Genomic DNA, 112,292 nt, shown 5'->3' with positions numbered 1-112,292 from the left:
CGGCCGGATACGAAGCCGGCGTGCTGACCCTGCGCATCCCCATCGCGGAGAAGGCCAAGCCGCGGCGCATCGAAATCTCCGGCGCCACGTCCGACCGCAAGGAGATCCAGGGCTGAGTGTCCCGTCCGGTGATGGAAAGGACATCCTCGTTGCTCACCATGCCTGTCCGACACCCGCACACCCGTGACACCGTGTGGGGCTATCTCGGCGAGATCACCGAGGTCCTCGGCGTCGGCCTCGAGTCCTGCACCGTCGACCTCGACGACCCGGTTTCGGCGTACGTCGCGCTCGACGAGCGGCTCGCCACTCACCCGGAGCGCGACGTCGCCCTGCTGTGGGACGAAGTCCACGGCTGGGCGGTGGCGATCGAGACCCATTCCGGCGAGGACCTCATCGTTCTCCGCTACCTGGGCGGGAAATCCGCCACGCCACGCCCAGCCGAGGTCGCGCGCTTCGTCAAGGCCGTCCGCGAGGACGACCATCGCGTCGGGCAGCTCACCCCGCCGGATTTCCGGGTCCTGCCCGCCGAATGATCGCGGCCCGCGCCGGGTACCTCCGAAGGGCGCCGACCTGGAAGGAGTGAGCCGTGATCGGCCTGCTGTACCCGACGCGGGACTGCGGCGAGGACGATTTCCTCGCGTGCGCGCGAAAACTGGATCCGGACCTCACCGTGGACTTCGCCTACGTCCCGTGGGGCGAGAACATCGGCCGGGTCGACGACCTCGATCCGGCCGGTAAGCACGAAGCCGTCCGCGAACTCGGGGCGCCGGAGAGGCTCTCGGCCGCCGCACGGTTCGGCACGGCGCCGGATGTCGTCAGCTGGGCCTGCTCCAGCTGCAGTTTCACGCGCGGCCTCGCCGGCGCGCGTGAACAGGCGAACGTGCTCGGCGAACGGCTCGGCGTTCCCGCGCGCAGTACTTCCTTGGCGTATCTCACCGCGCTCGCCCACCTACGGGCCGGGCGAGTGGCGCTCGCCTCGGTCTATCACCGCGACACGACCACGAGTTTCGTCGATTTCCTCGCCGAGGCGGGATTCGTCACCGTTCATTCGGTCTCCGCCGACGCGCCTTCCGACCGAGCCCTCGCGACCTGGGACCGCCGCCGGATCACCGAACTGGCGACCGCGGCCGATCACGAAGACGCCGAAGCCCTGCTGATCCCCGAAACGGCCCTGCACACGACACCGCTGCTCGAAGACCTCGAAAGCGGCCTCGGCAAACCCGTGCTGACGGCCACCGCGGTCACCCTCTGGGACGCACTGCGCGCACTCGGCACCCCACCGGTCCGGCAGGGGCTCGGAACGCTGTTCAGGAGCTGAGCCTGCCGCGCAAATCCTGCAAGATCTTCGCGAGCAGGCGGGAAACGTGCATCTGGGAGATCCCGACGCGTTCGGCGATCTGGGATTGGGTCATACCGTCGAAGAACCGCATCGTGACGATCGCCCGTTCCCGTTCCGGCAGCCGGTTGAGCAGCGGGACCACGGTGTGCCGGTCCTCGATGTGCTCGAACCGGGAATCCAGTCCCCCCAGTACATCGGACAAGGGAAGCGAGCTCTCGCCGTCGTTGACCGGCCGATCCAGCGACGAGGTCTGGTAGCTGTTCGCGGCGAGCAGGCCGTCACGGACGGTGTCGACGTCCACGTCGAGATGCCCGGCGAGTTCGGAGGGGGTCGGCGCGCGGCCGAGGGTCTGGGTCAGTTCCGTGGCCGCGCGCGAAAGCCGGGTGCGCAGTTCCTGCATCCCGCGCGGGACGTGCACCGCCCAGCCGGTGTCGCGGAAGAACCGCCGCACCTCGCCCATGACCGTCGGCACCGCGTATGCCAGGAAATCCCCGCCCTGTGCGGGATCGAACCGGTCGATGGCCTTCATCAGGCCGATCCGCGCCACCTGGATCAGGTCTTCCCGCGGCTGACCCCGTCCACTGAACCGGACGGCGATGTGCTCGGCGATCGGCAGCAGTTCGAGGATCAGGCGTTCCCGCAGGCGCCGCCGGTCCGGATGGCCGTCGGGCAAGGCGGCCAGCTCGTCGAACCAGGGGCCGCAATGCGAATAATCGTCCTTCCCCCGTGTCCGGCGATCCCGAGGGGCGGGCATCCTCGGCTCCCGTGAGACGGGCCGGTCGACGCCTTCCATGAGGAACGGCGCGCTCATCGAAACAACCTCCGTCCCTTGTGGACTGAACATGGGCCGTCCGTTCGTTATCCGGTTGATACCCGGAAGCCGGCGAGGGCAAACATCGGGCCGCCGGGCCCGCCTGCCCGACCTGGACGGGTGATCTTTGGATTCACCGGCGGGCCGAGGGGGTATCCGCAGGTCACGACGAAGGAGGAGCCGTGCCTGAACAGAGCTGGAGCGACAAACGCGAACGTCAGTACGAGCACATCAAGTCGTCGCAGAAGAAACGCGGCGCGAGCACCGGACGCGCCGAGGAGATCGCGGCGCGCACGGTCAACAAGAACCGCGCGCGATCGGGTGAATCGAAGACGGCGAGCAAGACTTCGACCAAGGACACCTCCCCGCAGAAGCGCGGCGGGCAACGGTCCGGCAACCGGAAGGGGCCCGGCGGGCCGACCAAGGACCAGCTCTACAACGAGGCCAAGAAGCGCAACGTCAAAGGCCGTTCCAGCATGACCAAGAAGGAACTGCAGAACGCCCTCGGCCGCTGATCGGAGGCACGATGGACCACTCGCGCGCACCGGTGCTGGAAGCCATCGAGGCCTACCGCGGCGCGGGCGGGCTGGCCTTCACCCCGCCCGGTCACAAACAGGGCCGCGGCGCGGATCCGCGCGTGCTGGACCTGCTCGGCCACGACGCGTTCGCGTCGGATCTGCTCACCCTCAACGGTTTGGACGACCGCAGGATGTCCCGCGGCGTCCTCAGCCGGGCGCAGGAGCTGATGGCCGACGCGGTGGACGCGGAGCACACCTTCTTCTCCACCTGCGGGAGTTCGCTTTCGGTCAAGAGCGCCATCCTCGCCGTCGCCGGCCCCGGCGAACGGCTTCTGGTGTCCCGCAACGCCCACAAATCCGTCGTCGCCGGGCTGGTGATCAGCGGTGTGCACCCGGTCTGGGTCCGCCCGCGGTACGACGAGGAGCACCATCTGGCACATCCTCCCGGCCCGGAAGAGGCCAAGGCCGCGCTGGCGGAAGCCCCTGACGTCAAAGGCATGCTGCTGATCACGCCGACCGACTACGGCACCTGCGCCGACCTCCGGGGCGTCGCCCGCGTCTTGCACGCCGCGGACAAGCCGCTGATCGTCGACGAGGCGTGGGGCGCGCATTATCCGTTCCACGACGACCTGCCGACCTGGGCGATGGACGGGGAAGCCGATCTGTGCGTCACGAGCACGCACAAGATGGGCGGCGGGCTGGAGCAGGCCTCGGTGTTCCACCTGCGGGGCGACCGGGTTTCACCGGACCTGCTCAAGGCCAGGGAGGATCTGCTGGGCACCACGAGCACTTCCGCCCTGCTGTACGCCTCCCTCGACGGCTGGCGCAGGCAGATGGCCGAGCACGGCAAGGAACTGTTGAGCAAGGCGCTGACGCTGGCCGCCCGGGCACGCGAAGAGATCGAAGGCATCTCCGGTCTCCACGCGCTGGCCGAGGAGTTTTACCCACTGGCCTTCGAACACGACCCGCTCAAGATCGTGATCGACGTCGCCGGCCTCGGCATCACCGGTTACCAGGCGGCCGACCATCTCGCCGAACGCCATCTGCACACGGGGTTGTCCGATCACCGGCGGATCGCGGTGCAGCTCACCCACGCCGACGACGAGGACACCGTTTCCGCCCTGCTGCACGGATTGCGGGGGCTGACGAACCATCGCTTCGAGCGCCGGCCACCGGTCGACCTGCCCTCCGGGGCGGACCTGACACTGGAGATGCGGATGCTGCCGCGCGACGCGTTCTTCGCCGAGGCCGAGCACGTGCCGCTGGACAAGGCTGGGGGACGGGTCAGCGCGGAGATGATCAGCCCTTATCCGCCAGGGGTTCCGGCGATCGCTCCCGGCGAAGTGTTCAGCGGCGCGATCATCGATTATCTCCGCACCGGCGTCCGGACGGGCATGTTCATCTACGACGCCGCGGATCCCGAGCTGGACACGGTCCGCGTCGTCGCTTAAGCCACCCTCAGCGTCGGCAAGAGCCCGGTGAGCTCGATGGCCCGGTGCACGACCTTGGACGGCGCGAAACTCAGGTCGATCCCGGAGTCCTGGCAGTGCCGATTCAGCTGTACCAGCACGGAAAGCCCCGACGAATCGCAGAAACCGACACCGGTCATGTCGATCACCGCGGCGCCGGGGCCGTCCGCCAGCATTTCGAACAGCTCGGCCCGCAGCCGGGGGCTGGACGAAATGTCGATGTCACCCACCACCTCGACGGTGATCGTTTCTTCGGAGCGGGCCGCCTCGGTCACGACGAGAGGAGCGGCCTGCTCGGCTTCGGAGTCGATCGCCATCCATCGACGGTAGAAGGGTGCGGTGCGGTCCGCAACCGTCACGAGGACTTGGCCACCTCACGCGCGATCTCGTCCTTGTCCATCTTCGAAGCGCCCGCCACACCCGCGTTGTGCGCCTGGGCCAGCAGTTCTCGTTTGGTGGCCTCACCGGGACGGTCGCCGAGATGCGAAGTCCGGCTGCTCACGAAAGCCTTCCCCAGCTCGCGCCTCCGCCCTTCGTCCAGTTCGCGCCGCATCTTCGGCAGGACGGTGGATTCCTCCTCCTTCACGTGATGCCGCACGGCCTCGACGAGGTCGGAGAGCACCTTGTCGAACTGCTTCGATTCGGGCTCGGTTTCGTTCAGCTCGGCGAGCAACTGCTCGGCTTCGGCGTGTTCCTTCTGACCGTGCGCGACGTCTTCGGCCTCGTCCGCTTCGCCCTTGGCGGCCGGGTACACCTCGGCCTCCTCCGCACGGCTGTGCGCGGTGAGCAGCGACGAAAGCACCGGGACGAGCAGCGGCCGTTTCTCCGGATGCCGCTCCAGTTCTCGGAAGAGCCGCTCCACCTCGCGATGGTCCTGCATGATCAAGTCAACGACGTCGCCGGCCACGGCCGCCTCCTCGGTTCGGGATCAACTCGACGTCCCCGGATACCCGGTCCGCGCGGATTCATCCGCCGAAACCGGGCTATCCTCGCGGCATGGCCTGCCGTATCACCGAACTCATCCTCGACTGCGCCGATCCGGTCAGGATGGCGGCCTTCTGGTGCGAAGTGCTCGGGTACGTCGAGATCGGCAAAGACGGCGAAGACATCGAGATCGGCCCGCCCGGCGTCGGCTTCGGCGGCCCGCAGCCCACGTTGATCCTGAGCCGCAGCGACGATCCGAAACCGGGCAAGCTCCCCTTGCACATCGACGTGAACCCCACCGACCGCGACCAGGAGGCGGAGCTGGAGCGGCTGCTCGCCGCCGGAGCACGGCCCGCCGACGTGGGCCAGACCGGGGAAGAGTCGTGGCACGTGCTCGCCGACCCCGAAGGAAACGTGTTCTGCCTTCTTCGCAAGCGGGTCGACCCGTAGAACTGTCCACACAGGACGTTCCGGCCGCCGGTTGGCCGACGGCGAAGGCGGGTATCCGGCGAAGGACACCGAACCCGACCGGGATGGTGAGCTGATGGCGGACGAAGCACTGTGGCAACGCGACAAGGACGAATTCGGCTCCGGCGAGTGCCCGCCGGCGGGCCCGCTGGCGGGCCAGTTCGTCGAACTCACGCGCCTGCTGCTGGCCGCTTCGACGCCTGCCCAGGTCCTCGAACAGATCGTCGCCGCCGCGTACCGGGTGGTCCCGGGCGCGGATCTGGTGTCGGTCACCCTCCGCGCCCCGGACGGGACCTTTCACACCCCGGTTTCGACCGGCGAGGTGGCACTGGAACTCGACGAGGTGCAGTACCGCGCCGGAACGGGGCCCTGCGTCGACGCGGCCGACAACGGCGGCCCCGGCTACATCCGCAGCGCGGATCTCAAAGCCGAAAAGAGATGGCCGGACTTCTCCGCGGCGGCCGTGCGGCACGGTTACACCGCGATCCTGTCCACCGTGCTGACGCCCGACGCGAGCCCGCCCAGGGTGCCCGGCGCGCTGAACATCTACAGCCGCCGCCCCGGCGCCCTCGGCCCGCCGGCCCAGGACTCCGCGCTCCTGCTGGCCACCCACGGCTCGCTCGCGCTGGCGAGCACCACCGCCGTGAGCCGGGCGGAGCTGGAGGCGGGCCATCTCCGGCGGGCCGTCGAATCGCGCGACGTCATCGGGCAGGCGAAAGGGATCCTCATGCAACGCCGCGGCCTGACCGCCGACGAGGCCTTCGACCTGCTGCGCCGGACCTCCCAGGACCTCAACGTCAAACTCGCCGAAGTCGCCCGGACGCTGGCTACCCGGCATGGGGAGCTCGACACCCCTTGAAGCGCAGCGCCGGGATTGCGGAAGCTGTCGTGCGCGGGCTGAAGGCTCCCTTCGTCGCGTCTGATGCGGCGAAGGGAGCCTTTGCCCCGAAGGGGACGCGACGGCGTCAGTCGAGGTCGAACCGGTCCAGTTCCATGACCTTGGTCCACGCCTTGGCGAAGTCCGCGGCGAACCGCTCGCGCGCGCTCTGGCCCGCGTAGACCTCGGACAGCGCCCTCAGCTGGGAGTTGGAGCCGAAGACGAGGTCGACCGCGGTGGCCGTCCACTTCACCGCGTCCGTGGCGGCGTCGCGGATCTCGTAAACGTTCTCCTCGGACTCCGACACCTTCCACCGGGTGCCCGGGGAGAGGAGGTTGGTGAAGAAGTCGTTGGTGAGCACGCCGGGCCGGTCGGTGAGGACGCCGTGCCGGGTGTCGCCGGCGGTGATCCCGAGCGACCGCAGGCCGCCGACGAGGACGGTCATCTCGGGCGCGGTCAGGTCGAGCATGTACGCGCGCTCGACGAGCAGGACCTCCGGCTGCAGTTTCTCCCCGGGGCGCAGGTGGTTGCGGAACCCGTCGGCACGCGGTTCGAGCAGCGCGAACGACTCGACGTCGGTGTCCTCCTGGGTGGCGTCGGTGCGGCCGGGGTGGAACGCCACGGTCACCTCGGTGCCGGCGTCGCGCGCGGCCTTCTCGACGGCGGCCGTGCCCGCCAGCACGATCAGGTCGGCCAGCGAGATCTTGGCGCCACCGGCTTCGTTGAACTCGCGCTGGATGCCTTCCAGGGTCTCCAGCACGCTCGCGAGCCGCTCCGGCTGGTTGACCTCCCAGTCACGCTGGGGCGCCAGCCGGATGCGGGCACCGTTGGCGCCGCCGCGCTTGTCGGTGGACCGGAAGCTCGCGGCGGACGCCCAAGCGGTACCGGCCAGTTCCGCGACCGTGAGCCCGGATTCGAGCACCTTCGCCTTGAGTGCGGCGATGTCGGCGTCCCCCACGAGCTCGTGGTCGACGTCCGGCACCGGGTCCTGCCACAGCTGCGGTTCGGGCACCCACGGCCCCAGGAAGCGGCTGACCGGGCCCATGTCGCGGTGCAGCAGCTTGTACCAGGCCTTGGCGAACGCGAGCGCGAAGTCGTCCGGGTTCTCCAGGAAGCGGCGCGAGATCTTTTCGTACTCCGGGTCGACGCGCAGCGCCAGATCCGTGGTGAGCATGGTCGGCTTGTGCTTCTTGGCCGGGTCGTGGGCGTCCGGGATGATCGCCTCGGCGTCCTTGGCGACGTATTGCTTGGCGCCGCCGGGGCTCGTGGTGAGCTCCCATTCGTAGCCGAAGAGGATCTCGAAGAACCGGTTGCTCCACTGCGTCGGCTTGTCGGTCCACGTCACCTCGAGACCGCTGGTGATCGCGTCGGCGCCCTTGCCGCTGCCGTGCGTGCTCAGCCAGCCGAGGCCCTGCGTCTCCAGCGGGGCGGCTTCGGGCTCCGGGCCGACGTGGTCGTCGGCGATACCGGCGCCGTGGGTCTTGCCGAAGGTGTGGCCCCCGGCGATGAGCGCGACGGTCTCCTCGTCGTTCATCGCCATCCGGGCGAAGGTCTCCCGGATGAAGTGCGCCGCCGCGGCCGGGTCCGCGTTGCCGCGGGGTCCCTCGGGATTGACGTAGATGAGGCCCATCTCGGTCGCACCGACGTCGGGGACCATCTCGGTGTCGCTCGCGTAGCGCTCGTCACCCAGCCAGGTGTCTTCCGGGCCCCAGAAGATCTCCTCGGGCTCCCAGGTGTCCACGCGGCCGAAACCGAAGCCGAACGTCTTGAACCCCATCGACTCCAGCGCGACGTTCCCGGCGAGCACGAGCAGATCGGCCCACGAGATCTGCTGGCCGTACTTCTCCTTGACCGGCCACAGCAGCCGCCGCGCCTTGTCGAGGTTGGCGTTGTCGGGCCAGCTGTTGAGCGGCGCGAACCGCTGCCCCCCGTCACCGGCCCCGCCACGGCCGTCGTGGATGCGGTAGGTGCCCGCGGCGTGCCAGCTCATCCGGATCATCAGGCCGCCGTAGTGGCCGAAGTCGGCGGGCCACCAGTCCTGCGAGGTGGTGAGCACCTCGGTGATGTCCTGTTTGAGGGCCTCGACGTCGAGCTTCGCGAACTCCTTGGCGTAGCTGAAGTCCGCGCCGAGCGGATTGGCCTTCGACGAGTGGACGTGCAGCACCGAGAGGTCGAGCTGGTTGGGCCACCAGTCCTTGTTGGTGCGCGGACGGCCGCCCGACTTCGGCGTCGGCGAGTCGATCGCCGGGTTCTCGCTCTCGCTACCGTGCGCGGTCACGGAGTCGTGGGCCACCGGGCAGCCCTTCTCCGGGTTGTCACTCATTTCTTTCCTTCCGGGCAGGCGAATTCATCGCTGGACAGGTTCGGCCGCGCAGCCGGGGCACAGGCCCCAGTAGACGACCTCCGCCTCGTCGATCACGAACCCGTGATCGCCCGAAGCGGTGAGACAAGGGGCGTGGCCGACGGCGCAATCGACGTCCGCGATCGCACCGCAGGAACGGCACACGACATGGTGGTGGTTGTCCCCCACCCGGGTCTCGTACCGGGCGAGCGCGCCGGCGGGCTGGATACGCCGGATCAGACCGGTTTCGGTGAGCGCCCGCAGCACGTCGTACACCGCCTGGTGGGAGACCGTGGGAAGTTCGGCCCGCACCAGCGTTATCACCGTTTCGGTGTCGACGTGCGGATTATCGCGCAGCGCCGCGAGCACGGCCAGCCGAGGCCGCGTCACGCGCAACGAAACCGCTCGCAGCTGTGCCTCGAAGTCGGACATCACCAAGGACGATAAGAGCGTCTTTGGAACGGGTCAAATCAAGTAACCACAGGAGTGACGCCGGTTTCGAACGGGACGGCGCCGGGTAGCCGTGGACCGAGCCATGACTTGCGTGAGGTGAGTTCATGACAACGACCGGCCGTATCGGTATCGCCGAAGTCGAACGTTTCGAAAACGCCGTCGACGTCCTCCGCGCACTGGACTACCGGCAGGGCGGTGCTTTTTCCCACGACGCGGTGCGAGTCGTGCGGTCGGTCAGCCTGCTGCTCGATTGGGGCGCGATACCCGGCGGGCTCCGGTCACGACTGCTGACCATGCTCGCCGATCTGCACAATCTGCTCGGCTGGACGGAATTCGACATCGGCCGCCGCGTCGCCGCGCGGCTCCGGTTCGACCGCGCGCTCGGTCTCGCCGCCGCGGCGGGCAACGACGGTCTCATGGCCAACATCTGTTACCGCCTCGGCAGGCTGGCGCTGCACCATGACGACGTCGAGGGCGGGCTGAACCATCTCCGCCATGGCCAAGCCGCCGCTCACCGCTCCGGTTCCCTTCGGGCACAGGCGATCCTGACGATCAACGAGGCGTGGGCGCTGGCCAAGGCAGGTGACGAGCGCGCCGCTCTCGGGAGCCTGGCGCGGGCGGAATGTCAGTTCGAACACGCGGACGACTGGGCGACGGCACGACCTTGGGAAGCCTTCTTCGGTACCACGGACATGGCCGCGATGCGCGGGACCGTCCTGACCGAATTGGCCGGGACGGTCGCCTCCCGGTACAGCGAAGAGGCGATCGCGCGACTACGCGACGCCGTCGACGGCTACGGCGCCGAAATGTCCCGCAGCCTCGCGCTCACCTTGATCATGCTCGCGCAGAACCACGCGCTCCAGGGCGATTTCGACGAAGCCGTCCACACCGGCACCAGGGCGATGGACCTCGCGCGCGGCCTCGGTTCCACCCGCACCAAGGACCGGCTCGCGCCGCTGGCGGCACTCCTGCGCGAACACGCGGACGATCCCGCCTCCCGCGACCTGCTCGCCCGGATCGACAGCTACCGCGCCGAACCGGCCCCTTGACCGGCGAACCGCCGCCCGAGCAGGACCGCGGTCGCCGCGAAGCCGAGGCACAGACCGGCCCAGACTCCCCAGCCGCCCCAAGCGAACACGTAGGCGCACAGGAACATGGCCGGCACGCCCACCGCCCAGTACCCCACGAGTGTGCAGCGGAGGCCGGAAACGGTGTCGCCGAGCCCGCGCAGCAAGCCGACGAGGATGTTCTGCGTTCCCTTGCTGTACTGCTGCGCGATGGCGAACACCAGCAGGGCCGACGCCGTGCCGAGCACCACCGTGTCGGCCTCGTCGTGCAGGAACGGCCACAACAGCGCCCGCGGCACCAGCAGGTACGCCAGGCTCACCACCGCCATCAAGGACCAGGAGAGGATGAACGCCTGGCGGGCGATCACCGGCGCCCGCCCTCGTTCGCCGTGGGCGACCGCACGACTGACCAAAATGGACGATCCTTGCGACAGCCCGATGTTGACCTGGTAGACGATGTAGGCGAGCTGGTTCGCGACATTCGACGCGGCGAGCATCGCCGGGCCGAAGGCACCCATCAGCATCGTCGCGATCGAGGTGATCGCCGCTTCCGACCCGTAGGTGAAACAGATCGGGGTCCCGTGCCGGACGATACGCCGGACCACCGCCGGATCCGCGCGCCACAGCGCGAGCGACACCATGGGGCGCAACAGCGGATCCCGCCGGAGGGCCGAGGCGAACACGGCGAGCGTGAAGAACTGGACCAGGGTCGTCGCCAAGCCGATTCCGGCGACTCCCAGCTCGGGCAGGCCCACCCAGCCGTAGATGAAGGCGGCGTTGAGGGCGGCGTTGACCGCGATCGACACCAGCGTCACGGCGAGAAGCGAACCCGGACGCCGCAGCCCGACGGCGAACTGGCGCACGACGTTGAGCCACACCATCGGGAAGAGCCCGCCCGCCAGCGCGAACATCATCGCACCGGCGAGCGCCACGATCTCCGGTTTCTGGCCGAGCAGGGGCAACGCGGCGGCAAGTCCACAAAGGACGGCCGCACCGATCGCCGCGGTCAGTGTCGCGACGAGCAGCGCCGACCGCAGGAGCGACCGGATCTCGTCCCGTGCGCGCTCGTCGAGTTCACCGGTGCCGGTGCGGAGTTCCCCGGCCCCGGCCGCCGTCGCCACGAGGTTCCCGACGCCGGTGACCATGCCGACGCACATGGTGCGGATCTGGTTGTAGAGCAGGATCGCCAGCCCGCCCGCCGCCACCGCGGTCACCCCGAGCAGCCCCAGCATGGCCAGGTCGACGCTGGTGAGCGCGACCTGCGCCAGCTGGATTCCCGCGATCGGCGCGGCCAGCGCGACGAGCGCCCGATAGCCGCGGGTCGTCACCGCCGTGCTCATCCGCCCACCGCCACCGGCGTCCGGCACACCGCCCGATCGCGCGTGGCGACCCGCACGGACTCGGCGTAGGCGGCGAACCAGCGGTCCATCCGGCGGTGGGCCGGTTCGTCGAGCACGCCCCTGGCGCGCAGCCATTCGTCGTCGTACACCGAATCGAGGTACTTCTCCCCCGCGTCGTTGCACAGCACCACGACGACACTGCCGGCCGGATACGCGTAGAGCCGCCGGAGCGCGACCTGGATCGCGCCGCCGGTGGTCCCGCCGACCAGCACGCCGGTGCGCCTGGCGACGACGCGGGCCCCGGCGAACGCGTCGCTGTCGGACACGCGATGGGCTTCGCCGATCACCGACCGGTCCACGTTGTCCCCGATCGGGAAACCGGCCGGGCTGCCCGCCCCGGTCTGGTGGTAGATCCCCGGCGCGCCGCCGAAGATGATCGAGCCGACGGGTTCGACCGCCACCGCGAGGGTGCCCGCTCCCGCCGCGCGCAGGGCGCGGGCCGTGCCGCACAGGGAACCGCCGGTGCCGATCGCCGCGACGAGCACGTCGACGTCGCCGAGCTGCCCGAGAAGTTCCCGCGCCAGCCCGGTGTAGCCGTTGCCGTTGCCCGGATGGTTGTGCTGATCGGGATGGTAGGCGCCGGTTTCCGCGGCGATCCGGGCCGCGACCCGCCGCCGCTGGACCGAACTGACGCCGCCGTCCGGCGGGCATTCGACGAACACCAGTTCCGCGCCGAGCGCGCGCAGCATCCGGAGCTTCTCGCGGGCCGCGTGGTGATCGACCACGGCGGTTAACCGGTAGCCGCGTTCCAGCGCGACCAGCGCGAGCCCGTTCCCGGTGTTACCGGAGGTGGGTTCGACGATATGCCCGCCCGGCCGCAGCCGTCCTTCGAGCTCCGCCTCGTCGATCATCTGCCTGGCCATGCGCACCTTGCACGAACCGGTGGGGTTGAGCTGGTCGAGTTTGAGCAGCAGGCGCGTCCCGGTGCCGGTGCGCGCGAGCTCCAGCAGCGGCGTGTTCCCGATCAGGTCGGACGCGCGCCGGACGATCGTCATCGGATCTCCTGGATCGGGTGGTCGGTGTCGACATGCCAGCGGTCGCCGTCGGCCACCACTTTCGGCGGTAACGGAAGCTGGTGGAAACCGCTTTCATTCTTGTCCATCTGGTAGCCGGCCGTGTTGGGGTACACGAGCAGGTCGCCGGTCCTCGGCCGCGCGGGCAGCTCCACCGCACGCCAGGTCAGCACGTCGTACTCCATACAGCTCGACCCCGCGACGATGGTGCGCACCGGCGTGCCGCCCGGCCCGTCCCGGCGCACGAGGAGCGGGTCGGGCAGGAACTCGCTGCCCTTCCACTGTTCGGACAGGCTCATCGACAGGCCGGCGACCGTGGTGATCAGGTGGTCGTCGGCCGGTTTGCAGCCCAGCACCGGGAACACCGAGAACCCGGCGCCGTCGACGAGGGCCCGGCCCGGTTCGAGCAGCAGCTCGATCCCGGCCGCGCGCAGGCGCTCCGCCAGTGACTTCCCGGCGATCTCGTGCCGGAGGATCGCGGTCACCATCGCGGCCCCGGTCGGCGCCTGGTGGTACGGGTACGTCCTGGCCGGATTGCGACCGGCGTGGAACCAGCCGTCGTGCCTGCCTGCCTCGAACCGCGCCCAGTCACCGGCGTCCACATAGGACACGGCGATCCCGCCGCCGGCGCTGATCTTCGACGCGGGATGCCCGAGCGCGCGGGCGTCGTGGCACAGCTCGATCAGGTACGCCGCGAGTTCCGCCCTCGGCACGGGGTCATAGCCGTCGAGGTGGAACGAGAAACCCCGCAGGACGACCGGGCCGCCGCACCGGCGCACGGCCGTTGCCAAGGCATCGGGCGCGAAACCGAACCGGCTCTCCGGCGCGGACGGCGGCCGCACCCGCAGCAGCACTTCGGCGGTCTCCCCGAGTTCGGCGGCCAGCCGGGCGACGCGTTCCAGCTCGTCGGCCGCGTCCACCGCGATGAGGCAGCGATGCCGCAGGGCGAGCCAGAGCAGGCCGTCGGGTTTGGCGGCGCCGGTGACCCCGATCGACTCGCCGCGCAGGCCGTTTCCGAGGGCGTGCACCAGTTCGGGCACGCTCGCGACGTCGACTCCCGCGCCGGGACGCGTGCACTCCCGCAGCCACGCCGCCGCCTTGTTCGCCTTCTTCCCGTAGTAGACGGTGCCCTCGACGCGTTCGGCGGCGAGCGCCGCGACCATCCCTGCGAGGTTTTCGGCGAAAGTGGCCGGATGGACCACGTGGAACGGGCCGCCGCCGACACCGCGGGCGATCTCCCACAGCGTCTCCGAGTCACGCAGCCGGCGCGCCCAAGGACGTTCGAGCGCGGGCAGGGGCGGGGACAGGGTGTCGATCAGGTCCACAGGGCCACCTCGCGGCCGCGGCCCGCGGCGATGGCGCGGGCCGCCAGCGCGTGCGCCACCGGGATGTCGGTGATGATCATGCCGCTGCTGAAGGCGAACACCCGGTCTTCGTCGCCGCGACGGCCGGGAGCCCGGCCCGCGAGGATCTCGGGGAGTTCGGCGTCGATCCGGAATACGCCGTCCGGACCCGCCATCCGCTGCCCGGTCACCTCGACCTGCGCGCCGCTGGTGGCCACGGTGTAGCCGGCCTCGGCGAGGGTGCCTTCCTGGACTCCCTTGCTGGCGACCGAGATCAGCAGCCCGCCCGGCGGCAGCCAGCCGAGGCGGATCTTCGGGTGGGCCGCCCGGCCCGACGCGGCGACCACGATGTCGGACTCGCGCGCCGCGGCCTCCACGTCGTCGACGAGTTCGACCTCGCGGTCCGGGAACCACTCCTTCACTGCGGCGACGCTGTCGCGAAGACCGTCGGGATGCGTGCCGAACAGCCGCAGCCGCTCCAGCTCCGGCAGCGCGGTGAGCAGGTACGGCAGCGTCCGGATCCCCTGCGCGCCGGTGCCGACCATGAGCGCGGATCGCGCGCCCGGACGGGCACACGAACGCGCGATCAGCGCGGTGCTCGCCGGCGTACGGGTGGCGCCGACGCGGTGGCAGTCCATGAGCGCGAACGGCAGGCCCGTGGTGTCGTCGTAAAGGGTGATCGTCGTGTAGTACTTCTCGGCCGACGTGCTGCCCTGGCGGTAGCTCGTCTTGAACGCGGCCTGTTCGAGGGAGCCGTCGTAGCCGAGCATCGAGTAGGCGACGGCGTCCCGCGCGGGATCCGGCATCGGCACCATCAGCTTCGCCGGGTTCCGCGAGGCTCCGGCCGCGTAGGCGAGGTAGCCGTCTTCGACCATCGTGATCGCCTCGCCCGGGGTGAGTTCGAGGCTGTGCAGATCCGAGCGCGTGAGAATGTGCAGCGAGGGACCGGAGCTCATGGACGATCGACCTTTCTTGTGGGAAGGTGGCGCGCCGCAGCTTAATGAAAATGATTGTCTTTATCAGTAACTGTGCTCCTTGTCACGCTAGGCTGGCGGCCGTGAGCGGACCCTGGAGCGCCGAGAAAAGCCGTGCGCGAGCGGAAGAAGTGCGGCATCTCAACGCGATCGGCCGGCTGGCGCCACCCGGCCGGGCGACGGCACCGACCGGCCCGCTCACCGGGATCCCGTTGGTGGTCAAGGACAACATCCACGTCGCCGGTATGCCGAGCACCGCGGGGACCCCGGCGCTGGCGGACCACGTTCCGCGTGAGCACGCGACCGTGGTCCGGCGGCTGACCGACGCGGGCGCCGTCGTCGTCGGCAAGGCGGCCATGCACGAACTCGCCCTCGGCATCACCTGCGACACGACCCCGCTCGGCCCGGTGCGCAACGCCCACGACCCGTCCCGGTTCGCCGGGGGCAGCAGCGGCGGGACCGCGGTCGCCGTCGCGGCGGGCATCGTGCCGGCCGGGCTGGGCACCGACACCGGCGGTTCGGCCCGCATTCCCGCCGCGCTCAACGGGGTTTGCGGTTTCCGGCCCACCACCGGCCGGTACCCGTCCGACGGTATGACGCCGTTGAGCGGCACGCGGGACACGGCCGGGCCGATCGCCCGCACGGTCGCCGATCTCGCGCTCCTCGACGCGGTCCTCGCGGCGGAAGAGCCCGCGCCCCTGACCGAGAGCCCGCCGATCCGGCTGGGTGTGCCGCACGGTTTCCTGACCGGCGACCTGTCCGAGGACGTCGAAGAACTCTGGACGGCCGCGCTCGCCCGCCTGGGCGCGGCAGGGGTCACCCTGGTGCCGCTGGACGACACGCCTCTCGCCGAACTCGTCGTCGATCAGGGAATGCCGCTGGTGATCCACGAAGCGGGCACCGGGCTCCGGTCCTACCTCGCCGAGTACGTACCCGAGGTCTCGTTCGAGCGGCTCGTTCGCGAGATCGCCGCGCCCGACGTCCGAAAGATCTTCACCGAGGCGGTCGTGCCGGGCGTCGAGTCGTCCGTCTACGAGGCGGCCCTCGCCACCCGATCAGCCTTGCACCGCGCCTACACGAAGATCTTCGACGAGAGCGGCATCGACGCGCTGGCCTTCCCCACCACACCGGCGACGGCCCGGGACTTCTCGGCCGTCGGGAGTTTCGTTCACCGCGGCCGCGACGTCCCGACCTTCCCCACCTTCATCCGCAACTGCCAGCCCGGCAGCATCGCGGGCTTCCCCGGCCTGACCGTCCCGATGGGGCGCGCGAGCGACGGGCTGCCCGCCGGGCTGGCCCTCGACGGTCTGGCCGGCGAAGACCGGAAGTTGCTGGCCGTCGGGGCTTTCGCCGAACGGGTTCTGCGCTGACCGAACTCCTGCACGCCCTGTCGCCCCCCGTGGGCCGTCGGCGATCGTGTCGCGAAAGCCACTTTCGGGACATCAGACGTCGCGAAAGTGGCTTTCGCGACTGGGCAGGCGAACGTCGATCACGGGTCAGGTCCGTGAAGGCCTCCTTGCCTACCCTGAAGGTAGGGAAGGAGGCCTTCACGGACACGATGATCGCCACACTCGCCCCAGGTACGCCAGCAGCCACAGCGGTCACAAGTGCCGCGCGTGAAGGCCCCCTTCACTCGGCTCAGCCGAGGAAACTCGACCTTCACACCTTCCCAAGTACATGAAGGCCCCTTCCTGTACCTAGGCGCAAGGAAGGAGGCCTTCATGTACTTCAGAGCCGGATGCTGGCCTGCAGGGCGTCGATGAGCGCGGCCGCGGCAGGCGGGTCGGGCGGATCCCCGTAGGTGGCGGCGTAGATCTGACGGGGGTCTTCGGCCAGTTCGGTGGCGTGGACGCCGGGCATCCGGTGGGCGCGCAGCGCCAGCCGGGGCAGCGTGGTGACCCCCATCCGGGCCGCGACCAGCGCCTGCATGACGACGATGTCGTCGCTGACCAGCGAGATACGCGGGGCGAACCCGGCCCGCCCGCAGATCGTGACGAGTTCGTCCTGGCAGCGGGCGCAGCCGCCGATCCAGGTCGAGTCACGATGATCGGCGATGGTCTGCCCCGGTTCGCTGGTGAGCAGGTAGATCGGGTCCTCCAGCAGATGCACGAGCCGGAGTCCCTGCTCCTCACGTGGCGTGTCCGCGTACCGGAAGATCAGGGCGACGTCGATCCGCCCCTCCCGCAGCATGCGCAGCGCCTCGCCCGGATGCTCGTCCACCAGCCCCAGTTCGAGTCCGGGATGCGCACGGGCCAGCGCGGCGGCCGCGCCGGGGACGATGGTGCTCAGGATCGACTGGAACCCCGCCATCCGGACCCGCCCGGCACGCAATCCCACCTGCGCCGCCAGCTCGGCCTCGGCGCCTTCGACCCGGCCGACGATCTCGGCCGCGCGGGCGGCGAGCAGTTCCCCTTCGGGAGTGAGCCGGATACCGCGGCCGATCCGCTGGACCAGCTTCGCGCCCGTCGCGGCCTCCAACCTCGCGAGATGGTGACTCACCGCCGGTTGCGTGTAGTGCAGTTCCTTCGCCGCCGCGGTCATCGAACCATGGCGGGCGACAGCCGCCAGCACCGTGAGCTGCACCAGATTCAGCATGGATAAAGAATATCCATATGAAGGAAAGAATGTCGTCATTGGACGACGGCCGGACAACGGGCCACGATGAGAAGCGACGAGAAGGAGGAGAACACAAATGACCGTCACCACCCTCAGACCCGGCCTCCCCGAGCTGATAAAACGTCTAAGCCAATGCACCGGGAGGCCGTCCGAACCCCTTGTCACCGCACAGGCCGCGGCGACCGTTCTCACCGAACTCCGGCCGACTCCACAACTGCTCACCGCGGCGGAACGCACCGGCTCCCCCGAGGGATACACCCGCACCACACTGCACGCCGAGTCCGCCTTCTCGATCGTCGCACTGGTCTGGCGGCCCGGCCAGCTCACCGAGATCCACGATCACCTGGTTTGGTGTACATACCTTGTCCTGCAAGGAACCGAGACCGAGACCATCTTCGACATCGACGGCGACCGGCTGGTGCGGAAGGCCCAGCGGCAACGCCCGGCGGGATCGGTGAGCGGCGTCGCGCCGCCCGACGACATCCACCAGGTGCACAACGCGGGCGACACCATCGCCATCACCTTGCACGTGTACGGCGCCGACCTCAGCAAGGGAACCAGTGTGCGCCGCAATTACCGGATGCGCGCCACCGCGCGGTAAAAGGCGCAATAGGTGGGTCCATTTCGCCTAGCGCGCCCGGCACCGATATCATCGCGCAATTCCCGGCATCGCGAATTGGCATACCCCGCCGACGGCTCTATCCGGCGTTTTAGCGCCGCATGCCGATGGTTCCGGGAGCGGTCTCGACGAACCCGTGGCGCCGGTAAAGCCGCCATCCGGGCGGATCACCGAGCAGATTGACGTACGCGCCCGGCGCCGCGGCGTCGATCGCGGCGAGAAGGGCCTCAAGGACGGCGTCCCCGATGCCGCGGCGCTGATGGGCGGGCAGCACGGCCATGTCGACGATGTGGAAGTACCACCCGCCGTCGCTGATCACCCGGCCCATCCCCACGGTCTCACCGGTGGGCCGGTGGATCACCAGTACCGACGCCCAAGCTCCGCCGACCCCGCGCTCCGCCTGCTCCTTGGGCGGTTCACTGAGGCCCGCCTCGCGACGCAACCGCAGGTAGTCGTCGACCGACGGGGAACCTGCTTCCAGGCGGTAAGAGTCGTCCATGACGGGCTTGCCCTTTCTCTCGCACCAACGGCCTACAGCGTCTCACCGGCCCTTGGCCACACCGATCCGGTCGAGGTCCATGACCGCCCCGAGAGCTCCCGTCAACGCGCCGACGCACATGTCACGAAGGACGGCACGAGAGAACGCCTGGTTCACCAGCCAGTCCACGCAGAGGGCCCGGACGAACACCAGCCAGCTCAGCAATACGGCCGACACCGGGCCCCTCAAGTCGTCTTCCAATCCGGCGGCGTCGAGCAGACGCCGTCGCAGCACGGCCAGTTCGTCGTCGATGACGGCTTGGATCATCGGGTCGCCCGCGAGTGTCCTGTTCGCGGCGAGCACGGTGTTCCTGTTCGCGACGAAGTAGTCGATGTGCGCGTCGAGACCGACGGTCACCTGCTCGAGGACGGGGACGTCCGGGTCGAGCTCCGTTTCCGCCAGCAGCCGGTCCGCGGCCTGCCGGTAGACCGCGGCGAACAGGTCGCGTTTGCCCGGGAAATGACGGTAGAGCAGTGCGCGCGAGATGCCGGCCCGCTCCGCGACCTCCTCCATGAACACCTCGTCGTACGCCTTCGCGGCGAACAACCGCGCACCGGCGTCCAGCAGCTGATCGCGGCGCTCGGCGGGGGCGAGCCGATGACGAGTGGCCATGCCGCCACCCTACTTGACAGGTGTCTACCAACGGTCCTACCCTCCCGCTAGTAGACACGTGTCTACCAACGCGACGGGGGTCCGGACATGGCCAGGCTGCTCAAGGCGCTCATGCTGATCATGGGGATCGCCTGCGTGGCGATCGGCGTCTTCCACTTCGCCCTCGGCGTCGATTCCGTACCCGGCGAGGCTTCGGCCGGGCCGACCGTGGACAGCCGGGAGCGCTACTACGGCGCGATCTTCCTCGGCTACGGCCTCGCCTGGATCTGGGCGGCCCGCCGGTCACCGATCTCGCCGACGGCCGTCCGGTGGCTCGCCGGCGTCTTCCTGCTCGGCGGCGCCGGCCGGCTCCTGTCACTGGCCGTCCACGGGGAGCCGCACTGGTTCCAGATCGCGCTGACGGTCATCGAACTTGCCCTGCCGCCGCTGTATTTCGTGCTCGCGACCGCCGACGAGAAGGCCTCCGCGCGAACGAACGAGATCAAGGCGAGTCCGGGCGTGTGAGCAGTTCGCGGGAGAGCGCTTCACCCCACCACTGTTCGACCCGGTCGGGCGTCCAGGCCCGCTCGACGGTGAGCGTGGTGTAGACGTCGATGTTGCACAAGGCCGCATAGCTGTCGACGGCACCGGGAATGTCCAGCCCCTGACGCAGGACTCCTCCCGGCCACGAGGAAAACACCTGACGACGGATGCCGTCGGCCTCCCGCCGGGCCTGCCGATAGACGCCGTCGAGATCGGGCTCGGTGCGCCCGGCTTCGCGCACCAGCAGGATGAGATCCCCCGCTCGCTCGAACAAGCGGCGGTCGTAGGCGGCCATCGCCGCCAGCTGCCGCGCGGGAGCAGGCTCGCGATCCAGCTCGGCCAGCATCCGCGGTGGATCCGCGGACAGGTCCGCCGCGTCCGCCAGCGCCCAGACGAGCCCCGTCTTGTTCTGGTAGGCCGCGTAAACGGTGGGCACCGAGACACCCGCCTCCCTGGCGACGTCTCGCACAGTGGTCGCCGCCCAGCCCTGGGAGACGAACAACCTGCGGGCGGCGTCGGCGATCTCGGCCCGGGTCCGGTTCGCCTGCGCCAGCCGGCGCGGCGAGTCGTACGAACGCGCCTCCGACCGCTCTTCCATGTTTGCCTCCAGCCTTCCGCATGCTGTATTGAATATAACATGCGTAAACCAAATATCGGGGGTCCGTCATGAGCTTCACCGGCATCGCCGGACTCGGAGGGCTCGGGTTCGTACTGGTGGCGATCACGGTCAACGTCGTCTACGTCCGCGCCCGGCTCCCGCTTCCGGTGTCGGACAAGGACCTTGAGGCGATCACGGACGACTTCGCCGCCGTCGGCGACGCGCTGAAGCGCCCGTCTGTGATCGTCCCGGCGTCGTGGCTGTGCGCCACGGTCTTCGCCGCGGGCCTGCTCTCCGAGCTGTGGAGCGGCGGATCCGGGCCGGGCGCGTGGGCTCTGGTCGGCTTCGCCGGGGTGCTCCTGCAGAACGCCACTTTCACCTGCGTGGAGGCGCTGCGGTTCGGCATGGCCGCGGCCGCCGCCCGCGATCGCGGCTCGGTCGCCGGGCTGTGGGGACTGAGCAACGTCCTGTTCGGGTTCAACCAGGTCTTCCTGGCGATCGCACTGCTGGGTTTCACCGCCGCCGGCTCGACCGCGGGCCTCTTCCCCACCTGGCAGACCTGGCTCGGATACGGCAGCGCCGCGCTGCTGTTCGCCGCCTCGTCCGCCGCCCCCTACAACGTCGGCGGCACGAACCGGTTCGCGCCGGTAGGCCTGATCGGCTGGCTCGGCTGGATCATCTGGATCGTCAGCGGCAGCGTCACCCTGATCCGGCTCTGAACGCCTCGACGGCACCGACGAAAGGAGGCCCACCTCGTGGCCACCATGGAAATCACCCGCCTGCACCACGTCGGCCACGTCGTCCGCGACCTGCCCGCCGCACTCGACCTCTACCGGCGCCTGGGTTTCGCCGTACCGGCGCCTGCCTATCCCGCGATGCCTCCACGGGAAGGCGCCGAGCCCGAGCCGTTCGGCGCGGCCAACACCCACGCCGACTTCGCGTACGACTTCCTCGAACTGGCCACCGTCGTCCCCGCGGACGGTCGTGCCCCGGCCGGCGCGCGGATCGTCCCGCTGCAGGCCCCGCCCGACGTGTTACCGACGCTGCTGGAGCGGATCCACGCCACCGCGGCGAAGCTGACCGAATGCCTGAACCGCTTCGAGGGCTTGCACATCCTGATGTTCTCCTCCGCGGACATCGACGCGACGGCCGCGCGATTGACCACCGCCGAAGTGCGGCACGGCGGAGTGAACACGGTGCGGCGTCCGGCGGGCGCCGGGATCGAGACCGTCCGCTACCTCGAGATCGAGGGCGAAGGACCGGGCGTGGCGGCGGAAGGCAGAGTGGGCGTCGTCGCGGACCTGGACCCGGCGATCCAGGCCACCCGGCGGATCGATCACCCCAACGGAGCCGTCGGCCTCGTCGACGCCACGATCTGTACCCCCGACACCGAACTGGACGCCGTCCGCGCACGATACGAGCGATACCTCAGCCGGACGCCCAGGACAGCAGGCCCCGCCCTGGTCTTCCAGCTCGGCGACGCGTCACTCACGCTGGTGCCCGCCTCCGGCCTCGACACCCTGTTCCCCGGCGAGCGACCTCCCGCATCGCCCGCGCTCGTCGCGTGCACGGTCGCCGTCCACGACCTGGACGCGACGAAGAATTTGGTGCAGGATGGCGGCTTCGCGCTGCACCGGACGCCGCGCGGAGACGTCTTCGTGCCCGCTTCCGCCGCCCTCGGTGCGGCTATCGCCTTTCGGCAGGCGAGCCGTCATCCCCACGATCTCGCCGGTCGAGCCCGCGTTCCGCACACTTCGTCCGAAGTGGACTGACCGCACCGCCTTCCGGAAGACCACAGTGGACATACGGCGATCGCCATATCATCTGAGCGGGTCCGAAGAAAGGACCCGGCCCCGTCGGATCATCCTTCTCCGTGAGTGGCTCGGCAACACAACGAGGTTCGGCTTTCCACGTGTCCGGTGCGGCGCGTTGGGAATCTGTATCCCCGTTCCGCCGTCCGGCCCAAATACGGCTACCCGCGTGGCGGCTTTTCACCCTTGTCACCCGATTGCTGGTCCTCACCCGCGCGGATAAGCGAGAAGATCAATGCCGGACCGCGACGAAAGAGGATTCGGCCAATAATGAGTACCGACGTCGCCGCGACGGTCGGTTCGACGGATCGCCCGAGCGAGCGAACCTGTTCTCGGCGAATGCGAGCGCCGCCCGGCCAGGGGCCGACCATACGGCCCGGGCCACACCGGGCGCCCGTCGATACCCCAAGGGGAACCATGAACCGCGTCACCACGCTCGTAGTAGACGATCAGCCCCTCATCAGATATGCGCTCAGCAGGCTGTTGCGGGATTCGGCTGGAGTGGAGGCGGTGACCGAAGCCGCGAGCGAACCGGAAGCTTTGTGGCAGTGCGAAAAAAGCCACCCCGACATGGTCATCACCGAGCTTTCGATCTGGGGTGAGCCCGCCGGGACCGCGATCTGCCGGTTCGTGAAGGAACAGTTCGAAGATGCGACCGTCCTGGTCTTCGCCGGTGATTCGTCGCCCTCCGCCATCGCCATGGCGCTGAACGCGGGCGCGGACAGCTTCGTGCACAAGTCGGCCAGCGGCGGGCAGGTGATGTCGGCGGTGCGCTCCACCCTCGCCGGCCAGCGGGTATGCCTGCAGGCAGGCGGAAACCCGCCGCCGGTCACCGAGGCCGTGCGCTACGCGAGCGCGATGACCAGGCGGGAGGAGGAGATCCTCGCGCTCATCCTCTACCGCTGGTCGAACGACGAGATCGCCGAAGAACTGCATCTCGCGACGCAGACCGTGAAGAACTACGTCAGCCGGATCCTGCAGAAGCTGGGCTTCGGCAGCAGGCGTGACCTGTTCCGGACCCTGCGGTTCCGGCCGGGCGGCAACCCCCTACCGCGGCTGGAGACGACGCCGTGCGAAGGCGAGTTGCACACCGTGGATGGGCTGGCCGGGCATCGGGGCTAGACCGGCCGGGTGAGCGATGTACCGGAAGTACCGAGACCGGATGAGGTTCGGTACCCGCCGTATCCTGTGGCACCGAGATCGGTTTTCTAGCGTTGCTGTCATGACGAAGCCAGGTTCCCTGCTGCTGCTCCTCGCGCTCGCCGGAACCCCCGCCCCGGACACCGTGCGGGCTTCGTCGGTCAAGATCCACGAGGTGCTCGGCGGCCCGGCAGGTTACATCGATCTGCACAACACCGGCGCCACCACCCTCGACATCGGTGGCTGGTCCGTTCAGGCGTGCACGGGCGGAGCCGCGCCCGTCGAGCTGGCCACCATGCCCGCCGGAAGCGAGATCCCCGCCGGTGACCACTTCCTCATCACCGCGCAGGGTTTCGGCGGGAGCGTGCAGCAGCTGGTCGTCGAGGCGATCGTCGGGGACGGCGAGACATTGCTGGACCGGCGCGGGGCCAGGATCGACAGCGTCGGATGGACGCCGTCGTCGCCCTGCCGCGAGAACCAGGCCGCCGTCGCCTGTCCTGGGCTCGCCCAGGCGAGGGACGCCCTCAGCCGCGACACCGACAACAACAAGGCCGATTTCGGCTGCGTACGACCACTTGACTGAAAGCGCTCCGCCAGAACGAGAAAGGTGCGGTCGTGGCCGCGAACAGCGAACGCGGGGACGCGACCCCGCTGTGCGAACTGCTCGCCGAACAACGAATCGCGAAAGGATGGTCACAAGGTGACCTGGTCGTGAAGTTGCACACCCTCTCCGGTAACGACAGCGTGACCCGAGAAGAGATTTCCCGGTGGGAGCGAGGAAAACGAATTCCCGGTCCGTACTGGCGGCAGTGGCTCAGCGATGTGCTGGACACGTCCAGCCGGGACCTCGAACTCGCCGCCGCGGTCGCGAGAAGACGCCGCCGGACAATTCCCGTGTGACGGGAAAGTACCGGAAAATTGGCCCCTTCCCGGCGGCACCCGAATCTCGGATGATTGTTCTGTCGGCACCGGAGGAAAGAATTCCGGCCCGACGGAACAAAACCCCCGGAAACCAAGTTGAAAGGAATTTCCCGTGCGACGAATTCTGGGCGCTTCGGCGGTATTCGCAATCCTGGCGATGGGTATGGCCGGTGGTGTCGCGAACGCGGCAGGCGACAGCGAGGGCGCCGAGGCCGCCCCGCTCGTCTCGTCCACCGTGGTCGTCAACGAGGTTTCGACCCGCGGCGTGAACGGTCTGCTCGACGAGTACATCGAGCTGCGCAACGTCTCGAACCAGCCGCAGGACATCAGCGGCTACGTGATCCGCATCTACTCGCCGACGAACGTCGTGACCGACACGATCGTCCTGCCGGCGGGCACGATCCTGCAGCCGAAGGGCAACACCGGCCAGTACGCGGTGCTGGTCGGACAGAACTTCTCCGGCAACGTCGTGGACCAGACCTACGTCATCCCGTTCACGCTGGCCGGCGCCGAGGGCATCCCGACCGCCGGTGGTCTCTCGTTGCAGAACATGGCGAGCGCGAAGATCGATGGTGTCGCCTTCAGCAACGCGGTCGTGACCCCGCGTGAAGGCCAGGCCGCGATTCCGGAGAACGCCGTCACCGATCAGCTCAACGCGGCGAACACCCGCAACATCCTGAGCACCGACACCGACAACAACCGGCAGGACTTCTCGCTCCAGCTGCGCACTCCGGGTCTGTAAGTCTCGTAGGACGGACCCATCTCGACCGGGCCCGGGCCGCCGTCGGCGGTCCGGGCCCTTCCACGACGGTATGGCGGTATCTCGCCAACGGCGACATACCGCCAACGATAATTGTGTTCATCCGGCAACTCCTGCCTCATCCTCGGGAAACTCCATCTTCGCGGCGGCCGTGTCCACGGCCGCTTCTCACTATCCGAGGAGAGTGAGGCTCGATGTTCCCCCGTTCCCCTCATCTGACGAGACACCCCTGGCACCCGGTGGCGATTCTGGCGGCCTCCGCACTGGTCGCTCTCACCCCTCTACCGGCGATCGCGACCGCCGCGACCGCCGCCGAGTCCGGCCCCACTCCCGTCACCGGGCGGCCGGACGTCCATCGCGTCACGTTGCTCACCGGCGACGTGGTGACCTACGAACGAGACGGTGCCGGGCACGGCACCGCACAGGTCGAACCGGCGGTGCGGCCGGACCGGCCGAGCCCCGCGTTCCAGATCACGAGCACGGCCGAAGGGCTGATGGTGTATCCGTCGGACGCGCTTCCGTTCGTCGGCAAGGGGTTGCTGAGCCCCGAACTCTTCAACGTGACCACACTCGTCGAAGAGCGGCGTGACGACGCGGCGAGCGCCACGATCCCCGTCATCGTGCACTACGGCGACCGGTCGGGGCTGTCCGCGCAGTCCTTGGACGCGAAGGCGAAGACACTCCCGCAGACCCAGCGACTCACCCCGCTCGTCACGGCCAACGGCGTGGGAGTACAGGTCAAGAAGGCGGGGACCGCCGAGTTCTGGCGTTCGCTCGTCGCCTTCGATCCTGGCGGGAAACCCGTTCTGAACCAAGGGGTTTCGCAGGTCCGGCTGGACAGGAAGGTCCGAGTGGCACTGGACAGGAGCACCACTCAGGTCGGCGCGCCGTCGGCGTGGAGCGGCGGGTGGACCGGGAAGGGGACCACGGTCGCGGTGGTGGACACCGGGATCGACGAGAACCATCCCGACCTGGCGGGCAAAACGGTCGCCTCCGCGGATTTCAGCGGGGAAGGCGACATCGTGGACCGCCACGGTCACGGCACGCACGTCGCGTCGATCATCGCCGGTACCGGCGCGGCCTCGGGTGGCCGGTACAAGGGCGTGGCACCGGACGCGAAGCTCGTGGTGGCCAAGGTTTTCGACGCCTCCGGCGAGGGTGACACCGCACTGGTCATGGCCGCGATCGACTGGACCGTCGCACAGGGCGTGAAGATCGTGAACCTCAGCCTCGGCGCCGGCGTCAGCGACGGAGCAGACCCGTTGAGCGAGCAGATCGACAAGCTTTCGGCGCAGTCCGGCACACTGTTCGTGGTCGCGGCCGGGAACTCCGGACCGGGCGACCGAAGCGTCACGACACCGGGGGCGGCGGCGTCCGCGCTCACGGTCGGAACGGTCGACAGGGACAACAAGATCGCTTGGTTCAGCAGCCGCGGCCCGCGGCTGCGGGACGCCGCGGTCAAGCCGGAGCTCGTCGCGCCGGGGGTCGGGATCGTGGCCGCCCGGGCCGCGGACACGGCCATGGGCGAACCGGTGGACGACTCGTACACCGCGGCGTCGGGCACTTCGATGGCGACCCCGCACGCGGCCGGCGGCGCGGCGATCCTGCTGCAGCAGCAACCGGGGCTGACCGGCCAGGCGCTGAAGAACACGCTCGTCACCACGGCCAAGGACATCGGCCTTCGCTGGTACGAGCAGGGGGCCGGACTCCTCGACATCGAGCGGGCCGTCTCGCAGAAGACGACCGGCACGGCCGTCGCGAGCTTCGGCCGTAACGAGCGGACGGCCAACGCCGCGGCGCAGGTCGTCCGGCAGCTGTCCTACACCAACACCGGGGAGCAGCCGCTGGTACTGAACCTGAAACTGGCCGTGCGGCCATGGGACGGCGGCGCCGCACCGGGCACCGGGATGCGCCTGGCGAAGACGGACCTGACGATCCCGCCGAAGTCGAGCACCACCGTCGACCTCGCCATGAACCCGAACGAAGGAACGGCCGGCGTCTACGGCGGCGCCGTGGTGGCCACGACCGCGGACGGGACCGGCTCCGTGCGGACGGCCGTCAGCACCTACAACGCGGCCGAGCTGTTCCCGGTGACGATCCGGGTACGGGATTCGGCGGGTGGGCCCGCTCAGTCCGCGTCGGCTCAGCTGATCGACGACGCGGCCGGTGCGGGTAACCGCAACGACCCGTTCCTCGACCAGGTCAGCCAGCAGATCGGCCTGGTCGACGGGGTCGGCCGGGTGCTCGTGCCCGCCGGACGCTATTCGGCACTCGGCTGGGTGATGGAGCGCGGGCTGACGGTGCGCCGCTGGTCGGCGATGAGCGCGGCGCAGGTCGCGGTCACGGGCCCGGCGGAGATCGCGCTGAACGCGGCGAGCGCCGTCCCGGCGGGGTTGATCACGCCCACTCCCACGGATCTGCGGGACCGCACGGTGATGCTGCGGCGCGTGATCCCCGGCGGACCGGGCGTGAACGGCTATGTCGGCGAAGCCGGGCTGGCCTCGGGCGCGGGCTGGGAAGTGCGCGTGACACCGGCGGCGGCCACCTCGGCGGGTGCGATTTCGTTGCAGGACAGCGCGACACTGGCCCAGACCGCGGTCGAGATGCGGATCGTCGGCGGCGGCTCGGCCGTGCTGAACCCCGCGTACGACGTGCCGACGTTGACGGCGAAGTCACCCGGTGAACGAACGCTGCCGGTCGTGTTCGGCGGCGCGGGTGGCGCGAATGATCTCGCCGGTCTCGACGTCCGCGGAAAGGCCGTCCTGGTGCGGATTCCGGTCCAGGCCGGGGCACCGGATCCGGTGGGTGCGGTCACCACCGGCATCGCGAACGCGGCACGCGCGGTGTCCGCCGCGGGTGGAGCGGCGTTGCTTCCGTACGCCGGTTCATCGGGTTCGCTGAGCATCCCGGGCCTCAGCAGCGCGGTGGTGCCGACCCTGTCCCTCGACTGGCAAGAAGGCGAAAAGCTGCGGAACGCCGGCGACGTCTCGGTGCGTTTGCTGGTGCGCGCGGCTCCGGACGTGATGTACAACCTCAGTCACCTCGACGCCAACGGTGTGCCGAAGGACCTCGTCCGGCGGGTCGACCGGACGAGCCTGGTCGCCACGAAAACCGGCTATCACGCCGAAAAACCCGGGCTGACCGGGCAGAAGAACTGGTACGCCTTCCCGACCGGTCTGTGGAAGACGCAGGCGGTACTGGGCACGAAGATCCCGGTTCCCGGCACGTGGACCGAGTACACCGGCCCGGCCGACGATCGGCTGGTCTGGAAACGGGTCGTCACCCTGGCAGGCAACGACGCCTCGGGCCGTCGCGCCTCGCTGAGCATGTACGCGCAGAACATCTATCGCGCGGGCGAGCGGTCGAGGCCGGACGAGCACTGGTTCCGCGCACCGCTGCACAGCGGCACGGTGGAACTGCCCGCCGACCATCCGGCTCGCTATCCGGCGACGGCCAACGGCTGGGCGGTGCTGTGCTCGATGTGCCGTGGCGGTACGGATCCCGACCTGTTCATCCCCGGCTTGCAGTGGATGGACGGTACGGCCGGTACCGGTTCAGGCGGGCATTACTCGAATCCCTACGAGAACGCGCGGTACTTCGCGGCGACCACGGCGCGGCTGTACCGGGACGGGACCGAGATCCCGCGATCCAATGCGAACGATCCGCTCGCGCTCATCCCGGAGTTCCGGCTCGCGCCGGCTCCCGCCACCTACCGGCTGGACGTGACCGACGTGATGCCCGGCCAGGCGCAGGTCGGCATCCCGAACGGGGCACTGTTCCAGAACGCCACGAGAACGGATACCTCGTGGACGTTCGCCTCGGCACGGTCCGACGCCGCGGCGCCACACGGGTTCGCCTGTCACAACTCGGGCAAGTCGTGTTCCTTCCAGCCGCTCATCCAGCTGGATCACCGGTTGCCACTGGATCTCGGCGGCCGCGCCCCGGCCGGGCGCCCGTTCACCTTCGACGTGTTCGCCGGCTCGCACAGCGGCGCGCGGGGTGGCGGGCCGGTGACGCGGCTGCAGGTGTCGGCGTCGACGGACGGCGGGCGCACCTGGACGGCGGCGACCGTCCGGCCGGGCGGGAACCGGCTGTGGTCGGTGACGGTGGCCCACCCGCGGCTCGACACGACCGACGGGTTCGTCTGGCTGCGCTCGGAAGCACGGGACAGCTCCGGCAACACCGTGACGCAGACGATCCAGCGGGCCTACGGGCTCACGGAGGTGGCGAAGGCGAACCCGCGCGTTCGCTGACGTCCTCGTCATGCGTGGGTTGGGTCGCCGGCAAGGTGACCCAACCCCGGGTGGCGACCTGAAGCCCGGCTTGGAACCGGGTCGTCGCGCCCAGGGTGGTCATGAGATCGCGCAGGCGTCGCTGGAACGTCCGGTAGCTCATGCCGAGCTGCTTGGCGATACTCCGGTCCGGCAGCCCCGTGGTCAGCAAGGCGAGCAGGCGGGCGTCGTCGGAAGGTGCGACGTCCGCCAGTTCGGCCGAGCCGGGCAGGCGCAGCGGAAGCCCGCTCTGCCAAAGGAAGTCGAAGACCGCGCTGAGCGCGTCGAGCAGCGCGCACGGACGGATCACGAGCGCCGCGCCGACCTCGGGGAGATCGGAACGCAGCGGCACCAGTCCGACGCGCTGATCGACCAGGATCATCTTGAGCGGGGCGATGGTGACCACGCGAGCTTCCTCGCCGAGGGCGAGGCCCGCTTCGAGGTCGGATGACAGGTCGTGCATTTCCAGCGCACTGCGCTCGTAAACCCCGCGAAAGCGCACGCCCCGGCCGAGGAGATCACGTTCGGCGGGGTGCAGCACACTCGGTGTTTGCGCGTAAGGCGGTTTGTCGACGAAGGCGACCTCCCGCTCGGCCGAGCGCAGCAACTGATCGGCCCTGTCGGCGATGAGCGCGTCTCCGTGGATCACCTCGATGAGATCGATCGGACGTTCGCCGGCCGTCGCCCGGTACCGCTCGCGCAACCGATCGGCGACCAGCCGCGCGCTCGCGAGTTCCTGCTCCTTCAGCCGGAGCATCGCGTCCAGCGCGATCTCCGGTCGCACCGCCGAATACGCCTCCGCCGGGCCGGGAAGCTTGACGAGTAAACCCTTTTCGGTCAGCACGCGCAGAACCCGGAGCAGCCGCTGCCGGGGTACCTCGGTCCGGCGCTGGATTTCGGCGACGGTCATCGAACCGGTGCCGGCGAAAGCATCGTAGACCTCGACGTCGATTTCACTCAGACCGATGATGTCCAGCAAATTCTCTCCCACCGCAGCCGCGGTCGTCTTCGTCCGACCATACCGCTGGACTCCGGCGGGCAAAAGGGACCACGTCGCGCACCGTCCACTGTGGTCAGTCGTGATCGGGGATTCCGTGGAGGTGGTGATCGGCCGCGTTCATGACCTCCGCCAGCAGGCGCCGGACGTGCCCGCCGCGGGCCCGGTAGAGGATCCGGCGGCCGTCCCTGCGCTGAGTGACCAGTCCGGCCAGCTTGAGCTTGGCCAGGTGCTGGGACACCGCCGGACGCGCGATGCCCACCGCGGCCGCCAGCGACGCGACGTCGTACTCCTCGCCGCTGATCAGCCACAGCATCCGCATCCGGGTCGGATCCGCCAGCATCCGCAGCGCCGTGGACGCGGTTTCGACCTGGTCGTCCGGTGGCAGGCTGGACCACTGGTCGCCTGATTCGTCATGTGCGTACATGAGCACCTATCATGGAAGGGGCGCCGAGCGAGAGGAGCCGTGAAGCGTGTCGCTGTTCGGTCATCGTGACTATCGGCATCTGTTCGGGGCGCAGCTGGTCGCGCTGGTCGGCACTGGACTGACGACCGTAGCGCTCGGGCTGCTGGCCTACGATCTGGCGGGGTCCGGCGCGGGCGCCGTCCTGGGCACCGCGCTGGCCATCAAGATGATCACCTATGTCACGGTGGCCCCGCTCGCCGTCGCCTACGCCGACCGGGTGCCGCGCCGCTTCTTCCTCGTCACCCTCGACGCGATCCGCGCGCTCGTGGTGCTCGCCCTGCCCTTCGTCGACCAGGTCTGGCACGTCTACGTCCTGATCGTGGTCCTCCAGTCCGCGTCGGCCTCGTTCACCCCGGCGTTCCAGGCCGTGCTCCCCGACCTCCTTCCCGACGAACGCGACTACACGAGGGCACTGTCGCTGTCCCAGCTGGCCTCGACGATGGAGAGCCTCCTCAGCCCGCTCCTGGCCGCCGCGGTGCTCAGTCTCGTGTCCTTCCACTGGCTGTTCACCGGCACTTCGATCGGTTTCGCGGTCTCCGCCGCGCTGGTGCTGAGCACCCGGATCCCGGACGCGGCCCGCGGCGACCGCGGCGGGGCCTGGGCTCGCACCGTGGCCGGGATCAAGGTGTACGCCGCGACCCCGCGCCTGCGGGGAACGCTCGGCCTCGACCTGGTGGTCGCGGCGGCCGGATCCGTGATCATGGTCAATACGGTGAACTACGTCCAGGACACCCTCGGCGGATCACAAGCCGACGTCGCCCTGTTCCTGGCGGCCAACGGCGCCGGCACCATCCTGGCCGCGCTCCTGCTCCCCCGCGTACTCGACGGGATCCCCGACCGCACCGTCATGCTCACCGGCGGTGGAACCCTGCTCGCCGGGCTGGCCGGCGCCGTCGCGTTGTCCACAGTGGACTCCGGAGACTGGCGCGGGGCCGCCGCGCTGACCGTATGGGCCGTCATCGGGCTCGGCACCGGACTCGTCCTCACCCCCGTCGGCCGGGTACTGCGCAGATCCAGCCGTCCCGCCGACCGGCCCGCGATCTTCGCCGCCCGGTTCTCCCTTTCCCACGCCTGCTGGCTACTCGCCTATCCGATCGCCGGCCGGCTCGCCACCGACGCCGGATTCACCGTCACCTGGCTCGTCCTCGGCGCACTCGGCCTCATCGGCCTCGCCACGGCCGTCCACGCCTGGCCGCGACGCGACCCCCGCTTTCTCGAACACACCCATCAAGACCCCATCGATCCCGCGCACCTGACCGATGCCGTTCAAGGCGAAGACGGCACCTGGAGCCACAGCCACGAGTTCGTCATCGACCAGGACCATCCCCGCTGGCCCGCGCACGCGAAAACGGGATTTCGAAACCCGTAACGACCTCTCCGAGCCGTTCGACTCATCGGATGATGAACGCCACCGGGCACAGGAGTACGGCATGCACGTTATTGCTCGCACTGTTGTTTTCCCTCACGGGTTCCCTTGACCGGTCGACGGCCGCCGCATCCGAGACATCGACACCTTCGACGCCATCGAAGCTCTCCCGTCCGCCGTACGTGCAATTCGACACTCTCGACGACCCGGGCAAGCTCCGGGCGGTACGCGTGGAGACGAGCAAGGACGAGATCATCGATGTCGCCGGGCTGGACGTGGATATCGCCTGCGCTCGGAAATGGCAGTTCAAGGGCACACCCGATTCGGCGAGTATTCGCGTCGACCTCCTCGAACTCGGCTGCGCGAAACTGGCATCGGCCAACCCGGTGGAAGCGGAGAAAGCCGCTGAAGCCAAAGCCAAGCAGGACAAGGTCGGCTTCTGGAGCACGCCCTCGGCAGCCACCTCGACGCCGAGACCGTCCGGTATCGGCACCTGGAGCCGATTCACCGACTGGGTCGCCCAGAACTGGCTCGCGCTCCTCGGTCTCTTGCTCGCGATAGTGAGCGTTCCTTGGCTCGCGAAAGGAATCGATCGATGGCGGCACCGCTGGCGGGTCGATGTGCTCCTGACCGGTGTTCCCGGTGCCGGCAAGACCGACCTCTGGACGGCATGGCGGGACAACATGGCACCGAAAGCGGACGCGAAGCCGACCACCGCCATCACGCCCTCCAACAGCCTCCGGCCTGTGCGGTACGGGGATTACACGATGGAGCCGTGCGTCATAGACGGCGCCGGATCGGATCCGGCGAGCATGCTCAACTCCATCAGGAGGTCACGCCGCCGGAATCGGCGAGTGATCGTTTTCGTGGTGTCGGCACGCCGCCAGAACACGGCGACAGGGGCCGCCTACGATCATGACTTCGTCGCCGAGCAACGAGGTTACTCGAACTTCCCGCGAGCCATCCTCGGCGCGCAGGACAAACGCCTGAGACCACGGCTGGCCGTTCTTTTCCTGACGAAATTCGATCTTCTCTCCAGCCATGGCCCGTGGGACTCGAACAGCGAAACCGTCAGGCTGAAAGCGGAGCAGACATTCGACGAGGTCATTCGCGCCATGCGCAAGGACTGCCAGACCGCGGAAGTTCCCTTTCACTTCATCATCGGCAGCTCGAAACGAGGATGGGGTATCCAAGACCTGCGAGACAGTGTCGCCAGATCCCTCGTCACCGGCGAGGGTGAGTGATGCCGGTGTTCGTGAACCCGGTCGTGTTCGGCTTCGCCGGCGGCACCCAGTTCGAATTGGTCGCCGGCGACCACGGCCAGTGGAATCCCGACATCATCCGCCATGTGACCGGCTTGGCCGGGTCCCTCGCGGCCGACGTGCAGGACACCTGCGTCGTCACGGGGCTTGCGGAACGCCGGCACCAGGTCGAGACCTGTCTGGTGGCGATTCCCGTCGAACAGGTCGAGACGGCGACCGGTCGCGACGGCCTGAGTGTCGTGCTCGGTGTGGTCCTCGCCCGCAAGCTCCCCGTCGAGGCTTCACTGCCCATCCACGCCGTCGCCCGACTCGAGCACGTCCTGATCGCCTTCGGTCAGGGACGCGGGCTCCAAAGCGCCGCGGAGCTGCTGACGCGGACCCTTCAAGGTGAAGACAGCGCCAAGGCGCGAGCCTGGCTGGGAGCCGAGGTCGAAGGACTGTCCCGTCGCCTCACCCACCTGCTCCAGGGATACGAACGCGCACGGAAGCCGTTGTCCGTCAACGCGGCCCCCTATGCCCTCTGCCAAGAGCCACCCGCGACACTGCTCCGGCTCCTGGCGCATGGCCTGTACAGGTCCGGCACCGACCTAGGGGGGCGTTACGTACCCGACAACGCCACGGCACCGGCCGAACCGAGCGGGCTGATCGTCGACCAATACCTGGCGCACGGCGGCACGTATACCTGTTTCCCGAGGACCGCGCCGAAACGCGGGAGGTACTTCGGGTCACTTCGACGGAAGTAGGCGGGTATGGCGTAGCGGCCGTCCGTGAAGGACCCCTTCCCTCGGCTCAGCCGAGCAAACTCGACCTTGCCAGGTACCTACCGCGTTTCGAGCCAGAACGAACCAAACACTCAAGACCCGAGCCGGGCCCGTACCTCCTTGGCTTCCTTCAAACGTGGCGCGTACGCGGGATCAGCCGCGGCCAGCTGCTCGTACAGGTCCACCGCTTGCTGAGCGGGCTGTTTCGCCTCGTCGTTCCGGCCGGCGGCGATGAGGAATTTCGCCAGCTGGAGGGCCGCGTCGGCCAGCTGCGGGCGGTACGCGCCACCGCTGTCGAGAAGTGCCTGGTAGATCTCTCGCACCTCCTTCTGCGCGGCCGCCGCGTCGGCGGGCGCGCCCGCCGCGGAGTACCGGTACGCGAGATTGTTCAGCGCCCACGCCAAACCCGGTTTGTCCCCGAGTTCCCGATAGACGGCCACGCCGTCACGGCCGGCCTGGATCGCCTCCTCGTGCAGCCCCGCCTGCTGGGCGAACGACCCCAGGACGACGTATGCCGAACCCAGCGACGGCTTCTGCGCCGGATCCGCCGCGGCCAGCTGCCGGTAGAGATCCCGGCTCTCCCGCTGCGCCACCACCGCGTCCAACGCCTTACCCGCCGCCGAGCACCGGTAACCCAGGTTGTTCAACGCCCACGCCAAACCCGGCTTGTCCCCGAGTTCCCGATAGACGGCCACGCCGTCACGAGCGGCCTGGATCGCCTCGTCGTGCAGCCCCGCCTGCTGCGCGAACGACCCCAGTACGACGTGGGCCAAGGCCAACGCTCGCAGTTGCCCCGGATCCGCCGCGGCCAGCTGCCGGTAGAGATCCCGGCTCTCCCGCTGCGCCACCACCGCGTCCAACGCCTTACCCGCCGCCGAATACCGGTAACCCAGATTGTTCAACGCCCACGCCAAACCCGGCTTGTCCCCGAGCGCGCGGAACCGGGCGACGCCGTCCTGGGTCACGCCGATCGCTTCGTCGTGCCCGCCCGCGTTGGTGAGGAACGAACCGAGGCCCACCAGCGCACGGGCCAGGTCGGCGCCGGAGTCCGCCAGCGAGCGCCACAAGGTCACCACCTGGCGTTGCGCATTCACCGCGTCGGCGGCCTTGCCCGTCCGGGAGAACTGCACCGCGAGCCGGTTCAAGCGGCCCGCGAGGGTGACCATGCCCGCGCGCTCGCCGGGACCGGGCTGGTATCCGGGTTTCGGCCACTCCGTCGTGGTGACCGGGCCACCGGCGAGCGCCCTCGTCAGGAACCGGTTCTCCGAAGGCCGCACCACGGCGGGGTCGGCCTTGCCGTCGCCGTCGTAGTCCGCGGGGGCCGGCAGGTCTCCGACGCGCCCGAGGCTCGTCGTCCGCTCGGGTCCGCCGGTGGACGGCCGCACGGTCCAGGTGCCGTCCTCCGGCCGCCAGAAGGCGGTGTCCTCCTTGCGATCGCCGTCGTAATCGGCGTCGACCGCGATCTTCGCGGGAACGGGGTCGATCGGCGGGCCCACCTCGGCCGTGGGATGAATCGTCTTCGTGACCAGCCACAGGTTCCGCACCTGGTCGCGGACGTCCGGCAAGGCCTCGTCCGATTTGTCCTTACGGGCCTTGAACGCCACCGCGTAGCGCTCGGTCAGTTTCGCCAGCCTCCCCCTGCCGTCCTCGGCAACGCAGGCCAGCAACGGGTCCTCGGTCCGGACTCCCTCGGGCCTGGCACACGGTGCGTCCCGTTCGGACAGCAGTTCCTGTTTCCAGGCAGGGATTCCGTGCGCCAGGTTCGACGCGGCGGTCTGGTAGATCTGTGACAGCTGGTTCGGCACGAGCTCGTCCGCGGCGTTGGTGAAGATACCGAACGCGCCGTAGAGCAGACCCCGCAACGTCATGTCGGATTTCAACGATTGCGGCAGGCCGAGTTCGGTGTACGTGCGCAGCAGCACGGCCTGGAGGTTGAGTTCCGCTCCCCGGAGCGCGGTCTTGAGGTAGTTCGCGTTGTCGAGGTAGTAGTTCGTCCGGGCCTGTTGCAGGAACGTGGTCATCCGGTTCACCGCGTCCTGCTCGGTCTCCGCCCGCTCGCCGATCCGTGCGTTCGTGTCGAACGCCTGGTACAGACCGGTCTTCCAGCCCTTCACGACCTCCTCGAACTGGTTCGGCCGAGTGGTGCACGTCCCGCCGCCGGTCTCCAGGTTGGTCTTGCAGTACTGGAGCTCCATCCCCTTCTTCACCGTCGCCGTCCCCCATCGGCTGGGCACCGACGGCGCGTCGGACCACTTCAGGTCCTGACGGAAATCCACCTCCAGATCTCCGTGGGTCCAGGTCTCCTTGCAGCGATAGTTCCTCGGGTCGCCCTCGCACCAGCCGGTCCGCTCGGTCACCCGCTCGTCGATGAACCGCGAGGACCAGCAGACGCCGTACTTGGGCGGGTCGACGTGCACGTTCCTGGCGAACATCTGAGCCGGGCCCAGGAGCCTGCCCTTCATCTTCTCCGGGACTTCGATGTACTCGTCGAGGTTCCCCGAGTCGCATTTCATCACCTTCGGACCGCCGTCCAGGCCGCTGCGCTCGATGAGCGCGGCCTGAGCCGGCCCGCCCCACAGGTTGTAAGCGCCCTTCGTGACGTCGTGTTCCCGGCCCTGCGCCTCGTTGACGAGCCCGTCGAGCTTGGTGCCATACACGTTGAGAAGGCTGGAGAACAGCGTGTTGATCCCACCGTCCGGCTTCGGCGTGCTGAAGGTCTTCGCGGCTTCGAGGATCGCTCTCCCCTGGCCGATGACGTGGCCGGGCCGTTCCCAGCGATTGCCCGGCTGCCCTGGCGGATTCACGCCGGGTTTGGCCGCCCAGTTCGGGTTCTGCGCGGAGAGCAGGGTGTACGCGGTCGCGCCGATCTTCCACATTTCGGGGTTGCCGGTCGGGCCGACCTCCGGCACACCTTCGTTCCAGCCCTTCCCTACCATGTAGCGCGACAGGTACCGGATCATCCCGAAAGTCCCGAAATTGCGCAGGTTCTGCAGAACCGAACCATCCTCTGTGGACGTGCTTTCGGACGGAACGTACGCGCCTTCGGACTTCGGCAGATTGACACCCGCCGGGTGGAACTCCTCTTCCGCCTGTTTGTACATGTCGTAGGTGAACTCGTCGCCGGGGTGGTAGCGCAGGTAGTCGATCTTCGAGTCGGCCTGCTTCCAGGCGCCGTCGGCGTACAGACCGGCCAGCGCGGCGGTGACATTGACGCCGATGTTGTCCACCCGGTCCTCGATCCTGGTGAGCTGACCGGCCACATCCATCAGGTTGTTCTTCACCGTCGCCACGTCGCCGGTGAGCCGCTTCAGCTGGCCGACGATGTCGGTGTACATCGCGCTGAGGCGCCGGTCGATGGCGTCGAAGCGCTCGTTCATGTTCTCTTTGAGCTCGTCGAGTTTCTTGTGCAGTTCCTCGATCTCCTTGAGAATCTGCTCCTCGATGCTCGGTCCGGCCGCGCCGAACAGCCCCACCAGCGTGCTGACGGCACTGAGCACGTTGCCGGTGAAGGCGACCGTTGCCATGGAGAACACCGCGTCGATGGCCTTGAAGGCGGTGATGCACTCGTTGACCGCGGTGGCCACCTGGAGCGCGCCGCTGGCGAACGCCTTGAGATCCCGTTCGGCGGCGGGATCACCCACCGCGCCGAGGAAGAACGCATAGCCGTCGAGGGCGCTCTTCGCACCGTCGATCCACTTCTGGCGTTCCTTTTGCTCCGCCTCGAGGTCTTCCTTGGGCTTGGCCGGTTCCGGTTTCGCGTTCTTGAGTTCGTTGAACCAGAGGTTGCGCTGCTCCACCGTCTTCCGGATGGTTTCGGCCATCGCCTCGTCGGTCACGATCCGGAGCTTGTCCGGCTTGGTCTGCACCTCCAAGAACGGCTCGATCTTCAGATGGTGCTGAAGCACGGTGGTGTTGCTCAGCTGCACCGCGGAGGCTCTCGCGCTGATGCCGATGTCCTTGCCCGCGCCGTCGTCCCAGGCCGCGGTGAATTTGGCATCGCTCCGTGCGGTCTTGCCCACGCCGGACCACACGGAAGCCTGGGCCGACTCCAATCCGGCCCGCCAGGAGGAGATCTGCAGCGCGCTGTCCAGCCGGTCTTTGACCGATCCGGTCGGCGGCACGACGTCGCGGGCGATCAGGGCCGCCAGCAGTTTGCCCACCTCGGGGCCGCGCACGGCCGCGTCCGGCACGGTGTGCAGCGCTGACAACGCCGCGCCCGCGATCTCGTGGTCCTCGGTGAGCGACGCCCGCTCCGGCAGGGCGTCATGGATCGCGCCCTGAACCAGTTTGAAGTGATCGGCCAAGGTCTTCTGATCGACACTCGGATGGGTGACGTGCCAATCGAGCAGTTCCGCGCTCGCCACCAGATGCCTGGTGTAGGTCTTCGTGTCGTCGATGGTGCGCACGTAACCGGCGAGCAGCACATCGGCCAGCTTCGCGGTGTCCACGGCGGATACTTCGGCGATCGCGGGCGGCGCGGTGACCAGGGTGATCCCGGTCGTCACCGCCACGACCGCGGCGAGCAACCGGCGTCCTGAACGAACCCCCATGTGTTTCCCCCTGTGCCTGCCGAGTCCTCGGACCAGCACAGCTTGTCCGGATGATCGATTCCGGTGCCATACCGGTGGGACGGCTTTGCGGGCGATGATCACCGCACGAAGAGGCAGGGGCCGAAGTGTCCTTTCCCCGCGAACGGGTACCCGGGACGTTGACCGATCCGATCATCACGAGGAAGAAGATCATGGTGCCTTGCGAAGTATGCGGTAACGACTACGAACTGGTCTTCGAGATCCACACCCAGGACGGTGCGGTCCACACCTTCGACTCCTTCGAATGCGCCATCCACCGGCTGGCTCCGCTCTGCGAACATTGCGGATGCCGTGTCGTCGGGCACGGCGTCCAGGTCGAGGGGCGGTTCTTCTGCTGCGCCCACTGCGCACGGCAGACCGCCGTCGTCGGCGCCGAACAGGCACGCGACTCCGTCGGCGCCACCCGGCGGTGAGTGAAATGACGACGACGCGGACCGCTGCCCGCGAGACCGCACAAGAGCCCGCACAAGCCCGGGAAGAGGCCGGCGGTGCTTCCGAATTCTCGATCGGGCTCGTCCTGCTGGCGGGCGTGTACTTGATCTTGTCGCCATGGGTTATCCAGTTCACCGGCACTTTCGGGATGGCCGCGACCAACATGATCAGCGGGATCGTGCTGGCGCTCTTCGCCGCCGGATGCGCCCGCTCCACCGGTTTGCGCACCGTGGCCTGGGTGATTCCGGTCATGGGCGCCTGGGTGATCAGCTCGCCATGGGTGATCTCCCGGGGCCGCGGCCTGGTGCCGCTCGACTACCCGGGCATGCCGGAACTGAACACGGCGACCTGGCTGAGCAACGTGATCGCCGGCGCGATAGTGCTGGCCGCCGGAATCGCGCTGACGCTGTCGACTCGGCGCCCGGCACACCGGTGAAAGTCACGACCCTTCCAGGTCGAGTCAAGAGTATGCCATACTTGAAAGCAAAGTTCGTCATGCCTAAACTTTGGATCAGGCGTTCCGACACCTGCGAGAGGCAGGTCGCATGGCTACGACCGAGGTCGTCCGGCTGAGACCGGCGACGGCGAAGAGGGGCCCCCGATGAACTGGAGCCAGCTCCTCGTGCCCGTGACCAGCGGCGTGGCCGTCGCCCTCATCGTGGCGACCGTCAGGTTCCTGTGGCGTCGCACCCGCCTGCCGACCGGGCTCTCCCAGCGGATGACCCGGCGGAACTACTTGGCGGAGATGCTCGTCATCTCCAAGAACGACAACGTCGACCGGCTCGACGCACTGGTCCCGAATCTGATGCCCGCGGAAGGCTCTCCGGTACTCGCCGAGATCCAGGAATCATGGGCGCAGCTCAACGGCCGCCGCGGGGTACGGGTGATCACCCGTACCGAGCCCTCCTCCCTGACCGCCGGAGCCGAGCTGCTCGGAGCGGGGATCGAGGTCCGCGTGTCCCGCGCACTGACCGCGGGCCACCTGTCGTACCACGTGTTCTCCGGCTTGGAGCACCACACGGTGCTCAACCGGCGCAACGGCGGGAAGGACCGGCCCGAACGGCTGGACGAGATCTCCGCGGCCAAGGTGTTCCGCAGCCACTTCGACGAGATGTGGAACGAATCCGAACCCATCGAATCGTTCCTGGCCGGGGAACTCCTGGCCGGGAGCAACTCGGGCAGCGGATTGTTCCGCCTCGCGGACCCGATCCGGGAGCAGCGCGCGGCGTACCAGCTGTCGGACAAGGCCGAGGACGCGGTCCTGCGGCATCTGGCGTTCCGCCACCGCGCGCCGGTCATCTTCGTCACCGGCCTGCCGGGTGCCGGCAAGTCACTGGTGCGGCGGGCACTCGCCCAGGAGCTTCGGCGGTGGCGGATGCAGGTCGACGAGCTGAACGACTACGTCTACGCGTTCGAAGAATTCCTCCACGCCTTGATGCTCCTCGGCGACGGTCGCGGTACGGGCTTCACCGCCCAGCAGGGCGGCGCGTTCCAAGTGGAGCGCGAGGACGATCTCCGGCCGGCCCTGCACACGCTCGGCCATCGTGTCTGGGAAAACCGCCGGAGCAACCCGATCACGATCGTCGAATTTGCCAGGGCCGACACGATCGGAGCGCTCCAGGTGTTCGGCGACGAGGTCCTGGCGGCCTCGCAGATCGTCCACGTCCGCGCCTCCGACACCAAGCGCGCCGCCCGGCTGGCCAGGCGGGGCGAGCCACCGAAGATCTCGGTGGCGGGTCAGTCGATCAGTCTCGAAGTGTCCGACGAGCATCGGCTGCCCAGCAACGCCGCGGACACCCTGTACAGCCGGGACGATTTCGCGCTGCTGAAGGCCCAGAAGGGCATCGCCGGCCGGCTGTTCCTCATCGAGAACGACTCCGAGGAGAAGACACACATCAACGAGCAGATCGCGGCGTTCGCCGAAACGATCGTGCGCCCCTACCGCGAACTCGCACATAGCTAGGAAAACGCCAGGGGCATCACCGGCCCTCACGCCGATCAGGCCACTGTGGACAGCGCCGCGCCGTCGCAACAGAAAAGGTCACTGACATCGCGCCGGTCCTCGAAATAGCAAAAAGCGCCGATCAAATGATCGGCGCTTTTTGCGCTGTACCCCCGACGAGGTACGAGCAGCTTCCACCCAGGCTGACAAGCGCCCTGACCTGCAGATTTCCGCTACTGTAGAGCTGCCACGTCGCGGCCGCCGCCGCGCGGGAGGCCTCGCGTGAGCGCCGTCTCCCTCCGGATCCAGTGCGCGTGCACAGCCCTGGTCGCCCTCGGCGCCGCCTACGCCTCCTACATCCACGGACGCCAGTTCGCCCTCCGCTTCGGCGCCGACACCATGACCGCCTCCATCTGGCCCCTCATCGTCGACGGCCTTCTCACCACGGCGACCGTCGAACTGTGGAAACCGAACCGCGACGGCTCCAGCCGGTGGGCGGCCTGGGCCGCCTTCCTCTTCGGTATCTCGCTGTCGCTCTGCGCGAACATCGGCTCGGCGCCGGTGACCGGCGCACTCGGTGTGGCTGTCGCAGCTTGCCCACCCCTTGCCCTACTGCTGGCCGTCGAACTTCTCAACCGTGCCCTCAAACGCCACCGCGTCGAACCTGTCGCTCCAAAGTCTGAGGCGCCCGCTCCGGTCGAAGTCCCATCTGCGGCACCCTCACCGCTCCCCAAGTTGACCGCCGAGCAGATGATGCGAGCCCACTACGAGCGCGAGCGTGCCCAGGGCCGGACGCCTTCCGGCGCAGAACTGGACCGCATCGCCGGAACCCACAACTACGGCCGCCGCATCCTTCGGAAATGGCGCGAAGAAGGTCTCGAACCGGCCTCATGACGCCGGCCCGAGACGGCTGGTCATCGACCGGGGTGTTCGCAGCGCGGAGGATCGCTGCAACGTCGCGGTGAGCACGTTGCGGTGATACTCGGCGTCGGCTCCGGCACCGATGCAGCTCTGCTGCAGGCTGAGCACTTCGAGGACGACCCCGTGCTGAGGGAGCGCGGCGATTAAGGCTTTCACCGGCCCCACGCCGCCGCCATGAACGCTGCCTAACTTGGTCCCCGTCGATCTCGACGGGGACCGTGGTGTCGGCATCCGTCACGTCGAACGCGAGCAGCACCGCCGCGCCCCGGATCTGCGGGCCGGCCGAGGTACTCGATCCGGAGATGTCCCAGAGCTCGACCGAAGTCACCTCGCGGCCGATGTCGTCGGTGTGCTTCCGGACGTGGCGGGCGAAGTCGATCTGGAGGCGGCGCAGCAGATCGACACCGCGCTCGGTTTCCATCAAATAGGCGATTCCTCCCTTGCCGGACTGGGAGTTGATCCGGATAGCGGCGTCGTAGTCACGCCCGATGCCAGCCGGGTCGATGGGCAGGTAAAGCACCCGCCACTCGCTGTCCCGCTCCGGGCTGTCCTCTGCTGCCGTGCGGGCGCAGTGTTCGGCGAAACCCTTCTTGATCGCATCCTGATCAGTGCCGCTGAGCGCGGTGCGCACGCGGGTTACCGACGTACGGATGCTGCGGGCGCACGTCGATGCGGTTGCCGTGTTCGACCGTACGGCAGATCTTGTCGATGCCGGAGAAGTCGATCACGGGGTCGATGCCCTGGAGGGTGAGCGCGAGGTGGCTAGATCGACGTTCTCGGTGCGCTGGCCGTTGCCGAAGAGACAGCCTCGACCCGCTGGCCACTCGCGAGGACGGCGAGTTCGGCACAGGTGATCCCGGTGCGGCGGCCGTTGTGCAGATGCACTGACAGGAAGACCAACGCGGCGTAGCCGCCGCCGTCGGTCGCCCGGTAGGTCATCCGGAAGAGCCGCTCCACCGGAACATCCGTGATCAGCATCGCCCCACGCAGCCTCGTACCGCCACGCCCCACCAAGGGGAGCACGTGAACCAGCCCCCGGACGCACCGGTACCCGACTCCCCCGCGCCGCGCCGCGCGGGGAAGTCGGTGAGCGGGACTTGGCAGACGCTCGTCGCGCTTAAGGACCGCATGATGACGACGGAGACCCTGTCAAGCTTTACCCGGATCCGACCGCAACGGATAGTAAACGCGAGGTGGCTCCCGGGACGTGCCAGGGACGGCGATCCAGAGGATCCATTCGTCCGGCTGCTGAACTATCCGTACGGCCTGCTCGAGCCCGGCGACGAGATCCAATGCGGTGACCGTCTCGTCGAGCAGGACCACGAAAGTCCCATCGTCAAGGTAGCGAGTGATCAAACCGCTCGTATGTCGGACCTCAAGATCTCGCCAGGTCACGCGGACGTCGCGCTCCTGCAGCCATGCCACCAGCATCGGGATCTGCGTGTCGGCCACGATCAGATCCGCGGTCCGTGCCACATCGACGCCGAGCATCGCATCTTCCACTTCGTCCCGGTCATCGTCGTCACGCAGATATGCGTGTTGTGTGTCAGAGCCGCACACAGCGCATTTCCGCCAGACGTAGCAACGTCCGAAGGCGGATCGGCGGCCGTCGACCTCCTCGACCGGCGCTTCGCCCCAACCGCTCCAGTCACTGACCTTTCGCGTTTCCCCACATTCACAGCACAAGGCAAGATAGGGTTGTTTCCTCCTGGCCATCAGTCGTTCCCAGCTGGAGACAATTCCAGCAGCTTCCGATCCTCGACCACCTTTTCACCGACTCGGGTGATGAACAGGTGTTCCCGCGAACGATGAACGAGCGCTTTTCCATCCAGCACATCAAGCGTCCTTTTAAGGTTTTTCCCCATGGTGGACGGGACCCATTCCCGAAGATTTCGAAAGGTGGCACCACCAGAACCGACGTGGTAGAGCAGGACCAAGACCACCTCGCCGGCCCTGAGGTCCGCACGTACGACGCGCGGTTCGTCCCGGAAGACCTGCACTGACGGATACTTCCGGGTCACCAGATCATCGACCAATTGTTGAGCCCCTTCCGCAGTCGCCTTGCCACTCAGCCGGATCAGTTCCGCGACCACCCAGTCGAGCACTGAGACCACCAAGGTCGCGTCCTGCAGGTTGGGATCGATACCGTCAGCGATGTGTCCGACAGCCCTGTTGTTCCGAATGTCGTAGACGACACGGAGCGCTCGCGGCAGGTATACGCGAACCGACTTCGGATATCCGGCCGCCGGGAGCGCGGCGAGCCTCTTCGCCACTTTCTCGGTGTCGAGAATTCCTCCGATGGGTGTGAACCTTCCGACGGCCATGGATTCCAGTATCCGATAGGCCGCCTCGCAAAAATGACCTCCTTCCACTGCGCTGAGCCTGTGGCCACCCAGTAGGAAATTACGCTTTGCTTCACTGTAGGCCTGCAGTAGTTTGTCGACCAGCTTCCGGTCGTACGCGGACTCCAGTATTTCGCGTGCACCGGCCATCATTCCTGCTCCTGGCCATTCAAGGCTTCTTTCCTGCCATTGCCCGAACTTCGCTTCGCGCGGTACCCGTGTTCCCGTGTCGCCTCCTTGACGGCGTCACGCGCGGGAAGCGCCTTGACCACCGCCTCGCCACGCACTGTCAGCTGCTTCAGTCCGGTCCCAGCCGAGACGATGTAACCGCTTTGCCGGTCCGCGTTGTCGATGTCCCGTGAGAGGTGCCCTAGTCGCTGCCCTGCCGCTTCAGTATTCAAGGCGTCGATGTCCTTCGCCTTGAAGTGTCGAACACCGCGGTGGTACGTGAGATAGTAGGCGAGGCAAGCGATACGTTCGGTCTGAGTCTGCGGCTTCTTCGCTCCCATGAACGCTCGCGGGTCAAGGTCATCTTCAGCCGAGTTCCTCACGGACTCGGTTCCGGCATGAGAAGCAGCTCCAGTCGCGGCCAGATGACCCCGGAAGAGCCCCTCAAGCTGATAACTCTGGATGATCCACAGGATTGATCGCACCTTTCCTTCGTCGGACAGCGGGTGAAGTGCGCGATAACACTCGGCCATCGCCCTGAGCTCAGAAACACCACTGTCCGCGTCTTCGTAATTTTCGCGCCTAAGAGGCTGAAACCCTCGGGAACCTCCGGTTTCGAGAGCCCGAATCTTTGGCTCCTCCGCGGGCTTTTCCTGATCGTCCGGAACAGACATCTCTTCCTCCCTTTCGCTGGGCGATCTCGTCACTCGACGGTAGCGCCGACGGAGGTCACCGATGTCGCACTTAAGTCGCGGGCATTCCCGGACAAGCCACCTCGAGAACCCTTTCCCCAGGTCAACACCCTCACGACGATCACCCGAAAGAATGATCAGCCCCGATTCGACCATTGCTATAATGACCGGTTGCTCTCATAAGGAAGGTGGTCTCCTGTGGTGAGGTCCAACCCGAACGCCGAAACCGCTGGACACGTTCTTCGCGATCTATTGATAAGCAACGCGCGATACCGGACTCGCTGGAAACTCGAGGTGAAGCGCGAACGCGGCGAATTGAATCAGGCCGCGATCGCGAAGGTGATCACCGATTTCGCTTGGGAAAACCAGTACCGGCGCGAAATATCCGATGCCAGGGCTTTAAAGGACCTCGTCCGAAGGGCTTTCACCGGCGAACACCTGACCCTGCCCACCCTGGCCCTGTTCATCGCGGCGTTCGACATGGACGACGCCGACAGGGATCGTCTGTGGCGAGCGCTCGCGGGCCCGGACTCCGCGGTGCCCCGCAACGCTGGCCACACTCCGGCGCGCGGCCGCGAGATGATCTTTCCGCAGCGTCATCGCACGGTGAACCTGGTGGAACGTTACGTGGTGGAGGAAGGTCGCTACCTGCGGAGCAGGCACACGACACAAACGATACGCGCGGTCGAAGACAACGTCTGGTTCTACTTGTTCAACCACGAGCCCGAAGCACACGGAGTGGACGTACTCCACGGCGGGCGACCGGGCCGCAGTCATCAATACGGCAGAGGCCTACGCGGTATCGAAATCGAACTGGAGCGCCCCCTCCGCAGGGGAGAGACAGCGGCTCTGGACTATCGCACGCACTTCGGCAGGCGGCGCACCCACCGGACCGAGGTACGCCGACCTGTTCACGCCCGGGTTGAGAATGTCGACGTGGCGGTAGCGTTCACTGGGCGGCCACCCCGGCGGGTGTGGTGGTGCGTCTGGACCGACCACCTCGCCGACGAACCGGCCGAACAGCTTCCGGTCAGGATCGACGGCGGAACGGCGAGGTGCTTCGTTTCGTCGCTCGATGCCGAGGCCGGCTTCAGGTGGGTCCCATAAGGCGGCGGTCGGCATCGTGAACGGCGCGACGCACACAACTTCCGCGAGGACAACGGGCACATTTCAGAATATTCGTCCCGAGGAGCAGCTGCTCAGGCAGGTCCGTGCTGGCAAGATCCGACGCGACCAACGACCACGACGCCGTGATCCCGAACCGCGACGGTCCTCGTATTGACCACAGCGCGGTTCGGCTGACACCGCTACAACCGACAAGCCACTCTTCCTTGAAGTCGTAAACAGTGGATCGCTGACCATAAAGGACAACAGGCCGAGACGGCCGGGCTCAGCCTGGCCCGCTTCGTCTTCGACATCTCGCTGTCGCACTGCGCGAACATCGAATCGAAGCCCGTGACCAACGGGGTCGACGTCGCCTCGCGGCTTGCCCGCCCCCTTGCCCTACTGCTCGCCGCAGAGCTCCCCAACCTGGCGTTCAAGCGTCACCGAACAGATCCGAAACTTCAGCGGCCAATCCCGCTACGCTGTCTCCGATCAAGCCTCCGCAGGCGGCACACTCGAGGATCTCCCCAAGCAGACCGCCGAACAATAGGCGAGCCCACTACCAGCGCGAACGCTCCCAGGTCGAACGCCGTCCGGAGCGGAACTGGACTGCGTCGCCGGAACTCACAACTACGGCCGCCGCATCCTCAGGAAATGGCGCAAAGAAGGACCCACCTTGGATACACCCCCGACTGGGCCCGAACCACACTCTCCACCCGAAACGCTGCTCCTGCCCCACGTGGCGACATCGCAGGCTCCACGCCCGCACACCGGCGCCCCACGGCACGAACTCGCCGAATCGACATCATGCCACCGAGAGCACAGCGACGACGGTTCCGTCACCGATGTGAACTGCAGCCGACTTGTACCGGTCCGCAACGGATGTACCGAGCGGGCGGTCGCCAACCTCGCCGACCACGGACCTTGACCACAAAAGAATGAATCCTCGACTGGCAGACGACGACATGTGGCCTCATTTGGCAGGGAGCACGATTGCTGTTCCAGCCCAGCGCGCTTCGAGCCGATTCCTGCCGGTGGCAGCAGGCATGCTGTAAGGGGTGAGATAGGCGATGGACCGAGAGACATCCGAAATGGAGTCTCCCCGTGCAACCGTGCCCGTTTACCGCCGCCAAAAAGAGCGCCGATTCGTCCGCTCCCAAGATCGAAGATGCTCCGACGTGTAAGTAACGCGTGAGTTTTCGCAGGTCGATCGGCTGATTGAGTCATCGGTTGCTATCTGTCGTACGACCGGTATTCACGCCTCTCACCGGCAACAACGCGGGTACGGTAAGCGGTCGAATCCGGCGACGAACGGACGTCCTCCTCACCGCATGAACATCTGCATGTGCAGATGCGCTCCACAACTGTTCGGTACCGAACAGTTGTCGCTCACCGCGCAACGCGATAGTGAATTCACCGCACGCATGTGAGTGACCCCAGGACACTCAATTACTTTTTTCGAGTACGTCTCGGTATCACTCCACCGCAAAACAGCCCGCGCCGTCACGCGACCGGGTGAAGACCATCCGCGCTGATCACCCCCGGTGAAGCCGCATGGACCGCTGACCGCAGCAACCGCGAAACCTCCTGGTTACTGACCCGTAAGCCCACCGGGTCGTCCACAATGGGCACTGAGGCCCAGTTCACGCTGCTCACAACACGGGCGGCCACAGCGGGACCTCACGAACAAAGAAAGCGGCCCCCCATGCCCGGGGAGCCGCTTAAAAAGGTTCAACCGTCCACCAAACCGCGATAGCTTCATGGAGGCATCACCAATGACCAGCGTACCGCTGGCTTCTGGCGACACGCCAGAAGAAACGCCCCGCGAGCAGGAAAACAACCTGCCCGCCATGCAGAATCACCACCGCGAGTGTCACCCAGCCGAAGTCAGCCTCGACGAACTACTCGACCTGACCAGCGAACCCGTCGGCATCATCACCGACCCGGCCTGCCGACACCTACGCCGCGGACCCCGCAGGCTCGACCTCATCCACCACACCCTGTTCGGCAGCTGGGACCACGCCCGGCGAGCCCTGCTCTACTGGTTCGCCGTCATCGGCGCGCTCGTCGCACTCGTGCTCGCCGCCACCCCGGCTATCCAGGCCGGCGCGCTCGGCCTGGCCGGACTGTGGTGGCTGCACCGACGGCACACCACCGACACCCCGCCGAACACGGAACAGCCAGAACCCACCCCCGCGATCGCTGTCTAACCCACAGCCAGCGAAGAAACAGTAACTAGAACGGGTGCGCATGCCGCTGAAGATGGCAGCGGCATGCGCACCCCAACCCGGACCAGTTCCTGGGTGTGGAGCCGAACCGGTTGGTGGCCGGTTCGCGAAGATGCAACGCTCCGTCGACACGGCCATGACGTGCCAAACGGGTGACACACCATCGAGCACTTCTAACGCGTAAGGAGAAAGGTTTTCAACGACAGCGCAACCCAGCCCGCCGCACGTCAGATCGCGGCTCTGGTCAACCACACCGCCCCAGTAGCATTGCTGCTCGCACGGATTACGGCAGGCCCGTCCATCCGATGAGGGGACACTGAACCAATGCGACCCGCACGTCCGGTCGGTCCGAGGATCGGGATCGTCGTGGGGTTTCTTCTGCTCGCCGTCAGCGTCGTCGCCATTGTCAGCGGCGACGGATTGGAAGAAGCCGACCAGCGCGCCAGCGTGGTGGGCGCCGGGGCCGGCGTCTGTGCACTAACACTCGCGCTGTTTCAAGAACTGCGTGCGCGGCGAGATCGGCGCACACGTCAACCAGCCGATCTCAATCACCTTGCCGACCAGCTGGCCGAGAACGTGGCCGTGCAATGGCAGGGCGAGGAACGCGTTCGCGAAATCCATGCACCGTTGCCGATGCCGCTGCGATGGACCAACGCTGACCATCTAGCCGATGAGTGGGCCGCCATCCGACGCGCACCAGCAGACAACACCTCGATCGACCTGACCGGCTGCTTGGAGGACATCGCGGACGTGTTTTCCCGCGTCCCGTCCCACCGGCTGGTCGTTGTGGGCAAACCCGGCGCGGGTAAAACCATCCTGGCGACCCGGTTTGTCCTCGACTACCTCGCCAGACGGCGCCAGTCATCACAACCCGTGCCCGTCATCTTCTCCCTCGCCTCCTGGGTCCCCACCGAGCGCGGATTTCGAGACTGGCTCGCCGACCAACTCGCCACCACCTACCCGCAGTTGGCCACCCCCACCGGCACCGGGACCACCGCGGCACACCGACTCGTCGCCACAGGACGGATCCTCCCTGTTCTCGACGGATTCGACGAAATCAACCACGCCCTGAGAAACCGAGCCCTCGACGACATCAACCGGGCGCTCAATCCTCACGATCCACTTCTGCTCACCAGCCGCCACGACGAGTACGCCACCGCAACCCGAGTGATCACCGGCACTGCCGTCCTTGCGGTGCAAGACCTCACCGTCGACGACATCGGCCACTACCTGCGCCTGGCAAGCCGAGACAAAACAACCATCAACCGCGGGAGGTGGGACCCACTCCTTGACCGACTTCGCGTCCGCGGCCAGGACCCAGCCGCCGACACCCTCACCGCAGTTCTGTCAGTCCCGTTGATGCTCTTTCTTGCCCGCACCATCTACGACACCCCTGCCGCAAACCCCGCCAGTCTCCTCGACATCGCCGCCACAGGGGACAACCCCCAGCAGCGGCAGCGGCAAGTCGAATCTCACCTGCTGAGCAACTTCATACCCGCCGTCTACCATGATCGCCACGACACGGGCGCCCGCACCTGGCATCCGCGCCGTGTCCAGCGATGGCTGCCCCTGCTCGCCCACTCGCTCCACCAACGAGCCACCGACGACCTAGCCTGGTGGCACCTCGGCCACACCCTGCGCAGCCCTCGCATGACCGTCAGCATCACTTTCGGACTCGCCGCTACAGTCTTCACAGGAGTTTGGGCCGGAGTGCTCGCAGCATTCCCCTACACATTTCAACCACATCTCGCAGCCGGTCTAGACACCGGATTCGTGGCCGCCATCGAATCCGGACTCGCCGCAGGACTCACGTTCGGCCTCCCCGCTGGTATCGCTGCCGCAGCCATCGCCGGCAGCACCCTCTTCGCCAGCCCCCACTCCCGCTGGCCACGATTGCGGCTCCGCAATCTCGTCACCGGACTCACAAGCTGGCTGATCTGCTGGTCAGCATTCAGCATCGGACTTTCCGTTGGGATCGACGAGGACCATCTCGCCTACCTTCCAGCAGCGGGGTTCGGCTATGCACTTATCGTCGCGCTCAAAACCACACCCTCGACCAAGGCGGCCGAAGCCGCCAACCCCGACCACCTCTTCCGCACAGACCGCAGCGTCACCCTCATCCGCACCATGACGGTCGCTCTCGCAGCCGGGGCCGCTGCCTGGCTCGCCTTCAAGCTCATCGCCGACGAAGGCGACGCTCTTCTCCTCCTCACCTGGACATTCGCGGTCGGAAGCGCAGCCATTGCCAGCTCTTCGACCGCCTGGGGACATTCCCTCGCGATCCGCGGCTTCCTCGCCGCTACTGGCCGCCTCCCGTGGTCATTGCGCGCCTTTCTCCGCGACGCCCACCATCGAGGTGTGCTACGCCAAGTCGGCCCCGTCTACCGATTCCGCCACACCCAACTTCGCGACCAACTCGCCCACGAACACACCCTCACGTGTGGACGTGGCTGAGTCGAACAGCGCTACACCGACCCGGACCAGTCTGCTGAACCGAGCCTCAAGTGCCTGGTACGGGCACATCGACGATCGGACCAAGTTCTCGTGCCATGTCACCGCACTGGGGAGGGCGCCGAACCAGCCGGCCCGATAGGCTTTCTCCAGATTCAGCGCCGCCGTCGTGGTAATTGACGCGCGAAAGCCATCGAGGGCTATTTACCACTGTCGCAGGAGCCGGCGGCCGCTCCGCACCCGATCCCGCCCGGCGACCGCGACCGGTGGTTAGGCTGCGGTCCCACACCCTGTTGGGAGTTGTTTCCCTCAGGTGTTGGGGGGGGCATCGCAGCGTGCCTCGGCGCGCCGCGATGTCAAGCGGCGGCCGGGAACTTTGCGCTTCCTCCGTCTCAACCATGGTGGCCTCTCCTCACTATCGAGGGTTAAGCCGGGCGAAAACTTTCCGGGCCACGAGCGCTGCTTGACATCCCTTTGCTCGCGCCGAGCTGCGAAAACCGCGCCCCCACCGCTAAGGGTAACCACGTGAGGAGAGAACAATGAGCAACGACGACAACCAGTAGCAGCAGACTTTCGGTTTCTACGGCTGGGAGATCATTCACTCCTACACCCGAGCTGACGCACTACGAGACGGCGAACTCATCGCAGCGGACCCCGAACTACTTGAACGAGCTGGCTTCCGTTTGCCTCTGGCCTACACCCGCTCGGTCTTCGAAGGCTGCATCAACTGGACCGACGGCCGACGGCGACCGCACGCGAACCCGCGAGATCCGCCAAGCCCGTGAACTCGTCCTCCTCACCACACTTCACAACGCCATCCGCGCCCACTCCAAACCCCAACGACCGAACTCTTACCTTCACCGTCCATGCCGCGCCTCGCGTCGGCCACAGCCTCGAACAAGAGCACGTCACCCTCCACGCTGTCTTTGGCCCCGGCGACGACGCAGAGCCCGTGGTGACGGTCCTTTCTGGCCTCACCGAACTCTGACCTCACAGCAGGGAGCCCGCACCCCGCGCGAGCTCCCGGTCACCACCCCTTCAGGCCACCCAATGAGCGGCCACGACACCATCCCACGAGGAGAAACCCTTAAGCCGCAGCGACTCCCGTACAAGGTCGGTGATCCGGTCACCTGCCTGGTCTACTGCGCCACCCTCAGCACCGGACACATCACCGCCATCAACTCTCTACCCGACGGCAGCAAACGCGTCCATGTCCACCACTCCCGTGGCGACATCAAGTACCGCATCAACGCCACCGGCCGATGCGACTACTTCACACCCGGACACCGACCAACCCATCAGCCACGACCAGCAGTATGTCGCGCGCACCGCGGCCGCCCGGGTGACCGAGTGCCTGCGTCGCCAGGTCACCGCCTGCTGGTTTCAGACGATATGGGAGTGACACGTGCGCCTAGCGATCTCCGCGTCCAGCGGGCTCATGCCGTTGCTCACCGGGCCGATGGTCGCCACCATTGGAAGCCCAACGCTTCGTCATTCACGACTAGCAGAGGCGCAGCCTGGAGCTGAACCCGGTAGACAGCAAGCAGTTCCCGACGCGCCGGCTTCACGCGGTCGAACTCGGCAATCGCAGCGAAGGTCAAGTCAACCCCGTAGATACCGGTCTCCTCGCGCAGTTCCCGCACCGCGGCCTGACGTGCGCTCTCTCCTGGCTCTCGTGTTCCCACTGGCAGCTCCCACTGCTTGCACCAGCTATCGAACATCATCAGGACGACGTCCACATGAACGACAACAACCAGCGACGCGGGCATGGCTGCCTGCTCGGTCAGGCTCGCCAGCTCTTGTTCCGCGACGAAACGAACGGTGACCAAGGTGTTGCCGACACGATCACGGATGGGAAGCGCAGCCATGAAGCTCAACCAACCGCAACACCGGCAGGGACGCGCCCTCCACGTACCGTCCGTCCACGCTGTTCACACCACTGCACCGAGCGCTTGGCCGCCCGCCTGGCCCGCTCACTAACGACATGCTCGCCGAGGTGATCACGACGGGAGTCGCCGAAACCGACAACCTGGACTGGAAGAAGCCTCTACCTGAAGCCAAAGAGTTCGCTAACAGCGACGTGTCAAAGGACCTCGCCACGATGGCCAACCATGGCGGCGGCATGCTCGTCTATGGGGTCGAAGAAGAACACAAACGCGCGAATAAGGTCGTCGTCGGACTCGACAAGCTCTCACTGAGACCTACAAACGCACCTACCGTGCGGTGGCGGGCAGGAGCATCCACCCTCCGGTGTCCGGCTTGCGCTTCTATCCGCTCGGCGACAGTGACGAGCGCGCGCTCGCAGTCGTGATCCCGGCCAGTGTCGACGTTCCGCGCCTGATCTACTGGGGCGAGTACTTCGGAGCGCCGATCCGCAACGACGCCGACACCGTATGGATGCGCGAACAACAACTCGCACGACTGTAAACGAGCACGCCTGGACGGCCGCCGCAACGCCGGTCAGCGACTTGACCAGGACTACCAGCACACCCGCAACCAACATCGTTCCGATGACCGCGCATGGTTAGTTAGTTGCCGAGGCCGTTCATAGTGTTGTTGATCGTCGCCACTAAATCGCTCCCAGTACCGGGCACCATCACGACGTGACCGTCCCCGCTGGCATAGGTCACCACCCGCCCGCCGTCGTCGGCGAGGTCGATCGCGGTAATCGGCGAACTCCGCAGCCGCTCGCCGTTGTCGCGGCGCGCGGTGTAGACCTGGTGCACCGCCTGCCGAGGACGGGCGAGCACCTGCGCGAGGTGGTCACGGTCTCGCGTGTCGACCGGTTCAGCCAGAGGATCGGCGCGGTCGTGCTCGGGATCATCGTAGAACTCCCGCGACATGCTCACCGCCCGCACCTGTGCCCCCGGAACATCTGGCAGCGTCTCCACGAGTGCGGTGGCGTGCCAACGATCCTCAACCGGCGTGACCGCGACCACCTTATCGCTGATGATCAGGCGCAACGCATCCCCGTCATGGGAGGTGATCAGGATCGAACAGCTTTTGCCGCTGTTGAAGACACTGAACGCGTACCACTCGCGGTCAGGGCGCCCAAGCGCCGTCAAGCTGTTGCGCCACATAGGATTCAGCCGCCCGTTGCGCGCCAATCCCAAGCTTTCTAGGGACGCAAGCGCACAGTTTTCCAGCATCCGGCGAGCGTCACTTGTACTCCAGTAATGCAGGTTCGTACCAAACGCCGGAGGCAGTTCGCCGGTATCGATCATGTTCCACGCGGACAGAAACATCATCTTGGGCAGGACAACGGGACGATCAAGGACAGCCACGATATGCACACTCCGGCATAACCGATCGGATAACAGGACAACCCCAGTCAGGCGAGGACCGGTAAGGGGTTATGTGCCGATCGTTGGCGGCACTGGCGGCAGTCCCGTGTTCGGGTCTACATCCTTCTTGTCCGTCTCCGGGAACAAGCTCTCGTCCTGCACAAATTTGCGCACACGTTCCTTGTCTTCTCCCTTCGCTTCACGTCCCATCCCCGGAGCCATCCCGGCAGGGCTACCCATCAGACGATTGCCCGCACCGCGGCCTGCACCAGCACCGCCGCGGCCGGGTTCCTCAACAAGGCCGCGCGTACCGGTTTGACGACCACCACCAGGCACACCACCAGCGTCGCCGGGCTTCCCGACACCGCCAAGGCCACCAACAGCGCCCGGACCGCCGAACAGGTTCACCCCGCCCGTCGTCGGACCACTGCCACCGCCCAGGCCGGGAACATTCGGACTCGGCACATTCGGCAACGGCAGACCGGTACGCGGGTCGAGCGGGGTGTAACCCACCGCCATCGTCCCATCGCTGACATGGCCACCGCTCGCGGCAGGCACCTTGACCGAGCCAGGACCGCTCACCTGGCCAGTACCGATATACCCAGGATCAGCAATCGAACCCGGAGGCGGCGAACCACCTACCATCGGCGTCACCGAGTGGCCACCCGACCATGCCGGAGAACCAGCACCACTATCGCTCCGTTCACCGAAACCACGCACCGGGGACGGATCAGATACCGAGGATTTCTCGTAACTCGGGGCTATTTCCCCATAATCGGCGCGCAGCCCGGTTCCGTGCGAGTCCAGTTGTTGGGCATAGTTGTCGTAAACCTCGACATTGCGCTTACCCGCCTTATTATAGGCGTTGATCGCATCTTCGGTGTCGGTGTCCCATGGCGAGATGACATCAAAGAAGCCCTTATCCGGAGGCGGCGACACCATCGGCACGAAGGAGTTTTTCGCATGCACGAAACTTCCCGAGGAATTCGACACGTTACGACTGTTGCCCGCGAGCGCGTCTCGTGCCGAATCCATCACTTCGGTGAAGTACCTCGTGCGACCCCGTGCCGCCTCAGCAGCGCTGCCCGTCCACGCCGGTTCCAGATTGTTGAGCATCGTCGCGAGATTCATAGAAATCTCCGCATGCTGATCCGACAATGAGCGAGCCTTCGCGGCGCTCTCGTCCCAGCTTTCAGAGTTTCCGTTGATCATCTGCTGCACAACTTCAGGGATCGGCGCGGCTTGCGGCTGACTGCCTACGTCCCCGCTCAACACGACTCGCGCCCACTCGACGCCGTCGCGCACAGTGTCCACGATCGCGGTTCCGACCTCTTTGTCCTCATTCAGCAGAGCTTTCGCCGCTTTTCCTAACTGGTCAAACGGAAACATCGCTACGCCCCCGCCTTCGCCTTCAACGTGGTCACCACAGCCTCCGCCGCCTTGCCTGCGGCATCGCAGGGATCGACCGTGCCCTGCTTAGCGGGACCGACGACTGCAGAGATATCGAAAGCGAGATCATCAGCTAGCCCTACCGAAACCTGACAGAAATCAACGGGATCCTTTTGGCCCGGCTGGCCGGTATGAGCCGCGCCAGGGAAACCCTCAACGCTGGTCAAGGGCCTCCACACAGCCGACTGCGGCTGAGTGTTTTGATAAACCTTGCTCAAACCTTGGCCAGTGGTGATGTCATACGTGATGAAAATCCGGGAGCCGGTGCCGGGATTCGACCATCCACATGCCGGGCCGATCCCTGGAGTGCTGCTATTGGTCACTTGCAACGGTGAACCAAGAAGGAAGCTTGTCTGTGTCGAAGTGAGCGCGTCTTTACAGGGATCGCCTGCGAGAACCGACGCAGGAAGCGGGTTGGTCACCTTTGGCGCCCCCGCATAGGGAAGCGCCGACGGCGCCGAGGACCGGGGCGCATCCGCGGAGGTGACCGAGCCAGACGCAGCCGGATCTGTAGGCGATTTTCCTGTGCAGGCGCTCACTGCTCCCGCTACGGCCACCAGTGCCACTGCGGTCGCTATAGAACGGTGACCCATCAGATATATCCCCCTGTGGTCGGCTGCGATGACGGTGTGAGCGGTTGATTTCCGACTTTTCGGATTTCGTCTTCGGCGGTCGCCTCGCGCCCATTGATCTTCGCGAACGCTTCTTTGATCTTGTTTTTTAACTCGTTGAGGTAGGCTATCTCTTTATCAATCTGCACAAGGCCGTAATCGAAGACGCCACCCGAGCCATTCGTCAGGCGAGCATTGTAAGTCGTACTCGCCGGATCCGGCGCCGGAGGCCGAACGCTTTTGAGGACTTCAGCTTGATGCTTGAGTTCGGTCAACTTTTCTAGAGCTAGCGCCGCTTGCTTGAGCATGTCGCGGGCTTCCGCAGGGTCGAGCGTGTAGCCAGCCGCCGCCTCAAGCGACGTCGCACCGTAGTCGACGGTCTCCTCATAGGTGTGGCCAGGCTCCGCAATCGCGAAGTCGACCCCCGTCCACGGGCTGATCTGTCCGTCTGGTTGTGTCACGGCTGCTCGTATCCCCTCGCGCCTTGCCCTCAACACTTCGTCGCGACCGATCAGCCCTTGATCAGCTGGGCCGATCAGCCGCACCGATCACCGTAGCGGATTGCTCACCCCGAGTGGAGAGGGTTGCAGTAAACCCGCAGGTAACAAGCCGCTCCCGAACAGAACAAATAGGCAGCCGTGCCGAAACACCGTCGATAACGCCGCCGCCAACGCGTCAGGGTGCCTATTCTTCTATTTGCGCCAGTAAGTTCGGGTAAGTGTCGACATTCACGCCGGGAACCGTGCGCGAGCGGCGCGGACTGGTTGATGCTTAAGTGTCAAGGGTCTCTCTCGAGAGCTGCCTTGAGCAGCGGAAATCCCTCGATCCGTCGGTGAGGGCAGAGGAGCGCTTCAGTTGATCACCACGCCGGTCGACTCAAGCCGCCATGGCTACATCCGCTATCAACCCGATCGATCTCTACGAGACCGTCCGCAAACACTGGGGAGCGTTCAGCCCCGGAGACAACAACAACGCCTATTTCGCCACCTACACGATGGGTGAGATCGCGAACTATCTGTGGGGCGCACTGCCGGACAAAACCAGCGAACTCTATGACGAAATGATCATGCAGCTCGCGCAAACGCTGCGCTACCTCGGACTTACCCTCGATGCGCTCCCGTCCGACGCGCCTTACGAAGGTGCGGAACTGACTAGGGCGTGTCCTGTAGGTGATCTAGCTGCGGTTCGGTTGGATTGTGGGCGTGGTTGGTCGTGGTGAGTTGACGGACAAGGCATGGGCGGTGATCGAGCCACTGCTGCCGCCTCGGCAAGGTGGTGGGCGGCGGTGGCGGGATCACCGTCAAGTCATCAACGCGATCCTGTGGAAGCTGCGCACTGGTGCGCCCTGGCGTGACCTGCCTGATCGTTACGGGCCCTGGAAGACAGCGCATGAACGGCTGCGGTTGTGGACCAAGGACGGCACCTGGGACCGGATCCTCGACCGGGTGATCGTCAAAGACGACGCCGTCGGCGACCTCGAATGGATCGTTTCCGTCGACTCGAGCGTGGTCCGGGCGCATCAGCATTCCGCCGGCGCCCGAAAAAAAGGGGATGCAGCGACGGAACCGAAGCCCTCGCCCTCGACGGGGAAGGACTCGGGCGGTCCCGCGGCGGGCTGAGCACCAAGATCCATCTCGCCGTCGACGGACGGGGCCTGCCGATGCGGTTCCTGCTCACCCCCGGCCAAGCTATCCGGCGACAATGCCCCTTCACGACGAGTCTTTGCTATCTCGTGACGAAGTCCTCTCTCAGGCCGACGTGGCAAGCGCCGAACTGGAGGTCTTCCTCACCGGCCTGTTCGCAAGGCGCCGCCGCGATCCCACGGAAGATCTCGTCTCGGCGCTGGTATCGACGCATCACGAGGACTCCGGTCGGCTCCAGCCGGACATCCATGCCGAGCGCGTAGCCGATGTCCCATGTGTGCACGACGTGGTCGATGGCCAGGAGGGTGACGATGCGCCTGAGCGGGATCTCGCCGAGTTCTGGGATCGAAATCGTCCAGCCTAGTTGTCTCCTCTGTGAGCGCGGCTACCGACGCTTCTCGCGCCGCGCGCCAAACTGCGACCGGGGCTGGGCCTGCGAGCACTGCCGGATGCGGCGCCCCCGGTGCGCCGGCCCGCTCCGCGTAGTCGGTCCCGGCCGCCCACGCGCCAAGCTGACGATGACCCGAAATCGCGTGCCCGACGACGTCCCGGACAGTCCAATCGACACACGCCGACGGAGCTTCCCGCTGGTTCGTCCGAATCGCGGACAGCACTGCTTCGAACTCGTCGAGTGCGCGACGGGTACGCCTGCAGGATGTCCATCGCCGTTCCTTTCGTTCTGCGCTGCAACGTTAATTTCTTAAATTGAACCAGGGTAACTTTTCGGATGTCGAGTACTGTTCTGAACGATGGTCGACGATCACATCGCTTCCTACTCGCATCCTGGCATATGCAAGCAGCTCTCGTTCCGATGGCCGCCACTCCGACGGTGCGCTCAGGCGCGTCAGCTCCTTCTCTCAAGCCTTCGCAGCGTACTGAGAGTTGGGCGGCGACGGAAGGCATCCGTCACCAAAGTTGAAACTGAACACTCAAGGCTTGGGACAACGTAAAGCCCGGAGGGTGCGAAAGCTGGCCGATCGGCCAGCTTTGATCGAACGAGAATTGATCGCATGGAGAGCGCGTGACGGGCTGCGGACGTATACCGTGCAGAAATCCCTTGGTCGTTGCTTCATTTGCACTCTGTGGAGCCTGCATGAGACACCAATATACCGGGAAGTCATCTGCCTCCTACACCAGCTTGTTCACCGGAAACTCGGAGGTCGAGGTCGGGCGACTTCACCTGATGGCGCAGGTCTTCGACGAACACAGTGTGAGAGTGCTCGAGATGGACGGACTGGCGAAAGGCATGCGCTGCCTGGACGTCGGAGCGGGAAGCGGAACGATGGCCAACTGGCTTGCCGACCGGGTTCACCCCGCACAGGTCATAGCGCTCGACCGCAACGTAAGCCAGTTCTACGGGCCTCCCAGGCGCAACGTCGCCGCCGTAGGTGCGCGGTATCGCGGTCGACCAGGGCCGGGGGCAGGCCGGCGATGCCAACGTCAAGCCGGACCCCGGCCGCGAACCGGGATCGCGAATAGACCCTCGTTCACAACGGAACTCCCTTCCTCAGGTGAAGTGCGCCAGCGCGTTCTTCGTCTGAATCACGTCGACGACGCGGATCGTCGCCGGTTCACCGCGGAGCTTGTCATGACAGTCGTCCCCGCAGTAGAGCAACTCTCGCCAGACCGCGCAGCCTGTGCCGAATCCGCACTCCTGCACGAGCTTGTGAAGGCGGCGCAACGCGAAATGCGACAGAGCCGCCAGAGCAGGGGGAGCGGCAGCGCAACGAATCGGCTGCTGACACAGATCTATCCGAGGATCGAAAGCTACTGCCGTCGCCGGCTTGGCAGGAGCGATCAGCGGATCTTGTCCGCGGAGGATGTCGCCCAGGAAGTCGTCATCGCCGTACTCGGCGCGATACCGAAGTACGATGACAAGGGGTTTCCTTTCATGGCTTTCGTCTATGTGCTCGCCGAACGGAAGCTGATCGACGCGTGGCGGAAGAATTCGCGCGACCACAGCAGCCCGGTGGCGTTGGTGCCTGATAGTTCCAGTGGTGCAGCGCTGCCGGAGGAACGCCTCATGTCCCGCGAGTTGGGCTCCTATCTGGGCAAGCTGCTCGAGATCCTCCCCGAGAAGCAACGTCGCGTCTTGTGGCTGCGCGTCGCCGAGGACTTGACGGCCGCTAAGACCGCCATGCGGATCGGATCCACGCCGAGCTCGGTCCGAGTCATGCAACATCGTGGTCTGTCCACGCTGCGCAGCAGGCTCGCGGATCAGCGTGAGCAGTTCAGGCACTCGACCGACGGCGTGCTGAGACAAGAATCCCTCCTGCAGCCGTGGCCCCACGCGAGTGGCATGAGAGGTCGACGGGTCCACGGTGTCCGATCCGGACTCCTTCGCGGAGGTTGTAGCGCGTTGTGTCGAACAGCGGACCCCGGCAGTGCCGGTTTCCGAGACTCGAGCAGTAAGTGCTCGGCTGATCGACGGCGATCCGCCCGGTTTCGCAATGAATCCCCCTCCGGTTCCGAGGGGCGAAACTTTGCCAAATATCAGCGGGCCACCTAGGTAGAGTCCGAGAAGTCCTGCACCTCACGTGAACTCGGACCGCGTCAGTCTGGGCACGTGCGCCGAGAGGGAGAGTGATTGTCTTGGACCAGGATCTGGTACCGCTGCTCAGCCGTTCCTTCATGCGCGACCCCTACCCCACGCTCGCGGCACTGCGGGAAAGTCACGCGGCAGTGCCTGTCGAGAACGGCGGCTTCCGCATGTGGGTGATCACTCGATACGAGGATGCGCGAACCCTGCTGGCGGATTCCACCCTCCATCGCGATCTGGTCAAACACCGTCACGAGGTCGTCGGGCAGAACTTGGTCGACGTCGAGCGTAGACCGAAGCTGCCACGCGACCTGCGACGCAGCATGCTCGATCAGGACGGTGCGGATCACCGGCGGATGCGTTCCGTGGTCGCGAGGTATTTCACTCCGTCCCGGCTGGCCACACACCGGCCGAGGATCGAGCAGGTCGCCGAGGAGTTACTGAGTCGACTACCGGTAGGTGAACCTGTCGACATCATCGACGCCTATGCGCGGCCTCTGTCAGCCACCTGCCTGTCCGAAATGCTCGGTGTTCCCGAAGGCTCACGCAGTGAGTTCCCAGTATGGGAAACAGCGATCCTCACAGCGCCGAGGAAAGCCGAGGTGGAGGACGCCGGGCGCCGGATGCGGAGTTTCGCCGAGGAGATGATCGCACTCAAACAAGCCGAACCGAAGGACGACCTTTTCACCACGGTGGTCGAAGCGGGCTCGGAAGGAGCACTGAACAGCGCCGAACTGATCTCCATGATCACCCTTTTGCTGATCGCCGGGCTTGAGCCCGCCAGCGCGATCGGCAGTGGCGTTCGTGTGTTGCTGGGTCATCCGGACGAGCTGGACCGGTTGCGTGCCGACCCGAAGCTCATCTCCGCCTGCGTCGAGGAGGTCCTTCGGTTCGAGACACCGTTCCGGATGCTCACTCCACGCTATCTGGACCACCCGCTGGAGCTGAATGGTGTCACCGTCCCCGCGGGCGAGCTCCTTCTGATCTCCACTGGAGCCGCCAACCGGGACCCCGCACAGTTCGCTGATCCGGACCGCTTCGACATCACCCGTGACACGACCAAGCATCTGGGGTTCAGTCATGGCCGCCACCGGTGCCTCGGAGCTGGACTCGGCAGACTGGAGACCGCAGTCGGACTTTCGACACTCTTCGCGCGTTTCCCCAAGGTCCAGCTGGCGAGGCGGGACGACGATATCCGCTGGAGGCCAGGGATGTTCATGCGGAGGCTCGACTCACTGCCCGTCGTGATCGGATGACCACGAGGGCGATAAGGGGCGGCTTTTCCGGGACGGTACCTGTCATGTCAACTTTCTCAAGTACGGAATTCGGGCTATGAGTCAAATGATCAAGGTTGTTGTGGTCGGCGGCGACGAAATCTTTCGCGCTGGAATGTGCAGTGTGCTCAGCATTCCCGGCACCATCCAGGTGGCGGCGCAGACCGGGAAGACGGAACGGTTGTCCGCACTGGTCGTCACTCATCGACCGGACGTGGTCGTGGTCGATCTGACCACAAAGGACAGAACACTGGTCCGCGCTATCCGGAACCTGCGCGGCGAACTCCCCGCCACGCGCATCGTCGTGATCACTCCGGTGGGGACCAACGAGGTCGCGTACTTCTCCCTTACCGGTCGGGTGGCGGGCCTGCTCGAGGGGCCGGTACCGCCGCGGGAACTGATCAACGTCATCAAGGCCGTCGTCGCCGGGGATTCATTGATCATCTCACCGTCTATCGCCCAGCGCATGACCGACGGATTTCTGCGGTACGACAGGAACCGGGCCTGCCACGCCCAAGACCGGATCGATGCGCTCACCAGCCGTGAACGGGAAGTACTGGCGTATATCGTCAAGGGATGCGGAAACGCGGAGATCGCGCAGCGGCTGTACATCAGCGAGGGTGCGGTCAAGGCACACGTGAGCAATTTGCTGACCAAGATGAATTGCGCCAACCGCGTCCAAGCGGCGATCGTCGCCTGCGATTCGGGACTGTTCGAGCCCGTTCCTGATCAGCGCTCGTCCCTTGCTGCCAATCTTGCCCCAACAGCCGCGATTCCCCAAGGCCGCGCGGCGAGTGTCATCCCTTAACGACCCGCTCTCGCGGACGTCAATCGAACAGGCAACGCGGTCAACTGGTTCATGATCCCCACATCTTCCCATTCCAGTTCGACGGCAGGCACCGCAAGCTCGATCCGCTCGAAGCGGTCCAATAGTGTCATAAACGCGATCTCGGCTTCTGTCTTGGCCAGATTCGCGCCCAAGCAGCGATGAATGCCGTGACCGAATGCCAAGTGCTGATTGTCCTGCCTGCCCATATCGAACCGATCCGGGTCGGCGAAGCGCTCTCCGTCGCGATTTGCTTCCGTCACGGAACACATCACGACATCGCCGGCGGCGATGGTGGCGCTCTCGATCTCGATGGGCTCGACAGCCATCCGGAACGCCGTCACGCGTAGCGGCGGGTCATAGCGCAGCATCTCGTCGACCGCACTCGGCAAGGCCGACCTGTCACCACGCAAGCGATCGAGTTGATCGGGATGGGTCAGCAGCAGACTCATCCCTTTGGCGATCAGCTGTGTGGTCGCGGTCTGACCCGCCACCAGTAACAGGAACACCATCGAACTGACCTCGTCGTCGTCAAGATCCGCGGTCAAGCGCGAAATGAGGCCATTGCCCAGGGCTGCCCGCCGTCGTCGGGCGAGGTCTTTCGCGTAGTCGTTCAGCCACATGATCGAAGGCCGCAGAGTGTCCTTGATCGGTAGAAGCCCAGCTGCGAAGACGTCCGACCAGCTGCGCACCTGTGCGCACTCGTCGGCGGGGATTCCGAAGATCTCGCCTAGCACCAATGTCGGTAACGGCACGGCGAAATCGGCGACCAGGTCCACCTCGGCTCCCGTCCGCAGCTGCTGCGCCAGCTCCGTCGCCATACGTTCGATGGCAGGCCTTACGGCGGCGACCGCACCCGTCGTGAATCCGGGCGCTGCCAATTTGCGCATCCGGGTGTGTACCGGCGGATCCTGGCTCAGCATGTCACGTTCCATGATCCGCCTGACATCAGTGGGCAGCGATGCGAGTGGAGCCATCGCGCCCATTGTCGACGAATCGCTGGTGAGCCTGTGGTCGCTCAGCATCCGCCGCGCCAAGCCGTGCTTCGTGACCATCCACACGATGCGGCCATCTGGCAGCTCCACTCGGGTGACACCGGGCGAACTCACCATCGCAGTGCTCATTGGCTCAGTCTTGCCGAGAACATCCCTTGCATTCATTAGCCGTTCGTCTACTTTAGCCTAGACGATTTGGTATCGACGGCGCCGGTGGACCTACGGATACGGTTCATGCGCAGGAACCAGTCCACAACAGGGTTTCTCTCAAGGGAGAAATTCGGATCCGGAGCCGTCATGAAGCGACGAGAGCTGGGATGTAGCGGTATCAAGATCTCCCGGATGGCGTTGGGAACGGCTACCTGGGGCCTCACTACAGACCGCGACGAAGCCGCCAAACAGCTCGAAGAGTTCGTAGGGGCGGGCGGCGACCTTCTCGACAGCTCTGACGTGTACGGCGCGGGCGCGAGTGAAAGTGTGATCGGCGAATTACTCGGAGCGGTCGTGCCGCGCTCGTCGGTGGTACTCGCCACCAAATCCGGGGGAGTTCCGGGAGGCAAACCGGGCGACGCCGACACCAGGAGGGACTCGTTGCTTGCAGCGCTCGACGCGTCACTCGCCAGGCTCGGGACGGACTACGTCGACCTGTGGCAAATGCACGTCTGGGATGACCGGACACCGATCGACGAGACGTTGTCCGCGATCGAAACCGCGGTACAAAGTGGACGCGTCCAGCACGCCGGCATCTGCAACTACTCGGGTTGGCAGACCGCACTCGCGGCCAGGAAGCGGCTCGGCGGCGGACCGGCTCTCGTGAGTACGCAGGTCGAGTACTCATTGCTGGAACGCGGCGCCGAGCGCGAGGTGGTCCCGGCTGCCGCGGCGCTGGGGCTGGGTGTGTTGCCGTGGGCCCCCCTGGGCCGGGGAGTGCTCACCGCCAAGTACCGGTCAGGTGTGCCGCAGGAGCGGACCAAGAGTCCGTTCTTCCGGTGGTACGTAGGCCATCACCTCGACGCACCCCGCACCGACGAGATCGTCGACGCGGTCGCGTCGGCGGCCGCCGAGCTCGATGTCGCCCCGGTCGCGATCGCGCTGGCGTGGGTCCGGGATCGGCCGTCGGTGGTCGCTCCCGTGGTCGGAGCGCGCACCGTGGAGCAGCTCAGAGACTCTCTGGCCGCCGAATCACTCGAGTTGCCGGAGGAGATCAGGACCCGGCTGGACGAGGTCTCGGCACCGTACATCGGCTATCCCGAACGGCTTGCCTGACAACGAGGGAGTGACAATGGGCCGACGATTCGGCGAGTTCAAGCACCTTCCCATCAGCCCGGTGTTGCGCGAGTACGTGCTGCGCAGTGGCACACCACTGGACCCGGTGATGACGAGTCTGGTGGACAGAACCCAGGAGGTGAGCGAACTTTCGGTCATGCTCGTGCCCGAAGAGCAGGCGAATCTGATGACTTTGCTCACCAAGGTGCAGTCGGCTGAGACTGTACTCGATCTCGGAACGTTCACCGGCTGCTCCGCGCTCGCGTTCGCCCGCGGCGTCCCGGCCAGCGGCCGGGTGATCACCTGCGACATAAGCGACAAGCACCTCGACGTGGCGCGTCACCATTGGCAATGGGCCGGTGTCGACGACCGGATCGATTTCCGGCTCGGCCCGGCTGAGGCGACACTCGAAGCACTCGCCGCGGAGGAGACCCGGATCGATATCGCGTTCCTCGACGCGGACAAGGAAAACTACGGTGTCTACTTCGACCTCATCGAGCCTATGCTGCGCCCCGGCGGCCTGCTTCTGGTCGACAACGCGCTGTTCAACGGATATGTGGTCGCGCCGGAACTCGCGCCCTCGGAACTGATCCAGGGCGCGTCGGCCGCCCTGCGCGATCTCAACGCGCGCCTGGCCGTTGACGATCGCTTCGAAACCGTCATGCTACCGCTGTCCGACGGTTTCACCATCGCCCGCAAGAAGGACCGGGGGCAGGAGTGACAGCGGTGGACGCGGACGTCTGGGCCTTCCCGTTCGACGAGGGAGGCTTGGAACTCAACGCGTCCTATAGCCAGGCTCGCTCCACCGAAGGCCTCGGCCGGGTGCGGCAGGCCTATGGTGAGGCCGCCTGGCCGGCCACCCGCTACGAGGATGTCCGGCTCGTGCTCGCGGATCCCCGTTTCTCCAGGGCCATGTCGATGACCGAGAACTGTCCACGTACGACAGAAGGAGTGCCAGGCTGTCTGCTCTTCATGGATCGCCAGGACCATGCCCGCATCCGCGGACTGGTGGCGAAGGCGTTCACAATGCGTCAGGTCGCCGCCCTGCGACCGAAAGTCCACCAGCTCACCGCCACGCTGGCCGAGCGAATCGCCTCGACGACACCGCCGGTCGATCTCGTCGAGGACTACGCCAAACCAGCACGGTCGACCGTCATCTTCGAACTACTCGACATCCCACCGGAAGACCGGAACGGCTTCCGCTCGCTCTGCGAGGGAGTGCTCTCCTCCGGTGCGATGTCCGCCGAGGAGTTCGGGGCGAACCACGTCAAGCTGAATGGCTACATGGCCGAGTTGGTGCACCGTCGCCGGCGTGAGCCGGGCGACGACCTCATGACCGCCCTGATCGCGGCCCGTGATCTGCAGGACCGGCTCAGTGAGGACGTGCATCGACATCCTGCCGCCTGCCTACCAGAGCCAGGTGCCGAATTTCGTCACCGCGCTGATGCGGCAACCAGGCGCGTGGGAGAAGCTGGTGGCCGAACCGCATCTGCTTCCGAATGCCATCGAGGAGCTGGAGCGGTTCGTGCCGCTCGTCGAGGGCGCGCCGTTCCCCCGATACGCCATCGAGGATCGAGGGCGGCCGCGTCCTGGTCCGAGCCAGAGAACCTGTTCTCGTGTCGATGGCCTCGGCCAACCGTGACTCGTCCGTGTTCGCTGACGCGGACGGGCTCGTCCTGGGCCGGCAGGACAACCGCCACCTGGGTTTCGGGTACGGCATTCATTTCTGCCTCGACGCCCGGCTGGCCCGCATGGTGTTGTACGAGGAACTGGCCGCCTTGATCAGGCGGATACCCACACTTCGTCCGGCAGGCGAAGCGGTATGGAACACCGAGATGGGCATACGCGGGCTACGGACCATGCCAGTCGGATGGTGACCGTCCGCTCCTCGTGAAGGTGATCACTGCGCGGCAAGATCAGAGAACGGAGCTTCGATGTCTGTGGATGTGAAGGTGGCCCCCGATAGAACGCCGGAAGCCGACGCGCCAACCGTGATCGACGGGAACACGTTGACTCTCGAAGACCTGCACTTTGTCGCGGTAGAGGGCGGTAGAGTTGAGTTGCAGGTCGAGTGCGTCCGGGCGATGAGCCAGTCACGTGATCTGAAGGTCGAGCTCGTCGCTGATGGTCATGCGATCTACGGCGTGACCACGGGTTTCGGGGACAGCGTGATCCGGCAGATCGCGCCGGTGAAGTCGTCGGAACTGCAGCACAATCTGATCCGCTATCACATGAACGGAACAGGGCCGTCGACGCCGCCCGACGTGGTACGCGCGACCCTGTTGATCCGGGCCAACTGCCTGGCCAAGGGCAACTCCGGAGTACGGCCTGAGGTCGTCACGCGCCTGGTGGAACAGCTCAACCTAGGGATTCTGCCCCGCCTGCCGCAGCGTGGCTCCCTCGGCGCCAGTGGTGATCTGGTGCCTTTGTGTCACCTCGCTGCGAGCCTGCTCGCTGAGGGGGACGTCACGTATGAAGGGCGACTGCGGCCGACCGCTGAGGTACTCACCGAGGTTGGTCTCGCGCCGTTGACGCTGGAGGCCAAGGAAGGTCTGGCGCTGATCAACGGCACGTCGTTCTCGTCGGCGTTCGCCGCGCTGGCCTGCCTGGGGGCGACCCGGCTGGTCCGGATCGCCGAGCTGAGCACGGCGATGGCCTCCGAGGCATTGCTGGGCAACCGAGGGCACTTCGCGGAGTTCATCCATCAGGCCAAGCCGCATCCCGGCCAGCTCGAGTCCGCGCGAGAGATCGCCCGGTTGCTGGCTGATTCGGAGCTGGCGCTGGACCACAGCCAGGTCATCGAGTTGACCGGAGGGCTGGGAGGTAGGGAGTACGCGGAGCTGAAACGGTCCATTCAGGACCGGTACTCGATACGGTGCGCTCCCCATGTGGTCGGAGTTCTGCGGGACACACTCGGCTGGGCGCGCCGCTGGGTGGAGATCGAAGTCAACTCCTCCAACGACAACCCGCTGTTCGACGTGGCCGCACGGGAGGTGCGCAGCGGCGGCAACTTCTACGGTGGGCACGTCGCGCAGGCGATGGACTCACTCAAGGTGGCCGTGGCGAACATCGCGGACCTGCTGGATCGCCAACTCGAGCTCGTCGTGGACGAGAAGTTCAACAACGGGCTGACGCCGAACCTGATTCCCCGCCATACCTCGACGGACTGGCGCGCCGGACTGCACCACGGGTTCAAGGGAATGCAGATCGCGTGCTCCTCGATCACCGCGGAGGCCTTGAAAACGAGCACTCCGGCGAGCGTGTTCTCCCGGTCCACCGAGGCGCATAACCAGGACAAGGTCAGCATGTCCGCGATCGCCGCACGGGACGCCTTCCAGGTCATCTCGATGGCCGAAGAGGTCGCCGCGATCCACCTGCTCGCACTGTGCCAGGCCTTGGATCTGCGCGGGGTGGCGTTGGCTTCGAGCCGGACGAAGGCCGCTCACGCCATCGTCCGGGAACGGGTGCCCTTCGTCGAAAACGACCGGGCGATGGAGAGCGATATCCACGCGGTCGTCGACCTGATCAGATCCGGTGCGCTGATCAGCGCCACGTCGCCGGCCGTCGCCGGACTCCACAGCTACAGAGACGACCGATGACCGAAACCGACGCGACACCGCAGCCGACGGTCCAGGCGGAGTTCCCCCTCAAGGCTCGCTGGGACCCCGGTGACGTTTTTCGGCTCAGGTTGTCTGTACACGCCCCGCCACGACAGAGGAGTCTTGATGATCGTGCCTAGGCGCCGCTGCGCTCGGCGCACAACGTCGACCAGGCGGCCTGTGGGCGAGATCGAAGCGTGGGTGTGGACCCTCCCTTTCGGTGCGTTCGCGCTGTTGTGGAAACGAGATTCCCCGCAGGCCAAAACCACAGTCCTGAAGACCGACAATCCTTAGGGAGGGAATCATGAGCGACTTCCCGTTGACCGGGCAAATCTGGCGTATCGACTACGGCGAGATCGCGTTCGAGCACGACTACCGGGTACCGGGCAAGCTCAGTTTCGTGCTGCCGACCGACGGCTCGACGATGACGGTCGATTTGGCGGTGACAAAACTACGCGACGACCTCTATTTGCTCTGGTTCGAAGACGGCGGGTATGCGTCCATGGTCGCCATCGAAGATCTCGCGGCGAACACCGTCAACACGACGATGTTCGTGCACCATGACTCCTCGATGATGAACTTCACCGGGAAGATCAGCAGGGTCGACGGCTGATGTCGGCGGTCAGCCAGATCGAGCTACCTGATGGGCGAAGCGTTTGGATGGTCACTAAGTACGCTCTCGCGAAGAAGGTGCTGAGCGACACCACGCTGTCCAACGACACCTCACGAATGGCTGAGAAGGCACCGCTCGCCGCGCTTCCCGCGTCCGTTCGGGAAGTGATGGCGCAGGACATGCTCAATACCGACCCACCGAAGCACACCCGGTTGCGGCAGCTGGTCACCCAGAACTTCACCGTTCGCAGTGTGCACGAGATGAAGCCGCTCGCGAACGAGATCGCCGACCGTTTGCTGGCCAAAGTGGATACTTCGGCAGAAGTGGACCTCGTCCCGGAGTACGCGCAGCCGTTGCCGACCCTCGTTCTCGGAGCACTGATCGGGATCCCGGAAGAGGACTGCGCGGACGTCCAGTACTGGTCGGACACCTTTGTCTCGGAACTGTTGCTGATCAGTGACAAGCTGCAGGCGTCGGCGGAGTGGTTGAGCCAGTACGCGACCGAACTGGTACGACGCAAGCGCCTCGTCCCTGGCGACGACCTCTTGTCCCGGTTGATCGCCGCCGGGCTGGACGACGACGAGCTGAGTTCGATGGTGTTCGTCCTGCTGATCGCGGGACAGACCGCGGCGAGCCAGTTGATCGCCAAAGCGGTGCACCTACTGCTGACACATCCGGATCAGCTGGCCGCGGTGCGGGCGGACGAGTCACTGCTGCCCGGCATGGTGGACGAAGCGCTGCGGTTCGAATCACCACTGGACGTCACCGCGTTCCGCATGACCACGGAACCGTTCGAACTCGACGGCGTCACGATCCCCGTCGGTGAAATCGTCATCTGCTCGATGCCCGCCATCAATCGAGACCCTGACCGATTCCCCGATCCGGACACCTTCGACATCCGTCGCATGGACAACGCGCACCTATCGTTCGGCTTCGGTATCCATCGCTGTCTGGGCGCCAACCTGGCACGCGTCGAGGCGGAAGCCGCCGTCTCCGCGCTACTTCGTCTCCACTCCTATTCGGATATCACGGTGCACGAGGAGGGAGTCCGGTGGCAACCGGGTGGCATCATGCATCTACTCACTTCGCTGCCGGTACGGTTCGCTTCTACGGACTGACAGGAGGGCTCGTCTCGGCCCGCTGCCGGGCGGAGCGTAGTCCCGTCGCCACGCCACGGGCCACGATAAGAGTGCTGACGGTAGTGGCAGCACCGCAGACGACCGAGGCCGCGGTGAACAACATCGGCACTGCCGACGCGAACAGGTACACGTGTCACCGGGTGAAACACCTTCTCGGCTTTGTTGAGGGTGCCCGGTTCCGGGGGTCCTCAACAAAGCCGTGGACATTTGTGGCGGTTTGTCAAGCATCTTTCTTAGCGTCTCTGAGGTTGCCCCCCGGGAACCGGACACCGGGGTTTATGCCACGAGGGCGAGGTCTTGACGATAGCTTATGCGGGTTTCGTGGGGTGTTCGGTAGTCGAGTGTCGAATGTAGACGGTCGTGGTTGTAGTAGCCGAGGTAGGCGAAGACGGCTCGTCGGGCGTCGTCTCGGCTGGCCCAGACCTGGGTTCCGATCTCGGTTTTGAGGGTGGCGAAGAACGACTCCGCGACCGCGTTGTCGTAGCACGAGCCGATACGCCCCATCGACGGACGGATGCCCGCGGTGTCGAGTGAGCGGCGGAACTCGGCCGAGGTGTACTGGGTGCCGCGATCGGAGTGAAAGACCGCGTCTGCGCTGCTCAGGCCTCGGCCGGTGGCGAGCGTGATCGCGTCGCAGACCAGTTCTGCGCGCATGTGCCCGGCCATTGCGTGGCCTACCACTTCGCGGCTGTATAGATCGATCACGGTGGCCAGATACAGCCAGCCTTCCTGGGTGGGCAGGTAGGTGATGTCGCCGACGAACCGCTCGCCGGGCGCGTCGGCGGTGAAATCCCGGCCGATCAGATCCGGTGCCGGCGCGACGGCCGTGTCCTGCTTGGTCAGCGAGCGACGCCGGCGCCGGGTGATGCCGGTGATCCCGCGCTTGCGCATGATCCGCTCGACGCGTTTGTGGTTGACCCGCCGGCCACGGCAACGCAGTTCGACGGTGACCCGCGGACGGCCGTACGCGCCACGATGCTCGGTGTGGACCTCGGCGATCTCCATGGCCAGCTGGTCGTCCTGGGCGGCCCGTTCGGCCCGTGCGGGGGCTGCGGCGAGCCACTCGTAGAACCCAGGGCGACGAACATCGAGGACTCGGCACAGCCGGGCGACGCCGAAAGTGGCGCGGTGTTCGGAAGATGAACCTGTAGCTGCGGGTCAACGACCCATCTCCTTGGCGAAATAGGCGGCCGCCTTACGGAGAATCTCCTTCTCCAGCTCCAGTTCCGCCACCCGCTTGCGCAGCGCACGCAGCTCGTCCTCCGACGCCGCCGAGGCCGCGTCGGACGGCTTCGCCTGGGCGCGTTCAGCGACCTTGCCCCAGTTACGCAGGGTCTCATGGTTCACCCCGAGCTCGCGGGCGACCTGACGCAACGGACGATCCGAGGAACGGACCAACTCGACCGCGTCCTTGCGGAACTGCTCCGGATACTTCGACGAACGTGACACGGGAACATCCTTCCCCAGACCACCGTCTGGGATCAGGGTGTCCGGTTCACAGGGGCAACCTCACTCTTGCGCTGAGCATTACGTGACAGGCCTATGACTCGTACGTGCGTCGTTCCTCTACGCGCAGGGGTAGTGTGGTCAGCTTGGCGAGTAGCGTGGTTTCCTTCCAGTTCAGATCCGCGTCGGGCACGGCGAGTTCGATGTGGTCATAGCGCTTTAGCAGGGCGCTGATCGCGATCTCCGCCTGCAGTCTGGCCAGGTTGGCACCGACGCAGCGGTGGACGCCGTGGCCGAACGCGAGGTGCTGGTTGTCGCTACGGTCGATGTTGAACTGGTCTGGTGCGGAGAACTGGGCGTCGTCGTGGTTGATGTCGGCCAGCGAGCACACCAGTGTGTCTCCAGCATGGATTGTCACGCCGTCGATGTCGATCGGCTCCTTGGCCATGCGGACCAGGCTGACCGGCAGCGGTGGGTCATGGCGCAGGCATTCGTCGACAGCCTTGGGCAACAGAGTGGGGTTCGCCCGCAGCCGGGTCAATTGGTCACCGTGGGTCAGTAATAGCCGAACGCCTCTTACGATCAATTGGGTCGTTGTGCTCTGGCCGCCGATCAACAACTCGAACACCAACGATGCGAGTTCCTCCTCATCAAGGTGCTTCGCCAACTGTGAGATCAGACGGTCGTCAGGCTCGGCCAGCTTGTGGCGGGTGAGCCTTAGCGTGTAGTCCCGCAGCCACAAGCAGGCGGCAGTCAGGCGCTTGCCCGACTCAAGATAATCGCTGTTCGGTTTCAACTCCGAGGTGTAGACGTCGCAGTGGTGGTGGATGGCGAGGGCGTCTTTCAATGGGAAACCGAGGTACTCGGCCAGTACCAGAGTCGGCAGCGGGGCCGCGAAGTCGGCGAACAGGTCGACCTCCGACCGCCCAGCCACCTCGTCCAGCAACTCGCCCACGATGCGCTCGACTGCCGGGCGGATCGCGCTGATCGCATGGTAGTTGAACGCTGACATAACGATCTTGCGCATCCGGGTATGCTGGGGAGGGTCCCCCAAGAGCAACTCACCCCTGAGAGCCTCTGCCACCGCCTCGGGCAGAAGAGGGTCCATAGGGCTGCTGTCTCCCATCAAGGACGGGTTGCTCGTGAACCGCGTGTCGCTGAGCAGTGTGCGCGCTTGACTGTGCCGGGTAACCCACCACCTCTGATGACCGTCGGGCATTTCGATCTTCCTCAGGACTTCGTTCACGACCTGATCACCTCCGGGTCGAATTATCGATCGAGGACCGTTTACAGGGAGCCCGACAAGGTTAAAGGGCCGTCCCCGGCCGAAGGATGTTGGTGAAGTTCGCGCGGAAAGCTAAGTTCACGTCCTCAGAGACCGCCTGCAAGGTCCGGCGAACTTTCAGCTGGGTATTCGAGTGAGATTTCCGGCATAGTGCATAGTCCTCCCCTCGGGAAGGACTATGAACGATTTCATGGTGTAAGCGACCAGGTTTGCAATGGCAATTATTGTTGATTCTTGATCTCTGAAACACAAGGCAAAGACGTTGTCATCGACCTGCGTGACGAACAGGTCCGTGGTCGCGGTTCCGTCGGGCAGTGGAAAGCTGATTCTCCCCGGAACCCGATAGTCATGCTGCATCACCCGATCGCCATAGTTGATCTCCCATATCTGTCCAGTGAGCGGGAATGCGGAATTTGTGCCGGCGATGTCCATGCGCTTACTCCATCTTGCGGCGAACCGAACGGCCGAAATAGATTCGCAGGTCGGTGAGCAGGGTTCGAACCCGGTTCGCCACGGTGCTGGCATAAATTTCGGGCATGGTGGACCATATGTTGAGTTGCCCATTGAATGTGGTGATTATGTGACCCCCCGAGAGGCTTGTCGTGACGAACTGTGGCTTCTGCGCGTATCGGGATATCAGAAAATCCTCAATCGCGATATCCGCCGGACTGTCGAGTGTCGGAATTTTTCCCAGGTTCGTCGACCATAGCGGCAGGCCGGGCATCGCGGGCAATGATCTCATGTAGTCGCCAATATTGTGGAAGTAGAAGTGTTGAACCCCGCCGACGGCGAGATCGGAGGAAAACTTGGCCGTGACAGCACGCGCAAGAGCTGCAATATCTTTCCCCGCACTGACATCTGCGGTGAACTGAGCTATGCCCAGTACGTTCGTTCCCTCCGCAGGGCCGACCGGAGGGATCAGCCGGCGCCGTAGGTTCACCGAGTAGGTGTAGACCAGTTCACCGATGCCGATGTCGAGAGCTTCCGTCGTTGCCATGAGCAGCGCGGCAGATACCAGGCTGTTGATGGTCGCATTCGTTCGATGTCCGAACGTGACCAGAGCGTTCGTCGCCTCGACGGTGAGGCGGGTGTCCACTGTCATCATGCTCAGGGTAGGTGGCTGGTCCGCTCCGGGAGCCTCGGCGGGGTCCACGGTGAGGCTCCGGTCTGACAAGATTTTTTCGATCGATTGAGGGTAGGGGTGGCTGCATACAACTATCTCGCGATCTTCGACAACGTCTGCGTAGAACGACCACAGATCGACCAGTAGTTGAATACCGTGCGCCCCGTCGGCTATCGCGTGATGAATCAGCAAGGTTACCCATGAGAGATCAGCGCCACGTCGCACTACGTGCACGGCGGTCACGCGGTCTCCCGGATCAGGGAAACCCGCAAGCGGTTCATCGCTTTGCGCCCCGTGCAGGCTGGCGACTATTGAGACGTCATCTTCTGAGCCTATGGAAGTGCCGCCCATTGCGTCGCGCGTGATGCTGCAGGACAGAACCGGGTAGGTCTTTCGCAAGAACTGGAACGCCGCTGACAACGCGGCCTGGTCCAGTTGTCCGCGAACTCCGGTTGTGTAGCCGGTATAGAATCCGGACGCAGTATGCATCGCTTCACTGGGAGCGAGAGTTCGATTAAATGGCACTGGCGACGACCTAACCGTTATGCTATGTTGTTGTGCACAGCTGGCAAGGTCGCCTGACAGCACTTTGCCTGGCGGCCTACCGGTGTTGTTTCGATCGGCCTTGATTTCCGTACCCGTATCCGGATACTCGGCGGCAAAGTCTGCAAGATCACTGTGCGCGAGCCGCCGGTTCGACATACGCTACTCCACATTCGAGGATCACGAGTCGGAAGTTATTAGATTCAGGCACGCGATTCTAGCCATTGGCCGCGACCGCTGTCGACAGTCGATCGTCTAGCGAAAATAGTCGATCGACCAGTGGACAGCGCGGTAGTACGCACTTACTGTCTCGTCGGCTCGTACGCGATCACCCTGATCAGGTAGCCCCTCGGCGGGGTCGAGACCGGCACCGGCACGGGCTCGCTCCCGGCGCGGACCGCGCAGCTTCAGGTTCACCACGACCAATGCTGCTAAAGGAGGAGAGGAGATTGCTGACCAGGCCTTACCGTGCAAGTAGTCGACTACCTGCGCCCGTCTCACGAACCACCAGGGCTGGTCCGCAACAGGGGATCCTGGCGCGGCATCGACCACCACGGCGAACTCGGCCTGTCTTTAGTGTTATCGGTCAACTGGTCAATGGTCTATTCTTTGATGGAGGAATAGTCATATGTGGTTTCAGCACGGTGAAGATACGCTTCATGGCGCGAAGGCAAACATCCTCGAGCAGAGGACGGCATATGAAGCAACGGACTCTTGGGGCAGAGCAAGTTCATCTTGTCACGCCTTGGGCTCGGCACCTCGACCTGGGGACTTGCCATCGTGCGGGACGGCGCCCTCAAGCAGCTACCGAATTCGGTGACGCCGGCGGTAACGACATCTGGCACACGATCGCCGTCAGGCGAGTGACCGCAGCTCTGGAGGTCAGACGGTGACCGACACGAAGACCGGCGTGTGGGATTTCCCGTTCGAGGAGGAGGGCCTGGAGGTGAACGACGCCTACCGAGTGGCTCGAGACCTCACTGGGCTCGCGCGGGTGCAGCTGCCCTACGGAGAGCCCGCTTGGCTCGTCACCCGGTACGAAGACGTCCGGTTCGTCCTGGGGGACAGCCGGTTCTCGCGCGCGAAGGCCACGACCGAACGTTGTCCCCGCACGACGGAAGGCGTCCAGCGCGGCGGCCTTCTCTTCATGGACCGCCCGCAGCATTCTCGCTTGCGCACGCTCATCGCGAAGGCGTTCACGATCCGGCGAGTGGAGGAGCTGCGGCCGAAGGTCCACCGGGTTGTCGCCGAGATGATGGCGAAGATGAAGGCGACCGACGTGCCTGCCGATCTCGTCGAGGACTACGCGAAGCCTATTCGCACCACTGTGATCTGCGATCTGCTGGGCGTGCCGTCCGAGGACAGGGGCAGGTTCCGCACTTTCTGCGAAGGTGTGCTCTCCACCGCGGCGCAGACACGCGAGGAGTTCATGGCGAACCACATCGCCCTGCGTGAGTACATGTCGGAACTGGTCCTGCGGCGCACGCGGGAACCCGCCGACGACCTGATGACGGCGCTGATCGAGGCTCGTGAACTCGACGACCGGCTGACCGAGCCCGAGCTCGTCGACGTGTGCATCGACATCCTCCTACCGGGCTACCAGAGCCAGGTGCCCAACTTCGTCTACGCCCTGCTGGAGCAACCGGGTGCCTGGGATCGGCTGGTCGCCGAACCAGAGTTGCTTCGCCGTGCCATCGAAGAACTGGTGCGGTTCGTTCCGCTGGTCGAGGGTGCTCCCTTCCCGCGCTACGCCACCGCGGATGTCGAAGTCGGCGGCGTGCTGGTGAGGGCGGGGGAGCCGGTTGTCGTTGGCATGGACGCGGCGAACCGGGATCCGCTGGCGTTCGACCGTCCCGACGAGATCCTCTTCGACAGGGAGGGGAGCCACCATTTCGGCTTCGGGCACGGAATCCATTTCTGCCCGGGTTCCCAGCTGGCCAGGATGGCGCTGCGAGAGGAGATGGGGGCATTGCTGCGGGAGATGCCTTGCCTGCACCTCGCGGGCGAGGCGGTCTGGAACATCGAGATGGGGATACGCGGGCTGCGGCGTATGCCGATTGCTTGGTGACCCGTTCGTGGTCAGGTGCCAAGTAGTTTCTCGGAGAGCGTCCAGAGGCGCTCGGCGCCGTCCGGGTCCAGCGCGTAGTGGGCGACACCCTGGAGCGTACCGGTGCGGCGGTCCACCGTCTCCGCCTCATTGCAGTCGGCGAAGTAGCGTCCGCCCACGCCCTCCAGCAGGGGAGAGGTGGCGAGCAGGATCGAGGTGGCTGCTCCTTGCTCGACGGTTTTGATCAGTTCGGCCGGGATTTTGCCGGCGCTGTCGCCGCCCATGTGCCGCAGGATGTTGGTGTAGACCGCGCCAGGCATCACGGCGTTGGCTGTGATGCCGTCGCGGGACCAGCGTCGGGTGGCCGCTACGGCGAACAGGATGTTCGCAGTCTTCGACTGGCCGTAGGCGAGTCTGCGATCGTAGGGGCGGAAAGCGAAGTTGACGTCGTCGAAGACTACCGGCGAGGCCTGGTGGCCCGCCGAGCTGACCATCACGATCCTGGCTGCTCCGCCCGCGGCCAGAGCGGCGCGCAGCCGCGTAGTCAGCGCGAAGTGTCCCAGGTGGTTGACGGCGAACTGCCACTCCCAGCCGCGCTCGGTGTACCGCTCAGGGCAGGCCATCACCCCCGCGTTGTTCACCAGCACGTGCAGGGGCCCCTCCCAGGACGAGGTGAACGCCGCGATCGACGCCAGATCGGACAGATCCAGCCGCGCCACGTGTGGCGCGGTTCCGCCGGTGCTCGCGGCGACGTCCCTGGCGACGCGCGCACCTGCGGCGATGTCGCGAACCGCCAACGTCACCTCGGCGCCGGTCGCGGTCAGCGCCCGTGCCGTCTCCGCACCGATACCGGAGGACGCCCCGGTCACTATCACGCGCAGGCCGGTTAGGTCGACACCCGCCGTGACATCCGCCGCGGTGCTGGTGAAGCCGAAAGGAGTGCGAATCAAGCTCATCCTGACCAGTCTCATCCTCAGTGGTGGATTCCGTGCGAGACCCCGGCGACGTTCATGGACACGTCACTGACCGGGCAGATCCAGGTGCTCGCGGAGCGTTGTTCCCTCGTAGGCGGTGCGGTAGACGCCGCGTTCCTGGAGTTCGGGTACCAGCTTGTCGACGATCTGGTCCAGAGAGAACGGAATGAGGTGCGGGCTGAAGTTGAACCCGTCGACGGCGCCTGTGGTGACATAATGCGCCCACTCGTCGGCGACTTGCGAAGGCGTACCGGTGAAGTTGTGTTCGCGTAACTGCACGCGGCGGGCCAAGTCGTGGATAGACAGGTCCAGCTCCTCTGCCATCTTGCGCCACTGGCGAATGCGTTCGTGCTTGCCAGTGCGGTGCGCCAGCAGGATCGTGCCGCGCGTCTGGTCCAGCTCACCGTCGGAGGGCTCGATGTCGGGTAGAGGCCCGTGGGGGTCGTAAGCCGAGAGGTCGTGTCCCCAGTGCTGTTCGAGGAAGGTGATCGACCGCTGCGGGGTGAACTGCTGCTGTTCGACCCACACCGCGCGTTCCCGCGCTTCTTGGGGGGTGTCGCCGAGCACCACAGTCGCGCCCGGCACGATCCGGACGGCGTCGGGAGGACGGCCATACGTGGCGAGGCGGGCACGCAGGTCGCGCGCATACTCCACAGCACTGTGGTATTCGCAGTTGTTCGGTGCCGAGAAGACGACGTCGGCGTATCGGGCGGCGAAGTCACGACCGACCGACGAGTCACCGGCCTGAAACAGCACCGGGCGGCCCTGCGGGCTGCGCGGCAAAGTCGGCGTCACCTTCAGGTCGAGGAGGTCGGTGTGCCGATCGATGTCGTGGATCGACCCTTTCCGGGCCCAACTCGGTGCCGAGTGGGAGTCTGCGATCGCGTCGTCGGCCCACGAGGCCCAGATGTCCGTGGCGGCTTCGACGACCTCGATCGCCCTCTCGTAGCGGCGCTCGTGGTCCAACCAGCCCCCGTGCCGGAAGTTCTCGCCAGTCCAGGGGTTGTCGGTCGTCACAACGTTCCATCCCGCCCGGCCACCGGACAGAAGATCCAGTGTCGACAACCTCCGGATCAGGTCAGCGGGGAAGTTGTAGGTCGTGTTCTGGCTCGCCACCAGGCCGAGCCGTTCGGTGGCACCGGCGAGCACGGCGAGCTGGCTGATCGCGTCTGGCCGTCCCGCGACGTCCAATGGGTAGATCTGGTCGCGGTGCTCGCGGATGCGCAGGCCCTCACCCAGGAACAGATAGTCGAACAGCCCGCGCTCCATCGTGCGCGCGACCGCTACATACGTCTCGAGCTCGGTGTGCGCCGCGTTGGACGGCTCGGCCCAAAAGAACTGGGGGCCGATGCCTGGGTAGAAGAGCCCGAGATGGAGTTGGGGCTTACCAGTGTGGCGATCGGTCATGGTCACCCCTTCATCCCGGTGGCGGCGAAGCGATTGGCCGGCAGGGGCAGTCCCAGTGTGTCGCGCAGGGTGCCCCTCGATTCGTGTAGCGGTGTCGCGGGCAGCACCGAGTCAAGGAGCACCGGAAGGTCCCGGCTCAGTACAGCCGGGTGCAGCCACACGCCGTCGGCGACCTCGCCGAGTCGTGTGAGCAGCCTCGCCAATTCCTCCGCCCTTCCGACGTGGCGGAATCGTGCCGAATTCCACGGCGTGGCCAGATCCAGCGCCGCCATTCGTTTTTCCGCCGGCTCGTCGGCATCGAGAACGACGTCCATTGCGATGAAGACGAGAGGGGCCCCGGAATTCCGGGCCGACCGCGCTTTCGCGGTAATCGTGGGCAGATCCGGTCCCGTGATCACCACGATTTCTGCGGAGATTCCGAGCGAATCGTTGGCGATCACCACCGGCTGACCCTGCGGTGGCCGTGGCGTGATGAGCGGACCCTTGATGGTGAACGCGGCACCGGTGAAATCGACGTGGTGGATTTTGTTCGGATCGAGGTAGCGGCCCGTCTCCACGTCCTTGATGACCGCGTCGTCTTCCCAGGAGTCCCACAGGTGCCGCACCGCTTCCATGAAGTCGGCGATCTCGGACGGTGCGACGTCTCGCGGCCGGTACCCGATCGTCGCCAACTCCTCGGCGTTCGCCTCGCCGACGACCCACGCGGACCGGCCGTGCGTCGCGTGATCGATGCTCGCGAGCTGGGCAGCGGCGTGGAAGGGTTCCACGATTGCGGGATGAATGGTAGGCGCCAGACCGATCCGGCTGGTCTGGATGCTGAGGTAGGCAGCGCGCCCCACCGCATCCAGCCGGCCGGCGACGTCCGCGCCCCGGCTCGGCGGTAGTGGCGAGTCGGCGAAGGTGACCAAGGTGAACCCGCCGGCCTCGGCGGCGCGCACGGTGTCGCGGATGCGCTGGGGGTTCAGCACGTCCGAGGGGGCCTGGCCGGAGAACCGCCAGGCTGCCGGATGGGCGCCGGCTCCGTCCGCCTCGAGTGCGAGATACAGTCCCATCGCCGACTCTTCTCCCTCATTAGACGTGGTCGTCGACCCGGATGAGTTTCCCCAGGTAATGCTCGGTCCGATCCGGGAAGATCATGAACGAGTTGGCGGTGTGCGCGGACAGATCCTCGATGGCGAGCACGGTCGCGGCCACGCCCTGGAACCAGAGCACGTAGACGTCCTCGCGCACCTGCGCCACTGAGAGGTCGGTGGTGGCGACTCCACCCTCCGGCAGGGGAAAGCTGATCTTGCCGGGAACCCGGTAGTCGTGCTGCATCACGAGACCGCCGTAATCAACCTTCCAAATCTGGCCAGTCAGCGGGAAGTCGGTCATTTCGGCCTCCGTGTCCACAGAATTTGTTCAGACCTGACGGATCACTGTCGTTCGATTTCTTAGGGAGCATCCGGGATGCTACTGCGCAAAGGCTACCCGCCGATCGTCTAATCTTTGTAGACGAAGGCTTACGTCGTGCAACAGTGTTCGATGGTAGGTTTGCTGCGCAAACGGTCGCGCATTATGCGCTCGGCAGCGTTTTATTGACAATGTGTTGCGAGTTCTTTGTCCGTGGCGTTCGGAGAGGGCTGCTGATGGCTTCTGAGTCGCCTGTGTCTTTGTCGGTGCTCGACCTTTCGCCGGTGGTCTCCGGCCAGACAGGGGCAGACGCCCTGCGCAATACGGTCGACCTCGCGCGGCGGGTGGAGGAGTACGGCTACCGCCGGTACTGGGTCGCCGAACACCATATGGCACCGGGCATCGCTTCCGCCGCCCCCGCGGTGCTGATCGGCCACCTCTTGGACGCCACCACCCGGATCAGGGTCGGTTCGGGTGCCGTACTACTCGGCTACCACGCGCCCGTGGCGGTTGCCGAACAGTTCGGCATCCTTGCGCATCTGCACCCCGGCCGGGTCGACCTGGGCCTCGGCCGGTCGGGCGCCGCCTTGTCGCGTGACCTGGTGGAGCGGTTCGCCCAGTCCGAGGACTCCCCGGACGAGACCAGGGTGGTGAACGGCCTGTTGATACCGGGAAAGCCCAAGATCAGGTCCAAGGAGGCCTTCGAACGCCTGCGCATCCACAACGAGCTGCTCGGGGCAGCGTCCACAATGGAGTATCGAGACCAAGTCGACCAGATACTCAAGCTCGTCAGCGGCGAGTTCCGTACCGAGCAGGGTTTCCCGCTGCGGGCCCCCGTGGCGGAGGGAAGCGACTTCGAGGTGTGGGTTTTGAGTTCCAGCGCGGGGCCGAGTTCCGCCACCGCGGCTGAGTTCGGCCTTCCGTGCGGGGTGAACTACCACATCAGCCCGTCGTCTGTACTGGACGCCGCCGCGGCCTACCGGAAGGCCTTCGTCCCGTCGAAACGCCTCCGGCGCCCTCACCTCCTCGTGTCCGCGGACGTCGTCGTCGCAGAGGACGACGCGACCGCGCGGGAGATCGCCAGCCCCTACGCCCGGTGGGTGCTGGGCATCCGCACCGGCGAAGGCGCACTTCCCTTCCCCAGCCCCGCAGAGGCCGGCGAGTGCTACTGGACCGCCGAGGACCGCGCGCTGGTGGCCGATCGCGTCGACACGCAAATCGTCGGCGGCCCGGAGGAAGTCGTGCGGCGACTCAAGATCCTGCGCGACGTGACCGGCGCGGACGAGTTGCTGATCACGACCGTCACCCACGATCACGCGGACCGCGTTCGTTCCTACGAACTGCTCGCCAAGGCATGGTAGATGGCCGCGTCACGGTGCGGGCTCCCAAGCCTTGGGCCGCGTTGCTGACGCTCTCCGTCGGCACCTTCATGTTCATGCTGGACGCCACGATCGTGTCGATCGCGGTGCCGACGATGCTGCGGGAGCTGTCCGGGAACCTCAACGCGGTGGTCTGGGTCACCAGTGTCTACCTGCTCGCCTCCGTGGTGCCGATGCTGGTCGCGGGAAAGCTCGGTGATCGGTTCGGACCTAAGCGAGTCTTCATGGTGGGTCTGGCGTCGTTCACGGCGGCTTCGCTGTGGTGCGGTATGGCGGGCGATGTCGGCACGCTGATAGCGGCCCGTGCCGCGCAGGGGGTCGGCGCCGCGCTGATGACTCCCGCCGCGCTGGCGTACATCAGCCACCTGTTCCCGCCCGCCAGACGCGGGGCGGCGATGGGCGTGTGGAGTGCCATCGCGGGACTCACGATGCTGTCCGGCCCGGTGGTCGGTGGTGTTCTGGTGAGTAACTTCGGCTGGCCGTGGATCTTCTACGTGAACGTGCCCGTCGGCATCGTCGCGTTGGTGCTGGCGTTGTTCCTGGTACCTGACTGGCGGCCCGGCAACGCCCGCTCCTTCGACCTGCTGGGAGGGCTGTTGTCCGGGGCCGGTCTGCTGCTGTTCGTGTTCGGCCTGCACAACGCGCAGCAGTACGCCTGGGGTGAGATCTGGGCCGGTATCACCATCGTCGAGGTCCTGGTGACCGGTGCAGTGCTGCTGGCGGCCTTCGTGGCGTGGCAACGGTTCACCACCCGCGACCCGCTGGTGCCACCCGCCGTGTTCGCCAACCGCAATTTCTCTCTCGGCGCGCTGATCACGACGGCCTATGCCTTCAGCTTGACCGGCATGTTCTTCCCCTTGGTGATCTATATCCAGACCGTGCTGGGCGTGTCACCGGCCATGGCGGGACTGGTGACCGCGCCGATCTTCGCGGCATCCAGCAGCCTCGCACTGCTCAGTGGGTGGTTGTCCGACCGGCTGGAGGCCAAGTACCTGCTGATGTTCGGCCTGATTGTGCTGGCGGGTGGCCTGGTGGCGGTCGCCGGGCTGGTGAGGTCGGCCACCACGGTTTCCGCGCTCGTGCCCGCGCTGCTGGTGTGCGGGGTGGGCATGGGCTTCGTGTTCTCACCGATAAGCAATCTGACGATGGGCTCGGTGCCGCAGAAGCTGGTCGGTGCCGCCTCCGGGATCTTCAACACAGTGAGCCAGGTCGGGAGCGTGCTGGGGAGCGCCGTAGTCGGGGGACTGTTGCAGGCCCGCATCGCGGCCGCGATGACGAGTCCGGGCGGTGTCGGGTTGTCGACCGCAGTGCGGGAGACGCTGTGGCTGCCAGTGGGCGTGCTGCTGCTCGGCGCGCTGCTCGCCGCGGGCATGGAACGCGCCAGTCAGGTTGCGGAGTCGCGGTGATGGTCATCCAATGCGACTGAAGACGGCCGGTCGATCGTCGCTGCGTGCCGGATCCGAGCCGGTCAGGCAGGGTCAACGCATTTGATGTGATGTTGCTCGACTGCGGGCGTGTTCGATCCGGAGCATGTAGGAGCGCAAAGGGCCCAGCGTTTCCCGGACAGCAATATCTGCCATGGCATGGTGACGTATGGGATAAATAGTGCGATGGACGAGCTCATTTATTTAGTGTCGGGAAGAATGATTCGGCCATGCGTTGGCGCGTAGGTGATATCGTCGAGAATTTTCTCGCAGGGCGCCGTCAGCATCAGGTGAAGCCGGTCTGCCAAGCATCAGTTGAACCTCGACAAAGGCTGCTGATCCGCTTGTGTCGAGAGTTTCTTTCTTGTTCAAGGCGCGGCCTGGCGGCCGGTCCCCGGACCCGCCCGGCAGCGACACGGAAGCAGCCACACCAGGCCGACAGCTCGAGCCGTCAGTCGAACGGGTGGACGCGATCCCACCCGCTGCCGGCAACCGCGCGGACGACACCGCCAGGCTTCCAGTTGGTGAGCAGCCACACCTGGCTCAACCGGCCCTGTCATGACTTCCGTGTAAGCCACGGATGATTGTGTGGTTATTTTAGTGGATTGGCAAGCGGCCGGGGAAGAGTACGACGAGTGCGCTGAGTGCTTGTTTCCATCCCCAGGTTCCGGTTCCTGATGGTCCTCCGCGGTGGCTGGTGATGTTCCGGAGTCCGAGGTAGAGGAGTTTCATGGCGGCGGCGTCGCTGTCGAAGTGACCGCGGTTCTTGGCGAGCTTCCGGAGCTGGAAGTTGATGTTCTCGATCAGGTTTGTCGTGTAGACAACTCGGCGCAGCTCGGCTGGATAGTCCAGGAATGGGGTGAAATCTTCCCATGCGCGCTGCCAGACTTGGACTGCGGCGGGGTATTGGGTACCGAAATCTTTGTCGAAGTTCTTGAGTGCGATCTCGGCGGCCTCGAGCGTGGGCGCGGTGTAAATGGATCGCATTCCGGCGGCGACTTTCTTGCGGTCACTGTAGGAGACGAACCGCATCGCGTTTCTGATCACGTGGACCACGCACGTTTGGACCACGGTATCGGGAAAGACGCCGCGGATCGCGTCAGGCAGTCCGGTCAGCCCGTCGCAGCAGGCGATCAGGATGTCCCGCAGGCCCCGATTCCGCAGGTCGGTGACGACCTTGGCCCAGAACTTCGCGGCTTCGCTGTCGGCGATCCACAAGCCGAGGGCATGCTTGCGACCTTCGACGTCCACGCCGACGGCCAGGTGGGCGACCTTCGTGGTCACCACGCCCTTGTCCTTGATCCGCAGGCGGATGCCGTCGACGTAGAGAATCGGGTAGACCTCATCCAGTGGACGCGTCTGCCACAGTGCGATCTCGTCGGCAACCACCTCGGTGACGTTGGAAATCAGTTCCCGTGAGGCATTCACGCCATAAACTTCATGAAGGTGTGATTCAATATCATGGGTCGTCATTCCACGGGAATACAGCGACAGGATCACCTCGTCGATATTCCCCAGGCGACGCGCGCGTTTCGGCACGATCGCCGGTTCGAACGAACCGTTCCGATCGCGGGGCACCGCCAGCTCGACCGGCCCGTTGGTCGTGGACACCGTTTTCGTCGACCGGCCGTTCCGCGAGTTCCCGCTGCCGTTTCCGGCGGGATCTCCTTTCTCATATCCGAGATGATGGGTCATTTCGGTATCCAGCGCGCGTTCGAGCACTGCTTTCGTCATCTGATTCAGCAATTCCTGCACACCCAAAGAACCGCCGCTCGCGTGCGCTTCTTTGACCAGCGCGTCCAATACCTCCGGCGGAAGCGCTCCGGCAAGCACTTCAGCCGACGACGAGCCGGCCGGGCATGATGTGTTCTCCGTCACAGAAAGGGCCTTCCTGGATCGCCAACAACGATCCGATCTTGGTCCATCCGCGGCCTACACGGTTGTCATGACACGGCCGCTCAAAACCCGCCAGGAAGCGTCGGCTCCTCCTCGGGGAGTGGACGGTTCATCGACAACGCGTCGTAGACCGGAAAACTCATCGCGGACGGGCGGACCAGCAGAAACAGGTGCCGCTCGGCCAAGCCAGTTGCCGCAAGTTTCGCGAGCTTCTTCTGCATCTTGCCCTCAGCCAGGATCTCATCGAGTTCCGCAGGCAGTGTGCCCGCGCCCCGGTCGATGAAACCCCACAGCCCGTTCTGCACTACCCAGATCACCGGCGGCTCCGCCGCAGCATCCGTCGTCGCGAACGCGGTCACGTTCTGACGGACCAGCTTCTCCGCCTGCCCGCCGGCGGACCTCAAATCCGAGATTCCCTGCTGATCACTGCGCAGAATCACCTCATCCAGGACACGCAGATTCTGCCGATGGAAGCTGGACGGCACCGATGCGATCCACGACCTTGTCAACCCCTCAACAGCACGGCGATTCTCCCGACGTCGCGCAAGCACATTCGATATCCGCGCCTCATCCTCCGGCCCGATCGACGAGACCTCCAAAGCAGCGATCCGGCCATCCGCGTAATGCAACAGCGCATCGACAGCTCTCTGCTGTTTGCCGATGTCATACTCCTGTACCCGCACCCCCAGCACGCGACGCACCGTCTCGAACGCGAACTGCTCTCACAAGTAGGTGGGTCTGCCGCTCCGGAGCCCTCCTACGTAAACTCACGTCGTGCGCCAAGCCGTCGACGTCTAACCGCACCGTCGCCGTGATGTCGGCGTTCGCGCCCTGTCCGATCGCCTGCATGGAACACCCCGGCCAAACGCATGTCTTCACCATGAACGGTGAAGAAGACGTGCTGCCCAGACGTGCGTGGACTCCACGGGAGGCGGCGCACCAACTGGGCATCCCCTATGAGACAGTCCTGCGGCTCATCCACGACGAGAAACTCCACGCTGTCACCGCCGGGCGCTACTACCTCATCCCGGACTCGGCGCTGGAGAGTTTCCTGAACCCTCGCGCGAGAAAGTGAAGACATGGGCCGTCCTCCTACGCCGATCGGCGCCTATGGTGTCATCTCCACGCTGAAGCTGCCACCGACGAAATCCGGTCAGACCCGCCATCTGGCCCGGACGTACTTCAAGGCACAGGACGGATCGCTGCGTCTCGTGGGCAGGCAAGCGGCCACTAAGACCCGAGCGATCGCCAGGCTCAAGGAGGCACTGGTCGACTTCACCGCGGAAGCGACCGGCGAGGACATCCACCCAGACACCCGTTTCAACACCGTGGCGGACCGGCATCTCGAGGAGATCGAACTCGAAGCGAAGCTCGGCGCCCTCTCCCCCGGCACGGTCAGCCTGTACCGCCGGGCGCTGAAGAACTGGGTGCGTCCGGCGCTCGGGCAGCTCCGCTGTCGTGAGATCCGGGTATCCACCTGCGACCGTGTCGTGAAGAACGCCTTGCAGAAACGCAGCTACGAGACGGCGAAGCTCGTCAAGGCCGCCTTGTCGGGCGTCTGTGACTTCGCGGTGCGGCACGATGCCATGGACACGAACCCGGTCCGCTCACTGCGACGCATGACCACGGGTGGCAAGGAGGAGATCCTCGCCTTGACCGCCGAGCAGCGCGTCGATCTCCTGACCAAGCTTCGCGCCTACGGGCCCACGCGCCAGACCGACTCTCGCGGACGTCCACTGGGTGTCCGCGGCCGGATCTGGCTGGACCTGCCGGACATCATGGAGGCCATGCTGGCCACCGGCGTCCGGATCGGCGAACTACTCGCCATCCTCGGCACCGACATCACGTCCACCGTTGCCGTGACGCATCACGTCGTCCGGGTGGCCGGGCAAGGTCTAGTACGGCGGCCACTCCGCAAAGGCGGAGTCGACGGCTTGGTGCTCGCGGTCCCGGAGTGGTCGATGCCGATGTGGGAGCGACGCCGCCAGGCTGCCGGCGACGGCCCGTTGTTCGCTTCGTTCGCCGGAGACCTGCTCGATCCGTCGAACGTGGTCAACCGGATCGAAGAGGCGATGAATGCCGTCGGGTACGGATGGGTGACCAGTCACGTGTTCCGCAAGACCGTGGGGCTGGTGCTCGACGAGGCGGACCGTCCGACCACGGCGATCGCGGATCAGCTGGGCAACACCCTCGCCGTCACCGAACGGCACTATCGCAAGCGGAGAGCGTCCAACCAGGCCAACGTCCCGGCACTGGAGGGCATGTTCGATTCTGATGGGTAAATCATGTCCCGAGCCCGGAAAACGAAGAAGCCCAGGTCATTGACCTGGGCTTGTGCTCCCCCGCTTGGACTCGAACCAAGAACCCTCCGGTTAACAGCCGAATGCTCTGCCAGTTGAGCTACAGGGGATTGTGCTCCGTACCAGCCGGATCGCTCCGACCGATGAGAGAACTTTAGCCCATGCCGTCCGGCGGCCGCACACCCACCCCCCACTTTCGACATCACCTCGTCAAGCTCGCGTTTTGAGGGACAATGACAGCCGGAGCAAGATCGAACGGAGGCGTGGACTCGGATGAAGATGTTCCTGCTGGGTGCGGCCGCGGGCTATGTGCTGGGCGCGAAGGCCGGCCGCGGGCGGTACGAGCAGATCGTGCGGACCTACCGCAAGATCGCCGACCACCCCATGGTGCAGGGCGCCGCCGGGGTCGCTCGCGCCAAGGTCGGTGAGCGGTTCGGGCGGCCTCAGCGCTGACACTGGACCGAAAGGGCCCTTCACCGCGTCGGACGCGGTGAAGGGCCCTTTCACCGCGTCAGCCCACGACGGCGACCACGAAGACACGCCGGAACTCGAACCAGGTGGTCCCGTCGGGGCGTGGCGGGTAGGCCTCGTCCAGCTTGCGGGCGACCTGCGCGCGGAACTGGTCCCAGTCCTCCCCCGAGAGGGCCTCTTTGACCGGCCGCAGCGACGTGCCGGTGATCCATTCGAGCACGGCGTCCTTCCCGGACAGCCGCTGCAGATACGTCGTCTCCCAGGCGTCGACGGCGCATCCCGCGTCGGCGAGCAGATTCCCGTAGCCGAGCGGGCTGTCGACGGCTTCGTTATCCCGCAGGACGACGTCGGCGAGGCGCGGAGCCCACTCGCCGGTGCGCGCGAGGGCGCGGACCAGGGCGTGCGACGGGGCGTCGAAGTTGCCGGGGACCTGGAACGCGAGCGTCGCCCCGGACGGCAGGAGACCTGCCCAGCGGCGGAGCAGGTCACGATGTTCCGGGACCCACTGGAGCACGGCGTTCGAGATGACCACGTCGGTATCCGGTTCGGGCACCCAGTCGTTGACGTCGAGCACTCGCGCGTCGACACCCCGTGACCGTGCGGCTTCGACCATTTCGGGTGAACTGTCGCTCGCCTCGATGATCGCGTCCGGCCAGCGTTCCGCCAGGCCGGCGGTCAGATTCCCGGGGCCGCAGCCGAGGTCCGCGACGCGCCGGGGCGCCTCGGCCGGTATCCGCCCGACGAGGTCATGGAACGGCCGGGCCCGCAGGTCGGCGTAGTCGAGGTACTTGACCGGATCCCACATGGCGCCTCCCAGCGATACAGTACGAGCGTACTGCTAGCTGTTCGGCTTCGCCAGCTTCCGTGACGCTTCCTCGGCGATCGCCTTGACCACGTCGACGTCCGTGCCCGGATCGGGTCGCACCTGCAGCACCGTGCCGTCCTGACCGGGGACCTTGCGCTCGACGAACCACGCTCCCCCGGTCCCGAGGTCCTTGCGGTATCGCCCCCGGACCGAGCCGTCGACCCGCTGACGCACCAGGATCGGGACCTTGCCGGGCCGGGCGAGCTCGAACCGGACCGGGGTCTTGTCGGCCAGCAGCACGGCCGTCCCCGCCGTGCCGGTCTCCTCGGACTCGGTCAGGGTCAGCACCCCGGCGGACCACGCCGCCTTGCCGACCAGATGCCAGCCGACCCGGCGCGGCCCGGGGATCCACAGTCCCAGCGGCGTGACCAGCAGATATCCGCCGCCTTCGACCGCCGCGCTCCCGACGACGTGCTCGCCGTCGTCCAGCGAGCCGTCGAAATCCGCCGGGACACGGTCACCCAGCAGGTGACGCAGCCAGCCCATGCTCAGTCCAATCCGCCGATGGCCTGTTCCTTCAGCGCCTTCCGGTACTGCTCGAGCGCGACGAGGTCACCGAACAGCGCGCGGTAGTCGTCCGGCGCCTCGACCGGGGAAAGCCGCTGGAGTTTCGACTTGATCTCGTTGATCTGGCGGCCGACCAGGCTTTCCTGCACCGCCGCGAGCTGCGCGGAGATGTAGCGCGAGTCGACCTCGCCCTTGGCGCGCAACGGTTCCACCGAAAGCTCGCTGAGCACGCGCCGCACCGTGCCCTGCGGGCAGTGCGGGGCGGCCGCGTCGAGCAGGGCGGGCCCGGTCAGCCCGGAACCCGCTCCCCCGGCGGACAGCAGCGCCTTGTGGATGGCGACGTAGACCGGATGGGTGAAGGCGTCCTCGGGCAGCGCGTCGTACTCCGCCCCGGCGAGCATCGGCTGCTGCAGTGCCGCCTTGAGCGCCTCACGCTGCGCGATGAACCGCGGATCACCGGGCGCGGGCCTGGGCAGATCCTCTTCGGCGGCGGCAGCGGTGGCCGCGGCGGCCGGCCGCCGGACCTCGACGGTGGCGGAGCGTTTCGCCACCGCCCCGGCGCTGCCGCGCACCCGGTTCACCACCTGCGCCGCGTCCTGCCAGCCGACCCACCAGGCGAGTTTCGACGCGTAGCCGTCGCGGCTGGCGCGGTCCTTGATCCCCGCCACCATCGGGACGGTCTTCTGCAGCGCCGCGACCTGGCCGTCGACGGAGTCGAGGTCGAAGGCCTTGAGCATGCTCTTGATCGCGAACTCGAACAGCGGGATCCGTCGCGCGACCAGGTCGCGCACCGCGGTGTCGCCCTTGGCGAGGCGCAGTTCGCACGGATCCATGCCGTCGGGGGCGACCGCGATGTAGGTCTGCCCGGCGAAGGTCTGATCGCCCTCGAAGGCCTTCAACGCCGCCTTCTGACCGGCTTCGTCACCGTCGAAGGTGAAGATCACTTCGCCGCGGAAGGCGTCGTCGTCCATCATCAGCCGCCGGAGGACCTTCATGTGGTCCTCGCCGAACGCCGTCCCCGACGACGCGACGGCCGTCGGAACCCCGGCGGCGTGCATCGCCATCACGTCGGTGTAGCCCTCGACGACGACGACCTGGTGCCGCTTCGCGATCTCGCGTTTGGCCAGGTCGAGGCCGAACATCACCTGCGACTTCTTGTAGATCGGCGACTCCGCGGTGTTCAGGTACTTCGCCGAGACACGGTCGTCGTCGTAGAGGCGCCGCGCGCCGAACCCGACCACCTCGTTGCCGACGTCGCGGATGGGCCACAGCAGCCGCCGGTTGAACCGGTCCATCGGCCCGCGCTGACCCTCCTTGGCCAGCCCGGCCGTGAGCAGTTCCTTGACCTCGAACCCGCGGTTGAGCAGATGTTTGGTGAGCTTGTCCCAGCCCGCCGGCGCGTACCCGCAGCCGAACGTCTGCGCGGCGGCGGAGTCGAAACCCCGTTCGGACAAAAAGTCCCGCGCCGCACGCGCGTCCGGGGTGAGCAGCTGCTCGGCGTAGAACTCCTGGGCCGCGCGGTGCGCCTCGATCAGCCGGGCGCGGGTACCGCGATCACGCTGGACGCTTCCGCCGCCGCCTTCGTAGGTGAGCCGGAAACCCACGCGATCCGCGAGCCGCTCGACAGCCTCCACGAACGAGATCAGATCCATCTTCTGGATGAACTTGATCACGTCACCGCCTTCGCCACAGCCGAAGCAGTGGAAGGTGCCGTGCGTGGGGCGCACGTTGAACGACGGGGTCTTCTCGTTGTGGAACGGGCAAAGCCCTTTCAGGCTGCCCCCGCCCGCGCTGCGGAGGGCCACGTAATCACCGATGACCTCGTCGATCCGGTTGCGCTCGCGCACCTCCGCGATGTCGCTATCCCGAATCCGTCCTGCCACGCTCATCACTCTAGTTCTTCGTCTCGGGGCACTGTGCGGCACACTCGGGGAATGAGCACCGCCCTGGACGAACTCGCCGGGAACTTCGCCGCGTTGCGGCCCCACCTGGTGTCGGTCGCCTACCGGCTCACCGGCGCGCTGTCCGACGCCGAAGACGCGGTCCAGGAGTCGTGGCTGCGCCTGAGCGGCATGGACGAACGCCGCCGCTCCGCCATCGAAGACCACAAGGGCTGGCTGACCACCGTCGTCAGCCGGATCTGCCTCGACCGGCTGCGGTCGGCGGTGGTGCGCCGCGAACGGTACGTCGGGGAATGGCTGCCCGAACCGGTCCTCGGCCCCCTGGGCACCCCTCCGTCGGAGGACCCGTTGACCGTCGCCGTCCGCGACGACGGCATGCGCATGGCGGCGATGGTGGTCCTCGACCGGCTGACGCCGGAGCAGCGCGTCGCGTTCGTCCTGCACGACGCGTTTTCGGTGCCGTTCGGCGAGATCGCCGAGATCCTTGGCTGCACGACGGAGGCCGCGCGCCAGCACGGTTCCCGCGGCCGCCGCGCGGTCGCCGACGCCGATCCGCCGCCCCGGACGGCGCTCGCCGAGCAGCAGCAGATCATCGAGAAGTTCATGACGGCGATGCTCACCGGAGACATCCAGGCGGTGGCGGAGGTCCTGCACCCCGACGTCGTCCTCGTCGGCGACGGCGGCGGCAAGGCGCGCACCGCGGTGCACACGGTCGCCGGGTTCGACAAGGTCACCCGGCTGTTCCAGGGCCTCATGCGGATGTACGACCCGGCGGGGATGGACCAGGCGAGGCTCGCGCTGGTCAACGGCGACCTCGGGGTCTACCTCCCGCCGCAGCCCGGTTCCGAGCGGTACCGGGCGCTCGACGAGCACGTCGACGCGTTCGCCATCCGCGACGGGAAGATCGTGGCGATCTACGACATGGCGAACCCGGACAAGCTCACCACCGCGCGGACCCGCGTCGGCCTCTGAATGCGCCTGGGCGCATTCAGAGGACTAAACGCGGGTCAGGGAAGCGGGATCTTGCAGGCATCGCCCGAGGTGAAGCCCTGCGCGGTGATGTCGAGCGCGCTGTTCATCCGGGCACGCATGTTCTCGAGGCCGATCTGGTAGGTCAGCTCGATGACGCCCTTGCGGCCGAACTCGCGTTCCAGTTCGGCGACCTGCTCGTCGGTGACGGTCACCGGGCTCGCGGTCATCGCGTCGGCGTACGCGAGCGCGAGCCGTTCCTGGTCGGTGAAGGCGGGCGACTTCGCGTAGTCGTCGATGTTCTTCAGCCGTTCGATGTCGAGACCCTCGTGCAGTTGCAGCATGGTCCCGAAGTCGATGCACCACGAGCAGCCGAGCTGGGTCGCGACGCGGTACACGGCCAGCTCGCGCACGTTCGACGGCAGTGTCTTGCTGGCCTTCTCCGCCATCATCTCGTGCATGCCGTTCGCCCGCAGCAGGGGCGGGTGGTGCGCGTAGACGGCCATCGGCTCGGGCACGGCGCCGAAACGCTTGCCGGCGAATTTGTAGAACAGCTTCAGCAGGAAGCCGGCTTCGGCGGTCTTCACGGCGGGAATGCGCGGCATGGTGTCCTCCTCGTGCGGTTGCGATCACCGTGTGGACGAGACGGCGCGCGCGGACGTGACAGCCGGTCTCCGGTGACGCGCGCCACGCGGCGGAAAGGGCCCCGGTTTTCGCCTTTTCGCCGGAACCCCCGTCGGAACATCGAAGGTAGGCTGGCGAGTCGGCACTTTTTTTCCTTCCACCGAGGAGGACCGATGCTCGCCGTCGAGGATCCCGCCACCGGACAACGGATCACGACCGTCCCCGACTGCGGGCCCGCCGAAGTCGACAAAGCGGTACGCGCCGCGGCGGCCGCTTCCCCCGCTTGGCGCGCCGCGGACCGGCGCGCGGCCTTGATGTCGTGCGCCGTCGTCGTCGAGGAGGCCGCGCCCGTGCTGGCCCCCGTTCTCACCGAGGAACAAGGGAAACCGCTTCGCGAAGCCAAAGCCGAGTTCGCCGGGGCGGCGGCGCGGTTCCGGTCCTTCGCCGGGTCGCCCGGCCCCCGGGCCGCCGGCGACGGGCCGGTCGCCGCGATCACGCCGTGGAACTTCCCCGTACAGCTGGCCGCCGCGATGCTCGCGTCGGCGTTCGCCGCGGGGAACACGGTGGTGCTCAAGCCTTCGCCGCGCACCCCGCTCACCACACTGCACCTCGGCCGGATGCTGGCGGAAGTGCTGCCGCCGGGTGTGCTGACCGTGCTCACCGGCCAGGATCCCCTCGGCGAGCTTCTGGTCGCCCATCCCGGGATCCGGAAGGTCGACTTCACGGGTTCGGCCGGTACCGGGAAGCTGGTGGCCGCCGCGTCCACGTCCGCGTGGCGGCGGCTGAAACTGGAACTGGGCGGCAACGATCCCGCGATCGTCCTTCCCGGCACCGACCCGGCCGCCATCGCGGAACGGCTCTTCTGGAGCGCTTTCGCCAACTGCGGGCAGATTGGCGTGGCGGTCGAGCGGGTCTACGCCGTCGGGCCGGTCTACGACGGCGTCGTAGAGGCGCTGGCGGCCATGGCGACGGAAGTCGTGGTGGGCGACGGAAGGACGCCGGGGACACAGATCGGCCCGGTGAACAACCGGCCGCGCTACGACCGCGTCACCGGTCTCACCGACGAGGCGCGGGCGAGCGGCGCGCGGCTCGTCAGCGGCGGACCGCTCGACGGGCCGGGGTACTTCTTCGCACCGGCGATCCTCGCCGAGGCGCACGACGGGATGAGAGTGGTGACCGAGGAGCAGTTCGGGCCGGTGCTGCCGGTCGTCCGATGCTCCACAGTGGACGAAGCCGTCGGGCTCGCGAACGCCACGGCGCCCGGCTTGTGCGGATCGGTGTGGGGCGCGGACGAGGAGTACGCCGCCGAAGTCGCGGCACGGCTCGTTTGCGGCACGGTCCGGGTCAACGAACACCGGGCCGCGTCCGCCGACGAGCCGTTCGCCGGCTCGCGGTGGTCCGCGAGCCGGGCCGAGCTCAGGGAGTGATCGTCCGGACGTCCCACACCCAGACGCCGTCGATGAATTCGGCGGGCTTCCGCAGCAGAAGGTCCACGGTGGTCCGGAAAGCGTCCTGGTGTTCGCGCGGGATCAGCACGAGCACGTCGGCGTTCCAGTACCGCAGATCCGCCAGCGCCTGCACCCGCTGCGACTCGGTGATCGTCGCCGGCACGCCGGTCTGCTTGATCTGGTCGAAGATGATCGACGTCGGCCGCTGGATGGCGCCGTAGCGGCCGCGTTTGTCGTCGGGCCCGCTCGGGCCGACGAAGTAGCCTTCCGGCATCGAGTAGCCGAGCCCCGCGTCGATCTGCCAGTGCAGCGGTTCGGATTCGCCGGAACTCGGCAACGGCACGGGAACCACGGTCCCGCCGGGCGCGACGTAGCTCCGCCAGGTGCCGTCGGCGAGGAATCTGGGGGTCGGCGGCCGTTCCTTGACGATCAGCTGGGTCGGCGCGATCGGCAGCAGGACCGCGATGACGACGCCGATCCACAGCAGCCGCAACGGGAATCGCCGCTCCCCCGGCACTTCGGGCAGTTTCGACGCGACCGTGTAGACGCGTTCGGTCGCCAGCGCGAGCAAGGCGCCGATGAGCGGGATGCAGCCCATCGCCAGCCGCGATTCCAGCAGCGACTCGAACAACGGCAGTTCCGAAAGGAGCTTCCACGGCCCCGGGATCCCGGTTTCCTCGTGCACCACCACGATCTGCACGCCGAGCGAAAGCCAGGCCATCACGAACATCGAGATCGCCAGCGCCCGTGCGAACACCTCGCGCCACAGCCAGGCGGTGATGACCACCATCAGCACGATCAACGGCCAGCCGAAGAAGGCGTTCTCCTCGGTGCGGTTCATCGACACGTCCGCGGCCGCCTGCGGCTGCCCGGCGACGGACTGCGTCGCGAACCGGGTGAACGCGGCCGTGTCGTTCCCGACGGGGCCGTGCTCGATCGCTTGATAGCTCTGCGGGCCGAAGAACTGCCACCACAGCGGGAAAGCGCACAGCACGAGCGCCACGAGAACGCCGATGCCGACGCCGATCCCCAGCGGTTTCGCCATCGGCGGGAACTCGCGGTAGTTCGTCGCGAAGTAGGCGATGGCGAAGATCGCGAACGCCATCGCGAAGATCAGCAGCGGTTCTTCGCCGAGGAAGATCTGGTACGCCGCCAGCAGGCCGAGGAAGATCCCGTTGCGGACCGGGCGTTCGCCGCGGGCGATCTTGAAGACCAGCAACGCGATGAACGGCAGGACGAACCACGCGACGAAGTTCGGGTGCGCGTTGCCGTGCGAGATCATCGGCGGGGCGAAGCCGACGAACGCGCCGCCGATGGCCGCGCCGACCCGGTGGGTGACCAGATGCCGGGAGAAGACCCAGTACCAGGCCGCCGCCGTGCCGGCGAGACCGCCGGTGAGCGCGATGGCCCAGGTGACCGTCGGGCCGAAGGTGAGCGTGACCGGCGAAAGCGGGATGCCGATGCCGAGCATGGCCGTGTTGGCCATCAGGTTCACGCCGAGCGGATGGTTCTGATAGTGCGAACTGAGCGGGTTCCTCAGGTGCAGCACGTTGTCCGCGGTGACGGAGAAGAACCACTCCCACAGGTTCTGATCCGACGCGCTGTTCCAGAGATAGCCTTCCTTGAGGTCGAGCCAGAGCCCGTTGTAGAGCAGGAAGGCGAACAGCAGGAAGCCGCCCATGATGGCGGCGTCGGCGGCGGCGAACCGGCGGGGTCTCGTGGGAGTCTTCCCGGCCTCCACATCCGCCGCCTCAGCCTGGAAAAGACTCACTGACCGTCCTCACGGCTCGACTACGCGGGCGAGAAAGTAGATCACACCCGTCGAGGCATGCCTCACGAGCAGAAGGAAGGGACGATCGACGACGACCTCAAGGGGTTCGTCGACGATGAGCGACGTCAGCCGCATCAGCACCGCCGTCGCGGCGGCGCCTTCGAGGCCCTGCTCGTCGATGCGGAGCACGGACTGGTGGAGGACGTCGGACACTTCGAGCCGGTCGTCGTCGGCGAGCCCGGTGAGGTCGGCGTCGGCGGTGAACATCGTCCGCACGCCGAGATCCTGGAGTTTCGCCGTCAGCGGGCTGTCGACGTCCAGGTCGAGTTTCGGCAGGGACAACGCGATCGTCTTGGACCGCGTGTTCTCCAGCAGGCCCGCGAGCTTCCCCGCGTCGAGCTCGGCGTCGTCGAGGTCGCCGTCCGGCAGCAGGACGATCGCCTCCACCCCGCCCTCGGCGCCGAGGCGGACGACCTGCCAGCCGTCCTCGTGGGTGTGGTCGAGCTGCTTTTCGAGCCACATCGTCGGCACCGTACGGGTGCCGGACGGTGCGTGGAAGTCCGCGGGCGCGGTGTTGTCACGCGAGAACGGATTGGTCCAGGCGGTTTTGAGATACAGGGCGTTGACGATCGCGGCGACGGTGTCCGGCGCGACGGTCCCCGGCTTCAGGAGTTCGGGGATCAGCTCACGCGTGGCCTCGGCGACGTCGGCGTTGATCAGCCGTCGCGCGGCCTCCGGATCGTCGCCGAACGGTGCGCTCTCGACCTTCCCGCCCGGCCAGGTGGCGAGTTCCTCGCGGAAGGAGTCCTCGATCGGGAGCCGGTCCCAGGCCCAGAGCGTGTTCGCGACCGCGAGTTCGGGACCGTCTTCGAGCAGTGACGAGGCCTTGCCCAGCAGGTCGGCGAGCTCGTCCGGGTCGCCGAGCAGCGCGATCAGTTCCTCGCGGGTCTTCCCCTTGGCGGCCTGGGTCACCAGGCCGAGCGCGCTCGCGATCGAGTACGGCGAGAAGCACGCGTTCTCCGCGCGGCTCGCCAGCACCCGATAGAGGTCCAGACCAAACCGGAGGTGGCTTTCGACGGCTCCCATGCCGCAGACCGTACCGTGCACGGGCCCGTGCGTCTCCTGTCCGAAAGTTCGGACTAGCCGTGGCGGCCGGTGTGCCAGGCGTGCCACGCGTACGCCTGCGCGTCCGTGAGCGACGCCACCTGGTCGACGACCACGCGCAGGCGGGCCGCGTCGTCCGCGGCGGCCTCCCAGGCGGGCAGGAACAGGCCGTCCAGCGCGTCCGGGGCGCGGCGGCACAGCGCGCCGACCAGTTCGGCGAGCGTCTGGCGCTGGCCGTCCTGCATCGCGAGGCGCCGTTTGTCGCTCATCACGTACCGCAGCGCGAGCGCCTTGAACAACGCGACCTCGGCGGCGACCTGCTCCGGGATGACCAGGCGCGCGGCGTAGCGGCTCAGCGGCCCCTCGCCGTAGACCTCCCTGGTCGCGCCGACCACCGCCGTCGCGAACCGGCCGACCAGCTCGCTCGTCAGCCGTTTCAACGCGACCTGCGCCTTGAGCGATCCGTCGAGCCCCGGTCCGGTGAGCTCCGCGACCACGGGCAGGTCGAGCAGCTCCTTCGCCGCTCCTTCCAATGTGGACTGAGACTGGTGCGAAAACCTGCGCGCCGCCTCGGCCACCGCCGCGCGTTCCTCCGCGTCGGCCAGTACCCGCAACGAGATCCGGCCCGCCAGCACCCCGTCCTCGACGTCGTGCACGGAATACGCGACGTCGTCGGACCAGTCCATGATCTGCGCTTCCAGACAGGTGCGGCGGTCCGGCGCTCCTCGCCGGACCCACGCGAAAACCTCGGCGTCGTCGGCGTAGACGCCGTACTTCGGATTGCCTTCTTCACGGAGCCACGGGTACTTCGTCGAGGCGTCGAGACAAGCGCGGGTGAGGTTCAGCCCGCCGGCCGCCCCGCCTTCGAGCAGGACCTTGGGCTCCAGCCTGGTCAGGATCCGCAAGGTCTGCGCGTTGCCCTCGAAACCACCGCACGGCTGCGCGACCTCGTCCAGCGCGCGCTCGCCGTTGTGCCCGAACGGCGGGTGCCCGATGTCGTGCGCCAGGCCGGCGGTGTCCACGAGATCCGGGTCGGCGCCCAGCTCGTCCGCGATCCCCCTGCCGATCTGGGCGACCTCCAGCGAATGCGTCAGCCGCGTGCGGGGTACGCCGCTGACCTCGGCACCTTCACCCGGGCCGACCACCTGGGTCTTGCCCGCCAGCCGCCGCAGGGCCGCCGAGTGCAGCACGCGTGCGCGATCACGGGCGAAGGCGCTTCGCCCGTCTTCCGCGCCCTCCAGCGCCGCGCCCTTGGGCCGCTCGGGCAGCAGGCGCGCCCTGTCGGCCTCGGTGTAGGTGTCGCTCACCAGCCAAGCTTAAGCGCGATCACCGACACTTATCGGGTTCAGACCTCCGCGGGGAACCTGGTGAGGCGGTAATACAGCAGCGCGCCGGTCTCGCGGACGATGTAGCGCGCCTGCGTCTCGCGGGCCTGCACGATCGGACCACGATGCGTGGGCGACGTCCAGGCGTCGAGCCCGAGGTCGTCGGCCATCACCCGCGCGCGGAACGAGTGCCACGGGTCGCTGACCAGCACGGCGGTCTTCCAGCCCCGCTGCTGCACCTGCTCGGCGACCGCGCGGAGGCTGCGCAGGGTGTCGCTGCCCTCACCGACCGGCAGGGTCGCCGACACGGGCACGCCCCGTTTACGCAGCCACTGCGCTCCCGCGTGCGCCTCGGTGTAGTTGTCGTCGGCCTTCTTGCCGCCCGCGGTGACGATCACCTTGGCGACGCCCCGGTCGTACAGCGCCTTCGCCTTCTCCAGCCGGGCCCGGAAGATCTCCGACGGCCTGCCGTTGTACTGGGCCGCGCCGAGCACCACGATGACGTCGGCCCGGTCGCGCACGTCCTCCCGCGCCACCTGCCAGACCCGGAACGCCGTTCCGCCGATCAGCGCGACGAGCACCAGCAGGAACCCCGCCAAGGTCCGGCGCACCCAGGTCGCACGGGTGGGTTTGGTCCGTTCGGCGGTACTCACGGTGGTGATTCTCGCAGAGCGGCGGGGTGATCTCAGAGCCAGCCGTGCTCTTCCGCGAGCCGCACCGCCTCGGCCCGCGTCCTCGCCCCGGTCTTGCCCATCGCGGCCGAAAGATGGTTGCGCACGGTGCCTTCGGAAAGGTGCAGCACGCGGGCGATACCGGCCACCGTGCTGCCGTCCTTGGCGACCTTCAGCACGTCGTGTTCGCGTCCGGTGAGCGGGCTCGCGCCGGTGGCGAGCGATTCGGCGGCGAGCGCGGGATCGACCACCCGGAGCCCGCCGTGGACCCTGCGGACGGCGTCCACGAGCTGCTCCGGCGGCGCGTCCTTGACCACGAATCCCGCGGCACCCGCCGCCATCGCCCGCGACAGGTAGCCCGGCCGCCCGAAGGTGGTGCAGATGATGATCCGGCACAACGGAAGCGCGCCGTGCAGTTCGGCGGCGGCTTCGAGACCGTCCTTGCCCGGCATCTGGACGTCGAGCAGCGCGACGTCCGGGGCGGTCTCCTTCGCCCGCTGAAGCACTTCGTCGCCCGAGCCGACCTGGGCGACCACCTCGATGTCGGCTTCGAGGCCGAGCACGGTGGCCAACGCCCCGCGCACCATCGCCTGGTCGTCGGCGAGCAGGACCCGGATCACGCGCAGCCTCCAGCGGGTTCGGAGAGCGGCGCGGGCGCGACGCTCCGCAAGGCGGACTCGGGTACCTCCGCCCGGACGAGCCATCCTCCCCCAGGCGGCGTGGTGGCGGTCAAGGTCCCGCCGACCGCGTCCAGCCGTTCGGTGAGGCCTCGCAGGCCGTTCCCCGCCATCGCCTCGCCGCCATCGCCGTCGTCCTCGACTTCCAGCCAGGTCTTGCCGAGCCGGACCTTCACGCGCTTCGCCCCGGAATGCCGGAGCACGTTGGTGACCGCTTCCCGCAGCACGTAACCGAAAGTGCGCTGCAGGGCCGGGTCGACGTTGTCCACCGCGTGCGGCAGGTCCGCGTCGATCTCGGCCGCCCGCAACGCCGCCCGCGCCCCGGCGACCTCGGCCGACAGCGACACCTCGCGATATTCGGACACCGTGGCGCGGATATCCGAAAGCGCGCTGCGGGTCAGGCCCTCGACCTCACGGATCTCCTGCAGCGCGCGGGAATCGTCCTTGCCGCTCTCCAGGATCCGGCGCGCGAGCCCTGCCTTGACCGTGATGGTGGTGAGGCTGTGGCCGAGGATGTCGTGCAGATCCCGGGCCAGGCGCTCGCGTTCCCCCGCCACCGCGAGCGTCGCGATCTCCCGGTTCGCCGCCTCCAGTTTCCGCACCGCGCGGACCAGGTTCGCCATGAAGAACATCGCCGCCGTGATCGAGGTGACCGCGATGAGATCGCCGAAGTCGTCCTTCCCGACGGCCAGGTGGACGCCCAGCACCAGCAGCAGCGCGCCGCCGTCCAGGATCAGCGCCCACGCCGGCGGCAACGTGAAGGCCAGCACCGCCGTCGCGTAGATCAGGATGTACGGGTTGTTGTCGTGCAGGAACACCAGCGCGAGACCGACGAGCAGCATCAGCACCGAGAAGACGTAGGTCGTCTTCCGCCGGGAAGGCCGCAGGCTGAGCGGGAACAGCACGTAGCAGGCACCGTAGAAGATCAGGAGAGCGGCGATCACCAGCTCTTTCCCGGTCACCCCGTCGGTGGCCAGATCGACCGCCGCGGGGATGAAGCTGGGCAGGATGAAGGCGAGGCCGAGGACGGCCCACCGCCCCGGCCGGGGACCCCTGCCGGTCCGCGGCGGCATGTCCGCCCACCAGTTTTCCCGGCTGTTCAAGCCCGTCTCGACCCTGCCCGGGTAGTCCTTCACCTGGTCACCCTTTTCTCAGACCCGCGCACTGTCCTTACGGTAACGCCTGATCACCAGGGTCCCGAGGACCGCGGTCCACGCCGCCAGCACACCGAGCGCGGCCGAGAGGCTCACCGTCAGATGGTCGGTGACCACCGGGCGGACCAGCTGGATCAGCCAGTACGTCGGCGTCACCTGGGCGATGTCGGCCATCCACGACGGCATCCCGTCGATCGGGATCCACAGGCCGCCCAGGAAACCCATGCCCATCATGACGATCATGTTCAGCGGCTGCATCGACTCCGGCGTGCCGAACTGGCCCAGCAGCAGGCCGAGCAGCACCAGCGGGATCGCGCCGAGCCAGATGCCGAACACCAGCCGCAGCCAGCCGGCGGCGTCGAGGTGGACGCCTTGGAACAGGACGCCGACCAGAGGGACGACGAGCAGCGACGGGAGCGCGACGAGCATCGCCGAGAGCGCCTTGCCGCCGAGATAGCCGGCGCCGGTCAGCGGGGTCAGCCGCAGCTGGCGCTGCCAGCCCGTGGACCGCTCGATGGCCAGTTTCGCGCCGCTCGTCATCGCGGCGGAGAAGGTGCCGAAGGCCATCATGTTGACCATGATCACGCCGGCGATGTTCATCTCCGCGGAGCCGAAGACGTTGGCCTGCAACAGGAACATCAGCACCGGGAAGGCGACGGCGAAGAGCACGAACCGGGTGGAACGGAAGGTGCGGACGATCTCGGTCTTGAGGTAGGTCGGGTTCATCGGACGGTTTCCTCGGTGGCTTCGGTGGTCAGGGAAAGGAACGCGCCTTCGAGGCCGACGGCGCTGATCTCGATGTCGCGCGCTTCGGGCACGTGGGTCAGCAGCGCCCGCAGCGTGGCGTCGGAATCGGAACTGGAGATCGCGGCGCGGCCGCCGCGGAGTTCGAAACCGGTGACCGCGGGCAGCCCCGCGATCACCGGCTCCGCCGCCGCGGGCACCACCGCGCGGATCGTGCGTCCCCCTGCCAGCGCACGGACCTGCGCGACCGAACCGTCCGCGACGATCCGCCCGGACCGCATCAGCACGACACGGTCGGCGAACTCTTCGGCCTCTTCGAGATAGTGGGTGGCGAACAGGACCGTGCGGCCGGTGTCCGTGTACTCGTACATGGACTTCCAGAACTCGCGGCGCGTACCGACGTCCATCGCGGCGGTCGGCTCGTCGAGGATCAGCAGATCGGGGTCGCTCACGAGCGCGACGGCGAACCGCACGCGCTGCTTCTGCCCGCCGGAAAGCCTGGTGGAACGCCGGTTCGCGAGATCCTCGATCCCGGCGCGGCGCAACGCCTCCCGTACGGGCATCGGCTTGCGGTGCAACGCCGCGACCATGCCGACGGTCTCGGCGACCGTGAGATCTTCGACGAGCGCGCCGCCCTGCAGCATCGCGCCGATCATCCCGTCGCCGACCGCGTCCCCCGGCGCGCGTCCGAACACGGTCACCGTGCCGCTGTCGGGCACGCTCAGGCCCAGGATCATGTCGACGGTGGTGGATTTGCCCGCGCCGTTGGGGCCGAGGAGCGCGACCACCTCGCCCGGCGCGATCGTCATGTCCACGCCGTCGACGGCGTGGACGTCGCCATAGTGCTTACGCAGCCCGGAAAGCCGGACCGCCGCCCCCGCGGTGATGTCTTGTTCTCGCATGACTTGAGCTTGTCGCACGGAGGCGTCGCGGCCGTGGGCCGCGCGTCATGACCTGAGGGTGACACTTGTCAGGGTGCGCCGCTCGCGCGCGCTATGAAAGGTCCTTTCCTTGCAAATTTTGCAAGGAAAGGACCTTTCATAGCGTTGGTGAGTGGGCACGGGGCGGCGCGCGTACGGGCTGAAGGGGCCCATCACCGCATCCGATGCGGCGAAAGCTCCCTTCACCCAGCTCGCCTTCCCTCGCCTTGCGCACTCACGACCGCTTCAAGTGTCATGAAAGGGTCGTTCAGGACAAGAAACGTCCTGAACGACCCTTTCATGACACTCGGCTCGACGGAGCCGCGCGAGTACGTGAAGGCCCCCTTCACTGCGTCTAACGCAATAAAGGGGGCCTTCACGTACTTCCGAAAAGCGGAACTCAGGCGCCGATCAACCGGCCCGCCAGGTACGACTCGAGCTTGTCGATCGCGACCCGCTCCTGCGCCATGGTGTCGCGCTCCCGCACGGTCACCGCGTGGTCGTTGAGCGAATCGAAGTCGACGGTGACGCAGTACGGCGTCCCGATCTCGTCCTGCCGCCGGTAACGGCGGCCGATCGCGCCGGCGTCGTCGAAGTCGACGTTCCAGTGCTTGCGCAGCGCCGCCGCGACGTCGCGCGCCTTCGGCGTGAGATCGGCGTTGCGGGACAACGGGAGGACGGCGACCTTGAACGGCGCGAGCCGGTAGTCCAGCTTGAGCACCGCGCGGGTGTCGGTGCTGCCCTTGGCGTTCGGCACCTCTTCCTCGTGGTACGCGTCGACGAGGAACGCCATCATCGACCGGCCGACACCGGCCGCGGGCTCGATGACGAACGGGCGGAACCGCTGCTTCGTGGCCTGGTCGAAGAACGACAGGTCCACACCGGAGTGGTTCGAGTGCGTCGTGAGGTCGAAGTCGGTGCGGTTCGCGATGCCTTCGAGCTCGCCCCACTCCTGGCCCGCGTTGAACGCGAAGCGGTACTCGATGTCGACGGTGCGCTTCGAGTAGTGGGAGAGCTTTTCCTTCGGGTGCTCGTAAAGGCGGAGGTTGTCCGCCTTGATGCCGAGGTCCTTGTACCACTCGGTGCGCGCGTCGATCCAGTACTGGTGCCAGGTCTCGTCCTCGCCCGGCTCGACGAAGAACTCCATCTCCATCTGCTCGAACTCGCGCGTGCGGAAGATGAAGTTGCCCGGCGTGATCTCGTTCCGGAACGACTTGCCGATCTGGCCGATGCCGAACGGCGGCTTCTTGCGCGCCGCGGTCTGCACGTTGAGGAAGTTGATGAAGATGCCCTGCGCGGTCTCCGGGCGCAGGTAGTGCACGCCTTCCTCGGACTCGACCGGGCCGAGGTAGGTCTTGAGCATCATGTTGAAGTCACGCGGCGCGGTGTACTGCCCGCGAGTGCCGCAGTTCGGGCACGGCACCTCGGACAGGTCGTCCTCGGACACCTCCTTGCCCGAGCGGGCGGAGAAGTCCTCGGCCAGCTGGTCGGCACGGAACCGCTTGTGACAGGAGAGACATTCGATCAGCGGGTCGGTGAAGACGTCGAGGTGACCCGACGCGACCCACACCTGACGCGGCAGGATCACCGAAGAGTCGAGGCCGACGACGTCGTCGCGGCTCTGCACGACGGTCTTCCACCACTGGCGCTTGATGTTGTCCTTGAGTTCGACACCGAGGGGCCCGTAGTCCCACGCCGACTTGGTACCGCCGTAGATCTCTCCACACGGGAAAACGAAGCCTCGACGCTTGCACAGGCTGACGACGGTCTCAATGGTGTTGGCGGGCACTCCACGCTCCGAAGCATGCGGGGACGGGTATGGGCTAGAAGGACAAGACTAACCGCCCGTCCCCGCGCGACCTCCGGCGAGGTCGGACCGCTCAGGGCCTGCTGACCAACGAGGCGGTGACGATGCGGTTGTCCTCGTAGCCGTCGGTCCCGCCGACGTACTCGCCACCGCAGGTGACCAGCACCAGCCGATGCGGCCCGTCCGGCCCGAACAGCTTCTCCGACTGTTCGGCCAGCTTCGTCTTGTGCACGGTGACGATCTCGCCGATCTTGTACACCCACTTGCCGCCGTCGGTGTCGACGACATTGACCTCCTGACCGGTCTTGAGCCGCCACAATTCGTCGAACGGGCCCTTCTTGCCCTTCCAGTTCACATGCCCGGAAAGCAGGGAAGCGCCCTGGTCGGCGCCCAGTTTCGCGCCCCACCAGGTGGCTTCGTCGAGGCCCTCGGGGATGGGGAGGGTCCCGTCCGCGGTCAGTTCCTTGCGGATCAGTTTCGCCGTGCCGCCGCCGGGGAGTTTGACCGTGCCGGGGGCCTGCCCCAGGTCGGCCGGGGTCTGGGGCGCCTGTGCCGCCGAAGTGGTCGCCTGGTCTTGCGCGGCCGCGACGACCGGATCACTCTTTCCAGTGAAAACCACCACGGCGACCACGGCCGCCACCACGAAGATCGCGGCGCCGATGAGGATCAGCCCCAGGCTGGAGCGCTTCTTCGGCTGCTCCTCACTCGCCGCATCGTCGTCGAACTGTCCCACCATCGGGTATTTACTCCTTGCTCGCATCTAGCCGGTGTCGCTAGACACGCGACGCGAGCCGAGAGAGGTTGCACCGACTTCAAGCGGGCGGACCCGAAACGGGGGTCGCGACGATCACCCGGTTGTCCCGGTAGCCGTCCGTCCCGCCCAGGTAGTCGCCGCCGCAGGTGACCAGGACCAGCCGGTGCGGCCCGCTCTGCGCGAACAGCTTCGCCGCCTGTGCGGGCAGGTCGTTCTTGTGCACCGTGACGACCTCCCGCACGCGATAGACCCAGATGCCGCCCGCCGCGTCGCTGACGGCCACCTCCTGGCCCTCCCGCATCCGCCACAGTTCGTCGAACGGCCCTTTGACGCCGCCCCAGTTGACGTGGCCGGAGATCAGCGCCGTACCCGCTTCGGCGCCGAGCCGCGCACCCCACCAGGCCGCGTCGCCGAGCCCGCGCGGGATCGGGAGGACACCGGTGGAGTTGACCTCGGAGCGCACGAGTCTCGCCGATCCGCCTTCGGGCAGGCGGATGGTGCCGGGCCGCTGCCCGCGTTTCGAACTGTCGGCGGGCAGCGCCAAGGGAGCGCCGTCCTCACCGGGCACGACCGCGGGTTCCGTGAACGACACCGTCTGTTCCGGCGGGATCCAGGTCAGCACGATCACGCCCGCGGAGATGGCGAGCGCGGAGACGACAGCGGACAGTGCCGCCAGCCATGGCCGCACGGGACGGCTACTTCTCCCGCACCGGAACGGGCTTGCGACGGCGGAAGAGCAGCATGGCCGCGGCGCCGATCACGATGCCGCCGCCCAGCAGCCCCAGCCCGACCACGGTCCGCGTCGAGTCGGCGGTCTGCGGCGGGATACCGCCCGCGGGCACCGTCCCCGGCACCGCGGGCTGCTCGGGCGCCGCGCCCGGCCCGGTACCACCGGCGGGCTTCGCGACGAAGTTCTTCGGGATCGAGCAGCTCACGCCGCCGAGCACGAGCGTCGTGCGGGCCTCGCGCAGATCCTTGCCCGCCTCGTCGCGCACATGCGTGGCGATGTCGACCTTCCAGCCCGCCACCGCGGTCACGTCGCCGCTGCGCCAGCCGTCCTGCCGGATGAGCTGGTCGAACGCGGTCACACGGGACACGGTCAGGTCGGAGGTGGTCTTGTCCTTGCTGGCCGTCTTGTCGATCTCGCCGGTCGAGGGCGGGCCGAGCTTGAGCCCCTTGACGTCGACGCCCGAAGCGCCGGACGGTTTGAGCGTGCCGGTTTCGTCCCGCACCCAGATCTTGCCCACGCTCGTCGACGACGTCGCCTTGCTCGGCGACGAGCAGTCGACGGCGCTCTTCGCGCCTTCGAGCACCAGCACGGTGTTGTCGGCGGGCTTCGCGCCCCCGCGCCCGTTGTCGAGCAGGGCGTAGTTGCTCTCCGCGACCGCCGTCGGGACCGTGGTCTGCTGCAGCGCGGCGAGCACGTTGTGGTCGCGGCTGGCGATACCGGGCGGGAACGGGCTCTGAGCGCCGAAGCGACCCAGGTTGATGGCCCACTTGTCGCCGAAGGTGTTCTTCTCGCCCTCGTCACGCGGGACGACGGTGCGGTCCGGGGAAAGTTTCGACTGGCCGGGCGTCAGCGGCGAGCGCTGGGTCTCGGTGATCAACGATCCCGGGTTCCCGATGCGCACCGACGCCACATTCGCGAACGACACGGGGCCGGTCTTCTCATCCACGGCCTGCGTCGTCTGCGCCGAGGCGAGCCCCGGAACCGACGCCAAAGCGACGGCCGCCGTCGCGGCGGCCAGCTTCGTCACGAAACGAGTCATGTCTCCCCACTGCCTCTCCGGGCCCTCAGAGCGCGGTCGTCAGCGTACGAGAAGCGACGAAACGCTCCGCGACAACCTTGCACCGTTGGCGACCACATGCGAAGTGGAATGGTCATTTCTTTGCGAAGTCACCCGAATGGAGCAGTAACATCGCCGCCAAGTGGTCGCCCGGTCGGCGAACAGACCCCCGGGGGCGGGAACACTAAGATGAGCTGGACTGTTACTGGCAATGACTTCGAAAATCATGATGGACTTGGAGGCGGCGATGGCTACGGTGACCCCGGACTCTGCCGCCCCGGGCCTCACGGAAGACCCCGGACCGCATTCGTCGGCCCGTCCCCCCGCCGAACCCGCCACGTCGGCCTCGCCCGCCGTCCTCGCGGACGCCGGCGACCTGCTCAGGGCGCTCGCCGCGCCGGTGCGCATCGCCATCGTCCTGCAGCTGCGTAACGCGGACAGGTGCGTGCACGAACTGGTGGACACACTCGATGTCGCGCAGCCGCTGATCAGCCAGCACCTGCGGGTGCTGAAGACCGCGGGTGTCGTACAGGGTGAGCGACGCGGCCGCGAGGTGGTGTACCGGCTGGTCGACGATCACCTTGCGCATATCGTGGTGGACGCCGTAGCCCACGTTCAGGAGGGGAAGTGAGCATGAGTCCGACGACGGCCAACAGTTCCGCGCCGGTGCCGGGACGCCGGTCGACGAAACAGCGGGCCGCCGTGGTCGAGCTGCTCAAGGAGATCGACGACTTCCGTTCCGCCCAGGAACTGCACGACGAGCTGCGCAAACGCGGTGACGGCATCGGCCTCACGACGGTGTACCGGACGCTGCAGTCGCTGTCGGAGGCCGGCGAGATCGACGTTCTGCGCACCGACACCGGCGAGGCCATCTACCGGCGTTGCTCGTCGCACCACCACCATCACCTGGTGTGCCGGCTCTGCGGCAGCACCGTCGAGGTCGAGGGACCCGCGGTGGAGCGGTGGGCCGAGAAGATCGCCTCGGAGCACGGCTTCTCCGACATCAGCCACACCGTGGAGATCGTCGGGACCTGCTCGAACCACTGACCCCGAGTGCTATGAACGGTCCGTTCCTTGCAAATTTCGCAAGGAACGGACCGTTCATAGCATCCGGTCAGTACTCGTACGGGTCCTTCGGCGCCGGCACCTGCCGCAACGACGTGAGCGTCAGGTCCGGCATGTAGCTGTTCTCCCGCACCGCGGTCCCCGGCACGACCGTCCCGGTGACCTCCAGCCAGGTGTCGTTCCCGAAGCCCGACACGCCCTCGCCCACCAGCCGCACGGTGATCGGGAAGGCGTCGGCCGCGCAGCAGCCGATCACCATCCGCGCCAGCATCGTGTTGCCCTCGTTGTGCACGACGAACCCGGACAGCCGCACCGTCCGCCCGGTCAGCGAGCCACTGGAATCCCACCCCGCCCGGCTGACGAACTCGTTGACCTCCAGCGGCACCACGTCCCCGGCGGGCAGGGGCGGGAAGGCGGCCGCGTTGCTCGCCGAAGCGCTCTGCGGTGCCCTGGCCTCGGTACGGGTCACCGAATCGGCGCCCAGCGCGGGCGGCGCGACCAGGAACACGGCCAGCACCGGCACCATCAGCAGCCAGGCCGACCGGGTGTTGTGGTCGTGCGCGTGGACGTCCCCGGACACCACGGCGGCGGCCCGCGCGGCCAGCAGGTCGCGGACGATCGCGACCGCGCCCAGCGCGACCATCACCGCGCCGCCCGCGATGATCCACGGCTGCTGCGCGGGTTTGACGTAGCGCAGGTAGTCGCCGTTGATCGTGATCTTGAGCAGCGCGCCGCCGAGCAGGATCAGCAGGATGTTCTGGGTCTCGCGTTTCACGCGCCACCTCCGAGGATCAGCACACCCGATACGACGGCACAGGACAGCGCGACCACGAACGTCACCGGCGCGAACCGCAGCGCGAAGGATTTGCCGAAGGTGCCGGTCTGCAGGGCGAACAGTTTCACGTCGATCGCGGGCCCGACCACCAGGAACACCAGTTTCGGCAGCAGCGGCATCGCGGTCAGCGACGCGGCGACGAAGGCGTCGGCCTCACTGCACAGCGCCAGCACGACCGCGAGCACGGCCATCACCAGCACGCCGAGCACGATCTGCTCCCCCAGCACACCGAACCATTTGGCGGGCACCAGCACGTTCATCGCGGCGGCGATCATCGCGCCGAGCACGAGGAAACCGCCCGCCTCGACCAGATCCGCCCGCGCGGTCTCGGCGAAGGTCTTCCAACGCGAACCGTGCTGGACCTCCGGGAGCCGTCGCAAAGCGCGCTCCGCGATCCAGTCGAGCTTGCCCCACTTCGCCCACAGCCAGCCCATCACCATCGCGGTGGCGAGCGAACCGGCGAACCGGGCGAACACCATTTCCGGGTTCCCGGGGAACGCGACCGCCGTGGCGACCAGCACCACCGGGTTCACCGCGGGCGCGGCCAGCAGGAACGTCAGCGCGGCCGCGGGCGCGACACCCTGGCCGATCAGCCGCCGCGCGACCGGTACCGACGCGCATTCGCAACCCGGCAGGGCGACCCCGGCCAGCCCGGCGACACCGACCGCCGCACCGGCCCGGCGAGGGAGCACCTTCTCCAGCACCCGCGCGGGGACGAACGCCGCGATCGCGCCGCTGATCAGCACCCCGAGCACCAGGAAGGGCAGTGCCTGCACGCAGACGGCGACGAACACGGTCGAGCCGGTCCGCAGCGCGGGCACGTCGAACACCTGCTGGAGCCAGCTCTGCCCGAGGATCGCGATCAGCAGGATCGCGCAGAGCACCTCGATCGAGGTGATCTTGAATCGCCGGGCCGGCTTCTGCTCCGGGGCGCTTCTGGAAATGGTTTCCATGCGCGCGATGATGCCAGGTGACCCTGCGTTCCGGCGGTCACTCCCCGGGAGCGGTGCCCAGCAGGTCCGAACGCAGCTGCGACGCCGTCGAGACGACCAGCATGAGCAGCGTTCCGAGCGGCGACGGGTCCATGCCCTCGGCCGGGAACGCGTACCTCAGCGTGATGTCGATGCCCTTCTCCGAACGCACGACCCCGAGCGTCCCGAACAGGCCCTGTCCGGCGCGTTCCGCCGCCGAGGCCGCGATCGCCGGGTCGTCCGGCAGATCCCAGGCGACGACACAGGTCAGGCTCAGCACGGTCAGGCCTTCGGCCAGCCGGGTCGCCTGGATGACGCACGGGACGTCCGCGTGCGAGAAGGTCAGGGCGCCGTCGTCGTCGACGTGGACTTCGAGATAGCGCTCAAGGGCTTCCCGTGCCGACGTCAGCAACGCCGCCGTGTCCGCTGCTTCGGTATTCATGCCGCCTCCGCGGGAAAAAGTACGTCGGCGGGGGTCATGCGGTTCCTTCCGAAGCTTTGTCGATGGCCCCGCCGAAGCGGCGGTCCCGTTTCGCGAATTCGAGGCACGCCCGCCACAGGTGGGTGCGGTCGAAGTCGGGGAAGAGCGTGTCCTGATAGACCATCTCGGCGTAGGCCGACTGCCAGAGCAGGAAGTTCGACGTCCGCTGCTCCCCCGACGGCCGCAGGAACAGGTCCACGTCCGGCATGTCGGGCTGGTACAGGTACTTGCCGATGGTCTTCTCGGTGACCTTGTCCGGGTTCAGCTTCCCGTCGGCGACGTCCTGCGCGATCCGCCGCATGGCGTCGCCCAGTTCGGCACGGCCGCCGTAGTTGACGCACATCGTCATGTTCAGCGCCGTGTTGTGCTTGGTCTTCTCCTCGGCGACCTGCAGTTCCTTGATGACGCTCGCCCACAGCTTGGGACGGCGGCCCGCCCAGCGGATGCGGACGCCGATCGAACCGAGGTAGTCGACCTGGCGGCGGATGGTGTCACGGTTGAAGCCCATCAGGAAACGGACCTCCTCCGGGCTCCGCTTCCAGTTCTCGGTGGAGAACGCGTACACCGACAGCCATTTGACGCCGAGTTCCACGGCGCCGCTGGCGACGTCGATCATCACCGCTTCACCGCGTTTGTGGCCCTCGATCCGCGGCAGTCCCCGCTGGTTGGCCCAGCGGCCGTTGCCGTCCATCACCAGCGCCACATGCTTCGGGAGGAGTTCCTTGGGGATCTCCGGCGGCCGGGCACCGGACGGATGCGGCTCCGGCGCGCGAAGTTCGAATTGTGACGCCTTGTTCTCGCGTCCCCTGCGCAGCACCTTCGAGCCTCCTGATCGAGTGAAACCTGTGCCTGCGACCCTACTGCGCTCCGGTGGCGCTCTCCCGCGCACGCCTCTCCACCAGCGGCAGCGAGCGCAACTGGCGCTCCAGATGCCACTGCAGATGCGCCGCGACCAGGCCGGACGCGTCCCGCCGCGGCACCGGCAGCGACGCCTCGGCCACCGGCCACTCGCCGTGCAGGAGCGCCGCGAGCAGCGTCAGCACCTCTTGGGAGGGGTGGACACAGCCGGGGACCCGGCAATCCGGGCACATCGAACCACCGGCGGACACGCTGAACGCCTTGTGCGGACCGGGCAGGCCGCATCGGGCGCATTCGGTGATCGCGGGCGCCCAGCCGGCGTAGGCCATGGCCCGCAGGAAGAAGGCGTCGAGGACGAGGGAGCTGTCCCGTTCGCCGCCCGCCAGCGCCCGTAGCGCTCCGACGACGAGCATGTACAGCTTGAGCACCGGCTCGCCTTCTTCGGCGGACAACCGGTCCGCGGTCTCGGCGATGGCGCTCGCGGCGGTGTAGCGCTGGTAGTCGGCCACCAACGGCAGCGCGAAGGCGTCGACCGTCTCGACCTGGGTGATCACGTCGAGGGAGCGGCCGGTGTAGAACTGGACGTCGACGTGCCCGAACGGCTCCAGCCGCGCCCCGAAGCGCGATGACGTCCGACGCACGCCCTTCGCGACCGCACGGACCTTGCCGTGCCGCCGCGTGAGCAAGGTGACGATCCGGTCGGCCTCACCCAGCTTGTGCGTCCGCAACACCACTCCGGTGTCGCGATAGAGGTTCACCACCCCGACATCGTCCCACCTGGGACCGACATCGGGGTGGTGCGCCCCGGAATCAGCAGTAGCGGCCGTAGCAGCTCGGCACCGAAGCGGCCGCGACGATCGAGATGATGATCATCACGATGGCGAACAGGCAGCCGAGGCCGCCGATGATCGACGCGATCATGCACATGGTCCTCGTGGACCTCGACGCGTCCGCGGCGGCGGCGTAGTTGCCCTGCATCTTGTAGGTGTTGACCTCGTTGGAC

At 66.8% G+C, this 112,292-nt stretch carries 111 protein-coding genes, 1 tRNA gene and 3 pseudogenes (2 of these 115 cut by a window edge); 51 read left to right on the top strand and 64 right to left on the bottom strand.

Annotated features, from left to right (window positions below; translation table 11 throughout):
- The 3 genes in view from ACIBTM_RS29890 to ACIBTM_RS29880 are tightly spaced (at most 53 nt apart) and all read left to right on the top strand, a layout consistent with a single transcriptional unit that may run on beyond the window.
- Window positions 1–116: the 3' end of an Hsp20/alpha crystallin family protein gene (locus ACIBTM_RS29890; protein WP_395880480.1), read on the top strand. It extends 325 nt beyond the left edge of the window; only the last 116 of its 441 coding nucleotides appear in the window; its start codon lies beyond the left edge, outside the window; it ends in the stop codon at window positions 114–116.
- A 42-nt stretch (window positions 117–158) separates the two neighbouring features.
- On the top strand, window positions 159–533 hold the full coding sequence (locus ACIBTM_RS29885) for a DUF6292 family protein (RefSeq protein ID WP_395880479.1): 375 nt from the start codon (window positions 159–161) through the stop codon (window positions 531–533).
- A 53-nt stretch (window positions 534–586) separates the two neighbouring features.
- The gene (locus tag ACIBTM_RS29880; protein WP_395880478.1) at window positions 587–1,318 is read left to right on the top strand and encodes a decarboxylase; all 732 of its coding nucleotides are present in this window, start codon (window positions 587–589) and stop codon (window positions 1,316–1,318) included.
- Here ACIBTM_RS29880 and ACIBTM_RS29875 read toward each other — a convergent pair.
- Window positions 1,308–2,093 (bottom strand): SigB/SigF/SigG family RNA polymerase sigma factor, encoded by a 786-nt coding sequence (locus ACIBTM_RS29875; protein ID WP_395880685.1) that lies wholly within the window; start codon window positions 2,091–2,093, stop codon window positions 1,308–1,310. The genes ACIBTM_RS29880 and ACIBTM_RS29875 overlap by 11 nt on opposite strands.
- 239 nt (window positions 2,094–2,332) lie before the next feature.
- Between ACIBTM_RS29875 and ACIBTM_RS29870 the strand changes: the two genes are divergently transcribed.
- Complete coding sequence (locus tag ACIBTM_RS29870; RefSeq protein WP_395880477.1) at window positions 2,333–2,665, top strand: plasmid stabilization protein; 333 nt, start codon at window positions 2,333–2,335, stop codon at window positions 2,663–2,665.
- 11 nt (window positions 2,666–2,676) lie between these two features.
- Entirely contained in the window at window positions 2,677–4,119 is a 1,443-nt protein-coding gene (locus ACIBTM_RS29865) for an aminotransferase class I/II-fold pyridoxal phosphate-dependent enzyme (RefSeq protein WP_395880476.1), read from the top strand.
- Here the strand turns inward: ACIBTM_RS29865 and ACIBTM_RS29860 are convergent.
- Together ACIBTM_RS29860 and ACIBTM_RS29855 are read right to left on the bottom strand one after the other, a co-directional pair.
- Window positions 4,116–4,454 carry an STAS domain-containing protein gene (locus ACIBTM_RS29860; RefSeq protein ID WP_395880475.1) on the bottom strand — a complete coding sequence of 113 codons (339 nt, stop codon included), beginning with the start codon at window positions 4,452–4,454 and terminating at the stop codon, window positions 4,116–4,118. The genes ACIBTM_RS29865 and ACIBTM_RS29860 overlap by 4 nt on opposite strands.
- 38 nt (window positions 4,455–4,492) lie before the next feature.
- The gene (locus ACIBTM_RS29855) at window positions 4,493–5,044 is read right to left on the bottom strand and encodes a hemerythrin domain-containing protein (RefSeq protein ID WP_395880474.1); all 552 of its coding nucleotides are present in this window, start codon (window positions 5,042–5,044) and stop codon (window positions 4,493–4,495) included.
- Between the two features lie 89 nt (window positions 5,045–5,133).
- Here ACIBTM_RS29855 and ACIBTM_RS29850 point away from each other — a divergent pair, with 89 nt between their 5' ends.
- Complete coding sequence (locus ACIBTM_RS29850; protein ID WP_395880473.1) at window positions 5,134–5,511, top strand: VOC family protein; 378 nt, start codon at window positions 5,134–5,136, stop codon at window positions 5,509–5,511.
- Window positions 5,512–5,605: 94 nt separating this feature from the next.
- Entirely contained in the window at window positions 5,606–6,388 is a 783-nt protein-coding gene (locus ACIBTM_RS29845; protein WP_395880684.1) for an ANTAR domain-containing protein, read from the top strand.
- 106 nt (window positions 6,389–6,494) lie between these two features.
- On the opposite strand, the gene katG is transcribed toward ACIBTM_RS29845, so the two are convergent.
- Both katG and ACIBTM_RS29835 read right to left on the bottom strand, forming a co-directional pair.
- Entirely contained in the window at window positions 6,495–8,729 is a 2,235-nt protein-coding gene (gene katG / locus ACIBTM_RS29840) for a catalase/peroxidase HPI (RefSeq protein ID WP_395880472.1), read from the bottom strand.
- Between the two features lie 24 nt (window positions 8,730–8,753).
- The gene (locus tag ACIBTM_RS29835; protein ID WP_395880471.1) at window positions 8,754–9,179 is read right to left on the bottom strand and encodes a Fur family transcriptional regulator; all 426 of its coding nucleotides are present in this window, start codon (window positions 9,177–9,179) and stop codon (window positions 8,754–8,756) included.
- A 125-nt stretch (window positions 9,180–9,304) separates the two neighbouring features.
- On the opposite strand from ACIBTM_RS29835, the gene ACIBTM_RS29830 reads away from it, so the two are divergent.
- On the top strand, window positions 9,305–10,249 hold the full coding sequence (locus tag ACIBTM_RS29830) for a hypothetical protein (protein WP_395880470.1): 945 nt from the start codon (window positions 9,305–9,307) through the stop codon (window positions 10,247–10,249).
- On the opposite strand, the gene ACIBTM_RS29825 is transcribed toward ACIBTM_RS29830, so the two are convergent.
- Genes ACIBTM_RS29825 through ACIBTM_RS29810 form a run of 4 tightly spaced genes read right to left on the bottom strand, consistent with a single transcriptional unit; the run spans window position 10,225 to window position 14,979 of the window.
- Complete coding sequence (locus tag ACIBTM_RS29825) at window positions 10,225–11,607, bottom strand: MATE family efflux transporter (protein ID WP_395880469.1); 1,383 nt, start codon at window positions 11,605–11,607, stop codon at window positions 10,225–10,227. The two genes, ACIBTM_RS29830 and ACIBTM_RS29825, sit on opposite strands and share 25 nt — an antisense overlap.
- The gene (locus ACIBTM_RS29820; RefSeq protein WP_395880468.1) at window positions 11,604–12,662 is read right to left on the bottom strand and encodes a PLP-dependent cysteine synthase family protein; all 1,059 of its coding nucleotides are present in this window, start codon (window positions 12,660–12,662) and stop codon (window positions 11,604–11,606) included. The genes ACIBTM_RS29825 and ACIBTM_RS29820 overlap by 4 nt, the downstream gene beginning before the upstream one ends.
- On the bottom strand, window positions 12,659–14,005 hold the full coding sequence (locus ACIBTM_RS29815) for a Y4yA family PLP-dependent enzyme (RefSeq protein WP_395880467.1): 1,347 nt from the start codon (window positions 14,003–14,005) through the stop codon (window positions 12,659–12,661). The genes ACIBTM_RS29820 and ACIBTM_RS29815 overlap by 4 nt, the downstream gene beginning before the upstream one ends.
- A complete protein-coding gene (locus tag ACIBTM_RS29810) occupies window positions 13,996–14,979 on the bottom strand; it encodes an ornithine cyclodeaminase (protein WP_395880466.1) in 984 nt (327 codons plus the stop codon). The genes ACIBTM_RS29815 and ACIBTM_RS29810 overlap by 10 nt, the downstream gene beginning before the upstream one ends.
- A 101-nt stretch (window positions 14,980–15,080) precedes the next feature.
- Here ACIBTM_RS29810 and ACIBTM_RS29805 point away from each other — a divergent pair, with 101 nt between their 5' ends.
- Window positions 15,081–16,367 carry an amidase family protein gene (locus ACIBTM_RS29805; protein ID WP_395880465.1) on the top strand — a complete coding sequence of 429 codons (1,287 nt, stop codon included), beginning with the start codon at window positions 15,081–15,083 and terminating at the stop codon, window positions 16,365–16,367.
- A gap of 358 nt (window positions 16,368–16,725) precedes the next feature.
- On the opposite strand, the gene ACIBTM_RS29800 is transcribed toward ACIBTM_RS29805, so the two are convergent.
- Window positions 16,726–17,592, bottom strand: coding sequence for a LysR family transcriptional regulator (locus tag ACIBTM_RS29800; protein WP_395880464.1), 867 nt, complete (start codon window positions 17,590–17,592; stop codon window positions 16,726–16,728).
- Window positions 17,593–17,689: 97 nt separating this feature from the next.
- On the opposite strand from ACIBTM_RS29800, the gene ACIBTM_RS29795 reads away from it, so the two are divergent.
- A complete protein-coding gene (locus tag ACIBTM_RS29795; RefSeq protein WP_395880462.1) occupies window positions 17,690–18,214 on the top strand; it encodes a cysteine dioxygenase in 525 nt (174 codons plus the stop codon).
- A 109-nt stretch (window positions 18,215–18,323) separates the two neighbouring features.
- Here the strand turns inward: ACIBTM_RS29795 and ACIBTM_RS29790 are convergent, their stop codons facing one another.
- A complete protein-coding gene (locus ACIBTM_RS29790; protein ID WP_395880461.1) occupies window positions 18,324–18,731 on the bottom strand; it encodes a GNAT family N-acetyltransferase in 408 nt (135 codons plus the stop codon).
- A 42-nt stretch (window positions 18,732–18,773) separates the two neighbouring features.
- The gene (locus ACIBTM_RS29785) at window positions 18,774–19,382 is read right to left on the bottom strand and encodes a TetR/AcrR family transcriptional regulator (RefSeq protein WP_395880460.1); all 609 of its coding nucleotides are present in this window, start codon (window positions 19,380–19,382) and stop codon (window positions 18,774–18,776) included.
- A gap of 87 nt (window positions 19,383–19,469) precedes the next feature.
- Here ACIBTM_RS29785 and ACIBTM_RS29780 point away from each other — a divergent pair, with 87 nt between their 5' ends.
- Window positions 19,470–19,886: a DUF4345 domain-containing protein gene (locus ACIBTM_RS29780; RefSeq protein ID WP_395880459.1), complete on the top strand. Its 417-nt coding sequence runs from the start codon at window positions 19,470–19,472 to the stop codon at window positions 19,884–19,886.
- On the opposite strand, the gene ACIBTM_RS29775 is transcribed toward ACIBTM_RS29780, so the two are convergent.
- On the bottom strand, window positions 19,864–20,502 hold the full coding sequence (locus ACIBTM_RS29775; RefSeq protein WP_395880458.1) for a TetR/AcrR family transcriptional regulator: 639 nt from the start codon (window positions 20,500–20,502) through the stop codon (window positions 19,864–19,866). The two genes, ACIBTM_RS29780 and ACIBTM_RS29775, sit on opposite strands and share 23 nt — an antisense overlap.
- Window positions 20,503–20,570: 68 nt before the next feature.
- On the opposite strand from ACIBTM_RS29775, the gene ACIBTM_RS29770 reads away from it, so the two are divergent.
- From ACIBTM_RS29770 to ACIBTM_RS29740, 7 genes are all read left to right on the top strand, one after another.
- Window positions 20,571–21,221 (top strand): hypothetical protein, encoded by a 651-nt coding sequence (locus tag ACIBTM_RS29770; RefSeq protein WP_395880457.1) that lies wholly within the window; start codon window positions 20,571–20,573, stop codon window positions 21,219–21,221.
- A gap of 45 nt (window positions 21,222–21,266) precedes the next feature.
- Complete coding sequence (locus ACIBTM_RS29765; protein WP_395880682.1) at window positions 21,267–22,274, top strand: VOC family protein; 1,008 nt, start codon at window positions 21,267–21,269, stop codon at window positions 22,272–22,274.
- Window positions 22,275–22,730: 456 nt separating this feature from the next.
- A complete protein-coding gene (locus tag ACIBTM_RS29760) occupies window positions 22,731–23,435 on the top strand; it encodes a response regulator (protein WP_395880456.1) in 705 nt (234 codons plus the stop codon).
- A 100-nt stretch (window positions 23,436–23,535) separates the two neighbouring features.
- Window positions 23,536–24,036, top strand: a complete 501-nt coding sequence (locus ACIBTM_RS29755; protein ID WP_395880455.1) for a lamin tail domain-containing protein — start codon at window positions 23,536–23,538, stop codon at window positions 24,034–24,036.
- 32 nt (window positions 24,037–24,068) lie between these two features.
- Window positions 24,069–24,353, top strand: coding sequence for a multiprotein-bridging factor 1 family protein (locus ACIBTM_RS29750; RefSeq protein ID WP_395880454.1), 285 nt, complete (start codon window positions 24,069–24,071; stop codon window positions 24,351–24,353).
- Window positions 24,354–24,486: 133 nt separating this feature from the next.
- Complete coding sequence (locus ACIBTM_RS29745) at window positions 24,487–25,116, top strand: lamin tail domain-containing protein (protein WP_395880453.1); 630 nt, start codon at window positions 24,487–24,489, stop codon at window positions 25,114–25,116.
- Between the two features lie 257 nt (window positions 25,117–25,373).
- Entirely contained in the window at window positions 25,374–29,387 is a 4,014-nt protein-coding gene (locus tag ACIBTM_RS29740; RefSeq protein WP_395880452.1) for a S8 family serine peptidase, read from the top strand.
- Here ACIBTM_RS29740 and ACIBTM_RS29735 read toward each other — a convergent pair.
- Together ACIBTM_RS29735 and ACIBTM_RS29730 are read right to left on the bottom strand one after the other, a co-directional pair.
- Window positions 29,350–30,384 carry a helix-turn-helix domain-containing protein gene (locus tag ACIBTM_RS29735; RefSeq protein WP_395880450.1) on the bottom strand — a complete coding sequence of 345 codons (1,035 nt, stop codon included), beginning with the start codon at window positions 30,382–30,384 and terminating at the stop codon, window positions 29,350–29,352. The two genes, ACIBTM_RS29740 and ACIBTM_RS29735, sit on opposite strands and share 38 nt — an antisense overlap.
- A 94-nt stretch (window positions 30,385–30,478) precedes the next feature.
- Window positions 30,479–30,829, bottom strand: a complete 351-nt coding sequence (locus ACIBTM_RS29730; RefSeq protein ID WP_395880449.1) for an ArsR/SmtB family transcription factor — start codon at window positions 30,827–30,829, stop codon at window positions 30,479–30,481.
- Between the two features lie 46 nt (window positions 30,830–30,875).
- On the opposite strand from ACIBTM_RS29730, the gene ACIBTM_RS29725 reads away from it, so the two are divergent.
- From ACIBTM_RS29725 to ACIBTM_RS29715, 3 genes are read left to right on the top strand one after another with little or no spacing between them, the layout of a single operon-like run.
- Entirely contained in the window at window positions 30,876–32,237 is a 1,362-nt protein-coding gene (locus ACIBTM_RS29725; RefSeq protein ID WP_395880448.1) for an MFS transporter, read from the top strand.
- 29 nt (window positions 32,238–32,266) lie between these two features.
- Window positions 32,267–33,478, top strand: a complete 1,212-nt coding sequence (locus ACIBTM_RS29720) for a hypothetical protein (protein WP_395880447.1) — start codon at window positions 32,267–32,269, stop codon at window positions 33,476–33,478.
- A complete protein-coding gene (locus tag ACIBTM_RS29715; protein ID WP_395880446.1) occupies window positions 33,478–34,239 on the top strand; it encodes a hypothetical protein in 762 nt (253 codons plus the stop codon). The genes ACIBTM_RS29720 and ACIBTM_RS29715 overlap by 1 nt, the downstream gene beginning before the upstream one ends.
- Before the next feature lie 110 nt (window positions 34,240–34,349).
- Here ACIBTM_RS29715 and ACIBTM_RS29710 read toward each other — a convergent pair whose 3' ends face one another.
- Window positions 34,350–38,807, bottom strand: coding sequence for a tetratricopeptide repeat protein (locus ACIBTM_RS29710; RefSeq protein ID WP_395880445.1), 4,458 nt, complete (start codon window positions 38,805–38,807; stop codon window positions 34,350–34,352).
- A 191-nt stretch (window positions 38,808–38,998) separates the two neighbouring features.
- On the opposite strand from ACIBTM_RS29710, the gene ACIBTM_RS29705 reads away from it, so the two are divergent.
- The 4 genes from ACIBTM_RS29705 (at window position 38,999) to ACIBTM_RS29690 (ending at window position 42,114) form a co-directional block, all read left to right on the top strand.
- Window positions 38,999–39,259, top strand: coding sequence for a Prokaryotic metallothionein (locus ACIBTM_RS29705; RefSeq protein WP_395880444.1), 261 nt, complete (start codon window positions 38,999–39,001; stop codon window positions 39,257–39,259).
- Between the two features lie 5 nt (window positions 39,260–39,264).
- On the top strand, window positions 39,265–39,714 hold the full coding sequence (locus tag ACIBTM_RS29700; RefSeq protein ID WP_395880443.1) for an SPW repeat protein: 450 nt from the start codon (window positions 39,265–39,267) through the stop codon (window positions 39,712–39,714).
- A 165-nt stretch (window positions 39,715–39,879) separates the two neighbouring features.
- The gene (locus ACIBTM_RS29695; RefSeq protein WP_395880442.1) at window positions 39,880–41,241 is read left to right on the top strand and encodes an AAA family ATPase; all 1,362 of its coding nucleotides are present in this window, start codon (window positions 39,880–39,882) and stop codon (window positions 41,239–41,241) included.
- Window positions 41,242–41,502: 261 nt separating this feature from the next.
- Entirely contained in the window at window positions 41,503–42,114 is a 612-nt protein-coding gene (locus ACIBTM_RS29690; protein ID WP_395880441.1) for a DUF2637 domain-containing protein, read from the top strand.
- Here the strand turns inward: ACIBTM_RS29690 and ACIBTM_RS29685 are convergent.
- The 7 genes and pseudogenes from ACIBTM_RS29685 to ACIBTM_RS29655 all read right to left on the bottom strand — a co-directional run bounded on the left by ACIBTM_RS29685 (window position 42,109) and on the right by ACIBTM_RS29655 (window position 45,325).
- The gene (locus ACIBTM_RS29685) at window positions 42,109–42,297 is read right to left on the bottom strand and encodes a hypothetical protein (RefSeq protein WP_395880691.1); all 189 of its coding nucleotides are present in this window, start codon (window positions 42,295–42,297) and stop codon (window positions 42,109–42,111) included. The two genes, ACIBTM_RS29690 and ACIBTM_RS29685, sit on opposite strands and share 6 nt — an antisense overlap.
- Window positions 42,298–42,616: 319 nt before the next feature.
- Window positions 42,617–42,772 (bottom strand): annotated as a pseudogene (locus ACIBTM_RS29680) (2-isopropylmalate synthase); the annotation flags it as partial.
- Window positions 42,747–42,869, bottom strand: a complete 123-nt coding sequence (locus ACIBTM_RS29675; RefSeq protein ID WP_395880440.1) for a hypothetical protein — start codon at window positions 42,867–42,869, stop codon at window positions 42,747–42,749. The gene ACIBTM_RS29675 and the pseudogene ACIBTM_RS29680, both read right to left, overlap by 26 nt.
- A gap of 34 nt (window positions 42,870–42,903) precedes the next feature.
- A complete protein-coding gene (locus ACIBTM_RS29670; RefSeq protein WP_395880438.1) occupies window positions 42,904–43,119 on the bottom strand; it encodes a hypothetical protein in 216 nt (71 codons plus the stop codon).
- Window positions 43,120–43,290: 171 nt separating this feature from the next.
- Entirely contained in the window at window positions 43,291–43,857 is a 567-nt protein-coding gene (locus ACIBTM_RS29665; RefSeq protein ID WP_395880437.1) for a DUF6315 family protein, read from the bottom strand.
- Complete coding sequence (locus ACIBTM_RS29660; RefSeq protein WP_395880436.1) at window positions 43,857–44,636, bottom strand: hypothetical protein; 780 nt, start codon at window positions 44,634–44,636, stop codon at window positions 43,857–43,859. The genes ACIBTM_RS29665 and ACIBTM_RS29660 overlap by 1 nt, the downstream gene beginning before the upstream one ends.
- Window positions 44,633–45,325 carry a hypothetical protein gene (locus ACIBTM_RS29655; RefSeq protein ID WP_395880435.1) on the bottom strand — a complete coding sequence of 231 codons (693 nt, stop codon included), beginning with the start codon at window positions 45,323–45,325 and terminating at the stop codon, window positions 44,633–44,635. The genes ACIBTM_RS29660 and ACIBTM_RS29655 overlap by 4 nt, the downstream gene beginning before the upstream one ends.
- Window positions 45,326–45,541: 216 nt before the next feature.
- Between ACIBTM_RS29655 and ACIBTM_RS29650 the strand changes: the two genes are divergently transcribed.
- The 4 genes from ACIBTM_RS29650 to ACIBTM_RS29635 all read left to right on the top strand — a co-directional run bounded on the left by ACIBTM_RS29650 (window position 45,542) and on the right by ACIBTM_RS29635 (window position 51,911).
- A complete protein-coding gene (locus tag ACIBTM_RS29650; RefSeq protein WP_395880434.1) occupies window positions 45,542–46,450 on the top strand; it encodes a hypothetical protein in 909 nt (302 codons plus the stop codon).
- Window positions 46,451–48,297: 1,847 nt separating this feature from the next.
- On the top strand, window positions 48,298–48,657 hold the full coding sequence (locus ACIBTM_RS29645; protein WP_395880433.1) for a hypothetical protein: 360 nt from the start codon (window positions 48,298–48,300) through the stop codon (window positions 48,655–48,657).
- Window positions 48,658–49,041: 384 nt separating this feature from the next.
- On the top strand, window positions 49,042–51,129 hold the full coding sequence (locus ACIBTM_RS29640) for an NACHT domain-containing protein (RefSeq protein ID WP_395880432.1): 2,088 nt from the start codon (window positions 49,042–49,044) through the stop codon (window positions 51,127–51,129).
- A 590-nt stretch (window positions 51,130–51,719) separates the two neighbouring features.
- Window positions 51,720–51,911 carry a hypothetical protein gene (locus tag ACIBTM_RS29635; protein ID WP_395880681.1) on the top strand — a complete coding sequence of 64 codons (192 nt, stop codon included), beginning with the start codon at window positions 51,720–51,722 and terminating at the stop codon, window positions 51,909–51,911.
- 663 nt (window positions 51,912–52,574) lie between these two features.
- On the opposite strand, the gene ACIBTM_RS29630 is transcribed toward ACIBTM_RS29635, so the two are convergent.
- Entirely contained in the window at window positions 52,575–52,994 is a 420-nt protein-coding gene (locus ACIBTM_RS29630; protein WP_395880431.1) for an NUDIX hydrolase, read from the bottom strand.
- 382 nt (window positions 52,995–53,376) lie between these two features.
- Here ACIBTM_RS29630 and ACIBTM_RS29625 point away from each other — a divergent pair, with 382 nt between their 5' ends.
- On the top strand, window positions 53,377–53,553 hold the full coding sequence (locus ACIBTM_RS29625; RefSeq protein ID WP_395880430.1) for a hypothetical protein: 177 nt from the start codon (window positions 53,377–53,379) through the stop codon (window positions 53,551–53,553).
- 101 nt (window positions 53,554–53,654) lie between these two features.
- Here ACIBTM_RS29625 and ACIBTM_RS29620 read toward each other — a convergent pair whose 3' ends face one another.
- From ACIBTM_RS29620 to ACIBTM_RS29605, 4 genes are all read right to left on the bottom strand, one after another.
- The gene (locus ACIBTM_RS29620) at window positions 53,655–54,410 is read right to left on the bottom strand and encodes an ESX secretion-associated protein EspG (RefSeq protein WP_395880429.1); all 756 of its coding nucleotides are present in this window, start codon (window positions 54,408–54,410) and stop codon (window positions 53,655–53,657) included.
- Between the two features lie 69 nt (window positions 54,411–54,479).
- Window positions 54,480–55,799, bottom strand: a complete 1,320-nt coding sequence (locus ACIBTM_RS29615) for a WXG100 family type VII secretion target (protein WP_395880428.1) — start codon at window positions 55,797–55,799, stop codon at window positions 54,480–54,482.
- A 2-nt stretch (window positions 55,800–55,801) separates the two neighbouring features.
- Entirely contained in the window at window positions 55,802–56,452 is a 651-nt protein-coding gene (locus ACIBTM_RS29610) for a DUF3558 domain-containing protein (protein ID WP_395880427.1), read from the bottom strand.
- Complete coding sequence (locus tag ACIBTM_RS29605) at window positions 56,452–57,015, bottom strand: hypothetical protein (protein ID WP_395880426.1); 564 nt, start codon at window positions 57,013–57,015, stop codon at window positions 56,452–56,454. Before ACIBTM_RS29605 ends, ACIBTM_RS29610 begins: the two co-directional genes overlap by 1 nt.
- A 341-nt stretch (window positions 57,016–57,356) precedes the next feature.
- On the opposite strand from ACIBTM_RS29605, the gene ACIBTM_RS29600 reads away from it, so the two are divergent.
- Both ACIBTM_RS29600 and ACIBTM_RS29595 read left to right on the top strand, forming a co-directional pair.
- A complete protein-coding gene (locus tag ACIBTM_RS29600) occupies window positions 57,357–57,689 on the top strand; it encodes a hypothetical protein (protein WP_395880425.1) in 333 nt (110 codons plus the stop codon).
- Window positions 57,664–58,154, top strand: a pseudogene (locus ACIBTM_RS29595) (IS5 family transposase); the annotation flags it as partial. The gene ACIBTM_RS29600 and the pseudogene ACIBTM_RS29595, both read left to right, overlap by 26 nt.
- Before the next feature lie 102 nt (window positions 58,155–58,256).
- Here the strand turns inward: ACIBTM_RS29595 and ACIBTM_RS29590 are convergent.
- The gene (locus tag ACIBTM_RS29590) at window positions 58,257–58,727 is read right to left on the bottom strand and encodes a hypothetical protein (RefSeq protein ID WP_395880424.1); all 471 of its coding nucleotides are present in this window, start codon (window positions 58,725–58,727) and stop codon (window positions 58,257–58,259) included.
- 479 nt (window positions 58,728–59,206) lie between these two features.
- On the opposite strand from ACIBTM_RS29590, the gene ACIBTM_RS29585 reads away from it, so the two are divergent.
- From ACIBTM_RS29585 to ACIBTM_RS29575, 3 genes are all read left to right on the top strand, one after another.
- Window positions 59,207–60,622 carry a sigma-70 family RNA polymerase sigma factor gene (locus tag ACIBTM_RS29585; RefSeq protein ID WP_395880423.1) on the top strand — a complete coding sequence of 472 codons (1,416 nt, stop codon included), beginning with the start codon at window positions 59,207–59,209 and terminating at the stop codon, window positions 60,620–60,622.
- A gap of 74 nt (window positions 60,623–60,696) precedes the next feature.
- Window positions 60,697–61,908 carry a cytochrome P450 gene (locus ACIBTM_RS29580; RefSeq protein WP_395880422.1) on the top strand — a complete coding sequence of 404 codons (1,212 nt, stop codon included), beginning with the start codon at window positions 60,697–60,699 and terminating at the stop codon, window positions 61,906–61,908.
- An 85-nt stretch (window positions 61,909–61,993) separates the two neighbouring features.
- Window positions 61,994–62,734, top strand: a complete 741-nt coding sequence (locus ACIBTM_RS29575; RefSeq protein ID WP_395880420.1) for a LuxR C-terminal-related transcriptional regulator — start codon at window positions 61,994–61,996, stop codon at window positions 62,732–62,734.
- Here the strand turns inward: ACIBTM_RS29575 and ACIBTM_RS29570 are convergent.
- Window positions 62,731–63,876: a cytochrome P450 gene (locus tag ACIBTM_RS29570; RefSeq protein WP_395880419.1), complete on the bottom strand. Its 1,146-nt coding sequence runs from the start codon at window positions 63,874–63,876 to the stop codon at window positions 62,731–62,733. The two genes, ACIBTM_RS29575 and ACIBTM_RS29570, sit on opposite strands and share 4 nt — an antisense overlap.
- 168 nt (window positions 63,877–64,044) lie before the next feature.
- Between ACIBTM_RS29570 and ACIBTM_RS29565 the strand changes: the two genes are divergently transcribed.
- From ACIBTM_RS29565 to ACIBTM_RS29540, 6 genes are all read left to right on the top strand, one after another.
- A complete protein-coding gene (locus ACIBTM_RS29565; RefSeq protein WP_395880418.1) occupies window positions 64,045–65,013 on the top strand; it encodes an aldo/keto reductase in 969 nt (322 codons plus the stop codon).
- Between the two features lie 16 nt (window positions 65,014–65,029).
- Complete coding sequence (locus tag ACIBTM_RS29560; protein ID WP_395880417.1) at window positions 65,030–65,734, top strand: O-methyltransferase; 705 nt, start codon at window positions 65,030–65,032, stop codon at window positions 65,732–65,734.
- Between the two features lie 5 nt (window positions 65,735–65,739).
- Window positions 65,740–66,795: a hypothetical protein gene (locus ACIBTM_RS29555; RefSeq protein ID WP_395880416.1), complete on the top strand. Its 1,056-nt coding sequence runs from the start codon at window positions 65,740–65,742 to the stop codon at window positions 66,793–66,795.
- 152 nt (window positions 66,796–66,947) lie between these two features.
- On the top strand, window positions 66,948–68,612 hold the full coding sequence (gene hutH, locus ACIBTM_RS29550) for a histidine ammonia-lyase (protein WP_395880415.1): 1,665 nt from the start codon (window positions 66,948–66,950) through the stop codon (window positions 68,610–68,612).
- A gap of 304 nt (window positions 68,613–68,916) precedes the next feature.
- Window positions 68,917–69,225, top strand: a complete 309-nt coding sequence (locus tag ACIBTM_RS29545) for a MoaF-related domain-containing protein (protein ID WP_395880414.1) — start codon at window positions 68,917–68,919, stop codon at window positions 69,223–69,225.
- Between the two features lie 47 nt (window positions 69,226–69,272).
- Window positions 69,273–70,343: a cytochrome P450 gene (locus ACIBTM_RS29540; RefSeq protein ID WP_395880413.1), complete on the top strand. Its 1,071-nt coding sequence runs from the start codon at window positions 69,273–69,275 to the stop codon at window positions 70,341–70,343.
- A 297-nt stretch (window positions 70,344–70,640) separates the two neighbouring features.
- On the opposite strand, the pseudogene ACIBTM_RS29535 reads toward ACIBTM_RS29540, so the two are convergent.
- From ACIBTM_RS29535 to ACIBTM_RS29515, 5 genes and pseudogenes are all read right to left on the bottom strand, one after another.
- A pseudogene (locus ACIBTM_RS29535) lies at window positions 70,641–71,486 on the bottom strand (IS3 family transposase); the annotation flags it as partial.
- Window positions 71,487–71,522: 36 nt separating this feature from the next.
- Complete coding sequence (locus ACIBTM_RS29530; protein ID WP_395880412.1) at window positions 71,523–71,813, bottom strand: transposase; 291 nt, start codon at window positions 71,811–71,813, stop codon at window positions 71,523–71,525.
- A 91-nt stretch (window positions 71,814–71,904) separates the two neighbouring features.
- Entirely contained in the window at window positions 71,905–72,837 is a 933-nt protein-coding gene (locus ACIBTM_RS29525) for a cytochrome P450 (protein WP_395880411.1), read from the bottom strand.
- 375 nt (window positions 72,838–73,212) lie between these two features.
- Window positions 73,213–73,527, bottom strand: a complete 315-nt coding sequence (locus tag ACIBTM_RS29520) for a hypothetical protein (RefSeq protein WP_395880410.1) — start codon at window positions 73,525–73,527, stop codon at window positions 73,213–73,215.
- 4 nt (window positions 73,528–73,531) lie between these two features.
- Window positions 73,532–74,920: a hypothetical protein gene (locus ACIBTM_RS29515; RefSeq protein ID WP_395880409.1), complete on the bottom strand. Its 1,389-nt coding sequence runs from the start codon at window positions 74,918–74,920 to the stop codon at window positions 73,532–73,534.
- A 730-nt stretch (window positions 74,921–75,650) separates the two neighbouring features.
- Between ACIBTM_RS29515 and ACIBTM_RS29510 the strand changes: the two genes are divergently transcribed.
- Window positions 75,651–76,829 (top strand): cytochrome P450, encoded by a 1,179-nt coding sequence (locus tag ACIBTM_RS29510; RefSeq protein ID WP_395880408.1) that lies wholly within the window; start codon window positions 75,651–75,653, stop codon window positions 76,827–76,829.
- A gap of 11 nt (window positions 76,830–76,840) precedes the next feature.
- Here the strand turns inward: ACIBTM_RS29510 and ACIBTM_RS29505 are convergent, their stop codons facing one another.
- The 4 genes from ACIBTM_RS29505 to ACIBTM_RS29490 form a co-directional block, all read right to left on the bottom strand.
- Window positions 76,841–77,764 (bottom strand): SDR family NAD(P)-dependent oxidoreductase, encoded by a 924-nt coding sequence (locus ACIBTM_RS29505; protein ID WP_395880407.1) that lies wholly within the window; start codon window positions 77,762–77,764, stop codon window positions 76,841–76,843.
- Between the two features lie 63 nt (window positions 77,765–77,827).
- A complete protein-coding gene (locus tag ACIBTM_RS29500; RefSeq protein ID WP_395880406.1) occupies window positions 77,828–79,189 on the bottom strand; it encodes an NtaA/DmoA family FMN-dependent monooxygenase in 1,362 nt (453 codons plus the stop codon).
- Window positions 79,190–79,191: 2 nt separating this feature from the next.
- A complete protein-coding gene (locus ACIBTM_RS29495; protein WP_395880405.1) occupies window positions 79,192–80,241 on the bottom strand; it encodes an LLM class flavin-dependent oxidoreductase in 1,050 nt (349 codons plus the stop codon).
- 19 nt (window positions 80,242–80,260) lie between these two features.
- Complete coding sequence (locus tag ACIBTM_RS29490; RefSeq protein WP_395880404.1) at window positions 80,261–80,563, bottom strand: MoaF-related domain-containing protein; 303 nt, start codon at window positions 80,561–80,563, stop codon at window positions 80,261–80,263.
- 254 nt (window positions 80,564–80,817) lie between these two features.
- Between ACIBTM_RS29490 and ACIBTM_RS29485 the strand changes: the two genes are divergently transcribed.
- Both ACIBTM_RS29485 and ACIBTM_RS29480 read left to right on the top strand, forming a co-directional pair.
- Entirely contained in the window at window positions 80,818–81,942 is a 1,125-nt protein-coding gene (locus tag ACIBTM_RS29485; RefSeq protein WP_395880403.1) for an MsnO8 family LLM class oxidoreductase, read from the top strand.
- Window positions 81,943–81,956: 14 nt separating this feature from the next.
- Entirely contained in the window at window positions 81,957–83,366 is a 1,410-nt protein-coding gene (locus tag ACIBTM_RS29480; protein ID WP_395880402.1) for a DHA2 family efflux MFS transporter permease subunit, read from the top strand.
- Window positions 83,367–83,981: 615 nt separating this feature from the next.
- On the opposite strand, the gene ACIBTM_RS29475 is transcribed toward ACIBTM_RS29480, so the two are convergent.
- On the bottom strand, window positions 83,982–85,262 hold the full coding sequence (locus tag ACIBTM_RS29475) for an IS256 family transposase (RefSeq protein WP_395880401.1): 1,281 nt from the start codon (window positions 85,260–85,262) through the stop codon (window positions 83,982–83,984).
- An 80-nt stretch (window positions 85,263–85,342) separates the two neighbouring features.
- The gene (locus ACIBTM_RS29470) at window positions 85,343–85,972 is read right to left on the bottom strand and encodes a hypothetical protein (RefSeq protein ID WP_395880400.1); all 630 of its coding nucleotides are present in this window, start codon (window positions 85,970–85,972) and stop codon (window positions 85,343–85,345) included.
- A gap of 122 nt (window positions 85,973–86,094) precedes the next feature.
- On the opposite strand from ACIBTM_RS29470, the gene ACIBTM_RS29465 reads away from it, so the two are divergent.
- Together ACIBTM_RS29465 and ACIBTM_RS29460 are read left to right on the top strand one after the other, a co-directional pair.
- Window positions 86,095–86,355: an excisionase family DNA-binding protein gene (locus tag ACIBTM_RS29465; protein WP_395880399.1), complete on the top strand. Its 261-nt coding sequence runs from the start codon at window positions 86,095–86,097 to the stop codon at window positions 86,353–86,355.
- A 4-nt stretch (window positions 86,356–86,359) separates the two neighbouring features.
- Window positions 86,360–87,562: a tyrosine-type recombinase/integrase gene (locus ACIBTM_RS29460; protein WP_395880398.1), complete on the top strand. Its 1,203-nt coding sequence runs from the start codon at window positions 86,360–86,362 to the stop codon at window positions 87,560–87,562.
- 55 nt (window positions 87,563–87,617) lie between these two features.
- Here the strand turns inward: ACIBTM_RS29460 and ACIBTM_RS29455 are convergent.
- A tRNA-Asn gene (locus ACIBTM_RS29455) sits at window positions 87,618–87,690 on the bottom strand.
- A gap of 163 nt (window positions 87,691–87,853) precedes the next feature.
- On the opposite strand from ACIBTM_RS29455, the gene ACIBTM_RS29450 reads away from it, so the two are divergent.
- On the top strand, window positions 87,854–88,033 hold the full coding sequence (locus ACIBTM_RS29450; protein WP_007031230.1) for a hypothetical protein: 180 nt from the start codon (window positions 87,854–87,856) through the stop codon (window positions 88,031–88,033).
- A 58-nt stretch (window positions 88,034–88,091) separates the two neighbouring features.
- On the opposite strand, the gene ACIBTM_RS29445 is transcribed toward ACIBTM_RS29450, so the two are convergent.
- The 3 genes from ACIBTM_RS29445 to dnaG are packed head-to-tail and all read right to left on the bottom strand — an operon-like array spanning window position 88,092 to window position 91,312.
- Window positions 88,092–88,856, bottom strand: coding sequence for a trans-aconitate 2-methyltransferase (locus tag ACIBTM_RS29445; protein ID WP_395880397.1), 765 nt, complete (start codon window positions 88,854–88,856; stop codon window positions 88,092–88,094).
- Window positions 88,857–88,889: 33 nt separating this feature from the next.
- Entirely contained in the window at window positions 88,890–89,402 is a 513-nt protein-coding gene (locus tag ACIBTM_RS29440; RefSeq protein WP_395880396.1) for a hypothetical protein, read from the bottom strand.
- A gap of 2 nt (window positions 89,403–89,404) precedes the next feature.
- Window positions 89,405–91,312, bottom strand: a complete 1,908-nt coding sequence (dnaG, locus tag ACIBTM_RS29435) for a DNA primase (RefSeq protein ID WP_395880395.1) — start codon at window positions 91,310–91,312, stop codon at window positions 89,405–89,407.
- Window positions 91,313–91,357: 45 nt separating this feature from the next.
- Here dnaG and ACIBTM_RS29430 point away from each other — a divergent pair, with 45 nt between their 5' ends.
- Window positions 91,358–92,296, top strand: a complete 939-nt coding sequence (locus ACIBTM_RS29430) for a sigma-70 family RNA polymerase sigma factor (protein ID WP_395880394.1) — start codon at window positions 91,358–91,360, stop codon at window positions 92,294–92,296.
- 35 nt (window positions 92,297–92,331) lie between these two features.
- On the opposite strand, the gene ACIBTM_RS29425 is transcribed toward ACIBTM_RS29430, so the two are convergent.
- On the bottom strand, window positions 92,332–92,898 hold the full coding sequence (locus ACIBTM_RS29425; protein WP_395880393.1) for a carboxymuconolactone decarboxylase family protein: 567 nt from the start codon (window positions 92,896–92,898) through the stop codon (window positions 92,332–92,334).
- A 192-nt stretch (window positions 92,899–93,090) separates the two neighbouring features.
- Here ACIBTM_RS29425 and ACIBTM_RS29420 point away from each other — a divergent pair, with 192 nt between their 5' ends.
- On the top strand, window positions 93,091–94,344 hold the full coding sequence (locus tag ACIBTM_RS29420; RefSeq protein ID WP_395880392.1) for an aldehyde dehydrogenase family protein: 1,254 nt from the start codon (window positions 93,091–93,093) through the stop codon (window positions 94,342–94,344).
- Here ACIBTM_RS29420 and ACIBTM_RS29415 read toward each other — a convergent pair.
- From ACIBTM_RS29415 to ACIBTM_RS29360, 12 genes are all read right to left on the bottom strand, one after another.
- On the bottom strand, window positions 94,334–96,136 hold the full coding sequence (locus tag ACIBTM_RS29415) for a glycosyl transferase (protein ID WP_395880391.1): 1,803 nt from the start codon (window positions 96,134–96,136) through the stop codon (window positions 94,334–94,336). The genes ACIBTM_RS29420 and ACIBTM_RS29415 overlap by 11 nt on opposite strands.
- A 9-nt stretch (window positions 96,137–96,145) precedes the next feature.
- Entirely contained in the window at window positions 96,146–97,222 is a 1,077-nt protein-coding gene (locus ACIBTM_RS29410; protein ID WP_395880390.1) for a serpin family protein, read from the bottom strand.
- 53 nt (window positions 97,223–97,275) lie between these two features.
- A complete protein-coding gene (locus ACIBTM_RS29405; protein ID WP_395880389.1) occupies window positions 97,276–98,547 on the bottom strand; it encodes a deoxyguanosinetriphosphate triphosphohydrolase in 1,272 nt (423 codons plus the stop codon).
- Window positions 98,548–98,585: 38 nt separating this feature from the next.
- Complete coding sequence (locus tag ACIBTM_RS29400; protein ID WP_395880388.1) at window positions 98,586–99,218, bottom strand: YdcF family protein; 633 nt, start codon at window positions 99,216–99,218, stop codon at window positions 98,586–98,588.
- 32 nt (window positions 99,219–99,250) lie between these two features.
- Entirely contained in the window at window positions 99,251–99,856 is a 606-nt protein-coding gene (locus tag ACIBTM_RS29395; RefSeq protein WP_395880387.1) for a response regulator transcription factor, read from the bottom strand.
- Entirely contained in the window at window positions 99,853–101,049 is a 1,197-nt protein-coding gene (locus ACIBTM_RS29390; protein ID WP_395880386.1) for a sensor histidine kinase, read from the bottom strand. The genes ACIBTM_RS29395 and ACIBTM_RS29390 overlap by 4 nt, the downstream gene beginning before the upstream one ends.
- Window positions 101,050–101,064: 15 nt before the next feature.
- On the bottom strand, window positions 101,065–101,793 hold the full coding sequence (locus ACIBTM_RS29385; protein WP_395880385.1) for an ABC transporter permease: 729 nt from the start codon (window positions 101,791–101,793) through the stop codon (window positions 101,065–101,067).
- Complete coding sequence (locus ACIBTM_RS29380; RefSeq protein ID WP_395880384.1) at window positions 101,790–102,713, bottom strand: ABC transporter ATP-binding protein; 924 nt, start codon at window positions 102,711–102,713, stop codon at window positions 101,790–101,792. The genes ACIBTM_RS29385 and ACIBTM_RS29380 overlap by 4 nt, the downstream gene beginning before the upstream one ends.
- Before the next feature lie 418 nt (window positions 102,714–103,131).
- Window positions 103,132–104,520, bottom strand: coding sequence for a glycine--tRNA ligase (locus ACIBTM_RS29375; RefSeq protein ID WP_034316415.1), 1,389 nt, complete (start codon window positions 104,518–104,520; stop codon window positions 103,132–103,134).
- Between the two features lie 91 nt (window positions 104,521–104,611).
- Entirely contained in the window at window positions 104,612–105,274 is a 663-nt protein-coding gene (locus ACIBTM_RS29370; protein ID WP_395880383.1) for a class F sortase, read from the bottom strand.
- Between the two features lie 76 nt (window positions 105,275–105,350).
- Window positions 105,351–105,980, bottom strand: coding sequence for a class F sortase (locus tag ACIBTM_RS29365; protein ID WP_395880382.1), 630 nt, complete (start codon window positions 105,978–105,980; stop codon window positions 105,351–105,353).
- A 7-nt stretch (window positions 105,981–105,987) separates the two neighbouring features.
- A complete protein-coding gene (locus tag ACIBTM_RS29360) occupies window positions 105,988–107,061 on the bottom strand; it encodes a hypothetical protein (protein ID WP_395880381.1) in 1,074 nt (357 codons plus the stop codon).
- A gap of 265 nt (window positions 107,062–107,326) precedes the next feature.
- Between ACIBTM_RS29360 and ACIBTM_RS29355 the strand changes: the two genes are divergently transcribed.
- Window positions 107,327–107,710 carry a helix-turn-helix transcriptional regulator gene (locus ACIBTM_RS29355; RefSeq protein ID WP_240594511.1) on the top strand — a complete coding sequence of 128 codons (384 nt, stop codon included), beginning with the start codon at window positions 107,327–107,329 and terminating at the stop codon, window positions 107,708–107,710.
- A 2-nt stretch (window positions 107,711–107,712) separates the two neighbouring features.
- Window positions 107,713–108,126, top strand: a complete 414-nt coding sequence (locus ACIBTM_RS29350; RefSeq protein ID WP_020629376.1) for a Fur family transcriptional regulator — start codon at window positions 107,713–107,715, stop codon at window positions 108,124–108,126.
- A gap of 67 nt (window positions 108,127–108,193) precedes the next feature.
- On the opposite strand, the gene ACIBTM_RS29345 is transcribed toward ACIBTM_RS29350, so the two are convergent.
- The 6 genes in view from ACIBTM_RS29345 to ACIBTM_RS29320 are tightly spaced (at most 49 nt apart) and all read right to left on the bottom strand, a layout consistent with a single transcriptional unit that may run on beyond the window.
- Window positions 108,194–108,919 carry a TIGR03943 family putative permease subunit gene (locus ACIBTM_RS29345; RefSeq protein WP_395880380.1) on the bottom strand — a complete coding sequence of 242 codons (726 nt, stop codon included), beginning with the start codon at window positions 108,917–108,919 and terminating at the stop codon, window positions 108,194–108,196.
- On the bottom strand, window positions 108,916–109,932 hold the full coding sequence (locus tag ACIBTM_RS29340; RefSeq protein WP_395880378.1) for a permease: 1,017 nt from the start codon (window positions 109,930–109,932) through the stop codon (window positions 108,916–108,918). The genes ACIBTM_RS29345 and ACIBTM_RS29340 overlap by 4 nt, the downstream gene beginning before the upstream one ends.
- 37 nt (window positions 109,933–109,969) lie before the next feature.
- Window positions 109,970–110,392 (bottom strand): hypothetical protein, encoded by a 423-nt coding sequence (locus ACIBTM_RS29335; protein ID WP_360082770.1) that lies wholly within the window; start codon window positions 110,390–110,392, stop codon window positions 109,970–109,972.
- A gap of 34 nt (window positions 110,393–110,426) precedes the next feature.
- Entirely contained in the window at window positions 110,427–111,248 is an 822-nt protein-coding gene (locus tag ACIBTM_RS29330) for an isoprenyl transferase (RefSeq protein ID WP_191260061.1), read from the bottom strand.
- Between the two features lie 40 nt (window positions 111,249–111,288).
- Entirely contained in the window at window positions 111,289–112,050 is a 762-nt protein-coding gene (gene recO / locus ACIBTM_RS29325) for a DNA repair protein RecO (protein WP_191260075.1), read from the bottom strand.
- A gap of 49 nt (window positions 112,051–112,099) precedes the next feature.
- Window positions 112,100–112,292, bottom strand: partial view of a CD225/dispanin family protein gene (locus tag ACIBTM_RS29320; protein ID WP_038517052.1) — the final stretch only. 239 nt of this gene lie beyond the right edge of the window; the window shows 193 of its 432 coding nt (coding positions 240–432); its start codon lies off the right edge, out of view; its stop codon occupies window positions 112,100–112,102.

Source organism: Amycolatopsis sp. NPDC049868 (assembly GCF_044461365.1).
Lineage (GTDB): Bacteria > Actinomycetota > Actinomycetes > Mycobacteriales > Pseudonocardiaceae > Amycolatopsis.
The sequence above is the reverse complement of the archived record's forward strand: the minus strand, read 5'-3'. Positions and strand labels throughout refer to the sequence as shown.

Excerpts from the sequence above, each read along its gene's own strand:
- ACIBTM_RS29790 (WP_395880461.1), bottom strand. The coding sequence starts at position 18,731 with ATGGACGACTCTTACCGCCTGGAAGCAGGTTCCCCGTCGGTCGACGAC.
- ACIBTM_RS29520 (WP_395880410.1), bottom strand. The coding sequence starts at position 73,527 with ATGGACATCGCCGGCACAAATTCCGCATTCCCGCTCACTGGACAGATA.
- ACIBTM_RS29610 (WP_395880427.1), bottom strand. The coding sequence starts at position 56,452 with ATGGGTCACCGTTCTATAGCGACCGCAGTGGCACTGGTGGCCGTAGCG.
- ACIBTM_RS29760 (WP_395880456.1), top strand. The coding sequence starts at position 22,731 with ATGAACCGCGTCACCACGCTCGTAGTAGACGATCAGCCCCTCATCAGA.
- ACIBTM_RS29700 (WP_395880443.1), top strand. The coding sequence starts at position 39,265 with ATGACGACGACGCGGACCGCTGCCCGCGAGACCGCACAAGAGCCCGCA.
- ACIBTM_RS29410 (WP_395880390.1), bottom strand. The coding sequence starts at position 97,222 with ATGGGAGCCGTCGAAAGCCACCTCCGGTTTGGTCTGGACCTCTATCGG.
- ACIBTM_RS29585 (WP_395880423.1), top strand. The coding sequence starts at position 59,207 with ATGAGACACCAATATACCGGGAAGTCATCTGCCTCCTACACCAGCTTG.
- ACIBTM_RS29420 (WP_395880392.1), top strand. The coding sequence starts at position 93,091 with ATGCTCGCCGTCGAGGATCCCGCCACCGGACAACGGATCACGACCGTC.
- ACIBTM_RS29860 (WP_395880475.1), bottom strand. The coding sequence starts at position 4,454 with ATGGCGATCGACTCCGAAGCCGAGCAGGCCGCTCCTCTCGTCGTGACC.
- ACIBTM_RS29630 (WP_395880431.1), bottom strand. The coding sequence starts at position 52,994 with ATGGCTGCGCTTCCCATCCGTGATCGTGTCGGCAACACCTTGGTCACC.
- ACIBTM_RS29845 (WP_395880684.1), top strand. The coding sequence starts at position 5,606 with ATGGCGGACGAAGCACTGTGGCAACGCGACAAGGACGAATTCGGCTCC.
- ACIBTM_RS29875 (WP_395880685.1), bottom strand. The coding sequence starts at position 2,093 with ATGCCCGCCCCTCGGGATCGCCGGACACGGGGGAAGGACGATTATTCG.
- ACIBTM_RS29495 (WP_395880405.1), bottom strand. The coding sequence starts at position 80,241 with ATGGGACTGTATCTCGCACTCGAGGCGGACGGAGCCGGCGCCCATCCG.
- ACIBTM_RS29340 (WP_395880378.1), bottom strand. The coding sequence starts at position 109,932 with ATGGAAACCATTTCCAGAAGCGCCCCGGAGCAGAAGCCGGCCCGGCGA.
- ACIBTM_RS29660 (WP_395880436.1), bottom strand. The coding sequence starts at position 44,636 with ATGATGGCCGGTGCACGCGAAATACTGGAGTCCGCGTACGACCGGAAG.
- ACIBTM_RS29710 (WP_395880445.1), bottom strand. The coding sequence starts at position 38,807 with ATGGGGGTTCGTTCAGGACGCCGGTTGCTCGCCGCGGTCGTGGCGGTG.
- ACIBTM_RS29765 (WP_395880682.1), top strand. The coding sequence starts at position 21,267 with ATGGAAATCACCCGCCTGCACCACGTCGGCCACGTCGTCCGCGACCTG.
- ACIBTM_RS29705 (WP_395880444.1), top strand. The coding sequence starts at position 38,999 with ATGGTGCCTTGCGAAGTATGCGGTAACGACTACGAACTGGTCTTCGAG.
- ACIBTM_RS29835 (WP_395880471.1), bottom strand. The coding sequence starts at position 9,179 with ATGTCCGACTTCGAGGCACAGCTGCGAGCGGTTTCGTTGCGCGTGACG.
- dnaG (WP_395880395.1), bottom strand. The coding sequence starts at position 91,312 with ATGAGCGTGGCAGGACGGATTCGGGATAGCGACATCGCGGAGGTGCGC.
- ACIBTM_RS29380 (WP_395880384.1), bottom strand. The coding sequence starts at position 102,713 with ATGCGAGAACAAGACATCACCGCGGGGGCGGCGGTCCGGCTTTCCGGG.
- ACIBTM_RS29500 (WP_395880406.1), bottom strand. The coding sequence starts at position 79,189 with ATGACCGATCGCCACACTGGTAAGCCCCAACTCCATCTCGGGCTCTTC.
- ACIBTM_RS29820 (WP_395880468.1), bottom strand. The coding sequence starts at position 12,662 with ATGACGATCGTCCGGCGCGCGTCCGACCTGATCGGGAACACGCCGCTG.
- ACIBTM_RS29715 (WP_395880446.1), top strand. The coding sequence starts at position 33,478 with ATGCCGGTGTTCGTGAACCCGGTCGTGTTCGGCTTCGCCGGCGGCACC.
- ACIBTM_RS29440 (WP_395880396.1), bottom strand. The coding sequence starts at position 89,402 with ATGGGCTGGCTGCGTCACCTGCTGGGTGACCGTGTCCCGGCGGATTTC.
- ACIBTM_RS29385 (WP_395880385.1), bottom strand. The coding sequence starts at position 101,793 with ATGAACCCGACCTACCTCAAGACCGAGATCGTCCGCACCTTCCGTTCC.
- ACIBTM_RS29490 (WP_395880404.1), bottom strand. The coding sequence starts at position 80,563 with ATGACCGACTTCCCGCTGACTGGCCAGATTTGGAAGGTTGATTACGGC.
- ACIBTM_RS29720 (WP_395880447.1), top strand. The coding sequence starts at position 32,267 with ATGATGAACGCCACCGGGCACAGGAGTACGGCATGCACGTTATTGCTC.
- ACIBTM_RS29695 (WP_395880442.1), top strand. The coding sequence starts at position 39,880 with ATGAACTGGAGCCAGCTCCTCGTGCCCGTGACCAGCGGCGTGGCCGTC.
- ACIBTM_RS29665 (WP_395880437.1), bottom strand. The coding sequence starts at position 43,857 with ATGGCCAGGAGGAAACAACCCTATCTTGCCTTGTGCTGTGAATGTGGG.
- ACIBTM_RS29540 (WP_395880413.1), top strand. The coding sequence starts at position 69,273 with ATGGTCACTAAGTACGCTCTCGCGAAGAAGGTGCTGAGCGACACCACG.
- ACIBTM_RS29810 (WP_395880466.1), bottom strand. The coding sequence starts at position 14,979 with ATGAGCTCCGGTCCCTCGCTGCACATTCTCACGCGCTCGGATCTGCAC.
- ACIBTM_RS29780 (WP_395880459.1), top strand. The coding sequence starts at position 19,470 with ATGGCCAGGCTGCTCAAGGCGCTCATGCTGATCATGGGGATCGCCTGC.
- ACIBTM_RS29370 (WP_395880383.1), bottom strand. The coding sequence starts at position 105,274 with ATGGTGGGACAGTTCGACGACGATGCGGCGAGTGAGGAGCAGCCGAAG.
- ACIBTM_RS29460 (WP_395880398.1), top strand. The coding sequence starts at position 86,360 with ATGGGCCGTCCTCCTACGCCGATCGGCGCCTATGGTGTCATCTCCACG.
- ACIBTM_RS29425 (WP_395880393.1), bottom strand. The coding sequence starts at position 92,898 with ATGCCGCGCATTCCCGCCGTGAAGACCGCCGAAGCCGGCTTCCTGCTG.
- ACIBTM_RS29465 (WP_395880399.1), top strand. The coding sequence starts at position 86,095 with ATGTCGGCGTTCGCGCCCTGTCCGATCGCCTGCATGGAACACCCCGGC.
- ACIBTM_RS29730 (WP_395880449.1), bottom strand. The coding sequence starts at position 30,829 with ATGTACGCACATGACGAATCAGGCGACCAGTGGTCCAGCCTGCCACCG.
- ACIBTM_RS29360 (WP_395880381.1), bottom strand. The coding sequence starts at position 107,061 with ATGACTCGTTTCGTGACGAAGCTGGCCGCCGCGACGGCGGCCGTCGCT.
- ACIBTM_RS29670 (WP_395880438.1), bottom strand. The coding sequence starts at position 43,119 with ATGCTGATCACGGATGTTCCGGTGGAGCGGCTCTTCCGGATGACCTAC.
- ACIBTM_RS29335 (WP_360082770.1), bottom strand. The coding sequence starts at position 110,392 with ATGAATACCGAAGCAGCGGACACGGCGGCGTTGCTGACGTCGGCACGG.
- ACIBTM_RS29575 (WP_395880420.1), top strand. The coding sequence starts at position 61,994 with ATGATCAAGGTTGTTGTGGTCGGCGGCGACGAAATCTTTCGCGCTGGA.
- ACIBTM_RS29600 (WP_395880425.1), top strand. The coding sequence starts at position 57,357 with ATGGCTACATCCGCTATCAACCCGATCGATCTCTACGAGACCGTCCGC.
- ACIBTM_RS29785 (WP_395880460.1), bottom strand. The coding sequence starts at position 19,382 with ATGGCCACTCGTCATCGGCTCGCCCCCGCCGAGCGCCGCGATCAGCTG.
- ACIBTM_RS29355 (WP_240594511.1), top strand. The coding sequence starts at position 107,327 with ATGGCTACGGTGACCCCGGACTCTGCCGCCCCGGGCCTCACGGAAGAC.
- ACIBTM_RS29850 (WP_395880473.1), top strand. The coding sequence starts at position 5,134 with ATGGCCTGCCGTATCACCGAACTCATCCTCGACTGCGCCGATCCGGTC.
- hutH (WP_395880415.1), top strand. The coding sequence starts at position 66,948 with ATGTCTGTGGATGTGAAGGTGGCCCCCGATAGAACGCCGGAAGCCGAC.
- ACIBTM_RS29505 (WP_395880407.1), bottom strand. The coding sequence starts at position 77,764 with ATGAGCTTGATTCGCACTCCTTTCGGCTTCACCAGCACCGCGGCGGAT.
- ACIBTM_RS29615 (WP_395880428.1), bottom strand. The coding sequence starts at position 55,799 with ATGTTTCCGTTTGACCAGTTAGGAAAAGCGGCGAAAGCTCTGCTGAAT.
- ACIBTM_RS29515 (WP_395880409.1), bottom strand. The coding sequence starts at position 74,920 with ATGTCGAACCGGCGGCTCGCGCACAGTGATCTTGCAGACTTTGCCGCC.
- ACIBTM_RS29775 (WP_395880458.1), bottom strand. The coding sequence starts at position 20,502 with ATGGAAGAGCGGTCGGAGGCGCGTTCGTACGACTCGCCGCGCCGGCTG.
- ACIBTM_RS29450 (WP_007031230.1), top strand. The coding sequence starts at position 87,854 with ATGAAGATGTTCCTGCTGGGTGCGGCCGCGGGCTATGTGCTGGGCGCG.
- ACIBTM_RS29560 (WP_395880417.1), top strand. The coding sequence starts at position 65,030 with ATGGGCCGACGATTCGGCGAGTTCAAGCACCTTCCCATCAGCCCGGTG.
- ACIBTM_RS29830 (WP_395880470.1), top strand. The coding sequence starts at position 9,305 with ATGACAACGACCGGCCGTATCGGTATCGCCGAAGTCGAACGTTTCGAA.
- ACIBTM_RS29800 (WP_395880464.1), bottom strand. The coding sequence starts at position 17,592 with ATGCTGAATCTGGTGCAGCTCACGGTGCTGGCGGCTGTCGCCCGCCAT.
- ACIBTM_RS29430 (WP_395880394.1), top strand. The coding sequence starts at position 91,358 with ATGAGCACCGCCCTGGACGAACTCGCCGGGAACTTCGCCGCGTTGCGG.
- ACIBTM_RS29545 (WP_395880414.1), top strand. The coding sequence starts at position 68,917 with ATGAGCGACTTCCCGTTGACCGGGCAAATCTGGCGTATCGACTACGGC.
- ACIBTM_RS29865 (WP_395880476.1), top strand. The coding sequence starts at position 2,677 with ATGGACCACTCGCGCGCACCGGTGCTGGAAGCCATCGAGGCCTACCGC.
- ACIBTM_RS29565 (WP_395880418.1), top strand. The coding sequence starts at position 64,045 with ATGAAGCGACGAGAGCTGGGATGTAGCGGTATCAAGATCTCCCGGATG.
- ACIBTM_RS29445 (WP_395880397.1), bottom strand. The coding sequence starts at position 88,856 with ATGTGGGATCCGGTCAAGTACCTCGACTACGCCGACCTGCGGGCCCGG.
- ACIBTM_RS29885 (WP_395880479.1), top strand. The coding sequence starts at position 159 with ATGCCTGTCCGACACCCGCACACCCGTGACACCGTGTGGGGCTATCTC.
- ACIBTM_RS29645 (WP_395880433.1), top strand. The coding sequence starts at position 48,298 with ATGCAGAATCACCACCGCGAGTGTCACCCAGCCGAAGTCAGCCTCGAC.
- katG (WP_395880472.1), bottom strand. The coding sequence starts at position 8,729 with ATGAGTGACAACCCGGAGAAGGGCTGCCCGGTGGCCCACGACTCCGTG.
- ACIBTM_RS29525 (WP_395880411.1), bottom strand. The coding sequence starts at position 72,837 with ATGCGCAAGATCGTTATGTCAGCGTTCAACTACCATGCGATCAGCGCG.
- ACIBTM_RS29795 (WP_395880462.1), top strand. The coding sequence starts at position 17,690 with ATGACCGTCACCACCCTCAGACCCGGCCTCCCCGAGCTGATAAAACGT.
- ACIBTM_RS29350 (WP_020629376.1), top strand. The coding sequence starts at position 107,713 with ATGAGTCCGACGACGGCCAACAGTTCCGCGCCGGTGCCGGGACGCCGG.
- ACIBTM_RS29755 (WP_395880455.1), top strand. The coding sequence starts at position 23,536 with ATGACGAAGCCAGGTTCCCTGCTGCTGCTCCTCGCGCTCGCCGGAACC.
- ACIBTM_RS29825 (WP_395880469.1), bottom strand. The coding sequence starts at position 11,607 with ATGAGCACGGCGGTGACGACCCGCGGCTATCGGGCGCTCGTCGCGCTG.
- ACIBTM_RS29655 (WP_395880435.1), bottom strand. The coding sequence starts at position 45,325 with ATGTCTGTTCCGGACGATCAGGAAAAGCCCGCGGAGGAGCCAAAGATT.
- ACIBTM_RS29770 (WP_395880457.1), top strand. The coding sequence starts at position 20,571 with ATGAGCTTCACCGGCATCGCCGGACTCGGAGGGCTCGGGTTCGTACTG.
- ACIBTM_RS29570 (WP_395880419.1), bottom strand. The coding sequence starts at position 63,876 with ATGAGCACTGCGATGGTGAGTTCGCCCGGTGTCACCCGAGTGGAGCTG.
- ACIBTM_RS29485 (WP_395880403.1), top strand. The coding sequence starts at position 80,818 with ATGGCTTCTGAGTCGCCTGTGTCTTTGTCGGTGCTCGACCTTTCGCCG.